This window comes from Streptomyces sp. NPDC060064 (assembly GCF_042736455.1).
In the GTDB taxonomy this organism is placed as follows: Bacteria; Actinomycetota; Actinomycetes; order Streptomycetales; family Streptomycetaceae; genus Streptomyces.
Genome location: NZ_JBHWWF010000019.1, coordinates 77,311 through 176,217, shown reverse-complemented (window position 1 = coordinate 176,217; position 98,907 = coordinate 77,311). Strand labels below are relative to the sequence as shown.

General features: G+C 70.2%; 95 protein-coding genes, 7 tRNA genes and 4 pseudogenes. 38 read left to right on the top strand and 68 right to left on the bottom strand.

The window, feature by feature from the left end:
- Positions 1-269 precede the first annotated feature (269 nt).
- Together hisS and ACFWDI_RS23275 are read right to left on the bottom strand one after the other, a co-directional pair.
- On the bottom strand, positions 270-1,532 hold the full coding sequence (hisS, locus tag ACFWDI_RS23280) for a histidine--tRNA ligase (RefSeq protein WP_385306469.1): 1,263 nt from the start codon (positions 1,530-1,532) through the stop codon (positions 270-272).
- Positions 1,533-1,544: 12 nt separating this feature from the next.
- Complete coding sequence (locus tag ACFWDI_RS23275; RefSeq protein ID WP_385306467.1) at positions 1,545-2,252, bottom strand: MBL fold metallo-hydrolase; 708 nt, start codon at positions 2,250-2,252, stop codon at positions 1,545-1,547.
- A 154-nt stretch (positions 2,253-2,406) separates the two neighbouring features.
- Between ACFWDI_RS23275 and ACFWDI_RS23270 the strand changes: the two genes are divergently transcribed.
- Positions 2,407-3,195 carry a peptidylprolyl isomerase gene (locus ACFWDI_RS23270; RefSeq protein ID WP_385306466.1) on the top strand — a complete coding sequence of 263 codons (789 nt, stop codon included), beginning with the start codon at positions 2,407-2,409 and terminating at the stop codon, positions 3,193-3,195.
- 154 nt (positions 3,196-3,349) lie between these two features.
- Complete coding sequence (locus tag ACFWDI_RS23265) at positions 3,350-4,579, top strand: DUF349 domain-containing protein (RefSeq protein ID WP_327322305.1); 1,230 nt, start codon at positions 3,350-3,352, stop codon at positions 4,577-4,579.
- A gap of 128 nt (positions 4,580-4,707) precedes the next feature.
- Here ACFWDI_RS23265 and ACFWDI_RS23260 read toward each other — a convergent pair whose 3' ends face one another.
- From ACFWDI_RS23260 to pgsA, 15 genes are all read right to left on the bottom strand, one after another.
- Positions 4,708-7,284, bottom strand: coding sequence for a RelA/SpoT family protein (locus ACFWDI_RS23260; RefSeq protein ID WP_385306464.1), 2,577 nt, complete (start codon positions 7,282-7,284; stop codon positions 4,708-4,710).
- Between the two features lie 296 nt (positions 7,285-7,580).
- A complete protein-coding gene (locus tag ACFWDI_RS23255) occupies positions 7,581-8,123 on the bottom strand; it encodes an adenine phosphoribosyltransferase (RefSeq protein WP_327322307.1) in 543 nt (180 codons plus the stop codon).
- The gene (gene secF, locus ACFWDI_RS23250; RefSeq protein WP_385306462.1) at positions 8,120-9,229 is read right to left on the bottom strand and encodes a protein translocase subunit SecF; all 1,110 of its coding nucleotides are present in this window, start codon (positions 9,227-9,229) and stop codon (positions 8,120-8,122) included. The genes ACFWDI_RS23255 and secF overlap by 4 nt, the downstream gene beginning before the upstream one ends.
- A 1-nt stretch (position 9,230) precedes the next feature.
- Positions 9,231-10,997 (bottom strand): protein translocase subunit SecD, encoded by a 1,767-nt coding sequence (gene secD / locus ACFWDI_RS23245; protein ID WP_385306460.1) that lies wholly within the window; start codon positions 10,995-10,997, stop codon positions 9,231-9,233.
- Positions 10,998-11,143: 146 nt separating this feature from the next.
- Positions 11,144-11,668, bottom strand: coding sequence for a preprotein translocase subunit YajC (gene yajC / locus ACFWDI_RS23240; RefSeq protein WP_385306458.1), 525 nt, complete (start codon positions 11,666-11,668; stop codon positions 11,144-11,146).
- Between the two features lie 166 nt (positions 11,669-11,834).
- The gene (gene ruvB, locus ACFWDI_RS23235; protein ID WP_385306456.1) at positions 11,835-12,914 is read right to left on the bottom strand and encodes a Holliday junction branch migration DNA helicase RuvB; all 1,080 of its coding nucleotides are present in this window, start codon (positions 12,912-12,914) and stop codon (positions 11,835-11,837) included.
- Between the two features lie 19 nt (positions 12,915-12,933).
- On the bottom strand, positions 12,934-13,566 hold the full coding sequence (gene ruvA / locus ACFWDI_RS23230; RefSeq protein WP_385306454.1) for a Holliday junction branch migration protein RuvA: 633 nt from the start codon (positions 13,564-13,566) through the stop codon (positions 12,934-12,936).
- The gene (ruvC, locus tag ACFWDI_RS23225) at positions 13,563-14,093 is read right to left on the bottom strand and encodes a crossover junction endodeoxyribonuclease RuvC (RefSeq protein WP_385306452.1); all 531 of its coding nucleotides are present in this window, start codon (positions 14,091-14,093) and stop codon (positions 13,563-13,565) included. Before ruvC ends, ruvA begins: the two co-directional genes overlap by 4 nt.
- Positions 14,094-14,238: 145 nt before the next feature.
- Positions 14,239-14,991 carry a YebC/PmpR family DNA-binding transcriptional regulator gene (locus ACFWDI_RS23220; RefSeq protein WP_327322314.1) on the bottom strand — a complete coding sequence of 251 codons (753 nt, stop codon included), beginning with the start codon at positions 14,989-14,991 and terminating at the stop codon, positions 14,239-14,241.
- Positions 14,992-15,102: 111 nt separating this feature from the next.
- Positions 15,103-15,696 carry a pyridoxal 5'-phosphate synthase glutaminase subunit PdxT gene (gene pdxT / locus ACFWDI_RS23215; protein ID WP_385306450.1) on the bottom strand — a complete coding sequence of 198 codons (594 nt, stop codon included), beginning with the start codon at positions 15,694-15,696 and terminating at the stop codon, positions 15,103-15,105.
- Positions 15,696-16,544, bottom strand: coding sequence for a pyridoxal 5'-phosphate synthase lyase subunit PdxS (gene pdxS / locus ACFWDI_RS23210; RefSeq protein ID WP_254708194.1), 849 nt, complete (start codon positions 16,542-16,544; stop codon positions 15,696-15,698). Before pdxS ends, pdxT begins: the two co-directional genes overlap by 1 nt.
- Before the next feature lie 185 nt (positions 16,545-16,729).
- Positions 16,730-17,275 (bottom strand): hypothetical protein, encoded by a 546-nt coding sequence (locus tag ACFWDI_RS23205; protein ID WP_362679379.1) that lies wholly within the window; start codon positions 17,273-17,275, stop codon positions 16,730-16,732.
- A 932-nt stretch (positions 17,276-18,207) separates the two neighbouring features.
- Entirely contained in the window at positions 18,208-19,371 is a 1,164-nt protein-coding gene (locus ACFWDI_RS23200) for a glycosyltransferase family 4 protein (RefSeq protein ID WP_385306449.1), read from the bottom strand.
- Positions 19,368-20,285, bottom strand: coding sequence for a phosphatidylinositol mannoside acyltransferase (locus ACFWDI_RS23195; protein ID WP_385306448.1), 918 nt, complete (start codon positions 20,283-20,285; stop codon positions 19,368-19,370). The genes ACFWDI_RS23200 and ACFWDI_RS23195 overlap by 4 nt, the downstream gene beginning before the upstream one ends.
- Positions 20,285-20,950, bottom strand: coding sequence for a phosphatidylinositol phosphate synthase (gene pgsA, locus ACFWDI_RS23190; protein ID WP_327322319.1), 666 nt, complete (start codon positions 20,948-20,950; stop codon positions 20,285-20,287). Before pgsA ends, ACFWDI_RS23195 begins: the two co-directional genes overlap by 1 nt.
- Before the next feature lie 264 nt (positions 20,951-21,214).
- Here pgsA and ACFWDI_RS23185 point away from each other — a divergent pair, with 264 nt between their 5' ends.
- The gene (locus ACFWDI_RS23185; RefSeq protein WP_385306447.1) at positions 21,215-23,422 is read left to right on the top strand and encodes an elongation factor G-like protein EF-G2; all 2,208 of its coding nucleotides are present in this window, start codon (positions 21,215-21,217) and stop codon (positions 23,420-23,422) included.
- A 166-nt stretch (positions 23,423-23,588) separates the two neighbouring features.
- Positions 23,589-25,244, top strand: a complete 1,656-nt coding sequence (locus ACFWDI_RS23180) for a hypothetical protein (RefSeq protein ID WP_385306445.1) — start codon at positions 23,589-23,591, stop codon at positions 25,242-25,244.
- Between the two features lie 86 nt (positions 25,245-25,330).
- On the opposite strand, the gene ACFWDI_RS23175 is transcribed toward ACFWDI_RS23180, so the two are convergent.
- The 4 genes from ACFWDI_RS23175 to ACFWDI_RS23160 all read right to left on the bottom strand — a co-directional run bounded on the left by ACFWDI_RS23175 (position 25,331) and on the right by ACFWDI_RS23160 (position 30,012).
- On the bottom strand, positions 25,331-25,888 hold the full coding sequence (locus tag ACFWDI_RS23175; protein WP_327322322.1) for an HIT domain-containing protein: 558 nt from the start codon (positions 25,886-25,888) through the stop codon (positions 25,331-25,333).
- Positions 25,889-25,992: 104 nt separating this feature from the next.
- Entirely contained in the window at positions 25,993-27,969 is a 1,977-nt protein-coding gene (gene thrS, locus ACFWDI_RS23170; RefSeq protein WP_385306443.1) for a threonine--tRNA ligase, read from the bottom strand.
- A 268-nt stretch (positions 27,970-28,237) separates the two neighbouring features.
- A complete protein-coding gene (locus tag ACFWDI_RS23165) occupies positions 28,238-29,446 on the bottom strand; it encodes a hypothetical protein (protein ID WP_385306442.1) in 1,209 nt (402 codons plus the stop codon).
- On the bottom strand, positions 29,446-30,012 hold the full coding sequence (locus tag ACFWDI_RS23160) for a DUF4365 domain-containing protein (RefSeq protein WP_362679357.1): 567 nt from the start codon (positions 30,010-30,012) through the stop codon (positions 29,446-29,448). The genes ACFWDI_RS23165 and ACFWDI_RS23160 overlap by 1 nt, the downstream gene beginning before the upstream one ends.
- A gap of 172 nt (positions 30,013-30,184) precedes the next feature.
- Between ACFWDI_RS23160 and ACFWDI_RS23155 the strand changes: the two genes are divergently transcribed.
- Positions 30,185-30,910: a 3'-5' exonuclease gene (locus tag ACFWDI_RS23155; protein WP_385306441.1), complete on the top strand. Its 726-nt coding sequence runs from the start codon at positions 30,185-30,187 to the stop codon at positions 30,908-30,910.
- A gap of 71 nt (positions 30,911-30,981) precedes the next feature.
- Here ACFWDI_RS23155 and ACFWDI_RS23150 read toward each other — a convergent pair whose 3' ends face one another.
- The gene (locus ACFWDI_RS23150; protein WP_385306440.1) at positions 30,982-32,652 is read right to left on the bottom strand and encodes a fibronectin type III domain-containing protein; all 1,671 of its coding nucleotides are present in this window, start codon (positions 32,650-32,652) and stop codon (positions 30,982-30,984) included.
- Between the two features lie 364 nt (positions 32,653-33,016).
- A pseudogene (locus ACFWDI_RS23145) lies at positions 33,017-33,381 on the bottom strand (RNA-guided endonuclease InsQ/TnpB family protein); the annotation flags it as partial.
- On the opposite strand from ACFWDI_RS23145, the pseudogene tnpA reads away from it, so the two are divergent.
- Positions 33,379-33,762, top strand: a pseudogene (gene tnpA, locus ACFWDI_RS23140) (IS200/IS605 family transposase). The pseudogenes ACFWDI_RS23145 and tnpA overlap by 3 nt on opposite strands.
- A gap of 144 nt (positions 33,763-33,906) precedes the next feature.
- Here tnpA and ACFWDI_RS23135 read toward each other — a convergent pair.
- Together ACFWDI_RS23135 and ACFWDI_RS23130 are read right to left on the bottom strand one after the other, a co-directional pair.
- A tRNA-Val gene (locus ACFWDI_RS23135) sits at positions 33,907-33,978 on the bottom strand.
- A gap of 39 nt (positions 33,979-34,017) precedes the next feature.
- Positions 34,018-34,464 carry an SRPBCC family protein gene (locus tag ACFWDI_RS23130; protein ID WP_385306439.1) on the bottom strand — a complete coding sequence of 149 codons (447 nt, stop codon included), beginning with the start codon at positions 34,462-34,464 and terminating at the stop codon, positions 34,018-34,020.
- A 92-nt stretch (positions 34,465-34,556) separates the two neighbouring features.
- Here ACFWDI_RS23130 and ACFWDI_RS23125 point away from each other — a divergent pair, with 92 nt between their 5' ends.
- The gene (locus ACFWDI_RS23125) at positions 34,557-37,388 is read left to right on the top strand and encodes an SCO7613 C-terminal domain-containing membrane protein (RefSeq protein WP_385306437.1); all 2,832 of its coding nucleotides are present in this window, start codon (positions 34,557-34,559) and stop codon (positions 37,386-37,388) included.
- Between the two features lie 69 nt (positions 37,389-37,457).
- Here the strand turns inward: ACFWDI_RS23125 and ACFWDI_RS23120 are convergent.
- Positions 37,458-37,529, bottom strand: a tRNA-Val gene (locus ACFWDI_RS23120).
- 54 nt (positions 37,530-37,583) lie between these two features.
- On the bottom strand, positions 37,584-38,048 hold the full coding sequence (locus tag ACFWDI_RS23115) for a TIGR02611 family protein (RefSeq protein ID WP_385306436.1): 465 nt from the start codon (positions 38,046-38,048) through the stop codon (positions 37,584-37,586).
- A 190-nt stretch (positions 38,049-38,238) separates the two neighbouring features.
- Here ACFWDI_RS23115 and ACFWDI_RS23110 point away from each other — a divergent pair, with 190 nt between their 5' ends.
- On the top strand, positions 38,239-38,652 hold the full coding sequence (locus ACFWDI_RS23110) for an SsgA family sporulation/cell division regulator (RefSeq protein WP_003959770.1): 414 nt from the start codon (positions 38,239-38,241) through the stop codon (positions 38,650-38,652).
- Positions 38,653-38,843: 191 nt separating this feature from the next.
- Positions 38,844-39,401: a CGNR zinc finger domain-containing protein gene (locus tag ACFWDI_RS23105; protein WP_385306434.1), complete on the top strand. Its 558-nt coding sequence runs from the start codon at positions 38,844-38,846 to the stop codon at positions 39,399-39,401.
- Between the two features lie 3 nt (positions 39,402-39,404).
- On the opposite strand, the gene ACFWDI_RS23100 is transcribed toward ACFWDI_RS23105, so the two are convergent.
- Entirely contained in the window at positions 39,405-39,557 is a 153-nt protein-coding gene (locus ACFWDI_RS23100) for a hypothetical protein (protein ID WP_186357054.1), read from the bottom strand.
- Positions 39,558-39,659: 102 nt separating this feature from the next.
- A complete protein-coding gene (locus ACFWDI_RS23095; RefSeq protein ID WP_385306433.1) occupies positions 39,660-40,106 on the bottom strand; it encodes a hypothetical protein in 447 nt (148 codons plus the stop codon).
- Positions 40,107-40,273: 167 nt separating this feature from the next.
- Between ACFWDI_RS23095 and ACFWDI_RS23090 the strand changes: the two genes are divergently transcribed.
- Complete coding sequence (locus ACFWDI_RS23090) at positions 40,274-40,798, top strand: DsbA family protein (protein ID WP_385306432.1); 525 nt, start codon at positions 40,274-40,276, stop codon at positions 40,796-40,798.
- Here ACFWDI_RS23090 and ACFWDI_RS23085 read toward each other — a convergent pair.
- From ACFWDI_RS23085 to ACFWDI_RS23075, 3 genes are read right to left on the bottom strand one after another with little or no spacing between them, the layout of a single operon-like run.
- Complete coding sequence (locus ACFWDI_RS23085; RefSeq protein ID WP_385306431.1) at positions 40,795-41,634, bottom strand: GNAT family N-acetyltransferase; 840 nt, start codon at positions 41,632-41,634, stop codon at positions 40,795-40,797. The genes ACFWDI_RS23090 and ACFWDI_RS23085 overlap by 4 nt on opposite strands.
- A gap of 43 nt (positions 41,635-41,677) precedes the next feature.
- The gene (locus ACFWDI_RS23080) at positions 41,678-42,508 is read right to left on the bottom strand and encodes an aminotransferase class IV (protein ID WP_385306430.1); all 831 of its coding nucleotides are present in this window, start codon (positions 42,506-42,508) and stop codon (positions 41,678-41,680) included.
- Positions 42,505-43,563: a chorismate-binding protein gene (locus tag ACFWDI_RS23075; RefSeq protein ID WP_385306429.1), complete on the bottom strand. Its 1,059-nt coding sequence runs from the start codon at positions 43,561-43,563 to the stop codon at positions 42,505-42,507. Before ACFWDI_RS23075 ends, ACFWDI_RS23080 begins: the two co-directional genes overlap by 4 nt.
- A 145-nt stretch (positions 43,564-43,708) precedes the next feature.
- On the opposite strand from ACFWDI_RS23075, the gene ACFWDI_RS23070 reads away from it, so the two are divergent.
- The 5 genes from ACFWDI_RS23070 to ACFWDI_RS23050 all read left to right on the top strand — a co-directional run bounded on the left by ACFWDI_RS23070 (position 43,709) and on the right by ACFWDI_RS23050 (position 44,152).
- A tRNA-Gly gene (locus tag ACFWDI_RS23070) sits at positions 43,709-43,781 on the top strand.
- Positions 43,782-43,813: 32 nt separating this feature from the next.
- A tRNA-Cys gene (locus ACFWDI_RS23065) sits at positions 43,814-43,887 on the top strand.
- Position 43,888: 1 nt separating this feature from the next.
- A tRNA-Val gene (locus ACFWDI_RS23060) sits at positions 43,889-43,960 on the top strand.
- 21 nt (positions 43,961-43,981) lie between these two features.
- Positions 43,982-44,053 (top strand) — tRNA-Val (locus tag ACFWDI_RS23055).
- Positions 44,054-44,077: 24 nt separating this feature from the next.
- Positions 44,078-44,152, top strand: a tRNA-Val gene (locus ACFWDI_RS23050).
- Between the two features lie 165 nt (positions 44,153-44,317).
- Here ACFWDI_RS23050 and ACFWDI_RS23045 read toward each other — a convergent pair.
- The 4 genes from ACFWDI_RS23045 to ACFWDI_RS23030 all read right to left on the bottom strand — a co-directional run bounded on the left by ACFWDI_RS23045 (position 44,318) and on the right by ACFWDI_RS23030 (position 46,514).
- Positions 44,318-44,599, bottom strand: coding sequence for a zf-TFIIB domain-containing protein (locus ACFWDI_RS23045; protein WP_362679323.1), 282 nt, complete (start codon positions 44,597-44,599; stop codon positions 44,318-44,320).
- A gap of 68 nt (positions 44,600-44,667) precedes the next feature.
- Entirely contained in the window at positions 44,668-45,633 is a 966-nt protein-coding gene (locus ACFWDI_RS23040) for a phosphotransferase family protein (protein ID WP_385306427.1), read from the bottom strand.
- A gap of 229 nt (positions 45,634-45,862) precedes the next feature.
- A complete protein-coding gene (locus tag ACFWDI_RS23035) occupies positions 45,863-46,069 on the bottom strand; it encodes a hypothetical protein (protein WP_327322338.1) in 207 nt (68 codons plus the stop codon).
- 187 nt (positions 46,070-46,256) lie between these two features.
- Complete coding sequence (locus ACFWDI_RS23030; protein WP_385306426.1) at positions 46,257-46,514, bottom strand: hypothetical protein; 258 nt, start codon at positions 46,512-46,514, stop codon at positions 46,257-46,259.
- Positions 46,515-46,718: 204 nt separating this feature from the next.
- Between ACFWDI_RS23030 and ACFWDI_RS23025 the strand changes: the two genes are divergently transcribed.
- Complete coding sequence (locus ACFWDI_RS23025; RefSeq protein WP_385306492.1) at positions 46,719-47,891, top strand: serine/threonine-protein kinase; 1,173 nt, start codon at positions 46,719-46,721, stop codon at positions 47,889-47,891.
- Positions 47,892-47,948: 57 nt separating this feature from the next.
- Here ACFWDI_RS23025 and ACFWDI_RS23020 read toward each other — a convergent pair whose 3' ends face one another.
- From ACFWDI_RS23020 to ACFWDI_RS22980, 9 genes and pseudogenes are all read right to left on the bottom strand, one after another.
- A complete protein-coding gene (locus ACFWDI_RS23020) occupies positions 47,949-48,767 on the bottom strand; it encodes a TrmH family RNA methyltransferase (protein ID WP_385306425.1) in 819 nt (272 codons plus the stop codon).
- Between the two features lie 64 nt (positions 48,768-48,831).
- Positions 48,832-50,064: a uroporphyrinogen-III C-methyltransferase gene (cobA, locus tag ACFWDI_RS23015; RefSeq protein WP_385306424.1), complete on the bottom strand. Its 1,233-nt coding sequence runs from the start codon at positions 50,062-50,064 to the stop codon at positions 48,832-48,834.
- 305 nt (positions 50,065-50,369) lie between these two features.
- Positions 50,370-53,687: a nicotinate-nucleotide--dimethylbenzimidazole phosphoribosyltransferase gene (cobT, locus tag ACFWDI_RS23010; protein ID WP_385306423.1), complete on the bottom strand. Its 3,318-nt coding sequence runs from the start codon at positions 53,685-53,687 to the stop codon at positions 50,370-50,372.
- 335 nt (positions 53,688-54,022) lie between these two features.
- Positions 54,023-55,243, bottom strand: coding sequence for a precorrin-6y C5,15-methyltransferase (decarboxylating) subunit CbiE (gene cbiE, locus ACFWDI_RS23005; RefSeq protein ID WP_385306422.1), 1,221 nt, complete (start codon positions 55,241-55,243; stop codon positions 54,023-54,025).
- A gap of 122 nt (positions 55,244-55,365) precedes the next feature.
- Complete coding sequence (locus ACFWDI_RS23000; RefSeq protein ID WP_385306421.1) at positions 55,366-56,013, bottom strand: GNAT family N-acetyltransferase; 648 nt, start codon at positions 56,011-56,013, stop codon at positions 55,366-55,368.
- Between the two features lie 147 nt (positions 56,014-56,160).
- Positions 56,161-57,021: a MetQ/NlpA family ABC transporter substrate-binding protein gene (locus ACFWDI_RS22995; protein WP_385306420.1), complete on the bottom strand. Its 861-nt coding sequence runs from the start codon at positions 57,019-57,021 to the stop codon at positions 56,161-56,163.
- A gap of 92 nt (positions 57,022-57,113) precedes the next feature.
- Positions 57,114-57,782 (bottom strand): methionine ABC transporter permease, encoded by a 669-nt coding sequence (locus ACFWDI_RS22990; RefSeq protein ID WP_385306419.1) that lies wholly within the window; start codon positions 57,780-57,782, stop codon positions 57,114-57,116.
- Positions 57,779-58,897, bottom strand: a complete 1,119-nt coding sequence (locus ACFWDI_RS22985) for a methionine ABC transporter ATP-binding protein (protein ID WP_385306418.1) — start codon at positions 58,895-58,897, stop codon at positions 57,779-57,781. Before ACFWDI_RS22985 ends, ACFWDI_RS22990 begins: the two co-directional genes overlap by 4 nt.
- Before the next feature lie 336 nt (positions 58,898-59,233).
- Positions 59,234-59,882 (bottom strand): annotated as a pseudogene (locus ACFWDI_RS22980) (HAD family hydrolase).
- 70 nt (positions 59,883-59,952) lie between these two features.
- Between ACFWDI_RS22980 and ACFWDI_RS22975 the strand changes: the two are divergent.
- Together ACFWDI_RS22975 and ACFWDI_RS22970 are read left to right on the top strand one after the other, a co-directional pair.
- Positions 59,953-60,312, top strand: coding sequence for a hypothetical protein (locus ACFWDI_RS22975; protein ID WP_327322349.1), 360 nt, complete (start codon positions 59,953-59,955; stop codon positions 60,310-60,312).
- Between the two features lie 2 nt (positions 60,313-60,314).
- Entirely contained in the window at positions 60,315-60,797 is a 483-nt protein-coding gene (locus tag ACFWDI_RS22970) for a hypothetical protein (protein WP_385306417.1), read from the top strand.
- Here ACFWDI_RS22970 and ACFWDI_RS22965 read toward each other — a convergent pair.
- The 3 genes from ACFWDI_RS22965 to ACFWDI_RS22955 form a co-directional block, all read right to left on the bottom strand.
- Complete coding sequence (locus ACFWDI_RS22965; protein WP_327322351.1) at positions 60,794-61,297, bottom strand: GNAT family N-acetyltransferase; 504 nt, start codon at positions 61,295-61,297, stop codon at positions 60,794-60,796. The genes ACFWDI_RS22970 and ACFWDI_RS22965 overlap by 4 nt on opposite strands.
- Positions 61,298-61,333: 36 nt before the next feature.
- Complete coding sequence (locus ACFWDI_RS22960; RefSeq protein WP_385306416.1) at positions 61,334-61,867, bottom strand: sigma-70 family RNA polymerase sigma factor; 534 nt, start codon at positions 61,865-61,867, stop codon at positions 61,334-61,336.
- An 86-nt stretch (positions 61,868-61,953) separates the two neighbouring features.
- Positions 61,954-63,099: a glycerophosphodiester phosphodiesterase gene (locus ACFWDI_RS22955; RefSeq protein WP_385306415.1), complete on the bottom strand. Its 1,146-nt coding sequence runs from the start codon at positions 63,097-63,099 to the stop codon at positions 61,954-61,956.
- A 245-nt stretch (positions 63,100-63,344) separates the two neighbouring features.
- Here ACFWDI_RS22955 and ACFWDI_RS22950 point away from each other — a divergent pair, with 245 nt between their 5' ends.
- Positions 63,345-64,007 carry a lysophospholipid acyltransferase family protein gene (locus ACFWDI_RS22950; protein WP_385306490.1) on the top strand — a complete coding sequence of 221 codons (663 nt, stop codon included), beginning with the start codon at positions 63,345-63,347 and terminating at the stop codon, positions 64,005-64,007.
- Positions 64,008-64,191: 184 nt separating this feature from the next.
- On the opposite strand, the gene ACFWDI_RS22945 is transcribed toward ACFWDI_RS22950, so the two are convergent.
- Together ACFWDI_RS22945 and ACFWDI_RS22940 are read right to left on the bottom strand one after the other, a co-directional pair.
- Positions 64,192-65,736 carry an MFS transporter gene (locus ACFWDI_RS22945; RefSeq protein ID WP_385306414.1) on the bottom strand — a complete coding sequence of 515 codons (1,545 nt, stop codon included), beginning with the start codon at positions 65,734-65,736 and terminating at the stop codon, positions 64,192-64,194.
- Entirely contained in the window at positions 65,733-66,284 is a 552-nt protein-coding gene (locus tag ACFWDI_RS22940; protein ID WP_385306412.1) for a TetR/AcrR family transcriptional regulator, read from the bottom strand. Before ACFWDI_RS22940 ends, ACFWDI_RS22945 begins: the two co-directional genes overlap by 4 nt.
- A gap of 84 nt (positions 66,285-66,368) precedes the next feature.
- On the opposite strand from ACFWDI_RS22940, the gene ACFWDI_RS22935 reads away from it, so the two are divergent.
- A complete protein-coding gene (locus ACFWDI_RS22935; RefSeq protein WP_385306488.1) occupies positions 66,369-66,878 on the top strand; it encodes an HAD domain-containing protein in 510 nt (169 codons plus the stop codon).
- 3 nt (positions 66,879-66,881) lie between these two features.
- Here the strand turns inward: ACFWDI_RS22935 and argH are convergent, their stop codons facing one another.
- Together argH and ACFWDI_RS22925 are read right to left on the bottom strand one after the other, a co-directional pair.
- Positions 66,882-68,309 (bottom strand): argininosuccinate lyase, encoded by a 1,428-nt coding sequence (argH, locus tag ACFWDI_RS22930; RefSeq protein ID WP_385306410.1) that lies wholly within the window; start codon positions 68,307-68,309, stop codon positions 66,882-66,884.
- A 114-nt stretch (positions 68,310-68,423) separates the two neighbouring features.
- Positions 68,424-69,617 carry an argininosuccinate synthase gene (locus ACFWDI_RS22925; RefSeq protein WP_326648662.1) on the bottom strand — a complete coding sequence of 398 codons (1,194 nt, stop codon included), beginning with the start codon at positions 69,615-69,617 and terminating at the stop codon, positions 68,424-68,426.
- Between the two features lie 196 nt (positions 69,618-69,813).
- On the opposite strand from ACFWDI_RS22925, the gene ACFWDI_RS22920 reads away from it, so the two are divergent.
- The 5 genes from ACFWDI_RS22920 to ACFWDI_RS22900 all read left to right on the top strand — a co-directional run bounded on the left by ACFWDI_RS22920 (position 69,814) and on the right by ACFWDI_RS22900 (position 74,349).
- Entirely contained in the window at positions 69,814-70,401 is a 588-nt protein-coding gene (locus ACFWDI_RS22920) for a pyridoxamine 5'-phosphate oxidase family protein (RefSeq protein ID WP_385306408.1), read from the top strand.
- A 77-nt stretch (positions 70,402-70,478) separates the two neighbouring features.
- Positions 70,479-71,186, top strand: coding sequence for a L,D-transpeptidase family protein (locus ACFWDI_RS22915; protein WP_385306406.1), 708 nt, complete (start codon positions 70,479-70,481; stop codon positions 71,184-71,186).
- A gap of 111 nt (positions 71,187-71,297) precedes the next feature.
- The gene (locus tag ACFWDI_RS22910) at positions 71,298-72,665 is read left to right on the top strand and encodes a ferric reductase-like transmembrane domain-containing protein (RefSeq protein ID WP_385306486.1); all 1,368 of its coding nucleotides are present in this window, start codon (positions 71,298-71,300) and stop codon (positions 72,663-72,665) included.
- 38 nt (positions 72,666-72,703) lie between these two features.
- The gene (locus tag ACFWDI_RS22905; protein WP_385306484.1) at positions 72,704-73,576 is read left to right on the top strand and encodes an FMN-binding protein; all 873 of its coding nucleotides are present in this window, start codon (positions 72,704-72,706) and stop codon (positions 73,574-73,576) included.
- On the top strand, positions 73,576-74,349 hold the full coding sequence (locus ACFWDI_RS22900; RefSeq protein WP_385306405.1) for an FAD:protein FMN transferase: 774 nt from the start codon (positions 73,576-73,578) through the stop codon (positions 74,347-74,349). The genes ACFWDI_RS22905 and ACFWDI_RS22900 overlap by 1 nt, the downstream gene beginning before the upstream one ends.
- A 20-nt stretch (positions 74,350-74,369) precedes the next feature.
- Here the strand turns inward: ACFWDI_RS22900 and ACFWDI_RS22895 are convergent, their stop codons facing one another.
- From ACFWDI_RS22895 to ACFWDI_RS22870, 6 genes are all read right to left on the bottom strand, one after another.
- Positions 74,370-74,906: an arginine repressor gene (locus ACFWDI_RS22895; protein WP_327322363.1), complete on the bottom strand. Its 537-nt coding sequence runs from the start codon at positions 74,904-74,906 to the stop codon at positions 74,370-74,372.
- A 10-nt stretch (positions 74,907-74,916) separates the two neighbouring features.
- Positions 74,917-76,125, bottom strand: a complete 1,209-nt coding sequence (locus ACFWDI_RS22890) for an acetylornithine transaminase (RefSeq protein ID WP_385306403.1) — start codon at positions 76,123-76,125, stop codon at positions 74,917-74,919.
- A complete protein-coding gene (gene argB / locus ACFWDI_RS22885; protein WP_385306401.1) occupies positions 76,122-77,033 on the bottom strand; it encodes an acetylglutamate kinase in 912 nt (303 codons plus the stop codon). Before argB ends, ACFWDI_RS22890 begins: the two co-directional genes overlap by 4 nt.
- On the bottom strand, positions 77,030-78,181 hold the full coding sequence (argJ, locus tag ACFWDI_RS22880; RefSeq protein WP_385306400.1) for a bifunctional glutamate N-acetyltransferase/amino-acid acetyltransferase ArgJ: 1,152 nt from the start codon (positions 78,179-78,181) through the stop codon (positions 77,030-77,032). Before argJ ends, argB begins: the two co-directional genes overlap by 4 nt.
- Positions 78,182-78,269: 88 nt before the next feature.
- Positions 78,270-79,298, bottom strand: a complete 1,029-nt coding sequence (argC, locus tag ACFWDI_RS22875) for an N-acetyl-gamma-glutamyl-phosphate reductase (RefSeq protein ID WP_385306399.1) — start codon at positions 79,296-79,298, stop codon at positions 78,270-78,272.
- Between the two features lie 190 nt (positions 79,299-79,488).
- Positions 79,489-80,070: a TetR/AcrR family transcriptional regulator gene (locus ACFWDI_RS22870; RefSeq protein WP_385306398.1), complete on the bottom strand. Its 582-nt coding sequence runs from the start codon at positions 80,068-80,070 to the stop codon at positions 79,489-79,491.
- 129 nt (positions 80,071-80,199) lie between these two features.
- Between ACFWDI_RS22870 and ACFWDI_RS22865 the strand changes: the two genes are divergently transcribed.
- The 3 genes from ACFWDI_RS22865 to ACFWDI_RS22855 all read left to right on the top strand — a co-directional run bounded on the left by ACFWDI_RS22865 (position 80,200) and on the right by ACFWDI_RS22855 (position 82,885).
- Entirely contained in the window at positions 80,200-81,312 is a 1,113-nt protein-coding gene (locus ACFWDI_RS22865) for an FAD-dependent oxidoreductase (protein ID WP_385306396.1), read from the top strand.
- 198 nt (positions 81,313-81,510) lie between these two features.
- Positions 81,511-82,080 carry a PadR family transcriptional regulator gene (locus ACFWDI_RS22860; protein WP_385306482.1) on the top strand — a complete coding sequence of 190 codons (570 nt, stop codon included), beginning with the start codon at positions 81,511-81,513 and terminating at the stop codon, positions 82,078-82,080.
- The gene (locus ACFWDI_RS22855) at positions 82,067-82,885 is read left to right on the top strand and encodes an SGNH/GDSL hydrolase family protein (protein WP_385306395.1); all 819 of its coding nucleotides are present in this window, start codon (positions 82,067-82,069) and stop codon (positions 82,883-82,885) included. The genes ACFWDI_RS22860 and ACFWDI_RS22855 overlap by 14 nt, the downstream gene beginning before the upstream one ends.
- Positions 82,886-82,955: 70 nt before the next feature.
- On the opposite strand, the gene ACFWDI_RS22850 is transcribed toward ACFWDI_RS22855, so the two are convergent.
- Entirely contained in the window at positions 82,956-83,810 is an 855-nt protein-coding gene (locus tag ACFWDI_RS22850) for an AraC family transcriptional regulator (RefSeq protein WP_385306394.1), read from the bottom strand.
- Here ACFWDI_RS22850 and ACFWDI_RS22845 point away from each other — a divergent pair.
- The gene (locus tag ACFWDI_RS22845) at positions 83,809-84,300 is read left to right on the top strand and encodes a DUF2000 family protein (protein ID WP_385306393.1); all 492 of its coding nucleotides are present in this window, start codon (positions 83,809-83,811) and stop codon (positions 84,298-84,300) included. The two genes, ACFWDI_RS22850 and ACFWDI_RS22845, sit on opposite strands and share 2 nt — an antisense overlap.
- A gap of 120 nt (positions 84,301-84,420) precedes the next feature.
- Here the strand turns inward: ACFWDI_RS22845 and ACFWDI_RS22840 are convergent, their stop codons facing one another.
- A complete protein-coding gene (locus tag ACFWDI_RS22840) occupies positions 84,421-84,825 on the bottom strand; it encodes a DUF5997 family protein (RefSeq protein ID WP_385306392.1) in 405 nt (134 codons plus the stop codon).
- 58 nt (positions 84,826-84,883) lie between these two features.
- Between ACFWDI_RS22840 and ACFWDI_RS22835 the strand changes: the two genes are divergently transcribed.
- The 4 genes and pseudogenes from ACFWDI_RS22835 to ACFWDI_RS22820 all read left to right on the top strand — a co-directional run bounded on the left by ACFWDI_RS22835 (position 84,884) and on the right by ACFWDI_RS22820 (position 87,872).
- On the top strand, positions 84,884-85,660 hold the full coding sequence (locus ACFWDI_RS22835) for a LysR substrate-binding domain-containing protein (protein ID WP_385306391.1): 777 nt from the start codon (positions 84,884-84,886) through the stop codon (positions 85,658-85,660).
- Between the two features lie 187 nt (positions 85,661-85,847).
- Positions 85,848-86,159 (top strand): annotated as a pseudogene (locus ACFWDI_RS22830) (ATP-binding protein); the annotation flags it as partial.
- A gap of 124 nt (positions 86,160-86,283) precedes the next feature.
- Positions 86,284-86,640: a YciI family protein gene (locus ACFWDI_RS22825; RefSeq protein WP_362679179.1), complete on the top strand. Its 357-nt coding sequence runs from the start codon at positions 86,284-86,286 to the stop codon at positions 86,638-86,640.
- A gap of 8 nt (positions 86,641-86,648) precedes the next feature.
- A complete protein-coding gene (locus ACFWDI_RS22820; RefSeq protein WP_385306390.1) occupies positions 86,649-87,872 on the top strand; it encodes an RNA polymerase sigma factor in 1,224 nt (407 codons plus the stop codon).
- 29 nt (positions 87,873-87,901) lie between these two features.
- Here ACFWDI_RS22820 and ACFWDI_RS22815 read toward each other — a convergent pair whose 3' ends face one another.
- The 3 genes from ACFWDI_RS22815 to ACFWDI_RS22805 all read right to left on the bottom strand — a co-directional run bounded on the left by ACFWDI_RS22815 (position 87,902) and on the right by ACFWDI_RS22805 (position 89,296).
- Positions 87,902-88,174 (bottom strand): hypothetical protein, encoded by a 273-nt coding sequence (locus tag ACFWDI_RS22815; protein WP_385306389.1) that lies wholly within the window; start codon positions 88,172-88,174, stop codon positions 87,902-87,904.
- Positions 88,175-88,249: 75 nt separating this feature from the next.
- The gene (locus tag ACFWDI_RS22810; RefSeq protein WP_385306387.1) at positions 88,250-88,825 is read right to left on the bottom strand and encodes a histidine phosphatase family protein; all 576 of its coding nucleotides are present in this window, start codon (positions 88,823-88,825) and stop codon (positions 88,250-88,252) included.
- Positions 88,826-88,864: 39 nt separating this feature from the next.
- On the bottom strand, positions 88,865-89,296 hold the full coding sequence (locus ACFWDI_RS22805; protein WP_385306385.1) for a GNAT family N-acetyltransferase: 432 nt from the start codon (positions 89,294-89,296) through the stop codon (positions 88,865-88,867).
- 94 nt (positions 89,297-89,390) lie between these two features.
- Between ACFWDI_RS22805 and ACFWDI_RS22800 the strand changes: the two genes are divergently transcribed.
- Positions 89,391-90,008, top strand: coding sequence for a DUF6461 domain-containing protein (locus tag ACFWDI_RS22800; protein ID WP_385306384.1), 618 nt, complete (start codon positions 89,391-89,393; stop codon positions 90,006-90,008).
- Here ACFWDI_RS22800 and ACFWDI_RS22795 read toward each other — a convergent pair.
- Positions 89,959-91,458: a PLP-dependent aminotransferase family protein gene (locus tag ACFWDI_RS22795; protein WP_385306382.1), complete on the bottom strand. Its 1,500-nt coding sequence runs from the start codon at positions 91,456-91,458 to the stop codon at positions 89,959-89,961. The two genes, ACFWDI_RS22800 and ACFWDI_RS22795, sit on opposite strands and share 50 nt — an antisense overlap.
- Here ACFWDI_RS22795 and ACFWDI_RS22790 point away from each other — a divergent pair.
- The gene (locus tag ACFWDI_RS22790) at positions 91,457-92,353 is read left to right on the top strand and encodes a DMT family transporter (RefSeq protein ID WP_385306380.1); all 897 of its coding nucleotides are present in this window, start codon (positions 91,457-91,459) and stop codon (positions 92,351-92,353) included. The genes ACFWDI_RS22795 and ACFWDI_RS22790 overlap by 2 nt on opposite strands.
- A 72-nt stretch (positions 92,354-92,425) precedes the next feature.
- On the top strand, positions 92,426-92,617 hold the full coding sequence (locus ACFWDI_RS22785; protein WP_385306378.1) for a DUF1918 domain-containing protein: 192 nt from the start codon (positions 92,426-92,428) through the stop codon (positions 92,615-92,617).
- Position 92,618: 1 nt separating this feature from the next.
- On the opposite strand, the gene ACFWDI_RS22780 is transcribed toward ACFWDI_RS22785, so the two are convergent.
- Positions 92,619-93,872, bottom strand: a complete 1,254-nt coding sequence (locus ACFWDI_RS22780; protein WP_385306376.1) for a glycoside hydrolase family 10 protein — start codon at positions 93,870-93,872, stop codon at positions 92,619-92,621.
- 199 nt (positions 93,873-94,071) lie between these two features.
- On the opposite strand from ACFWDI_RS22780, the gene ACFWDI_RS22775 reads away from it, so the two are divergent.
- On the top strand, positions 94,072-94,932 hold the full coding sequence (locus ACFWDI_RS22775; RefSeq protein WP_385306374.1) for a 3-hydroxybutyryl-CoA dehydrogenase: 861 nt from the start codon (positions 94,072-94,074) through the stop codon (positions 94,930-94,932).
- A gap of 176 nt (positions 94,933-95,108) precedes the next feature.
- Entirely contained in the window at positions 95,109-95,366 is a 258-nt protein-coding gene (locus ACFWDI_RS22770; protein WP_385306373.1) for a hypothetical protein, read from the top strand.
- A 10-nt stretch (positions 95,367-95,376) separates the two neighbouring features.
- Here ACFWDI_RS22770 and ACFWDI_RS22765 read toward each other — a convergent pair whose 3' ends face one another.
- The 3 genes from ACFWDI_RS22765 to ACFWDI_RS22755 all read right to left on the bottom strand — a co-directional run bounded on the left by ACFWDI_RS22765 (position 95,377) and on the right by ACFWDI_RS22755 (position 98,704).
- On the bottom strand, positions 95,377-95,907 hold the full coding sequence (locus tag ACFWDI_RS22765; protein ID WP_326648690.1) for an NUDIX domain-containing protein: 531 nt from the start codon (positions 95,905-95,907) through the stop codon (positions 95,377-95,379).
- A gap of 51 nt (positions 95,908-95,958) precedes the next feature.
- Positions 95,959-97,299, bottom strand: coding sequence for a transcriptional regulator (locus ACFWDI_RS22760; RefSeq protein ID WP_385306372.1), 1,341 nt, complete (start codon positions 97,297-97,299; stop codon positions 95,959-95,961).
- A 292-nt stretch (positions 97,300-97,591) separates the two neighbouring features.
- Positions 97,592-98,704 (bottom strand): PP2C family protein-serine/threonine phosphatase, encoded by a 1,113-nt coding sequence (locus tag ACFWDI_RS22755; protein WP_385306370.1) that lies wholly within the window; start codon positions 98,702-98,704, stop codon positions 97,592-97,594.
- Positions 98,705-98,907: the final 203 nt, after the last annotated feature.

The following is a 98,907-nucleotide window of genomic DNA, read 5'->3' as shown; positions in this document are numbered from 1 at the left end:
GTTCTCCCGCCTGAAGGACGCGTTCAACGGGCGGTAGCCGTTGGGGGGTGCGGGTTGGGGGGGGGGGGGGCCCGGGCCCCCCCCCCCAAACCCCGCCGCGGGGGGGTTGGGGGGGGCCCCCCCCCCCCGCCGGGGGGGCCGCGGGCTAGGCGGCCCGGCGTGCGTGGGCGCCCCGCCGGCCGGCCCCGGTAGGCGCGCCGCCCCGCGGAGGTGGTGCAGGGTCCGGGGCAAGCCCGGGGAGGGGTCCGGGACAGGCCCCGGGGAGGCCGTCAGGCCAGGCGGGCGCGGAGCTCGTCGAGGACCGCGGTCAGTGCCACGGGCGACTGCTCCCCGCTCTCCATGTCCTTGAGCTGGACCATGCCCTCGGCGAGGTCGCGCTCACCGGCAACGAGCGTGTACCGCGCGCCCGAGCGGTTCGCGCTCTTCATCGCGCCCTTCAGGCCCTTCGCTCCGTACGAGAAGTCGGCCGCCACTCCCGCCCGGCGCAGCTCGGTCACCAGGGCGAAGAGTACGCGCCGCGCCTCCTCGCCGAGCGGGACCGCGAACACGCTGGTGGTGGAGGGGAGTTCGAGCTCGATGCCCTCCGCCTCCAACGCCAGGATCGTACGGTCCACGCCGAGTGCCCAGCCGACCGACGGGAGCGCCGGGCCGCCGATCATCTCGGAGAGGCCGTCGTAGCGGCCGCCGCCGCCCACCGCGGACTGCGAGCCGAGACCGTCGTGGACGAACTCGAACGTCGTGCGCGTGTAGTAGTCGAGGCCGCGCACCAGCTTCTCGTCGTCCTCGTACCCGACACCCGCCGCGGTCAGCAGCTCACGCACCTCCTCGTGGTACGCCTTGCACGCGTCGCACAGATAGTCGCGCAGCATCGGCGCGCCCACCAGCTGCTTCTGCACCTCGGCGCGCTTGTCGTCGAGGACCCGCAGGGGGTTGATCTCGATCCGGCGCCGGGTGTCCTCGTCCAGCTCGAGCGCGCGCAGGAAGCCCTGCAGCGCGTCCCGGTAGACGGGGCGGCACTCCTTGTCGCCCAGCGAGTTCAGCAGGATGCGGAAATCGCGCAGGCCGAGCGAGCGGTACGCCTGGTCGGCCAGGATGATCAGCTCGGCGTCGAGCGCCGGGTCCTCCGCGCCGATCGCCTCGGCGCCGACCTGCGAGAAGTGCCTGTAGCGGCCCTTCTGCGGGCGTTCGTAGCGGTAGTACGAGCCCGAGTACCAGAGCTTCACCGGCAGGTTGCCGGCCTTGTGGAGGTTGGCCTCCAGCGCCGCGCGCAGCACTGATGCGGTGCCTTCGGGACGCAGCGCCAGCTTGTCGCCGCCCTTGGTCTCGAAGGCGTACATCTCCTTGGAGACGATGTCGGTGGACTCGCCGACGCCGCGCGAGAACAGCTCGACGTTCTCGAATCCGGGCGTCTCGATGTAGCCGTAGCCGGAGTTCTTCAGCGGTGCGGCGATCGCCTCACGCACCGCGAGGGTCACCGCGGACTTCGGCGGAATCAGGTCGTACGTGCCCTTGGGGGCCTGAAAGGTGCTCACGGGAAACTCTCGTCACATTCCTCGTCGGGGAGCTTCGGCGCTCCCGAGGCCGGCGGCCACATCCCGCAAGTACGGATTGGCGGCACGCTCGCGGCCGATGGTCGTCTGGGGGCCGTGGCCGGACAGCACCACGGTCGAGTCGTCGAGCGGCAGGCACACACGCGCCAGCGACTCGAGCATCTCGGCCTGGTCGCCGCCGGGCAGGTCCGTGCGTCCGATGGAGCCGGCGAAGAGCAGATCTCCCGAGAAGAAGACCGACGGGATGTCATCGGCCTCGGGCATCTGAAACGTCACCGACCCCTTGGTATGGCCGGGCGCATGCGCAACCGAGAAGTCGAGACCGGCGAGGCGCAGCTCGGCGCCGTCGGTCAGTTCCTTGACGTCGTCCGGCTCTCCCACGGTCAGCTCGCCCATCAGCGGCATCCCGATCGACCGGCCCAGCGCCTTCTCCGGGTCGCTCATCATGTACCGGTCCGCGGGGTGGATCCACGCGGGTACGTCATGGGCTCCGCACACCGGCACGACCGAGGCGACATGGTCGATGTGGCCATGAGTCAGCACGACGGCGACAGGCTTGAGCCGATGCTTCGCAAGCGCTTCTTCGACTCCCTGAGCGGCCTGGTGGCCGGGGTCGATGATCACGCACTCCTCGCCTGCGGCCGGGGCGACCAGGTAACAGTTGGTCCCCCAGGCCCCTGCGGGGAACCCGGCAATAAGCACGTTCGTCCTCGGTGTGGTCGTCGAGAGGGATAAAGCTGTATTGAATTGCAGCAGATCAGAGCCTACCGGCGCTGCTCGTCCCACAGCCAACCCGTATACGGTACGGGGCACACTCGGCCGGTCGGCATCACGCGACATACAAGGAGAAGACCCGGTGGTCAGCAGCGATCAGCGGCGGCGTCAGCTCGCCAGGGAGAAGTTCGAGCGCCAGCAGCAGCGTCGGCATAAGTCCCGGAAGACGAAGCAGCGGAACACGATCATCGCGGCTGCGGTCGTGTTGGTGCTCGCCGGGGGCGCCGCGTACGCCTCGGTCGGGCTCTCCGACGGGGACACCAAGGTCAAGGAGTCGGCGGACGACAGCCAGTCCCCCAGCGCCACCCCGTCCAAGAGCGAGAGCACCAGCCCCGAGCCCGCCATGGCGATCGACAAAGCGGCGAAGTACTCGATGTCGCTCAAGACGAACGAGGGCGACATCAAGATCGCGATGGACGCGGCGAAGACGCCGCACACCGCGAACTCCTTCAAGTCCCTCGCGGACAAGGGGTACTTCAACGGCACGAAGTGTCACCGGCTGACCACGCAGGGCATTTTCGTGCTGCAGTGCGGCGACCCGAAGGGCGACGGCACGGGCGGGCCCGGCTACACGATCCCCGACGAGAATCTGACCGCGCTGGGTAAGGCGGGCGCCGACGGCACGGTGACGTATCCGGCCGGGACGGTGGCGATGGCCAATACCGGCCAGCCGCACTCCGGAGGCAGTCAGTTCTTCCTCGTCTACAAGGAGACAAAGCTGCCGCCCAGCTACACGCCGTTCGGAACGATGGACGAGGCGGGCCTGAAGGTCGTCCAGGACGTGGCGAAGGCCGGAGTCGCGGGCGGGGCCCAGGACGGCGGCCCGAAGAAGGCCGTCACCATCGAGAAGGCGGCTGTCACGAAGGTGTGAGCCGGGCAATTTCGGCCGCGCTGAGTGCGGACAGCCGGGCGGCCGGTCGCCTAGATTGGCGTTGTGCAGGGCGGGCGAGCAGCCCGCCCCCAGGAAACTGTGGACGATGCCCGGGGGCAACACCCTCTTGCGGGCATCAGGTGGAGGAGGCGCTGTGAGCAGCGACCCGTGGGGCCGTGTCGATGAGACGGGCACCGTGTACGTGCGTACTGCCGATGGCGAGCAGGTCGTCGGATCGTGGCAGGCGGGCACTCCCGAGGAGGCCCTGGCCTACTTCGAGCGCAAGTACGAGGGCTTGGTGGTCGAGATCGGCCTCCTCGAGCGGCGGGTGAAGACCACCGATCTCTCGGCCAAGGACGCCCAGACCGCCATCGATCATCTGCGTCAGCAGGTGGATGAGCATCACGCCGTGGGTGACCTCGGCGCGCTGCGTGTCCGACTCGACGCTCTCGTCGCGACGGTGGACAAGCGCCGCGAGGAGCGCAAGGTCCAGAAGGCGAAGCAGAACGACGAGGCGCGGCACTCCAAGGAGGCGCTGGTCGCCGAGGCCGAGGAGCTGGCGCAGAGCGAGCAGTGGCGCTCCGCGGGCGAGCGGCTGCGCGCGCTGGTGGACACCTGGAAGGGCCTTCCCCGGCTCGACCGGAAGTCCGACGACGAGCTGTGGCACCGTTTCTCGCACGCGCGGTCCGCGTTCTCCAAGCGCCGCAAGGCGCACTTCGCCTCGCTGGACGCGCAGCGCGAGGAGGCCCGTAAGGCCAAGGAGAAGCTGGTCGCCGAGGCCGAGTCGCTCTCCGGCTCGACCGACTGGGGCGTGACGGCCGCCCGCTACCGCGAGCTGATGGCGGAGTGGAAGGCAGCGGGCCGCGCCCAGCGCGAGGCCGAGGACGACCTGTGGAACCGTTTCCGCGGCGCCCAGGACGTCTTCTTCGCCGCGCGCAGCGGGGTCTTCGCCGAGCGGGACGCCGAGCAGGGCGAGAACCTCAAGCTCAAGGAGGAGCTCGCCGTCGAGGCCGAGAAGCTGATGCCGGTGACGGACCTCAAGGCCGCGCGTGCCGCCTTCCGGTCCATCAACGAGCGCTGGGAGGCCATCGGCCACGTACCGCGTGACGCCCGGCCCAAGGTCGAGGGCCGGATGCACGCGGTGGAGCGTGCCCTGCAGGAGTCCGAGGAGAACGAGTGGCGCCGGACGAACCCTGAGGCGCGTGCGCGTGCCGCGGGTCTGACGGGTCAGCTCCAGGCGGCCGTGGACAAGCTGCGCGGGCAGATCGACGCGGCGCGCGCGGCGGGCAACAACACCAAGGCCGACAAGCTCGCCAAGGAGCTCGAGGGCCGGCAGGCGCTGCTCGACCAGGCCCTGAAGGGCCTGGAGGAGTTCGGCGGCTGAGAGACCCCGCAGGCGGCCCCGGTACGGGATGCGTACCGGGGCCGCCTCATGTCCGGCTGGGGGCTGCGGAGCCACTGCCGGGATGTCCGGCTGGGGGCTGCGGCCACTGCCCGGCTACGGCCTGCGGCTCATGCCCCGCTGCTGCGGGCCGAGGTCACCCGGTACACGTCGTAGACGCCCTCCACGCCCCGTACCGCCTTCAGTACGTGCCCGAGGTGCTTCGGGTCGCCCATCTCGAAGGTGAAGCGCGAGGTGGCCACCCGGTCGCGGGAGGTCTGGACGGCCGCAGACAGGATGTTGACGTGCTGGTCCGACAGGACGCGGGTGACGTCCGAGAGAAGCCTGGACCGGTCGAGCGCCTCGACCTGGATGGCGACCAGGAAGACGGACGACTGGGTCGGGGCCCATTCGACCTCGAGGATGCGCTCCGGCTGCTGCGAGAGCGAGTCGACGTTGACGCAGTCGGCCCGGTGGACCGATACGCCGGAGCCGCGCGTGACGAAGCCGATGATGGGGTCGCCGGGGACGGGCGTACAACAGCGGGCGAGCTTGACCCAGACATCCTCGACGCCCTTGACCACCACGCCGGGGTCGGCATTGGCGCGGCGCTTGCTGCGGCCGCCGTGCGTGGGCGGTGTGCTCTCGGCGATGTCCTCGCTCGCGGCCTCCTCGCCGCCGAGGGCCTGCACCAGTTTCTGTACGACGCCCTGCGCGGCCACATGGCCCTCGCCGATCGCCGCGTACAGGGACGAGATGTCCGGGTAGCGCATCTCGTGCGCCAGTGTGACGAGCGAGTCGCCGGTGAGAATGCGCTGGATCGGCAGGTTCTGCTTGCGCATGGCCCGCGCGATGGCGTCCTTGCCGTGCTCGATGGCCTCGTCGCGACGCTCCTTGGAGAACCACGCGCGGATCTTGTTGCGCGCCCGGGGCGACTTGACGAAGCCCAGCCAGTCGCGGGAGGGTCCGGCGCCTTCGGCCTTGGAGGTGAAGACCTCCACCAGGTCGCCGTTGTCGAGGGTCGATTCGAGCGGGACGAGCCGTCCGTTGACCCGCGCCCCTATGGTCCGGTGGCCGACCTCGGTGTGCACGGCGTACGCGAAGTCGACGGGCGTGGCGCCGGCCGGCAGCGCTATGACGTCGCCCTTCGGCGTGAAGACGAAGACCTCGTTGCGGGAGAGGTCGAAGCGCAGGGACTCGAGGAACTCGCTGGGGTCCTCGGTCTCCTTCTGCCAGTCGAGGAGCTGGCGCAGCCACGCCATGTCGTTGATGTTGTCGTCCTTGCCGGCCTTCTTCGGTACGTCGGAACGCACCTTGGAGGCACCGGCGGAGGGCTCCTGCTTGTACTTCCAGTGCGCCGCGATGCCGTACTCGGCACGGCGGTGCATGTCGAAGGTACGGATCTGCAGCTCGACGGGCTTGCCGTTGGGGCCGATCACCGTGGTGTGCAGCGACTGGTACATGTTGAACTTCGGCATCGCGATGTAGTCCTTGAACCGGCCGGGGACCGGGTTCCATCGCGCATGGACGGTGCCGAGTGCGGCGTAGCAGTCGCGGACGCTGTCGACGAGGACACGGATGCCCACCAGGTCGTAGATCTCCGCGAAGTCACGGCCGCGGACGATCATCTTCTGGTAGACGCTGTAGTAGTGCTTCGGCCTGCCTGTGACGGTCGCCTTGATGCGGGCGGCGCGCAGATCGGACTGGACCTCGTCGGTCACTATGGCGAGGTACTCGTCACGCTTGGGCGCGCGCTCGGCGACGAGCCGCACGATCTCGTCGTACATCTTGGGGTAGAGGATCGCGAAGGCGAGGTCCTCCAGCTCCCACTTGATGGTGTTCATGCCCAGGCGGTGGGCCAGGGGCGCGTAGATCTCAAGGGTCTCGCGGGCCTTCTTCTCCTGCTTCTCCCGCTTGAGATAGCGCATGGTGCGCATGTTGTGCAGCCGGTCGGCGAGCTTGATGACCAGGACGCGCGGGTCCTTGGCCATGGCGACGACCATCTTGCGTACGGTCTCGGCCTGCGCGGCCTCGCCGAACTTGACCTTGTCGAGCTTGGTGACGCCGTCGACGAGGAGGGCGACCTGGTCGCCGAAGTCGCGGCGCAGGGTGTCCAGGCCGTACTCGGTGTCCTCGACGGTGTCGTGCAGCAGCCCGGCCATCAGGGTCGCCGGGTCCATGCCGAGCTCGGCGAGGATGGTGGTGACGGCGAGCGGGTGCGTGATGTATGGGTCGCCGCTCTTGCGCTTCTGGCCGCGGTGCCAGCGCTCGGCCACCTGGTAGGCGCGCTCGACCTGGCGGAGCGTGGAGGTCTCGATCTTGGGGTCGTTGCTGCGCACTATCCGCAGCAGCGGTTCCAGGACGGGGTTGTACGGCGAGGAGCGCTGCACGCCCAGGCGGGCGAGGCGGGCGCGTACGCGGTTCGAGGAGCCGCCGGTCCGGGGCACGGAGGCGGGCGGGGGCTTGGCCGCCGGTGTGGACTTGCCCGCATGCGTGGGCCTGACGGCGGGCATGGACTTGTCCGCAGGTGTGGCCTTGGCGGCGGGCGTGGACTTGGCGGCAGAGACCGGGGCCGCACCGTTCGCACGCTCGGGCACTGCCGGCATTGACTTCTCCGCCGGCTTCTTCTCGGGCGTGACAGGGGCTGCCGCGGCCTTTTCGGCCTGCTGGTCGGGCTGCGCGGCGGCGGGCTGGGCCTCGTCTGGCAAGAGCGCTCCTCGTGCGGTTCCGGGTCCCCCGGTCAGGCCCGGAGTGGCCATGGTATCGACCCAGGAGTCACGGTGCTCACGAGGCTGCAGGTCCGCACTTGACGGAAGAGGGCATCCCGATGCCCGCCGTCTGCCCGTCGTCACTTCCTGTCTCCGCGCTGTTGCAGCGAGGAGCCGAGCACGCCGGCCGGCGGACAGAACAGTGGGCGCCCCGGGAAGATCCCGGGGCGCCCATTGCCGAAGCGAAGCATTGCGTTTGCGTTCCGTTGCTTTGCTTTACTTTGCTTTACTTTGCGTCAGATCGTGATCAGAGTCTCCAGCGGAGCCCCGCGCAGCGCCGGCTCCAGGCGGGCCCGGCCGTCGAGGAAACCGAGCTCCATCAGGACCGCGACGCCCGCCACGTCGGCGCCGGCTCGGCGGATCAGCTCCAGCGAGGCCTCAGCCGTGCCGCCGGTGGCGAGGACATCGTCGATGACCATGACACGGTCGCCCGACTGAAGGTCCTCGGCATGCACCTCGATCTCGGCAGTGCCGTACTCCAGCTCGTACGCCTGGGAAAGCGTCGCTCCGGGGAGCTTGCCCGCCTTGCGTACGGGAATGAACCCCAGCCCGGCGCGGACCGCGACCGGCGCGGCCAGGATGAAGCCGCGCGCCTCCAGACCGACGATCTTCGTGGCCCCGTGACGTACACAGAACCCGGCGAGCGCGTCGGTCATGGCGGTGAAGGCCTCGGGATCCGCGAGCAGAGGCGTGATGTCCTTGAACATCACCCCCGGCTTCGGATAGTCGGGGACATCACGGATACGGCTGAGCAGGAACTCCTGCGTACCGACGGTCATCGGCGCTTGCCCGAAGGACGGCCGCGGCCCCGGTTGCGCGGGCCCACCACGGCACCCGCCGCGGCGGTGCCGCCGACCACCTCGTTCTGCGGCTCGCCCGACTCGTCCTCGGAGTCCTCCGCCGACTCACCCTTGGCCGCGGCCTGCGCGCGCTTGGCGAGCACCCGCTTCTTCAGCGCCTTCATCTGGGGCTCGCGCTCCTTGAGGTCGGCGACGAGCGGCGTGGCGATGAAGATCGAGGAGTACGCGCCTGCGGCGAGACCGACGAACAGCGACAGCGAGATGTCGTTGAGCATGCCCGCGCCGAGGACGCCGCCACCGATGAAGAGCAGGCCGGCCACCGGCAGCAGCGCGACGACGGTGGTGTTGATGGAACGCACCAGCGTGCCGTTGAGGCTGCGGTTGGCGATCTCGCTGTAGGTGTAGCGGGTCTGCTTGGTGATGTCCTTCGAGCCCTCCTTGAGACCGTCGAAGACGACGACGGTGTCGTAGAGGGAGTAACCGAGGATGGTCAGCAGACCGATCACGGTGCCCGGCGTGACCTCGAATCCGACGAGCGCGTACACACCGATGGTGATCGTGAGGTCGTGGATCAGCGCGATCAGGGCGGCGATGGCCATCCGCCACTCGAAGGCGATCGCGAGATAGATCACCACCAGGAGCATGAAGACCGCGAGACCGGTCCATGCCTTGTTGGCGATCTGCTCACCCCAGCTGGGGCCGACGATCTCGGCGTTGATCTTGTCCTTCGGGATGTTCAGCTTGTCGGAAAGCGTCTCGTTGACCTTGTTGGCCTGGGTCTGGTCGAGCTCGCTGACCTGGATCCGCAGCCCGCCGTTGCCGAGCTTCTGGACGATCGCCTCATGGCCCGAGATCTCCTTGGCGTAGGACTGGGCCTGGCTGACGGAGACGCTCGTGCTCGGGGTGGTGAAGACGGCGCCACCCTTGAACTCGATGCCAAGGTTGAGACCCCGCACCGCCAGGCCGACGATCGCCGTGATGGTGATCAGGATCGAGATCCCGTACCAGATCTTCCGCTTGGCGACGAAGTCATAGCCGACCTCGCCGCGGTAGAGCCGGGCGCCGAGGCTGCCGAGTCGCGACATCTCACGCCTCCTTCGGGTCGGTGGGGACGGAGCCGCGGCGGGAGCGGCGCAGCGGGGGCTGGGCGCCGAGCCGCTTCGGGTCCAGACCGGACCACGGGTGACCGCTCGCGAAGAACTTCTTGCGGGCGAGGAGCGTCATGACCGGCTTGGTGAAGAGGAACACCACGACCACGTCGAGCACGGTGGTCAGACCGAGCGTGAACGCGAAGCCCTGGACCTTGCCGACGGTGACGATGAAGAGCACCGCGGCGGCGAGGAACGACACGAAGTCGGAGACCAGGATGGTGCGCCGGGCACGCGGCCAGGCACGCTCGACGGCGGGCCGGAGCGTACGGCCCTCGCGGATCTCGTCCCGGATGCGTTCGAAGTACACGATGAACGAGTCCGCGGTGATACCGATCGCAACGATCGCACCACACACCGCGGGCAGATTCAGGGCGAAGCCGATGCCGGGGCCGAGCAGAGCCATGATCGTGTACGTCAGGATCGCCGAGACGATGAGGCTGAGGATCGCGATCAGAGCCAGGCCGCGGTAGTACGCCACCAGGTAGATGATGACCAGCGCGAGGCCGATCGCACCGGCGATGAGGCCGGCCTGCAGCTGCTCGCCGCCCAGCGCCGCGGTGACGGTCTGGACGCTCTGCTCATGGAAGGAGAGCGGGAGCGCACCGTACGACAGGATGTTGCCCAGGTCCTGTGCGGACTGCTGGGTGAAGCTGCCGGAGATCTCGGCGTTGGCGCTCAGGGTCTCGCGGACCGAGGGGGCCGAGACGACCTCGCCGTCCAGGACGATGGCGAACTGGTTCATCGGGGGCTGCTGCTGCGACAGCCGGCCCGTGATCTTCTGGAACTTCTTGGAGCCGGCGTCGGTGAAGTCCATCTGCACGATCCACTGACCGGTCCGCTGGTCGATCGTGGCCTTGGCGTCGTCGACGTCCTTGCCGTTGACCTCGGCCGGGCCCAGCAGGTACTTCTCCCACACGCCTTCGGAGTTCTTGCCACAGCCGACCGTCGGAGCGGTGGGCAGGACGTTCTCGCCGGCCGCGACGCGGGCCTTCTCCTTCGTGCAGTCGAGAGCCAGGAACTGCTTCTGCAGCTTGTCGGCGCCCGCCGCGGCACCCGAGGGGGTGGGCTTCGGCGTCTCGGCGGTCTTGGGCTTGCCGGCGTCCGAGGGGTTCGGAGTCGGGGTCGCGGCCTTCAGTGCGTCGGTGACGGCGCGGCCCTGCGTGGTCGCAGTGGCCGAGGGCGTGGCGGAGGCCGGCGGGTTGACCGTCTCCTTGTTGCCGGCCTTGTCCTTGCCGTCCTTTGCCTTGCCGGACGGCGAGGCGCTCGGGGTGGGCTGCGGAGCCGTGGGGGTCCCGGCGGCGACGGTCAGCACCGGCCGGAAGTAGAGCTGGGCGGTGGTGCCGACCTGCTCACGGGCCTGCTGAGAATTCGTCCCCTTGGGGATGTTGACGATGATGTTCTTCTGGCCCTGGGTCTGAACCTCGGCCTCGGTGACGCCCAGACCATTGACACGGCGCTCGATGATGCCGACCGCGGTGTTCATGTTGGTCTCGTTGATGGCGTTCTTGTTGCCGACTGTGTTCTTCGCCTCGAGCGTGATGGACGTACCGCCCGCCAGGTCGATACCCAGACGCGGTGTGAGCTGACCCGCCAGGAACATTCCGCCTGTGAGCGCGACCATGGCGATCAGAATCAAGGCCAGGGCACGCCCCGGCTTGCTCTGAGCCCCCGCGGGCCTTCGGCCCCTATTCGGTGCTGCCACCTTCTCGTTTCTCCCTGTCCAACCGTCCCGTGCCGGGTGTGCGCCGGGGCGGCCACGAAGTGTTGTGGGGACCTGCCCGCGCAGAAGTCAGCACGGCCCGGGGACCGCCGGACGCCGGTGGGCGCCGCCGCGGTCCCCGATCGTGACTACTTCGCGTCGGTCTCGCCCTCGGCCTTGCCGTCCTTCGGCGTGGCATCGTCCTTCGGCGTGACCTCGTCGTCCTTCGGCGTGACCTCGTCCTTCGCCTCGATCTCGTCCGCCTCGGGCTTCTTGCCGAGGTCGATCTTGGCAGCGTCCGACGAGTCGGAGTCCGTGGCGTCGGAGTCCGTGGTCCCCGTCAGCGAGGAAGCGTCGTCCGGCACGATCGGGCCGTCGACCTTGAGGTCGCCGTCGCCGTGCACGATGCGGTTGTACTCCTCGTCGTCGAGGACCGCGCCGATGGCGTTCTTGGCGTAGACGGCGTGGACGCCGGGGGCCACCTCGAGGAGGACCGTGTCGTCGTGCAGTTCCTTGACGGTGGCGTACATGCCCCCGATCGTCCGGACACCGGTGCCGGGCTGCATTTCGTTGCGCATCTGCGCAGCCGCCTGCTGCTTCTTCTTGGCGGACCGGGTCATCAGGAACATGGCCCCGATGAGCACGATGAAGGGGAGGAGGGTCACGAGACTCACGGGACGGAACTTCCTTCGCACGACCGCGCTGGTGAGGCGGCCTTATCTACGGGGGTGGGCACGCCGACCTGGAAGGGCGGCATCGGCGGAGTCTAAGCGAGTCCGCATCGATGGAACAACGCCCAGCATCCCACCCTGGTTCCTGGCCGTGCGAGTCTCCGCGCCGTCACGCCCTGAACAGCCCCGGTTGTCCGCTTGCGCCCGGCGCCTGCTGCGGTGGTACGAGGCCGAGATGCGCCCATGCCGCAGGGGTGGCGACCCGTCCGCGGGGGGTCCGGGCAAGGAGACCCTCCCGTACCAGGAAGGGCTCGGCCACCTCCTCGACCGTCTCGCGCTCCTCCCCCACGGCCACCGCGAGCGTCGACAGACCCACCGGGCCGCCGCCGAAGAGCTTGAGCAGTGCCTGGAGCACGGCACGGTCGAGGCGGTCGAGCCCGCGGGCGTCGACCTCGTACACCCGCAGGGCCGCGGCGGCCACCTCGCGGGTGATCCGGCCGTCCACCTTGACCTGGGCGTAGTCACGGACGCGGCGCAGCAGCCGGTTGGCGATACGGGGCGTGCCGCGGGAGCGGCCTGCGATCTCGGCGGCGCCGTCGGCCTCTATGTCGACGTCGAGAAGCTGGGCGGAGCGGTGGATGACCCGCTCCAGCTCGGCGGGGTCGTAGAACTCCATGTGGGCGGTGAAGCCGAAGCGGTCGCGCAGCGGGGGCGGCAGCAGCCCGGCCCGCGTGGTGGCACCGACCAGGGTGAAGGGCGGGAGCTCGATCGGGATGGCGGTGGCTCCCGGTCCCTTCCCGACGATCACATCGACCCGGAAGTCCTCCATGGCCATGTAGAGCAGCTCTTCGGCCGGCCGCGACATCCGGTGAATCTCGTCGAGGAAGAGGACCTCGCCCTCCTGGAGGGAGGAGAGGATCGCGGCCAGATCGCCGGCGTGCTGGATGGCTGGACCCGAGGTGATCCGGATCGGGGCGTTCATCTCGGCCGCGATGATCATGGAGAGGGTGGTCTTGCCGAGGCCGGGGGCGCCGGAGAGCAGGACATGGTCGGCGGTGGCGCCGCGTGCGAGGGCCGCTTTCAGGACAAGGTCCAGCTGCTCGCGGACGCGCTCCTGGCCGACGAACTCGGCCAGCGACTTCGGCCGCAGCGCCGCCTCGACGGCCTGGTCCTCGCCGTCGGCGGACGCGCCGACGAGCCGCTCGGTTGCGGTGTCGTCGTTCGGCGGTGCGGTGTCGTCCCAGTTCACAGTGGTAGGCCTCGTGGGGTCAGCGGGTGCGGTTCAGGGTCTGCAGGGCGGCCTTCAGCAGCTGGCCGACCTGCGGTGTGCCGCCCGCGGCGACGGCGGCCTCGGCCTGCGGCGTGACAGCGGCAACCGCCTCGTCGGCCTCCCGGGTGGCGTAGCCGAGGCCGATCAGCGCGCCGTGCAGCTGGTCGCGCCAGGCCATCGGGGCCGCGGCGGTGGTGCCGACGCCCTGCCTGCCGATATGCGCGCCGACCGGCTCGCCGAGTCGGTCCTTCAGCTCGAGCAGCAGTTTCTGGGCGCCCTTCTTGCCGATGCCCGGGACAGCGATGAGTGCCTTCTCGTCGCCGGTCGCCACGGCGATACGCAGGGCGTCCGGGGTGTGCACGGCGAGCATCGCCTGGGCCAGGCGTGGGCCGACACCGCTCGCGGTCTGCAGCAGCTCGAAGACCTGGCGCTCGTCGTCGTCCACGAAGCCGTAGAGCGTGAGCGAATCCTCCCGTACGACGAGGGAGGTGGCGAGCTTGGCCTCCTTGCCGATGCGCAGCTCGGAGAGGGTGTTCGGCGTGCACTGGACTGCCATGCCGATGCCGCCGACCTCGATGACCGCGGTGGTGGGGGCGAGGGCGGCGACCGGGCCGCTCACAAAGGCGATCATGCGGTACGGCCTTTCGATGCGTGCAGAGCGACGGCTTGCTGGAGGCGATTCTGCGCGGGTGCGCGCCAGATGTGGCAGATGGCGAGGGCGAGAGCGTCGGCGGCGTCGGCGGGCCTGGGCGGGGCGTCGAGCCGCAGCAGCCGTGTCACCATCGCTCCCACCTGCGCCTTGTCGGCCCGGCCGCTGCCGGTGACGGCCGCCTTGACCTCACTGGGTGTGTGCAGGGCGACGGGGATGCCGCGGCGGGCGGCGCAGAGCATGGCGATCGCGCTGGCCTGTGCGGTGCCCATGACCGTACGGACGTTGTGCTGGCTGAACACCCGCTCGACGGCGACGAATTCGGGGCGGTGCTCGTCCAGCCACTGCTCGATGCCCTGCTCGATGCCGACCAGTCGGCTGCCGAGCTCGGCGTCCGCGGGCGTACGCACGACTCCGACGCCGAGCATCGTCAAGGGGCGGCCCGCGACGCCTTCGACCACACCGATGCCGCACCGGGTCAGCCCCGGGTCCACGCCCAGTACCCGCACGCTGCCCCTCCCCTCACACTTTCGACCATGTGTTCCTGCGTTGCTGCAGGCTATCCGCTCGTACTGACAACGGGCCGACAACGAGGACGGGCCGACAGGGGCGTGTCCCTGTCGGCCCGTCCTCGTACGCGTAGTTGAGCGTCCGTCAGGCGTCGACCTTCTCCATGACCTCGTCCGAGACATCGAAGTTGGCGAAGACGTTCTGCACGTCGTCGCTGTCCTCGAGCGCGTCGATCAGCTTGAAGATCTTGCGCGCGCCCTCTTCGTCGAGCTCGACCTGCATGGTCGGCAGGAAGTTGGCCTCGGCGGAGTCGTAGTCGATGCCCGCCTCCTGGAGCGCGGTGCGGACCGCGACCATGTCGGTGGCCTCGCTGACGACCTCGTACGACTCACCGAGGTCATTGACCTCTTCGGCGCCGGCGTCCAGGACCGCGCCCAGGACGTCGTCCTCGCTCAGCTCCCCCTTGGGGACGATCACGACGCCCTTGCGGTTGAAGAGGTACGAGACGGAGCCCGGGTCGGCCATCGAGCCGCCGTTGCGCGTCATCGCGACGCGTACGTCGGAGGCGGCGCGGTTGCGGTTGTCGGTGAGGCACTCGATGAGCACCGCGACGCCGTTCGGGCCGTAGCCCTCGTACATGATCGTCTGGTAGTCGACGCCGCCCGCCTCGAGACCGCCGCCGCGCTTGACCGCGGAGTCGATGTTCTTGTTCGGGACGGAGCTCTTCTTCGCCTTCTGGATGGCGTCGACGAGCGTCGGGTTGCCCTCGGGGTCGACTCCGCCGGTGCGGGCGGCGACCTCGATGTTCTTGATCAGCTTCGCGAAGAGCTTGCCGCGCTTGGCGTCAATCACGGCCTTCTTGTGCTTCGTCGTAGCCCATTTAGAGTGGCCGGACATCTGCCTGTCTCCTTCGCGTAACCAATTTCTGAACGAACCCCAGAGATCCTACCGGGATCGGCCCGCCCGTCTCCCGACCACCACCCCCAGTTGGGGCGCTGAAGCGCGAACCTACTGAAGTGCTGCGCGCACCATGTCGACGAACAGGGCGTGCACCCGGTGGTCACCCGTCAGTTCGGGGTGGAAGGACGTGGCCAGGACATTGCCCTGCCGTACGGCGACGATGTGACCACCGTGCTCGGCGAGCACCTCGACCTCGGCCCCGACCGACTCGACCCACGGGGCGCGGATGAAGACTCCCTCGACCGGGCCGTCGTCCACGCCCGCGACCTCGACGGCCGCCTCGAAGGACTCGTTCTGACGCCCGAAGGCATTACGGCGGACGATCATGTCGATGCCGCCGAGTGTCTCCTGGCCCGAGCGCGGGTCGAGGATCTTGTCGGCGACCATGATCAGGCCGGCGCAGGTGCCGTAGACGGGCAGCCCCGCCGCGATCCGCTCCCGCAGCGGCTCGAGCATGCCGAACAGCGCCGCGAGCTTGGACATCGTGGTGGACTCGCCGCCGGGGACGACAAGGCCGTCGACCTCGGCGAGCTCCTCGGGGCGCCGGACCGGCCTGGCCACGGCATCCGCCGCGGCCAGGGCGATCAGGTGCTCCCGTACGTCGCCCTGGAGAGCCAGGACACCGATCACGGGAGTGGTCATTACCAGCCTCGGTTCGCGTAGCGCTCGGCCTCGGGGAGGGTGTCGCAGTTGATGCCGACCATGGCCTCGCCGAGGTTGCGGGACGCGTCCGCGATGATCTTGGGGTCGTCGTAGAAGGTGGTGGCCTTCACGATGGCGGCGGCGCGCTTGGCGGGGTCGCCCGACTTGAAGATGCCGGAGCCGACGAAGACGCCCTCGGCGCCGAGCTGGCGCATCAGCGCGGCGTCGGCGGGGGTGGCCACACCGCCCGCGGAGAAGAGGACCACCGGCAGCTTGCCCAGCTCGGAGACCTCCTTGACCAGCTCGTACGGGGCGCGCAGCTCCTTGGCCGCGGCGTACAGCTCGTTGTTGTCGTAGCCGCGCAGGCGGGCGATCTCGTTCTTGATCTGGCGCAGGTGACGGACGGCCTCGACGACATTGCCGGTGCCGGCCTCGCCCTTGGAGCGGATCATGGCCGCGCCCTCGGCGATCCGGCGCAGGGCCTCACCGAGGTTGGTGGCGCCGCAGACGAACGGGGTGGTGAAGGCGAACTTGTCGGAGTGGTTGACCTCGTCGGCCGGGGTCAGCACCTCGGACTCGTCGATGTAGTCGACGCCGAGGGACTGCAGCACCTGGGCCTCGACGAAGTGACCGATCCGGGACTTGGCCATGACCGGGATCGAGACCGCGTCGATGATCTCTTCGATCATGTTCGGGTCGGACATCCGGGCCACGCCGCCGTCCTTGCGGATGTCGGCGGGAACCCGCTCCAGTGCCATGACGGCGACCGCGCCCGCGTCCTCGGCGATCTTCGCCTGCTCGGCGTTGACCACGTCCATGATCACGCCGCCCTTGAGCTGCTCAGCCATACCGCGCTTGACGCGCGCGGTGCCGGTCTCGGGGGCCTGCGGGGTGGTGGGGAGGGTGCTGGACACGGAGGGACCTCACTCGGTGAAAGAAAGTTGATGCCTGTCAGATGCAACCTCCGAGTACCAGTCCACAGCAAGGGCCAATGCACAGCCGGTGGATCGTTTTGGAATCGAAGGTGCGGCGGTCAGGTGCCCGGGCGGTCGGCCAGCGCGACGGGGGGCTCGTCGTCCATCTCGAAGGCCAGCGGAAACGGCGCGTGTCCGGCCAGCCGGAACCAGCGGACCTTGCGGTGGCGGCGCAGCGCCCGTGCCGCGCGCACCGCGTCGTTGTGGAACCGCCGCGCCATGGGGACCCGGCGTACGGCTTGCGCAAGCTCGCCCGCCGCTTCCTCACCGCCGGGGACCTCGCGCACCGCTTCGACCTGCGCCGCCTCCCCGAAGACGGCCCGCAGCGCCGCGCTGAGCTCGCTCTCCGCGACCTCGCGCTGCTCCTCCTCCGCCTGCCGGGCCGCGTGCGCGGCCTCGTACAGCACGATCGACGCGGCCGGATCGAGCACGCCGGAGGTGGCCAGTTCCTGGGTGACCGAGGCCCGGCGCAGGAGTTGGGCGTCGAGCGCGGCGCGGGCGGCGTCGATACGGGTGTGCAGCCGGTCGAGCCGCCCGGCGGTCCAGCTCAGATACAGGCCGATCGCGACGAGGGCGACGACGATCCAGATGAGGGTTACGGTCACGGGCCGCAAGGCTACCTGTGGCGGCGGGGGAGGTTTGTTCCCCTACCCGCCCCTTCCCGAAACTGGGGCAGGCCCCAGGCCCCCTTGGGGCGGGTACGTGGGGGCTGACGCCCCCACACCCGGAGCGGCAGCTTCGCGCCGCAGACGACAGACACAGGGCGGCCCCCGGCCGGACCGGGCTGCCCCGAGCGACCAAGGGGCCCGCACCCGCGCCCGGGCGGAACGGGCTGCCCACCCCGGCGCAAAGGCCCGCACCCGGAGACCACGCACCCCGCAAGGCGCCCGCACCCGCAGCTTCACCTCGCAGACCAGTCACCCCGGACCCGCCACCGGCGCAAGAACGCGCAGGCGCTCTCCGAACGACCCCGAACCGGCAGCCTCGCACCGCAAACCACAGACACGGGCCCCTACCCCCCGAAACCGGCAGCGCCACACCGCACACCAGACGCCCCGGACCCGCCACCGGCGCAAGAACGCGGAGGCGCTCTCCGAACGACCCCGAACCGGCAGCCTCGCACCGCAAACCACAGACACGGGCCCCTCCCCCCCGAAACCGGCAGGCTTCGCGCCACGAACGCGGGGGCAAAGCCCCAACGTCGACGGGCACCCGGGGCGCCCTGCGACCCGCTCCCTGGCAGGGGACGCGCAGGGGTCGTGTTCTGGACGTAAAGCGTCGCAACTCGCGCGAAGCGCGGTGAGGAAAGCAGTCCAGGACACGAGCCCCGGAGCGGCCCCCACCCGCGCCCGGGCGGACCGGGCTGCCGCGAGCGACCAAGGGCCCGCACCCGCGCCCGGGCGGACCGGGCTGCCTCGAGCAACCAAAGGCCCGCACCCGGAGACCGCGCACCCCGCAAGGCGCCCGCACCCCCAGACCCCGCACACCCGCAGCGCGCCCGCGCCCCCGAGGCAGGCCCGCCGCAGCGCGGCCGCCCTCAGTCCCGCGCCAGACCGAATCTCGACCGCAGCCCCGGCGTGCGCTCGTCCGCCGCCACCGACGCCGCGCCGTCCGTCACCGTCTCGTACACCGCCAAGATGTCCGCCCCGACCGTCGACCAGTCGAAACGCCGCACATGCGCACTGCCCCGCGCCCGCAGCTCCGCCCGCCTCGCCGGGTCCCGCAGCAGCCCTACCGCCGCGTCCGCCAGCGCGTCCCCGTCCTCGTTCGCGAAGAGCTCGCCCGCCGCGCCCTGGTCCAGGACCTGCGCGAACGCGTCCAGGTCGCTCGCCAGCACCGGCGCGCCCGCCGACATCGCCTCGACGAGGATGATCCCGAAGCTCTCGCCGCCCGTGTTGGGCGCGACGTACACATCGACGCTCTGCAGCAGCCGCGCCTTGTCCTCGTCGCTGACCATGCCGAGGAACTCGACCCGCGAGCGCATTTCCTTCGGGAGTACCGCGACCGCCTCCTCCTCGTCGCCCCGGCCCGCCACCAGCAGTCGCGTCTCCGGGCATTCCGCGAGGATCTTCGGCAGCGCCTTCATCAGCACCGGCAGGCCCTTCCGGGGCTCGTCGATGCGCCCTATGAAGCCGATCGTGTTGCCCTGCCACTCCGCCTTCGGCTCGGCCCTTTCGAAGAAGCCGACATCGACGCCGTTCGGGATGACGACCGCGTCCCCGCCCAGGTGCTCGACCAGCGTCCGGCGGGCGTACTCGCTGACCGCGATCCGGGCGCTGATCTTCTCCAGCGCCGGCTGCAGGATCGGGTAGGCGGCGATCATGGCGCGCGAGCGCGGATTGGAGGTGTGGAACGTCGCGACGATCGGCCCCTGCGCCGCCCAGCAGCTCAGCAGCCCCAGCGACGGCGAGGCGGGCTCATGAATGTGGATGACGTCGAAGGTGCCGTCGTGCAGCCAGCGCCGCACCCGCGCCGCCGACAGGAAGCCGAAGTTCAGCCGGGCGACCGAGCCGTTGTACGGGACGGGTACGGCCCGGCCCGCCGAGACGACGTACGGCGGCAGTGGCGTCTCGTCGTCCGCCGGCGCCAGTACCGACACCTCGTGGCCGAGCCTGATCAGATGCTCTGCCAGGTCCCTGATATGGAATTGGACGCCGCCCGGTACGTCCCAGGAGTACGGGCAGACGATGCCGATCCTCACGCCCGTTCCTCCCGGCGCTCTTGCTCCGTCACATCGAGGTCGGCGAGCCACAGCCGCTGCAGCATGTGCCAGTCCTCCGGGTGCTCGGTGATTCCCGTGGCGAAGGCATCGGCCAGCGCCTGTGTCATGGAGGACGTCTTCTCGTCCTTGGTACCTGTCTCCGGCACCTCGACAGGTGAGTGGATCCGGCCCTTCAACAACGGCGCATCCTCGTACCAGAGGGTGACCGGCAGCAGCACCGCGCCGGTCTGCTGGGCCAGCATCGCAGGCCCGGCCGGCATCCGCGCCGTCTCGCCGAAGTACTTCACCTCGACGCCGGAGGCCGACAGATCGCGGTCGGCGACAAGACACACAAGGCCGCCTGCGCGCAGCCGCCGCGCCAGCGTCCCGAAGGCCGAACCGCCCGTGTGCGGCAGGACTTCCATGCCCAGGCTCTCGCGGTACGCCACAAACCGGTCGTACAGCGACTCGGGCTTGAGGCGCTCGGCGACGGTCGTGAAGGGGATGCCCAGGGTCCTGGTGACCCAGACACCCGCGAGGTCCCAGTTCGCCAGGTGCGGCAGCGCGAGAATCACGCCGCGTCCCGACGCGAGTCCCTCCTTCAGATGGTGGACGTCCTTGATCTCCACGCTGTTCGTGACGCGCTCGGCGCTCCAGGTGGGCAGCCGGAAGGACTCCATCCAGTAGCGCATGTACGAGCGCATGCCGGCCTTCGACAGCTCGGCGAGGCGCTCGGGGCTCGCGTCGGGCACCACCCTGGCGAGGTTGGACTCGAGCCGCAGCACGCTCTTGCCGCGCCGCTTCCACGCGGTGTCCGCGATGGTGCGGCCGAGCGCGGCGGCCGCCGGCTCGGGCAGCATCTTGACGGTGCTCCAGCCGAGTCCGTACAGCCCGTCGGTCAGACGCTCCCGCATCACGTCGCCTCAGCCTCGTTCCCCTGTGCCGCGGCGGCGTCGGCCTCCGCGGACTCCCGTCGTACGGTCACCACCCGCTGCCCCAGCGTCACCAGGCTGCCGACGGCGACGATCCACAGCGCGATCGGCAGCAGAATGTCGATTCCCGGCACCCCGAAGGCGTGCAGTCCGGCGAGGCCGGCGGCGACCAGTGAGATCACCAGCCGCTCGGCGCGCTCGATCAGACCGTTGACCGCCACCGGCAGGCCAATCGATTCACCACGTGCCTTGGTGTACGAGACGACCTGGCCGCTGGCCAGGCAGAAGATGGCGACGGCGCACAGCACATTGTCGTTTCCCGTGCCCGCGTACCAGAGCGCGAAGCCGGCGAAGATCGCGCCGTCGGCGACCCGGTCGAGCGTCGAGTCCAGGAATGCGCCCCAGCGGCTCGAAACCCCGGCCTGCCGCGCCATATTGCCGTCGACGAGGTCGGAGAAGACGAAAAGCGTGATGACGATCGTGCCCCAGAAGAACTCTCCCCGGGGGAAGAAGACCAGCGCACCTGCCATCACTCCGGCCGTGCCGATCAGGGTGACCGCGTCGGGGCTCACCCCACGTCGGAGCAGAAATGCGGCGAACGGTGTGAGGACACGCGTGAAGAATGCACGCGCGTACTTGTTCAGCATGGCCTTCCCGGAGGGTCGGTGGGCCGCATGGCCCCATCGGCCACCGGCTGGCCCATCGTAGCCAGGACCGACGCGCTCCACCGCCGGGCACCCGCCTCCCGCGGTCGCGTACGACGTATGGACGCACCGTGACGTGAGTGGAAAGCTCGAAAGACCACCGCGGGCATCGCCGGAGCTGCCCCGGACGTCTCCGGGACCTCCCTCATGGCTCCCCGCACCCGCGGCCCCTCTCCTCACCGGGCAATCGATCGGGAGGCATGAATCATGGGCGACAAGGCGAATGCACACCCCGGAGCCGCCGGCAGGGCGGCTACGGCCGACCAGCCCTCATCCGTACGGAACGTGGTGCTGGTCGGCCACAGCGGATCGGGAAAGACGACGTTGATCGAGGCACTCGCGCTGACCGCGGGCGCGGTCAACCGGGCGGGCCGCGTCGAGGACGGCGGCACGGTCTCCGACTACGACGAGATCGAGCACCGGCAGCAACGTTCCGTACAGCTCTCACTCGTCCCTGTCGAATGGGGCGGGTACAAGATCAATCTGCTGGACACTCCCGGATATGCCGACTTCGTCGGGGAGCTGAGGGCCGGTCTGCGAGCAGCGGACGCGGCCCTTTTCGTTGTGTCGGCGGCGCAGGAGGCCGATGCGATCGCGGGCGCGACCCGGACGGTGTGGGAGGAGTGCGCGGCGGTCGGAATGCCGCGCGCGATCGTCGTCACGCACCTGGAGACCGCGCGCACCGATTTCGAGGAGCTGACCCGCGTCTGCGGGCGGATCTTCGGCGGGGACGACCCCGATGCCGTACTGCCGCTGTATCTGCCGCAGTACGGGGCGCAGACCCCCGACGGCCACGCCCCGGTCACCGGCCTGGTCGGACTGCTCTCCCAGAAGATCTTCGACTACTCCTCCGGCGAGCGTAAGGAGACCCCACCGGATCCGGAACAGACCGCGCTGCTCGAGGAGGCCCGCAACCGGCTGATCGAAGGAATCATCGCCGAGAGCGAGGACGAGACCCTCATGGACCGCTATCTCGGCGGCGCGGAGATCGGCCTCGACACGCTGATCCAGGATCTGGAGAAGGCCGTCGCGCGCGGCATCTTCCATCCGGTGCTCGCGGCCGCCCCGGCGCTCGATGGCGCCAAGCAGGGTCTCGGTACGGTCGAACTGCTGGAGCTGATCACGGGCGGTTTCCCGACCCCGCTGGAGCCTGCGGCTCCCTCCGTCACCACCCCGCAGGGCGCAGCGCGCCCGCAGATCAGCTGCGATCCGCAGGGGCCGCTGGTGGCCGAGGTGGTCAAGACCGCGTCCGACCCGTATGTCGGCCGGATCTCTCTCGTACGCGTCTTCTCCGGCACCCTGCGTCCGGACGAGACGGTGCATGTGTCGGGGCACGGGCTCGCGGACCGCGGCCACGAGGACCATGACGTCGACGAACGGGTCGGCGCGCTCTCCGCGCCCTTCGGCAAGCAGCAGCGCCCGCTCCCGCAAGTCATCGCCGGAGACCTCGCCTGTGTGGCGAAGCTGTCCCGCGCGGAGACCGGGGACACGCTCTCCTCGAAGGACGACCCGCTGCTGATGGAGCCCTGGACGATGCCCGATCCGCTGCTGCCGCTGGCCATCCAGGCGCACAGCAAGGCGGACGAGGACAAGCTCTCCCAGGGGCTTTCGCGGCTGGTCGCCGAGGATCCGACGATGCGGCTCGAGCAGAACCAGGCCACGCACCAGGTGGTGCTGTGGTGCCTCGGCGAGGCGCATGCGGATGTCGCGCTGGAGCGGCTGCGCAGCCGGTACGGCGTCCAGGTCGACGTGGTGCCGCACAAGGTGTCGCTGCGGGAGACCTTCGGGGAGAAGTCGGCGGGCCGCGGCCGGCATGTGAAGCAGTCCGGCGGGCACGGCCAGTACGCGATCTGCGAGATCGACGTGGATCCGCTGCCGCCGGGGTCCGGGATCGAGTTCGTCGACAAGGTCGTGGGCGGCGCGGTGCCGCGGCAGTTCATCCCGTCCGTGGAGAAGGGCGTACGTGCCCAGGCGGCGCGCGGCGTGGCGGCCGGTTACCCGCTCGTCGACGTACGGATCACGCTGCTGGACGGCAAGGCGCACTCGGTGGACTCCTCCGACGCCGCCTTCCAGACGGCAGGCGCGCTGGCGCTGCGGGAGGCGGCGGCGGATGCGCCCATCCATCTGCTGGAGCCGGTCGCCGAGGTGCGGGTGCTGGTCTCGGACGAGTATGTGGGTCCGGTGATGAGCGATCTGTCGGGGCGGCGCGGCCGGGTGGTCGGCACCGAGCAGGCCGTCGGGTCGCGGACGCTCGTACGGGCCGAGGTGCCGGAGATCGAGATCGGGCGGTACGCGGTGGATCTGCGGTCGATCTCGCATGGGACCGGGCAGTTCAGCCGCTCGTACGCGCGTCATGAGGCGATGCCGCCGCAGTTGGCCGAGAAGCTCCGTCAACAGGCGGAAAATGGCTCGTAGTTGATGGTGCCGCCCGTTGTGCGCCCTTGCGGCGGGCGGCATTTCAGTGTCCTCTGACGAAGGCGGCACACCCCGGATACGCTGTGGTGCCCAGCTCAGAAGGTGTGCGGGGCACGGTAGTTGGGAACAGGCCGCAGTGCGGATGCTTGCGGCGATGGGGGCGGTAGTGGCGAACGACGTTTTCGATTTCACTCCGGGGGCTCAGGTCCCGCTCCTCGGCTCGGCCGGGCAGACGGCGGCGACACATGCGCTCGCCTCGGCCGCGTACCGCGACAGTCCCGTCGCGGACCTCCTCAAGGCGAACGGCGAGTGGCACAAGTCCGAGGTGAAGAAGGGCAAGTTCTCGCTCTTCGAGCCGAATCTGGGCGAGGCGTTCTCACGGGCCGTGCAGATCCGGATGCTGGGGGGTGCCCGAAAGGCGCTGATCCAGTCCTTCGGCACCGAGCCGCAGGCGGTGGTCGAGCACTGTCTGGCCGCCACCCGTATCCGCAAGGAGCGGGACATCAGGCTCACCGGTGTGATGGCGGTCTTCGGACTGCTCTTCCTGCCCGGACTGCTGCTCTGGCTGGCGGTTTTCCAGCTCCGCCGGACGATAGCGGGCGCGCAGAACAAGCGTGCCGGGGCGCTCGGCACCGCGCTGCTCGCCGCCTTCGGCATTCTCGCCGTGATCTTCCTGGTGCGGCTGCCCTTCAGCGGACTCCTGGGGTACTACATCCGCGGCATGATCGTCGCGCCGGTCGTCGGCTGGCTGCTGGCCAAGCGGATCTGCGAGTCCACGGCGAAGGACATGCGCGCCCGCTGGGAGACCCTGCTCGCGGGCGGCGGCATCGGGGCCAAGGTGCCCGAGGCCGTGCCGGGCCACCCCAACGAGACCGCGCGCGAGCAGCTGCGCCAGGGGCTGGAGAAGCTCACCGCCGAACAGCAGTCCAACGCGGTCTTCTACGCGGGCCCCAAGGGAATACTGGGCATGGGCACCCGCTGGGGCAGCTGGCAGCTCGCCGAGGAGCTGGTGTCCAAGGAGCCGGGCAAGGACATCAACCAGTTCCGCAGCTGGGACGTCATCCGCGCGATCCACGACCGGCTGAAGATGCTGGAGCGGGGTCCGCTGAACTCCGGCGGCTTCCCCACCCCCTCGGTCAAGCACTGGATCGTGGCTCCGGTCGGCGAGAACGCCGCAGAGGTGGCCCGGCCGGAGGGCCAGGACGTGGAGACCTTCCAGGTCAAGGGCCACGAGATACAGCGGATCTGTAACCACCAGCAGTTCGGCGGCGGCAATCGCCACTATCTGGGCGTCCAGTTCACGCTCTGGGACGGTCAGTTGGTGATCACCATGATGATCACTGTCACCGTGCTCCACGAGACGCTGCGCATCGAGGTGACCGGGCACGCGCTCGGCCCGGTGCACTCCCTGTTCACCACCAAGCCCGCGCCCAAGACCGTCACGGTCGCCAAGACGGTCCGCTTCTGGGAGACGACCGACCGGCAGCTTCCGCTGGTGGAGACGCCCGAGGTGGTACGCCTCGCGGTGCGCGCGCCCTTCACCTGGTACCCGCCGATGCTGGACTTCCTCGGCGGCAAGCTGGTCCTTCCCGAGCCCTTCGGGCTGCGCCACGCCTGGGCGGACAAGCCCTGGCGGCACCGGTTCATGGCGGACGACGCGATGCGCGCTGCCACGCCCGTACTGCGCGTCACGCACGCCGCGGCGATGAAGGTGCTCCAGGAGAACGGCGTGGACACCGAGCGCTTCGGCAACCGCTCCATGATCGTGAGCGGCCTCGTCCAGGACCCGTCGCCGCGCCAGGCCGACCTGTACGACGCCTAGCGGCTCGAGCGCCGGGCCCGTCGGCGACCGGGCCCGGTCAGGCGCTGGGCCCGGTCAGGCGCTGAGCCCGGTCAGGCAGGCGTCGGTCAGACGGGCCAGGCCTCCGCCAGCATCTTGCGCGTATCGCCGAGGAGCTGGGGCAGCACCTTGGTGTGCCCGATGACCGGCATGAAGTTGGTGTCGCCGCCCCAGCGCGGAACGACGTGCTGGTGCAGATGTGCGGCGATACCGGCGCCGGCGACCGCGCCCTGGTTCAGCCCGATGTTGAAGCCGTGCGCCCCCGACGCCGTACGCAGCGCGGTCATCGCGCGCTTGGTGAACACCGCGAGCTCGGCGGTCTCCGCCTCGTCCAGCTCGGTGTAGTCGGCGACATGGCGGAAAGGCACCACCATCAGATGCCCGCCGTTGTACGGATAGAGGTTGAGCACCGCGTAGACCCGCGAGCCGCGGGCGATGACGAGTCCGTCCTCGTCCGACTTGGAGGGGATGGAGCAGAAGGGACAGCCGTCGTCGGCGCCTGGCCCGGTCGGCTTGTTCTCGCCCTGGATGTACGCCATCCGGTGCGGCGTCCACAGGCGCTGAAACGCGTCCTGCGTCCCGACTCCGATCTGCTGTTCCGGCTCACTCGTCATGTTGTGCAGCATATGACTTCGCCCGGCCGCGCAGGCCAGAGACCCCCGCAGTGCCGATCGCACTGCGGGGGTCCCGTACGCCGTGCCCGGGCCTCGTACGCCCGGTCTGTCTCGTGTCAGAGCTGGACGCGGTCCTCGACAACCTTCGCGATCTTCGCGATGGCCTCGTCGACCGGGATGCCGTTCTCCTGCGAGCCGTCGCGGTAGCGGAAGGAGACCGCGCCGGCGGCCATGTCCTCGTCGCCCGCGATGACCATGAACGGCACCTTCTGCTTCTGGGCGTTGCGGATCTTCTTCTGCATACGGTCCGAGGAGGCGTCCACCTCGACCCGCAGCCCCCTGGCCTTCGCCTTGGCGGCGAACTCCTGGAGGTACGGGATGTGCGCGTCGCCGATCGGGATGCCGAGCGCCTGCACCGGCGCCAGCCAGGCCGGGAACGCGCCCGCGTAGTGCTCGAGCAGCACCGCGAAGAAGCGCTCGATCGAACCGAACAGCGCACGGTGGATCATGACCGGGCGCTGCTTGGTGCCGTCGGGACCGGTGTACTCCAGGTTGAAGCGCTCCGGCAGGTTGAAGTCCAGCTGGACGGTGGACATCTGCCAGGTCCGGCCAATGGCGTCCTTCGCCTGGACGGAGATCTTCGGGCCGTAGAACGCGGCGCCGCCCGGGTCCGGGACCAGCGGGAGGCCCTGCTTCTCGGCGACCTTGCGCAGTGTCTCGGTCGCCTCCTCCCAGACCTCGTCGGAGCCGACGAACTTCTCCGGGTCCTTGGTGGACAGCTCCAGGTAGAAGTCGGTGAGGCCGTAGTCCCGCAGCAGGTTCAGCACGAAGGTCAGCGTCGAGTCGAGCTCGTCCGCCATCTGCTCCTTGGTGCAGTAGATGTGCGCGTCGTCCTGGGTGAAGCCGCGGGCGCGGGTCAGGCCGTGCACGACGCCCGACTTCTCGTACCGGTACACGGTCCCGAACTCGAAGAGGCGCAGCGGCAGTTCACGGTAGGACCGGCCGCGGGCGTCGAAGATCAGGTTGTGCATCGGGCAGTTCATGGGCTTGAGGTAGTAGTCCGTGCCCTCGTCGAGCTGCATGGGCGGGTACATGCCGTCGGCGTACCAGTCCAGGTGGCCCGAGGTCTCGAAGAGCTTCCCCTTGGTGGCGTGCGGGGTGTAGACGAACTCGTACCCCTCCTCCTCGTGCCGCTTGCGGGAGTAGTCCTCCATGACCCGGCGGACGACGCCGCCCTTGGGGTGGAAGACCGCGAGGCCGGAACCGATCTGGTCCGGGATGGAGAACAGGTCCAGCTCGTTGCCGAGCTTGCGGTGGTCGCGCTTCTCGGCCTCGGCGAGGAACTCCAGATGGGCCTTGAGCTCGTCCTTGGAGGGCCAGGCGGTGCCGTAGATGCGCTGCAGCATCGGGTTCTTCTCGCTGCCCCGCCAGTACGCGGCGGCGTTGCGCATCAGCTTGAACGCCGGGATGTTGCGGGTGGTGGGCAGGTGCGGACCGCGGCAGAGGTCCTTCCAGCACAGCTCGCCGGTCTTGGCGTCGAGGTTGTCGTAGATGGTCAGCTCGCCCGCGCCGACCTCGACGTCCGCGCCGTCGTCGGAGGACGCGGAGCCCTTGAGCCCGATGAGCTCGAGCTTGTACGGCTCGTCGGCGAGCTCTGCGCGAGCGGCCTCGTCGGTGACGACGCGCCGCGAGAAGCGCTGGCCGCGCTTCTGGATCTCCTGCATCTTCTTCTCGATGGCCTTGAGGTCATCGGGGTGGAAGGGCTTCTCGACATCGAAGTCGTAGTAGAAGCCGTCCTTGACCGGCGGACCGATGCCGAGCTTGGCCTCGGGGAACAGCTCCTGCACGGCCTGTGCCATCACGTGCGCGGTGGAGTGGCGCAGGATGTTGAGGCCGTCCTCGGAGGAGATCTCGACGGGCTCGACCTCCTCGCCGTCCTTGATCTCGTATGCCAGGTCCTTCAGCTCACCGGCGATGCGCGCGGCGACGATGGTGCGCTCGCCGGCGAAGAGCTCGGCCGCCGTAGTGCCCGTCGTCACCACGCGCTCTTCCCGCTCGGAATCGCGTTGGATGATCACACGGACGTCTGACACCGGTCTCTCCTACCTGAAGGGGTGCGCCGCATTCGTATGGCGTGCGCGATACGAATCGTACCGAGCCGACGGGGTGCCTTGCGAAACGGTTTGCTCCCCTGCCCGCCCCTTCCCTTGACTGGGGGCAGGCCCCCGGACCCCCGTACGCCCTCATGGCGTGTCCGCAATCGCCGGACGGGCTGGATCTTCAGCCTCGCCGGCGATCGGGGCGCGCGGTCCGGGGCGGGGCCCAGTCCAGTTCGAGGGGCTCCGCAGGCGGGCCGCGCTCTCACTCCCCCTGACACGCCTCCTCGAAGTAGTCCAGATTCTCGTACAGCGACTTCATCAGGCGGTCCCGCTCGGACTCGTCCACCTGGACAGGAACCACGTTCGACGCGTCCGTCAGGCGTCGGAAGCCGCCGCGTCGCTCCAGCCGGCCCACGACCCGGATCGGCAGTCCGACCAGATGCGCATGGCCCGCCGTCCGGTACGACTCCTCGTCGAGCGCCACCCGTACGTGCGGTACCTCGGCCCCGGAAAGCACCCGCAGCCGTACCGTGCCCGCGCCGCGCGGTCCCGAGCGCCGCATCCGGATCACCGTGCCCGTGATCCGTACCGGTACGGACGGCTCGTCCCGGAGATAGCGCGCGCCCGCCTCGCGCAGCGCCGGCAGGTCGCCGGGCGAGAACTCCACGGGGTCGTTGCGCGCCGCGCACCCCTGTGGCACTCCCGCCGCCGGCGACCACTCCAGCGCGATCCGTGCGCCCTCCGAGCCGCGCACCAGCGCGATCACGGCCTCCGTCAGCTCGCGGCTCACGCCGGCCTGCACGGCAGCGTCGAAGGCTTCCATTCCTCCGGTCGCCCGCTGGTAGTCGGCGGCCTCCCGGGCCGCGTGCAGCGCGTGATAGAGCCGGACCGTGACCGCACGGCCGTCGTCCACCGGCACGAACGCGGTGAGGCCGCGCCCGCCCTGCGCGGGACCCACCAGTACCCCTTCCAGCGAGGCCTGTGCCTGCCGCCGGTGCCGCGCGCCGTAGTAGCCCGCCCGTTCACGGGCCGCGAGTGCACCGGCCATCAGCATCTGCCGGGCGGCCGCCCGCAGTTGCTCCTGTACGGTCCACGACGCCGCGCCCGACGGCCCCGGCGGCACGTCCCGCCACCACCGGATCTCGTCGCTGGGCACGGTCAGCCCGACGAGCACCTCACGGGCCGAGGGTGCCGCACTGCGGGCCAGCGCGGTGAGCGCCTCGCCCAGCAGGTCCTCGCAGTCGGGGAAGGACCTGCTCTCCGGTACGAGCAGACTCGTGCCGCCCGCACCGGGCCCCGGCGGCGTCCAGCGCGCATAGCGCCCCGCCGCTCCCCCGCGCCGCCGCCAGCCGTGCCGGTCGAGCAGTGCGCCGAGGACGACAGGGTCGACCTGGGCGGGGTCCGGCTCCCCGCTCCCGTACCAAGGTCCCGGCACATCGCCCGTCAGGTGGGGCCGTATCGACTCCTGCATCAGGGTCTCCCTCCCGCCCCGACCCTCGTCATGATCTCGCAGAGCGCCCGGTCGTCGAAGATCCGTGAGGTCGGGATCCGCACGGTGGTCCTGCGCCTGCCCGTCACCGGGTGGCCGGCCAGATTGGTCCAGTAGCAGCAGTGCCGCAGATCGAGCCGGTCGTGACTGGCGCGCAGCCACTCGCCCTGGGTCCGGGGGACGAGCATCACGACAAGGATCTTGTGCACCGAGACGGGGGTGCGGGCCAGTTTCACCAGGTGGTCGTTGTCGAGCGTGAACGAGAACGCCGCACCGGGTGGGTGCGGGGGGATCTGGTACGTGCACTTGAGCTGCACTTTGATGGTCACCTCGTCGTCGACCGTGTGTCCGGCGGAGCTGTGACTGACGTGCCAGTCGATGCCGTTGTCCGGAAACGGCTGCGAGAGCGAACAGCCGGCCGCGGCGGCGACCGCGTGCAGATAGCCCACCTGGAGAGTCTCCATGCAGGCGGTGGTGGCGAGTCCGCCGCGCAGCGGTGCGATCCGCTCGGGCAGCAGCCCGCCCGGTTCGGGCTGCGCGAGCGCCATGGCTCTTCGTGCCTTCCGGGCTGTACCGATCAGTGTCCCCACGACGGGGCGTCAATTTCCTTACCCCTCATCTGTGTTGTCACCGCCCTGCGTACAGCGCAAACAGCCCGGGTATCACCGATTCGGGCAGGGGGATCACGCCATCTGCCGGGCATGTGCGAGGAGTTCAGCGATGACGCACTGGTATGACGGCCCCCTGGCCGCATTTGACACCGAGACCACCGGAGTTGACGTCGAGGAGGACCGCATCGTTTCGGCTGCGGTCGTCGTCCAGGACATGGCGGGCGGGCGGCCGCGCGTCACGCGCTGGCTGGTCAATCCGGGGGTGCCCGTGCCGCCGGGCGCCACCGAGGTGCACGGGCTCACCGACGACCATCTGCAGCGCAACGGCCGCTGGCCGGCACCTGCGATGGAGGAGATAGCCAGGGCGCTGGCCGAGCAGTGCGCCGCGGCCCGCCCGCTCGTCGTGATGAACGCGCCGTTCGACCTGACCATCCTCGACCGGGAACTGCGCCGCCACCGCGCCGCGTCGCTGGGCCGCTATCTGGAGAACGTGCCGTTGTGCGTGCTGGACCCGCGAGTCCTCGACAAGCATCTTGACCGCTACCGCAAGGGCCGCCGCACCCTCACCGATCTGTGCACGCAGTACGAGGTGGTGCTGGACGACGCCCATGACGCGGCCGCGGACGCGATGGCCGCGCTCGACGTCGTACGGGCGGTGGGGCGTCGTTTCGCCTCGCGGATGGAGCGGCTGTCGCCGTCGGAGCTGCACGCGCTGCAGGCTGTGTGGCACGCGGCGCAGGCGCGCGGTCTGCAGGCGTGGTTCGCCCGCAGCGGTGCTCCGGAGCCGGTGGACCCGCACTGGCCGCTGCGACCGGATCTCGCCGCCGCGGCATGACTCCGGGTGGCGCCCCGCTCGGGGGCGCCACCCGGAGGTACGTCGGGCGGCGGCTGTCGGTCAGACGTCCGTCAGCCGGTGAATCCCGCGGTGATGGAGGTGAACTGCCAGTTGCTCTGGCTGATGCCGGAGCAGTTGCTGACCACGCCGCCGCCGGGGCAGGGCCGGTCACGGTTGACCGACCAGAACGCGAGGCGGGCGATGTGGTGGGAGTTGGACCAGTCCTTGATCTGGGTCCAGGTCGCCGGGCCGGTCTGCTCCTGCTGGTCGCTGAGGCCGTTCATGCCCGAGATGCCGATATGGGCGTAGGCGGTGGCGTCCGACCAGCCGAAGGTGCTCATCAGCTTGGTCTTCAGCCCTTCGGTGGCGTTGACGGTGTTGCCGTACATGTCGGCGCCGCCGCCGAAGTCGAACGGCATGATGGTGAAGACGTCGATGTCCGCCTGGAGTGCGTTGGCGCGCTCGATGAGGCGGCTGCCCCACCAGGTCGGCCCGGTGGTGGACGTACCGAAGGTGAGGATCGTCCTCAGGCCGGGGTTGTTCTGCTTGACGATCTTCAGGGCGCCCAGAATCCGGTCCTGGACGACCTCGTTCTCGAACTCGTCGCTGTTCTCGATGTCGACGTCGATCGCCTTCAGTCCGTATGCGCTGATCACCTTCTGATAGGCGCCGGCCAGCGCCTCAGGGGTGGCGCAGTTCGGGCCGAGCTTGTTGCCCGACCAGCCGCCGATGGACGGGACGATGTCACCACCCGCGCCACGGATCGCGTTGATGGTGGACTGGTCGGCGCCGCCGGCGAGCGGACGCGTGCCGTCCCAGGCGGGGTTGCAGCCGCCGGAGGAGAGGATGAAGGCCATGGTGAACCACTTGATGCCGGTGGCGCTCATCACGGACGTGGCGCTCGGCGGATCGCCCCAGCCCAGGTAGAGGTATGGGGCTGCCTGCTTGAAGCCGCCACCGCCGCCACCGCCGGCGTCGGTCGTCACACTGGCGGCGGTCGAGGCCGCCGAGAGGTTGCCGGCCGCGTCACGGGCGCGGACCGTGAAGCTGTACGAGGTGCTCGGAGCCAGACCGCTGACCGTGGCACTGGTGCCGGTCACCGTGAGCGCCCTCGTCGGGCCCTGGTAGACGTCGTAACCCGTGACTCCGACATTGTCGGACGACGCGTTCCAGGCCAGCGAGACACTGGAGGACGTCTTGGCGGTGGAGCGCAGATTCGTGGGTGTCGTGGGTGCCTGGGTGTCGCCGCCGCCTCCGCCGCCGGGGCCGTCGAGGCTGATGTCGTCGGCGTAGTAAGTGCCCTGTGCGTACCAGCCGTTGAGGTAGATCTCCGCGCTGGTCTGCGAGGCACCGGTGGTGAAGGAGACGGTGAGCCGGGTGTATCCGGTCGCGGACGGGGTCCAGGTGGAGGCGCCGCCGGTCACACCGAGGTACACGTAGTTGCCGCGCACCCAGCCGGAGAGCGTGTAGGCGGTGTTGGGCTGCACCGGGACGGACTGGGCGCACTTGGCGTTGTCGCTGCTGCTCGCGGCGCCGGCCAGCGCCTTCGTACCACTGTGTACGGGGCTGCTCACCACCGAGCCGAGTCCGCCGGTGCAGGACCAGCCGGAGAGGGAGCCGGTTTCGAAGCCGGGATTGGAGAGCAGGTTGGCTGCCTGGGCCGTGCCGGGCACGGCGAGCGAGGCCGCCGCGGCGAGCAGCGCCGCGCCGAGGCCGGCCAGTAGTCGATTTCGGATACGCACGTGACCTCCCAATGAGGGGCGGGTGCGGGTCGACGGACCTGACGCGGCGCCACGATTGGTCTGGACCTGCGAGGCGCATTGAAGCGAAATGCCGTGCTCCCGTCAAGAGGCACGGCGGAGCAACCACCGCCCCGCACCGGGTAGTTGGAACTGGCGTCTCACCGCGGAAGCCGACCACGGGCCGCCCCTGCCAGGCCGCGGCTGGAAAGAGGTCACTGCCGGCGGCGTCAACGGCGGATGACGGAAGGGACTGCTGGGCAGCGATGACATGGGAGATGTCAGGAGAGACACCGGGGGGACCCTGCTCCGCGCTGCACGGCGGGCTCCATTGACTTCCGCTCCCTGCCCTGAACCGCTTTCCCACGGTCGGCTGACCGTCCCGGTGGGTTCCTGCTTCGACGCGCGGTGCCAGGACGAGTCCCGGTCTTACCTGCGCTCCACAGGCTGACACCGCCAGTCCGGCGGCCTTGGCGATGTTGAGCGCCGCGTTGACATCTCGGTCCAGGACAGTCCCGCAGGCACCGCACGTCCATACGCGGACGTGGAGGGGTTTGGGCCGTCCTTGACGCCGCAGGCCGAGCACACCTGAGAGGTGGGATCGAAGCGTCCGATGCGGAAGAACGTGCGCCCGTACATCGCGGCCTTGCACTCCAGCATTGCAACGAACGAGGACCATCCCGCGTCGTACTTGGCCAGGCGCGTGCGGGCGAGTCCCCTGACCGCCAGATCCACTGTGCTTTCGCCCTTCACGCTCACTTGGTTTTCGTAACGAAGTGCCAGCACAAGGTCTTCAACGATGCACACCTGAAGCGGATGAGTAGATCATGCGCGCGGCGTGTGCCGACTTCGAATGCGAGCTGGTCGAGTTCAACGGCGAGAACAACCACGTGCACCTGCTCGTGAACTTTCCGCCCAAGCGCCCTGTCCAAGCTGGTCAACTTTTTGAAGGGCGTCTCCTCCCGCGGGCTCCGCCAGGAGTACCCCGAACTGGTCCGGCACTACTGGCGGGCACAGCGCCTATGGTCCGGCTCCTACTTCGCCGGATCGGCCGGCGGGGCTCCGCTGTCGCCAGTCCGTCAGTACATCGCGCAGCAGAATCGTCCGATGTGACCTACGGGTCAGAGCACCTCTCAGAATCGCTGCACCACCGGGCCGAAGCCCGGTGCACTGCGATTAATCCCGGTAGCACCGGCGAACACCGGCGCCCGAAAACGTAGAGGCCGGTCCGTCGACTGACGGACCGGCCTCTCCCGGTGGGCGATACTGGGTTCGAACCAGTGACCTCTTCGGTGTGAACGAAGCGCTCTCCCACTGAGCTAATCGCCCGGGAACGCACTGAACCATACAGGCCGCTGCGGGTTTCCTTCAAACCCTGCCGAGGTATGCGGACAGCCCACGCCGCCCGCCGCGCATCATCGCCGCGTGGTTGGCGAGGAAGACCGGCCGGCACGGCAACGCCAGCCGCCTCATCAGCGGCTTGCGCACCTCCACCTCCTGCTCGTACACGGCCCGGGTGCCGGCACCGCGCTCCGTCAGCGTCCACCGCGCCCACCCCTCCAGGTCCCCCTCCATGCCCACTTCGAGCAACCCCGCGGTCGGGTCGCGCCGCTGTGCGCGAGCGGTGACGAGCAGTTCGTACGGAAGGAAGGAGCGGAAACGCGCGGTGCCGGTGTCCTCGTCGAGCCGGGTCACCTCGCGGACCTGCGGCCACCACAAGGGGTACTCGCCGACCCGCTCGAGGACCGTGTACACGGCGCCCGGTCCGGCAGGCAGATCCCAGACGCTGCGGAAGCGGTAGTGGCACCAGTTCATGGTGCAAGTCTGCGCCTGCCGGGGCGTACTCACGTGTGATCTGAGTATCCGCACCCATGCCCTGTCATGTGGCGGGGGCCACACTCCAGACCATGGAGAACGTTCCGCCACCCGCCGAGGAACTGGCGATCCTCGAGCGCGAGCTGGTCCGACTGGACGCTCGCCGGGCCCAGTTGCTGGCTCGCAGAGCCTGGCTCATCGCGGCGCTCCGGCCGCCCGTCGCGCCTGCCGTACCGGCCACGCGGCCCTCTGCCGTGCGGCCTTCCGTCGCGCAGCCCTTCCTCGCGCCGCCGCCCGACGCCTCCCCGCCTAGTGTGCAGAATCTGCTGCTCACCCTCGGCGGCATTCTGCTGACCATCGCCGCAATCGCATTCACACTGGTCAGCTGGGGTGACTTGGGTATCGGCGGACGCTCGGCGGTGCTCGGCGCGGTGACGGTCGCGGCGCTCGCGGCGCCGGTCGCGCTGCTGCCCAGGCGGCTCGCCTCGACCGCCGAGTCGGTGGCCGCGCTCGGCCTGGTGCTGATGGTGCTCGACGCGTACGCGCTGCACCAGGTGGCGCTGGCCGGGACCGACGGCCTCGGCTATGCGGCCTTCGCATCGGCCTCGCTCGCCGCGCTCTGGACGGTGTACGGGCTGTCGCTGGACCGGCTGCGGATTCCGCTGCCGGTCGCCGTACTGACCGCGCAACTCCCGCTTCCGCTCTGGGCGCTGACCGCCGCTGCGGGCGCGCCGCCGATGGAGTGGGCGCTGCTGACGACCGCGGCGCTCGATGTCGCGGTCGCGGTGTGGGCGAAGCCGGCCGGTCTGCGAGCCATCGCCGCCACCGGTGCCGCGACGACGGGCGGCTCGGCGCTGCTGGTCGGGGGATGGCAGTCGGTATCGGCGGATGCGCCGCTCGACGCGGCCGCGCCTGCCGCGCTGCTGCTCACAGCGGCCGCGGTGGCGGTGTTCGCGGCCTGGCGCGCCTCTTCGGCCGCGGTTGCCGCCTCCGCGGTGGCGGGTCTCGCGGTGATCGCGGCCGCCGGAGGCGTGGTGCGCGCGGCGGTGCCGGAGGGGTGGTCGGTACTGGGCTATCTGCTGTGTGCGGCCGCTCTGTTGGGAGTCGTACGGGCGGGCGCGCCGAAGAGGTTGGCACCGGGCCTGACGGGTGCGGCCGGCGCGGTGCACGCCTTGGCGGCGCTCTCGACGCTGCCGCTGGTCGCTCTCACGCTGGCGGGCCCGCTGTCGGGCCTCGGCGACATCTGGTCGGGCACCCCGACGGATGCGCGCGGGGCGCTGGGCGTCGGACTCCCGGTGCCGGGCCTGACCGCGGCACCGGTGGTGCTGCTGGTCGTGGCAGCGGTCCTCGCGACGGCGTCCCGCTGGTTGCCGTCGACGACAACCGCGTACACCGCACCGGCAGTCGGCGACCCGAAGGGAACGACGCACCAGTCCGGCCCGGCAGGCACCGGCCCGCACCCCGCGGGCGCTCCTGCTCAGGCCACCGGCGCCACGGGCACCGCGCCGCGCCCGGCGAACGCGCCCGCCACGGAAGACCGTCCCGGCCGAACAACCGGCACCACGCACCCCGCCGACCAGGCCGGCAGCACCCCGCGCCCGGGGGACTCACCCACCACGGAAGACCATCCCGGCCGAACAACCGACACCACGCCGTCCTCCTCCGGGCCGGCAGTCACCCACCCGGGCGCGCCCCCGAACCCCTCCGGCCCACCCGCGGGAGCCTCCTGGCCCGGCCGGCCCCCGGCCTCCGGCGCGTGGGGAGCCGCCCCCGCGGCCCCACGGCCTGATCGGCGTGCCGCGGCCGTCGGCGCGGCTCTCGCGCTCGCGTGGGCAGGTCTGTTCGTCGTGCCGCCCGCGCTGGATCTGGCCCACCCGGCCACCGTGACGCTCCACCTGGTCCTCAGCGTGGCCGCGCTGGTGCTCGCCGTGCGCCCCGGCCGGATCGCCCGGCACGCCCCGGCCGGCCCCGTCGTCGCCCTCGTCTGCGGCCTCGCGGGTGCTGTGAGCGTCGCCCTGTTGTCCCTGGCCACCCGCCCCGCCACCTTCGCGATGCTGGGCACACTGGTCGCGGCTCTCGCGGCCGCGGCCGCGGTCCGGGCACCTCGCGCCGCGCAGGCGGTACTCGCCTGCGCCGCCACCGCTTTCGCCACCGCCTTTGTGGGCGCCGTCGCCGCTGCCGCGGAACTCCCGCCCCACCGGGCCGCGTTGGCACTGCTCGTCGTCCCCGCCGCCGTGGCGCTCCTCGCCGCCCGGCTGGGCCGCCACCCCGTCGCCCTCCCCATGGAGCTCACCGGCGCCGCGGCCGGACTGCTCGCGGTCGTCCTCGCCACGGAGCACCGGCCGACCCTCTCCCTGGTGCTCGCGCTCTGCGGCGTGATCGCCGCGGGCACCGCGGTACGTGCCGAGCGCCGGCCCGCCGCCGGCCATCTCGCGGCGGTGCTGTTCGTGCTGGCCACCTGGGTGAGGCTGGCCGCCTCGGACGTCGCGTCGCCCGAGGCGTACACCCTGCCCGTGACCGTCTCCGCGCTCGTCGTCGGCGTACTGCGCCGCCGCCGCGACCGGGAGGCGTCGTCCTGGACGGCGTACGGTCCCGGTCTCGCCGCGACGCTGCTGCCGAGCCTCTTCGCAGCCTGGGGCGACGGGCACTGGCTGCGTCCGCTGCTGCTGGGCCTCGCGGCCCTGGCTCTGACGCTCGCCGGTGCCCGGTTGCGCCTGCAGTCGCTGCTGGTGCTCGGAGGCACGGTGCTCGCGCTGGACGCCCTGCACGAGCTCGCGCCGTACGTCGTCCAGGTCGTCGGCGCGCTCCCCCGCTGGCTGCCACCCGCGCTCGCCGGTCTGTTGCTCCTCGCGGTGGGCGCGACCTACGAGCAGCGGTTGCGGGACGCGCGCAAGCTCCGCGACACCCTCGGCCGGATGCGCTGAGCGGCCCGCGGAGACGGAGAAACGCCGAAGGCCCCGGAGACTTCACGTCTCCGGGGCCTTCGGTCCGGGTGGGCGATACTGGGTTCGAACCAGTGACCTCTTCGGTGTGAACGAAGCGCTCTCCCACTGAGCTAATCGCCCGGGCACTCCGCAAACATTACCCCATGTCAGCGAGTCCCCCTGACCAGTTTCGGGTCACTCCTCGATCTTCCACGGCATGACGATCCCGAACTTCCAGACGTAGATTCCGACCAGCACGGCGATGATCACGAGACCGATCGTGGTGAGGATGATGTTCCGTCGGCGCACCCTCGGATCGAGCGCCCGCTGAGCCGCCTCGGTGACCTTTCGCTTGGTCCAGCGCAGCACGAGCTGCGCCCAGACGAACTCGGTCGCCCAGATCGCCATACCGCCGAAGATCACCAGCCAGCCGGGGCCCGGCAGCGGCAGCATCACGATGCCGGCGCCGACCACCGCGAGGCCGATCACGAAGACACCGACCTGCCAGCTCAGGTGCAGCGTCCTCGACCTCTTGATGAAGTGGGGCGCCTTCGAACCGAGGACCGGCCCCTCATCCACCTTCTCCGTCACGTCCCCCGTCGCGGGGATCGGACCCGTCGCTGCGACGGACTCTTCCCGCTCGTCACTCTCCGCATTCATGGGGCCCAACCTACCGGATTGCACCTCGTCACCGGAATGGCCCTATAACACAAAGTGACGCACCGCTGCAGGAACGGCATGAGGGATCACAAAACGGTCAGAGGGGTTTACAACGGCACCGTAGGTGGCATGTCGATTTCGCCGACGTGCGAATCCCCGAGCGCACACTGAGCGAAAGGCCCTGGCGCTTATGAACACCACGGTCAGCTGCGAGCTGCACCTGCGCCTCGTTGTATCGAGCGAGTCTTCACTGCCTGTACCCGCGGGCCTGCGGTATGACACGGCCGATCCCTATGCCGTGCACGCCACCTTCCACACCGGAGCCGAAGAGACGGTCGAATGGGTGTTCGCCCGCGATCTTCTCGCCGAGGGCCTGCACCGGCCCACCGGCACGGGTGACGTCAGAGTCTGGCCGTCGCGCAGCCATGGCCAGGGCGTCGTCTGCATCGCATTGAGCTCCCCGGAGGGCGAAGCACTGCTCGAGGCCCCGGCGCGGGCCCTGGAGTCGTTCCTGAAGCGGACCGACGCCGCGGTGCCACCGGGCACCGAGCATCGTCACTTCGATCTCGACACGGAGCTCTCGCACATCCTGGCGGAAAGCTGAGCCAGACCGAGAGCTGCACGGCGCCGTCCTACTCGGGGAGACGGCGCCGCGCGGACAGCCACATACGGCGGACACCGGCGCCGTCACCGCGGATTCCCACGCGGTGACGGCGCCGGTGCGCTCTCCGCACCAACCGCTAGAGTCAGCGCAATTCGGCGGGCACCGGCCCGCAGCACCTCAGGGAGCGAATCGTGCTGATCCCCCACGACACCCGGATCGCCCTCGACACCGTCGTCGATCTGGTGAACACCGCATCGGACGGCGAGCAGGACGACGGGCTCGCGGATGTCGCGGCGCTGTACGACTTCGTGCGGAACCACAGCGTCAGCGACGTGGGCGACCTCGGCCGGCGGGACCTGAAGGCCGTGCGGGGGGTACGGGCGCGGTTCGCGGAGATCTTCGCGGCGCCCGACAGCCGCAGCGCAGCCGAACTGGTCAATGAGCTGGTGGCGGCCGCGGGGACCACCCCGCAGCTCACCGACCACGACGGCTACGACTGGCATGTCCACTACTTCGCGCCGGGCGCCTCGGTCGCCGACCATCTCGCGGCGGACTGCGGGATGGCGCTGGCCTTCATCGTCGTGGCGGGCGAGCAGGAGCGGCTGAGGCGCTGCGAGGCGCCCGACTGCGGGCGCGCCTTCGTCGATCTTTCCCGCAATCGCTCGCGTCGCTACTGCGACAGCCGCACCTGCGGCAACCGCCTGCATGTCGCCGCGTACCGCGCGCGCCGCAAGGAAGCGGCCGGCTGAGCCTCACAGCAGAAACAGATCGTGTACCGCGGCCATGAGCAGCAGGAAGCCGATCACCGCGAGGAAGATCATCAGGGGCGGCTGGGAGAGTGCGAAGAGGCAGCCACGCGGCTCTTCGGTCGGTGCGGGGGCCTCGCCCCGGGAGGTATCGAGCATCTCGGGGTGATGATGGCGCAGAGCGGCCTGCCATGATCGACCAACACGCCCCGCGACTGCGGGAGTTCATCAGATCCGCATTTCCGGCCATGGCCGGATACATCAGATGCCGTGCTTCTTCAGGATCGCCTCGATATCGCTGAAGTCCTCGCCGGAACCGGCGGCCTTCGGCTTCGCCTTGGGCTGGGCCACCGGACGGCTGCCCGTCCCGAGCGTGGGCGCGGACGCCGCGGGGGCGACAGCTTCCTGCCGTGCCGCCCTGGCGGCGGCCTTGCGTTCCTTGCGGGTCCCGCCGCCGCGCCGCTCGACGGCCCGGGTGGTCATGAAGAGCAGCCAGGCGCCGCCGAGCAGACCGAAGCCGAGCCACGCCGACGGGCTGAAGGCGGTGTCGACGGCCCATGCGACCACGCCGGTCAGCGCCAGACCCACGGGGATCAGGGAGTAGGCAGCTATCCGGGTCGCCGCGAGGAAACGCCTGCGGTACGCCGTAACGGCGGCGATGCCCAGGCCCGCCGCAGACACCGCGGAACAAATGGTCTCGGCAAGCATCCGGTCCTCCAGGCTTCGGCGGGCATGTGCGGGTACGTCCCTTCCCATCGTGCACCGTCGGGTGGTGTCCGGGCCACGGCCGGGAACGAGCTCAGGGAGATCTCCGGGACGCCCTCCTCCCCAGGTCCCGGTTGGGGCAGCGACGAACGGGCTGGGAGACTGGTCCCATGAGCGATTCCACCACCGCCCGCCCCGTCGTGCTCGACGTCTGGTGCGAGCTCCAGTGCCCCGACTGCCGCAGCGCCCTGGTGGACCTGCGGGCCCTGCGCGAGCGCTACGGCGACCGGCTCGAACTGCGGCTGCGCCACTTCCCGCTCGAGAAGCACAAGCACGCATTCGCCGCCGCCCAGGCCGCGGAGGAGGCGGCCGAGCAGGGTACGACCTGGCCGTATGTCGAGGCGGTGCTGGAGCGCACCGACCAGCTCGCGGCGAAGGGCGAGCCCTTCCTGCTGGAGGTGGCGCGCGAACTGGGTCTGGACGCCGATGAGTTCGACACGGCGCTGATCGACGGCCGGCACATCCTCACCGTCGACGCCGACCAGGCCGAGGGCAAGGCCATCGGTGTGACGGGAACTCCGACGTATGTCATCGACGGCGAGCGTCTCGACGGCGGCAAGAGCCAGCAGGGGCTGCGGGCACGCATCGAGGAGATCACCGACCGGCTGCTCACCGGCTCCGGGTCCAACTCCTAGAGCAGCGGCTTGAAGAGGTTGACAGCGGTCGTTTCGTAGCCGAGCGACTCGTAGAGGCTGATGGCCGGGGTGTTGCCGGCGAAGACATGCAGTGCGAGCAGACGCATCCCGGCGTCGAGCGAGACGCGCTCGGCGAGCAGCATCAGGGAGCGCCCGTGGCCCTGTCCCCGATGTCCGTCGACGACTTGGACGTCGTACACGAACGACGCCTGCTCGCCGAAGCGCGCCTCGCGCCGCCCGACGAAGAGGTGGCCCACGATCACGCCGTCATGGACCAGGAGACTGAGCGAGGTCCCCGGGGTGGCGAGGCCGTCGGGCAGGCTCCGGCGGTGGTCGGCCTCGGACTTGGCACGCGCCTCCTCGGCCGGCAGGCCGCGGTCGATCCAGCTCTGTGCGTAGCTCTCGACGGCCTGAGCCCGCCACTGGGCGAACTCCGCCTCGCTCATCGGACGGCCTTCGACGTGCGCGGGCAGAGCGGGCGGCTCCGCGGGAAGCACCTTGCTCATATTGCGGCTGCGTTCTGTGTAGCCGAGTGCGCTTGTCAGCCGCCGCGCGGCGGTGGCGTCGGGCGGTACGGATGTCAGTACCTGGGTGCAGCCCCAGCCGCGCAGCACCTCTTCGGCGGCGAGGGCGGCGACGGTCCCGCGTCCGCGCCGCCGGTCAGCCTCGTCGATCCGCAGCGAGCGTATGGCGCCGGCCTTGGAGCTGAGCGCCGGGAAGGTGGCGATCTCTGTCCTGCCGACGGGACGGCCGTTCACGCAGACCTCGTACACGCGTGACTTCGCGCCGTCGGCCTCGTGCTGAATCGGCCCGGTCGGCCGCAGGGTGGTGGTCATCAGGGGTGTTCTACCCGCCTGTGAGGCCACCCGTCACGAGGTTTTACGGAGCCTTCGGATCCGGGTCGGCGGCCGAGCGCTCCTCGAAGATCCGCATGGCCTTGGCGGTCGCCGGCCCCGGCGCCTCCGCGATCCGGCGTCCGTCGATTCCGTGGACCGCCTGAACGTCGCGGAGAGTGGAGGTCAGGAAGATCTCCTCGGCCCGGTCCAGTATGTCGAAGGGCAGGTCGGTCTCCTTGGCTCCCGCCCACTCGACGGTCAGTGCGCGGGTGATGCCCGCGAGGCAGCCGGAGGAGACGCGCGGGGTGAGCAGCTCGCCGTCGACCACGACGAAGACATTGGAGCCGGTGCCCTCGCAGAGCTGTCCGACGGTGTTGGCGAAGAGCGCCTCGGACGCGCCCTGCTCGCTCGCCCTGGCGAGGGCGACGACATTCTCCCCGTACGACGTCGTCTTCAGGCCGGTCAGAGCCCCGCGCTCATTGCGGGTCCAGGGGACGGTGATCACCGCGGTGGTGTCGGGGCGGCGCTTGGTCTCGCCGAGCGCGACGACCAGGGTCGGTCCTGCCGTGCCCCGGTCGGAGCCGAGGGGCGAGACTCCGCCGGTGTAGGTGATGCGCAGCCGGCCGAGCTCCATCGGATTGGCTTCCAGCACGGCGGAGCAGGCGCGGCGCACCTCGTCGTGGTCCGGCTCCGGCAGGCCGAGGCCGCGGGCCGAGCGGGTCATCCGGTCGAGGTGGAGGGTGAGCGCGAAGGGCTGCCCGTGGACAGTCTTGACGGTCTCGAATATGCCGTCACCGACGGTCAGCCCGTGGTCGAACACGGACACCCTGGCGTCCTCGGCATCCGTGAGTCCGCCATTGACCCAAAGCTTCATCGAGCTGTCCTTCCGCTTGCCTCGTACACCCCGGACGCTACCTTGAGCAGCCGGGAGGCCTTCAGCTCGGTCTCCTCCCACTCGCGCTCGGGGTCGGATCCCCAGGTGATACCGGCACCGGTGCCGAAGCGGAGGACCGGTCCCGCGAGGTCGTGACGGTCGATCCAGAAGGTACGTATGCCGACGGCGAGCTCGCCCGTTCCGCGGTCGGCGTCGACCCAGCCGATACCTCCACAGTACGGGCCACGGGGCGCTGTCTCCAGCGCCTCAATGATCTTCAGCGCACTGGACTTGGGCGCCCCGGTCACCGAGCCCGGCGGGAAGGTCGCCGTCAGCAGTTCCTGCCAGCCCGCCTTGGGGGTCAGCTCGCCGCGCACGGTGGAGACGAGATGGACGAGCCCGGGGTGCGGCTCGACCGCGCACAGTGCGGGGACGGTCACGGTGCCCGTGGCACAGACCCGCCCCAGGTCGTTGCGGACCAGGTCCACGATCATCACATTCTCCGCGTGGTCCTTCTCCAGCAGGTCCGCGGCGGTGCGGCCGGTGCCCTTGATCGGCCCGGACTCGACGGTGCGCCCGTCGCGCCGCAGATACAGCTCGGGCGAGGCGGTGGCGATCTCCACGCCGTGCCCGGGCAGCCGGATCGTTCCTGCGTACGGGGCGGGGTTGCCGCGCGCCAGGAGTGCGGTGAGGGCGTCGACGTCGGCGGCGGCCGGGTCGGGCAGCGGCGCGGACAGGACGCGGCACAGGTTCGCCTGGTAGACCTCGCCGGCCGCGATGTGCTCGCGGATGCGGCGTACGCCCGCGGCGTAGGCGGCCCGGTCCAGCGAGGACGTCCAGTCGCCGGCGGCCGGGCCGCGCCACTGCCCCGGCACGGGCTCGGGCACCGGCTCCGTACGCACATCGCCGAAGCGGGCGCAGGTCAGACGGCCCTCGAAGTCCGCGGCGACGGCCCAGAAGCCGGCCGAGTCGAGGGCTTCGGGGTCGCTGGTGACGTCCCGCAGGTCTGAAGCGACGAGGGAGCCGAAGCGGGCCAAAGGAGCAAGGTCGTGCACGTCTGTGAGTCTAGGGCGGACACCGATGACCTGCTGCGGCGTGAACACACCTCAGCACGCTGCGGAAACGCGTTTTTGTGCTGGCCCAGGAATCCGCTAGAGTTCAACACGTCGCCGGGACGCGCAGGTGAACCGGAACCGACAAGCGGACGTGGCTCAGTTGGTAGAGCATCACCTTGCCAAGGTGAGGGTCGCGAGTTCGAATCTCGTCGTCCGCTCGAAGGGGATCTTCCCGAACCCCTGCACTCCGGGTGGAGTGGCCGAGAGGCGAGGCAACGGCCTGCAAAGCCGTCTACACGGGTTCAAATCCCGTCTCCACCTCCAAGGACGATTAGCTCAGCGGGAGAGCGCTTCCCTGACACGGAAGAGGTCACTGGTTCAATCCCAGTATCGTCCACTGGATCCGTATGGATTCTTCGCGCGATTAGCTCAGCGGGAGAGCGCTTCCCTGACACGGAAGAGGTCACTGGTTCAATCCCAGTATCGCGCACGCAGTACCACGCAAGATCGTCCCGCGCGATTAGCTCAGCGGGAGAGCGCTTCCCTGACACGGAAGAGGTCACTGGTTCAATCCCAGTATCGCGCACCAGCCAGAACCCCCGGCCGTCTCGACGGCCGGGGGTTCTGTCGTTGCGCTGCGGGCCTCTCACCGTGTGACGAAACGCCTCCCACCCGGTGAAGAGCCGAGTGGCCTTCCGTGATCATGCGGGCCCGGCGATCCGGACTCCGGGCCCGCAACAGGTTCAGGAGCCGCTCAGGAGGAGAAGAGCATCCGGCCGAAGCTCTTCTGGCGGTAGTGCCCGCCATGGTGTCCGCCGTGGTGCGGAGCGCCCCAGGCGGGGGCGGGTGCGGCCGGGTAGGCCTGCGGGGCCGGCGGCGGGGGCGGGGCCTGCTGCGTCCACTGCGACTCGAGGCGGGTCAGGGACTCCAGCTCGCCGTAGTCCAGGAATATCCCCCGGCAGCCGCTGCACTGCTCGATCTGGACGCCATTGCGGTTGTACGTATGCATCGCTGCATGGCACTTGGGACACTGCATGGTCTGCTCAGCTCCTCGCCGTTCGGTCGGCATCGCCGGGATGAATGCCCGGTGATGAGGAGTTCAGACTACGACGGAGACTCGAACTCCAACTCGGGCGGGAGAGCCGCAATTCGGGCACAGGCGTCGATCATGGTCTGCTCGACCTCGTCCAGGTCGCGGTGCTCGGCCGCGGATTTCGCGAGGGCCAGGGCGGCGGTCTGGACGGTCAGGGCGCGGGCCGGCACGTCGAGTTGGGGCCAGGGGTCGCCGTCGCCGGTGACGGCCGGGCCGTCTGCCGCCGTGTAGGCGCCGAGGAATCGCTGCCAGATCTCCGGGGGCAGCAGTCCGGCCGCGTACCAGGCGGCGGGACGGGCCAGGTCCCAGGCCGGATCGCCCAGGCCCAGATCGTCGACGTCGATCAGCAGCCAGGGGCCGGCCGGGGCGGGGTGGCGTACGAGCTGGCCGAGGTGGAGGTCGCCGTGGCAGAGGGTGCCGGTCCGGGGCGAAGGAGCCTCGTTGCGGGCCCAGGCGGGGAGCCGGTCCCAGGCACGCTGGACGGTGGCGGCCGCCGGATGATGCGCGGCCGCCGCCCGCATCCGCGCATGGGCCAGGGCGGCCTTGGCGGGGCCGCGCATGGGTGGGAGGGGCGCGGGGAGTACGGCGGGCCCGATGGAGTGCAGCCGGGCGAGGAGGACCGCGGCGTCCTCCCAGGGCGCGGCGTCGGGGTCCGCGGGATCGACGGGGACGCCGTAGGGCCAGGCGGTGACGGGCCTGCCGCGTACGTCCCGCACGTGGAGCGGGAGCGGGGGCAGCAGGATGCCGGCGAGGCGCGGGTGGGCCGCGACGGCGAGCCGGACGCGGTGTCCGTCCAGGTCGGTGCCGGGAGCGTGGGCCTTGGCGACGGCGTCCCCGTGCCGTACGACGGCGCCGTCGGCCCGGTCGGCGAGGACGGACTCGTCCCGCCCGCAAGCCCGGCACGCCTGCCGCGGCGCGGGCAGGTGCGCGGCGTCACGTGCGACGTCGGCGAGCGCGCGTACGACGGATGCGGTCACGGTCTCCCCCGGATGCGGTGCGGTCTGGCGGGAGCCTACGCGGAACCGGGTGTCTGTCGCCGAAGTGCCGATGGAGGCAGGGGGCTCCCGGCTGAGCCCGGGCAGCGCGATGGCCGGTCAGCTCCCCAGCTGACCGGCCAAACGCTGCCGTCCGCCGCACCCCCGTCCCCACGGGGTTGTTGGCCGGATGTCCCCGACCCGGACCGCTCTTCCGGGTCCGGGGCGCCGCTCAGCGCCCCAGCATCACGCCCACGGACGACGCTTGTGTGACCACCGCATCCCAGCCGCCGAAGACGACCACCAGCAGTGCCGCCAGAGGAAGAACCATGGCCGTCGCCACCAGCGGGTGGCGCGTACCGGACGGGCGGCCGCCGAACGCGGCGAAAGCCTTGCGTCCCTGCATGCGGATCATCGTCCGCGAAGCCGTGTCCGCCATGGTCCCTCTCCTGTCGTATGTGGCAGCGGCGGGTGTCTGACCTCGGGGGACGAGTGCTGCACCCGCCGCTTGACTCAACATTAGGGAAGCGACAAGGCCCGGGCGTCATGCCCGCGTACCGATTGACGGGCCTCCCGGAGGATGAGCCACCACCCGGCGACGTACTCCCCAGGGTGGAGACGCGGCCCTAGGACTTGGGGTCTTCCCGGAGGGGTCGCTCCGAGACGTCCTCCCGAGGCACCGGCTGCTCGACCAGAGCCAGCACCCGGGTGGCCATGAAGCGGGCCGTCCGCACCACCGATCCACTGCGGGTGACTTCGCTCACTTCGACCACCCCTCTGCGCACCGCCGTCTCGACCCGGCGGCCCGCCCGGCTTGCCACCACTTCGTACGTACGAGTCGTGTCACCCGCGTCCACGACTATCTCCACGCGGTCCCCCTTCATCGATCCAATCCCCCTTCTGCGACGGACCTTTGAGATCTCGCACGGGTCAGGGGCGGTGTATCCGCAGGCCCCTGACCACTCTTCAAGTTTCCCACCCGGCACTGACAATCGATCGGGCCGTGAGGGCGCGGCCTATGAGCACACCGGGGCAGGGGTACGTAAGCTGTGCCACGTCAAACGGACGACCGGGCAGCGGGGATGGACATGGCGATGATGCGGCTCCGGCGCGAGGACCCGCGTGTCGTCGGCTCGTTCAGGCTTCACCGGCGCCTCGGTGCGGGTGGCATGGGCGTCGTCTACCTGGGCTCCGACCGCCGCGGCCAGCGCGTCGCCCTCAAGGTGATCCGGCCGGATCTGGCCGAGGACCAGGAGTTCAGGTCGCGGTTCGCGCGAGAGGTTTCGGCCGCGCGGCGGATCCGCGGCGGCTGTACGGCACGGCTGGTGGCAGCCGATCTCGAGGCGGAGCGCCCGTGGTTCGCCACCCAGTACGTCCCCGGTCCTTCGCTGCACGACAAGGTCGCCGAGGAAGGCCCGCTGCAGGCGGCCGAGGTGGCCGCGATCGGTGCGGCGCTCTCGGAAGGCCTGGTCGCGGTGCACGAGGCCGGCGTCGTGCACCGGGACCTGAAGCCGTCGAACATCCTGCTCTCCCCCAAGGGCCCCAGGATCATCGACTTCGGCATCGCCTGGGCGACCGGCGCGAGCACGCTCACCCATGTCGGCACGGCGGTGGGCTCCCCGGGGTTCCTCGCGCCCGAGCAGGTGCGCGGCGCGGCGGTCACTCCGGCCACGGACGTCTTCGCGCTGGGTGCCACTCTTGCGTACGCCGCGACCGCGGACTCCCCGTTCGGGCACGGCAGTTCGGAGGTCATGCTCTACCGGGTGGTGCACGAGGAGCCGCAGCTGTACGGGGTTCCGGACGCGCTGGCTCCGCTCGTACAGGCCTGTCTGGCGAAGGATCCCGAGGAGCGGCCCAGCACGCTGCAGCTGTCGATGCGGCTCAAGGAGATCGCGGCCCGGGAGGCCAACGGGCTGCCGGAGGCCCGGCCGCCGGCCCAGCGCGTGCGTATCGAGGAGGACCGTACGACTTCGCGCTACCCGGAGCGCACGGAGCGTTCGGAGCGGACCGAACGTCTGGAGCGGCGCACGGCGGGCACGTCCGTGCCGCGTCCGCAGCCCTCGCGCACCGGGGGTACGCGCCCCCAGCCGTCCCGCAACACCTCCCGGACAAACGGCCGTCAGGGCACCAGGCCCGGTACCCGGCCGACGTCGGCCGGGCGGCGGCCCGCCAACCCGCGGCTGCTGCGGCAGCGGATCATCGTGTTCTTCGTCGTGACGCTGATCGTGGCCCTGGGTATCGCCGCGGCCCAGCAGCTCTAGCTGTTGTGGCTGCTCGGGCTGCTCGGGGGCTGCTCGGGCTGTTGTGGCTGCCCGGGTTCAGGACTGCGGGCGACCCGTCGCCACGGCGTAGAACGCGACTGCGGCAGCCGCGCCCACATTGAGCGAGTCCACGCCGTGTGCCATCGGGATGCGTACCCACTCGTCGGCGGCAACCAGCGCCTGGGTGGAGAGCCCGTCGCCCTCCGCGCCCAGCATCAGCGCGACGCGCTCCAGCCGGTGCGGGGCCGCCTCGTCGATGACGGAGGCCTTCTCGTCGGGGGTGAGAGCGAGGAGCTTGAAGCCCGCTTCCCGTACGGACTCCAGGCCCTTGGGCCAGGAGTCGAGGCGGGCGTACGGGACGGAGAAGACCGCGCCCATGGAGACCTTGACCGAGCGGCGGTAGAGCGGGTCCGCGCAGTCCGGGGAGAGCAGCACGGCGTCCATGCCGAGGGCGGCGGCGCTACGGAAGATCGCCCCGATATTGGTGTGGTCGTTGACCGACTCCATCACGACCACCCGGCGGGTCGTCCGGAGCAGCTCGTCGGCGGTCGGCAGCGGCTTGCGCTGCATGGAGGCGAGCGCGCCACGGTGCACGTGGTAGCCGGTGACCCGCTCGGCGACCTCCGGGCTGACGGCGTAGACCGGAGCCGGGAGTTCGTCGATGACGTCGCGCATCACATCGACCCACTTGGCGGAGAGCAGCATGGAGCGCATCTCGTAACCGGCGTCCTTGGCCCGTCTGATGACCTTCTCGCCCTCGGCGATGAACAGGCCTTCGACGGGCTCGCGCTTGCGCCGGAGTTCGACGTCGGTCAGGCCCGTGTAGTCGCGCAGGCGCGGGTCGTCGGGATCCTCGACAGTGATGAGATCAGCCACAGGGTGATACTGCCTTCTCCGGGGTGCGGTGCCAACGGCTGGGGCCGAGTTGGGTTACCGCTGGTTACTTTGTTCCTACGGTGACCACGTCACCGATGACGATGACGGCCGGGGGCCGTACGTCCGCGGCCCTGGCCGTCTCGGCGACGGTCCCGAGGGTGGCGTCGACGCGTCGCTGGGAGGCGGTCGTGCCCTCCTGGACCAGGGCGACGGGGGTCTCGGGGGCCTTGCCGTGGGCGACAAGGGTCTGTGCGATCGCGCCGATCTTGTCGACGCCCATGAGGACGACCAGCGTGCCGCGGAGCTTGGCGAGGGACGGCCAGTCGACGAGCGAACGCTCGTCGTCGGGGGCGACATGGCCGCTGACGACGGTGAACTCGTGGGCCACTCCGCGGTGGGTGACGGGGATTCCGGCGGCGCCGGGGACGGAGATCGAGCTGGAGATACCAGGCACGACGGTGCAGGCGATGCCGGCCTCGGCGAGGGCCTGGGCCTCTTCCATGCCGCGGCCGAAGACGAAGGGGTCCCCGCCCTTGAGGCGTACGACCGCCTTGCCGGCCTTGGCGTGCTCGATCAGGGCGTTGTTGATGGCCTCCTGGGCCATGTAGCGGCCGTACGGGATCTTCGCTGCGTCGATCACCTCGACGTGCGGCGGGAGTTCGTCGAGGAGGTCGCGGGGGCCGAGGCGGTCGGCGATGACGACGTCGGCCTCGGCGAGGAGGCGGCGACCGCGGACGGTGATCAGGTCGGGGTCACCGGGACCACCGCCGACGAGAGCGACGCCCGGGGTGCGGGTGCGGTGGTGGGGGGCGGCGAGGGTGCCGTCGCGCAGGCCCTCGACGATGGCGTCGCGGAGCGCGGCGGAACGGCGGGGGTCGCGGCCGGACACCTCAGTGGTGAGGACGGCGACGGTCACGCCTTCGGAACGGCCGGTTGCCGGGGTCCAGGCGGTGGCGGCGCCGGCGTCGTCGGAGCGTACGCACCAGGTGCGGGTGCGCTCGGCCTCGGCGGAGGCGGCGTTGTTCGCTTCGGCGTCGGAGGTGGCGACGAGGGCGTACCAGGTGTCGGCGAGGTCGCCGTCGGCGTAGGCGCGCTTGATCCAGCGGATCTCGCCGGCTTCGGCCATCGCCTCGACGGAGGGCGTCGCGGACGGCGATACGAGAACGATGTCGGCACCGGCCGCGATAAGCGCGGGCAGCCGGCGCTGGGCGACCTGGCCGCCGCCGATGACGACGACGCGCCGCCCGGAGAGGCGGAGTCCGACGGGATAGGCGGGGTGCGCGGCGTGCTCGGCCATGACGGTACGGGCTCCTCGGGCGGGACGTGCGTGGTACGGGTCCGCTGCGGCGCTGAAGCGGCTGGTGGGCGGGGTGTCAGCGCCCGCGGACCAGCTTACGGGGCGGGGGGTGCGGGGGCAGGCCCGGGAGACTTTCCTTACCCCGCCCCGTGCGCCCCGTCCGCCCCGTCCGCCCCCGGCCCTTCCGGAGCCGGGGACGGGCCCCGAGGCCGGTTCGGCCCCCGGCGGACGGTTGCGCAGGTCGGCGCCCCGGATTCCCGGCGCCCCCAACCCCGTGCCGCGACCCGTTACTTCGTCGCGACCCGTTACTTCTCCGTCACGCCCGCCGAGTCGAACGTTGCCACCTCGTGCATCGCCCTGGCCGCGCTCTGGACCACCGGGAGCGCCAGCAGCGCGCCCGTGCCCTCGCCGAGGCGAAGGTCCAGGTCCACCAGGGGGCGCAGGCCCAGTTTGTTGAGGGCCGCCACGTGGCCCGGCTCTGCGCTGCGGTGGCCCGCGATGCAGGCCGCCAGGGCCTCGGGCGCGATCGCACGGGCCACCAGTGCCGCCGCGCCCGCCGAGACTCCGTCCAGCACCACCGGCGTACGCAGCGACGCGCCGCCCAGGATGAAGCCGACCAGCGCCGCGTGCTCCAGCCCGCCGACTGCCGAGAGCACGCCGATCGGGTCCGCCGGGTCCGGCGCGTGCAGTTCCAGCGCGCGGCGCACGACGTCGACCTTGCGCGCGTGCATCTCGTCGTTGATGCCGGTACCGCGGCCCGTGATCTCGCCCGGGTCGATCTCCGTGTACACGGAGATCAGCGCCGCCGAGACCGTCGTGTTGGCGATGCCCATCTCACCGGTGAGCAGCGCCTTGTTCCCCGCGGCCACCAAGTCCCGCGCCGTCTCGATACCGACCTCGACCGCTGAGAGGACCTCCTCGCGGCTCAGCGCGAGACCGGTCGTGAAGTCGGCCGTACCCGGCCTGACCTTGCGCGGCAGCAGACCCGGCGTGGCGGGAAGGTCCCCGGCCACACCCACGTCGATGACGCAGACCTCGGCGCCGACCTGGTTGGCGAATGCGTTGCACACCGCCCCGCCGCCAAGGAAGTTGGCGACCATCTGGGCCGTCACCTCCTGCGGCCAGGCGGTGACCCCCTGCGCGTGCACCCCGTGGTCACCCGCGAAGATCGCGACCGCCGCGGGCTCCGGGATCGGCGGCGGGCACATCCGGGACAGGCCGCTCAGCTGGGCGGAGATGATCTCCAGCATGCCGAGCGCTCCGGCCGGCTTGGTCATCCGCTTCTGCCGCTCCCACGCCTCGCCGAGCGCCTTCGCGTCCAGCGGACGGATGTTGGAGACGGTCTCCTGGAGCAGATCGTGCGGCTCCTCGCCGGGCAGGGCACGGCGGCCGTACGTCTCCTCGTGCACGACCCAGGACAGCGGCCGACGCTTGGACCAGCCCGCCTGCATCAGCTCGGGCTCCTCCGGGAACTCGTCGACGTAACCGACACAGAGGTACGCCACGACTTCGAGGTGCTCCGGCAGACCCAGCGCGCGCACCATCTCGCGCTCGTCGAAGAAGCTGACCCAGCCGACGCCGAGGCCTTCGGCCCGGGCTGCGAGCCAGAGATTCTCGACGGCGAGGGCCGAGGAGTACGGGGCCATCTGCGGCTGGGTGTGCCGGCCGAGGGTGTGGCGGCCGCCGCGCGTCGGGTCGGCGGTGACCACGATGTTCACCGGGGTGTCGAGGATCGCCTCGATCTTCAGTTCCTTGAACTGCTTGGCCCGGCCCTTCGGCAGGGACTTGGCGTACGCCTCCCGCTGGCGCTGCGCCAGTTCGTGCATCGTCCGCCGGGTCTCGGCCGAGCGGATGACGACGAAGTCCCAGGGCTGCGAGTGGCCGACGCTGGGGGCTGTGTGCGCGGCCTCGAGCACGCGCAGCAGCACCTCGTGCGGGATGGGGTCGGAACGGAAGCCGTTGCGGATGTCCCGGCGCTCGCGCATCACGCGGAGTACGGCTTCGCGCTCGGCGTCGTCATAGCCGGGTGCGGGCGCGGTCCCGGCAGCGGCCGCTGCGGGGACCGGCTCCGGCTCGGGTGCGGGCGCGGGCTCCTCGGCCTCGACGACCTCAGCCACGTCGATCACCTCGATCACCTCGGGAGCCGACTCGGGCTCGGGCTCGATCACGGGAGCCGGCTGGGCAGCGGTCTCCGCGGACACTTCCTGGGGCACGTCCCAGCCACCGTCACGCGGCGCCGGCACCTTCGCCACGGCTTGCGGCTCCGGTACGGGTACCGATACCGGTTCCACTACGGCTTCCGCTTCCTGCACAGGCACGGGCACAGGCACGGGCTCGGGCTCGGCCGCCGGTTCGACCTCCGGCTCGGGCTCGGGCGCGGACTCCTGCTGCACCATCTCCGGCTGCACGAGCACGTCGACCGGCGTGGGCGCCAGGTGGGGCGTGGTGGGGAGCGATCCGTCGACCGGGACGAACTGTCCGACGGACGTCGGCTCCGGCTCCGGCTCGGCGACCGGGGCAGGGTCCGGGACGGGTGCCGGAACAGGGTCCGGGACCGGCGCCGGAACAGCCTCGGCCTCGGCGACAAACGGAACAGGCTCCGGGACGACCGTTTCTGCTGGGACGACAGAGGGAATTTGGGGCTGCGGAGGCTGAGGGTCCCAAGGGGCTCCGGCCTGCGGGGGGATCTCGCCCAGCTGCGGCCCCGGCAGCATTGCCGACCCGTCGCGCGGGATGTCGAGGTACTCCACGCCCGTCGTGGGCGACCCGGAGTTGGGCACGGACACGGCGTGTGGCGGCGTTGCACCCGCCGGTCCGCGGTCGGCGAGGGAGCGCACCACGCCGCCCGAGGTGTCGGGCACCGGCGGGCCCATGTGCAGCGGCCGCCGCGCGGGCGGCGGAGTCGGCGTGGCTGAGGTGGGCGGGATACGTACGCCATTGAGGTCGACCGAACCGGAGTCACGGCCACCGGCCTCATGCGCGCCCGGCTCGGACAGCGGCGGAACCTGTGCGACCGGTGCGACCGGGACGAAGGGCTCGGCCACGGGGACGGGCTGTTCCTCCGCGAAGGCCGGAGCGACCGGTTCCGCCATCGCCGCGGGCTCTGCAAGCCCCGGCGCCAGAAATTCCTGAGCCACGAAATCCTGAGCGACGAATTCCTGACCCACGAACTCCTGACCCGCAGGCATCTGCACCGGCGCGGCCACCTCGACATGCTGCTCGGAACCCAGGTGCTCGGAAACCTGCTGCTCAAAGACCTGATGCTCAAAAAACTGCTGCCCGGCAGCCATATGCTCAGGCACCGGCGTCTGATCCACCGGCACAGCCACAGGCGCGAGCCCACCCACAACGTGCCCGGGTGCCGGAGCCATCGGCATCTGCGCGACCGGCGCCTGAGCCACCGGCCCCTGCGCCCCCATGCCCGGCGGCACCGGCGCCGCGCCCGGCTGCGGGTCGCTCCACGCGCCCTGCGCACCCGGCATCAGCAGCAGATCGTCCTCTTCGGGACCGTTCTCGGAGGGGCCCAGGAAGGTGTACGCGCCAGCAGCGGGGATACCCGGCTGCTCCACCATGCCTGCGTTCTCCGGCAGCCCCTCGCCCGGGACCTGGCCGGTGTCAGTCATGCGTACCCCTCGCCCATCGCTTGTGCTCCTTCGCCCATCGCCCGGGGCACCCGACCACGGCACACCTGACGCCCGTCAACAAGAACGAGCGTGAGCTCCGCGCGGCACGTTCGGCCCACGGACACCAAGCATTCTCGCGGCCGTTTCGCCGCCGCGGCAGGGAGATCCGCCACGGTCCGATGTGGGCTGCGCCACGTTGCGCTTCCCCCGGTTCCGACGTACCACATACGGGAGCCAAAGGGACCCCCTTTTCCGGACATTGACGAACGAAGCGACGAACGGCCGGGCGCGGTACAACGATCGGCCAGCCTACATCGCGCGGTGCGGCGGCGGGGTCACGGGGCGCGGTCCGGCTGGCGGCCGGAGAGCAGAAAGACGACGGAGCGCTCCCGCTCCGCCCATGCCACGGTGTCCAGTTCGACGGACTGCAGAAGCGCGCACTCGACGGCGTAGCCACCGGCCGCCAGTGCCGCGCCGATCGCCTCGGCCTCGTCCCGGGTCGAGGCATGGGACACGATGCGCTGCGGCCGCCGGTCGGCACAGGCGGTCACCACCGGCACTCCCCCGCCCCCGATCCGTACGACATCGGGCTCGGGCAGCCGCTCCAGCACATGCGGCGCACGGCCCTGGACGACCTGGAGCTGGACCCCGGAGCTCCGTGCCGTGGCGGCGATACGGTCGCAGGCGGCCCGGTCGGCGTCGACGGCGATCACCGCGGCTCCGAAGCGGGCTGCCTCGGCCGCGAGAGCACCGCTGCCGGAGCCGATGTCCCACACCAGGTCGCCGATACGCGGTCCCAGGCGGGCCAGCTGTGCGGCGCGCAGCTGCACCGACTCGCCCTCACCGACGGCACCGGCCCCGGGCTCCGGCGGCAGCGCCCAGCCCCGTACCGCCGGCGGATAGCCGGGGTCGCGGCCGGCGATCCAGCCGCTGCCCGGCACGGCCGCGCTCGCGGCTCCGCCGATGACGATGACGACATTGGGGTCGCGCCAGACGTGGTCGGCCGCCTTGTCGGAGGTGAGGACGGTGACCTGCTCACGGTCGGTGCCGAGTTCCTCGCAGATGACGAAGGTGCGGTGGACGCCTTCGAGGAGCAGGGCGAGTTCCGCGGGACCGGCGCCCGGGGAGGTGAGGACGGCCACTTTGGAGTGCGCCCGGCACACATTGACGGCGCGGCGCAGCGTACGGCGGTGGGCGACGACGATCTGTGCGTCGTCCCACGGCATTCCGGCCCGGGCGAAGGCGGTGGCCACGGAGGAGACCGCGGGGACGACCTCGACCTCGAGGCCGTGCTCCGGCGCGCGCAGGGTGCGTACGACCCCGAAGAAGCCCGGGTCGCCGTCGGCGAGGACGACGGCGCTGCCGCGGTGGCCGGCGATCCGGCGGGCGGCGAGGTCGACGCTGCCGAGCCGGATGCGCTCGGCGCCCCGCGGCACCTCGGGCAGCGCCAGATGGTGCGCGGCTCCGGCCACCAAAGTGGCGGCGGAGAGGGCGGACCTGGCCGCGGCGGTGAGGGGCGAACCGTCCCAGCCGATCACCGTGACGCGGTCGGCCATCGTCGTCAGTCTCCTGGTGTTGTCGCAGGTCGGGGCAGCCCGCAGGGGCGGGCATGGCGAGACTACCCGGAGCGGGCGATGATCGGCTGTGACGGCTGCGTCAGTTCCAGTCGATGAAGCCGTCAGTTCCAGTCGGTGAAGGAGGCGTAGCCCGCGTCCGCCATCCGGTCCGGGACGCCCTCGAGGTCCTCGGGCAGCAGACTCCAGACGATCAGATCGGTGCGGATATCGGCCCAGCCGCCGTCCTCCGTCTGCGTACGCGCTATCCAGGCATTCCGCAGCACTCCCTCACTGATGCAGCCGATCTTCTGCGCGACCTGCTGGGACGCGGTGTTGTCGGCGGCCGTGCGCAGCTCGATGCGCTCGAACTGCTGGACGCGGAAGAGCCACTGGGCGACGGCCAGCACCGATTCGGTGGCGTAGCCCTCGCCGCGCGCCCAGGGGGCGGTCACGTAGGCGACCTCAGTGGCGAGTGTGCGCCAGTTGGTGTTGTGCAGATGGATGGTTCCCACGAGCCGCTGGGTGAGGAACTCCGTGACGGCCAGGACTATGCCGCGTCCTTCGGTGCGCTCTGCAGGAGCGATCCTGCGCACCCAATCCTCGGCGTCCGCCGCCGTGTACGGCTGCGGAACCGAGGTCCAGGCGGTGACCAGCTCGTCGTTCATCATCTCGGTGTGCGCCGGGATGTCGGCTTCTTCGAAGGGGCGCAGCACCAACCGCTCCGTGCTGATGGACACGTCCGGGAAGGTGGTAGTCATGCGCAGCTCCATGCCGAAGACCGTCGTAAGGGCCGTAGCCGTAAAGGCACAGCATGCAGCATCGGGTGGCGGATGTGCATGGCCGGGTGATGAGTACCACGAGGCCCCGCCCACCTGTTGCGGTGCGCGGGGCCTCGTCCAAAGGGCTTGCTGCGGGCGTTACTTGACGGCGCCGAAGGCCGGGACGACCGAGCCCGCGTACGTGTCCTCGATGAACTTCTTCACCTCGGGGGAGTTGAGGAGCTTCGCGAGCTTCTGCACGCGGGCGTCCTTCTCGTTGCCCTCCTTGACGGCGAGGAAGTTGGCGTAGGGGTTGCCCTCCGCCTTCTCCAGCGCAAGGGAGTCCTTGGCGGGCTTGAGGTCGGCCTCGATGGCGTAATTGCCGTTGATGACCGCGGCGTCGACGTCGTTCAGGGCGCGGGGCAGCGTGGCGGCCTCGATCTCCTTGAACTCCAGGCCCTTCTTGTCCTGGATGTCGGAGAGCTTGGCGCCCGAGCCGACACCGGACTTGAGGGTGATCAGACCGTTGTCCGCGAGGAGCTTGAGCGCGCGGCCCTCGTTGGTGGTGTCGTTCGGTACGGCAACGGTCTGCCCGGACTTGAGGTCCTTGAGGTCCTTGACCTTCTTCGAGTAGAGGCCCAGCGGCTCCAGGTGAACGTTGACGACCGGAACGATGTGGGTCTTGTTCTTCTTGTTGAAGTCGTCCAGGTACGGCTTGTGCTGGAAGAAGTTGGCGTCGACCTGTCCGCTCTCGGTGGCGGTGTTCGGCAGGACGTAGTCCGTGAACTCCTTGACCTCGAGGTTGAGTCCGGCCTTCTTCGCCAGCTTGTCCTTGACGAAGTTGAGGATGTCGGCGTGCGGCGTCGGGGACGCGGCGACGACCAGCGCCTTGGACTCGTCGCCCTTGGCTCCGGAGCCGGACTTGGCGCCCGGGTCGGAGGCGGTGCCGCAGGCGGTCAGGCCGAGAGCGAGGGCGGCGGTGGCGGCGGCAGCCGCGGTGAGCTTGATGTTCTTACGCACGAAAAGTGCCTCTTTCTGGTGGTGCGGAACGTTGCCCGGACAAGGAGTGCGGGCTTCTTGGAATAAGGTCTGGGGGTGGGTCAGGCCGCAGGTCAGGCGGTACGGCCACGGCGCGCCAGGAGTCGTACGACCCCGTCACCGATGAGCTGTACGACGGTCACCAGGGCGATCAGGATGACGACCGTGATGAGCATGAACTGGGTCTCGAAGCGCTGGAATCCGTAGGTCACGGCCTTGGAGCCAAGACCCTCGCCGCCGACCGCGCCGGCCATCGCCGAGTAGCCGACGAGCACGATCACGGTGGTGGTGACGGCGGAGACGAGCGACGGCAGCGCCTGCGGCAGCAGCACCTTGCGGACGATCGTCGGAATGGACCCACCCATCGCCTGGACGGCCTCGACCAGGCCGTGGTCGACCTCGCGGATCGCCGTCTCGACGAGCCGGGCGAAGAACGGAATGGCGCCGACGGCGAGCGGCACGATCATCGCGGTGGGGCCGATGAAGGTGCCGACGACCAGGGTGGTGAAGGGGATCAGCGCGATCAGCAGAATGATGAACGGCAGCGAGCGGCCGATGTTCACGATCACGCCGACGACCTTGTTCACCGGGGTGTTCTGCAGCAGTCCGCCCTTGTCGGTGAGGACGAGCAGCACACCGAGCGGCAGTCCGCCGGCGACGGTGACGAGGGTGGACCACAGCACCATGTAGAGGGTGTCGACGGTGCCCTGACTCAGCAGCGGCTGCATCTCCGACCAGTTCACTTGGCACCTTCCTTGACCAGTGCCGAGGCCTGCGCAGGGAGAGTCACCGATTCGGCGGGGGCGTCGGGGTCGACGACATCGACCTGCAGGCCCTGCTCGCGCAGGAAGCCGACCGGGACGACGTTCTCCTCGTAGCGGCCGGGCAGTTCGATACGCATCCGGCCGATCTGCTTGCCTGCGACGGTGTCCATCGCGGCGCCGAGGATCGAGATGTCGATGTTGTACGTACGCGAGAGCTGGGAAATCACCGGCTGGGTGGCGGCCTCGCCGTGGAAAGTCACGTCGATGACCGTGCTCTCGGGCCCGGAGGCTTCGCCGCCGACCGGGAAGAGCTCCTGGGCCAGCTCCGAGCCGGGCGTCGCGAGCAGTTCACTCACCGTTCCGGATTCGATGATCTTCCCCTTCTTCATCAGGGCGGCCGAGTCGCAGATCGTCTTGACGACGTCCATCTCGTGCGTGATGAGCAGCACAGTCAGTCCGAGCTGCCGGTTGAGGTCCCGCAGCAGCTGCAGGATCGAGCGGGTGGTCTCGGGGTCGAGTGCGCTGGTCGCCTCGTCGGAGAGCAGCACCTTCGGGTCGCCGGCGAGTGCGCGGGCGATGCCGACGCGCTGCTTCTGGCCGCCGGAGAGCTGTCCGGGGTATGCCTTCGCCTTGTCGGCGAGGCCCACCAGATCGAGCAGCTCGAGTGCCTTGCGGGAGCGCTCGGCGCCGGAAATCCCGAGGATCTCCAGGGGCAGTTCGATGTTGTCCTTGACGGTGCGCGAGGACAGCAGGTTGAAGTGCTGGAAGACCATGCCGATACGGCTGCGCGCCTCGCGCAGTTCCTTGCCGGCGCGGCGGCCGCGTCCGGCCAGCGCGGTCAGGTCCTGGCCGGCGACGGTCACGGTGCCGGCGGTGGGGCGCTCCAGCAGATTCACGCAGCGGATGAGCGAGGACTTGCCGGCGCCGCTCTGGCCGATGACTCCGAAGACCTCGCCTTCACGGACGTGCAGGTCGACGCCGTCCAGAGCGGTGACCTCGCGGCCTCGCGACTGGTAGACCTTGGTAAGGCCCGTAGTGGTGATCACAGGGGTTTCCGTCACTGTCGAGTGCGCGGCGCGGTGTCCGCCGGGCACGGGGCATTCGGGTTTGGACAGTCAGTCGCAGTACGGCTGATTCGGCTTGTGGCCGGGAAGCAACGCGTGCGCGGGGGCAGGCTCGGTCCGATGCGTTCCAGGCGGAAGATCGGATTCGGCGCGGCTGTCGGTCTCGCTTCGGGGCGCGAGGCTCAGGCAGGGGCCCTCAGTTGGCGCACATTCGACACATACAACGAGCACCGGGCGTCGTGATCGCCTCGGTCGCAAGGGTGCGGCTGCTCGTCCTGGTCATGTCGGCAAGTAAAGCAGACATGCCTGCCGAGCGATCCCGGTTGTCCGAATAGCGGACATTCTTGATACAGCATTTGGACTGGCTCATTCCGCCGCGGTGATCTCCACTCCCCCTCCGGTGGCCTGCACGGACACGGCCGAGAGGTCACGCACGACGACATCGGCGACGAGCTCGGAACGCTGGTGTGTTGTGGCCAAGCCCACGGTCCGCATACCGGCCGCGCGCCCCGCGGTCAGCCCCGCCGGGCGCGTCCTCGAAGACGACGCAGCGCGCCGGATCCAGGCCGAGCCGGCGCGCCCCGAGCAGGTAGGGCTCCGGGTCGGGCTTGCCGCGCTTGATGTCGTCGGCGGCGATCAGGTACTTGGGCCGGATGCCGACCTCTTCGAGCCTGGCCTCGGCAAGCCGCCGGGTCGCGGAGGTGACCACGGCCCAGCGGTCCGCGGGCAGCTGCGCGAGCAGCTCGGCGGTGCCGGGCAGCAGGACGACTCCGCCGACCACGTCCTCGACCTCGAGCTGTTCGATACGGGCCAGAGCCTCGGGCACCATGTCCGCGGGCACCAGATCGGCGGCTATCTCCACGGCGGGGCGGCCGTGCCGTTCGACGCGGGCGAAGTCCTCCGCCGTGATTCCGTACTCCTGCGCCCAGAGGGTCCAGCAGCGGTCGACGGACTCCATCGAGGAGACGAGCGTTCCGTCGTTGTCGAACAGCAGGGCTTCGGCGTGGATCTTCATGGTCGTCGACACTACGGGGCGCACGGGGCCGCGCGCGTCGGACCTTTTGGCCCGTAATACTCTCGGGTCCATGCTTGACGCCCTGACGGTCGCGGTCGCCGTGACCGCGCTCGCCCTCGCCGCCTGGTGCGGCTTCGCCGCCTACCGCGACCAGCCCACCAAGGACTGGCACTTCATCGGCATGGCCGTGGTGTCGGTGCTGGCGCTCGCGCAACTGGTGGTCGGGGTCGTGCAGCTGGCGGGCGGCGAGAAGGCGCAGGAGGGCACCGCGATCTTCATCGCGTATCTGATCGGCTCGTTCGCCGCGGTACCGGCGGCGGGCTTCCTGTCGCTGGCCGAGCGGACCCGCTGGGGCTCGGCGACCGTCGCGGCCGGCGCGGTGGTACTGGCAGTGCTCGAAGTACGGCTCTACGACATCTGGGGAGGCTGACGATGGCCGAGCCCGTCACCGGAGCGAAGCAGGCGCAGCAGACGAAGCAGCGGACCAAGCTGGTCCAGGGACCTGGAGTGCTGCTGGTCTGGCTGTACGGCGTGATGTCGGTGGGCGCGGTGTCGCGCTCGGTCTACCAGATCCTCACCGACTACGACTCGGCGCCGCTCGCCCATACGCTCTCCGCCGTCGCGGCCGTGGTGTACGCGTTCATCACGTACACCCTCGTCCGCGGCGGAGAGACGGCCCGCAGGGCGGCGCTGGTGTGCTGCGCCGCCGAGCTCGCGGGCGTACTGATCGTCGGGACCTGGACCGTGGTGGAGCCGTCCGCCTTTCCGGACGCGACGGTCTGGTCGAAGTACGGCATGGGCTACATCTTCATCCCGGTCCTGCTGCCGGTCACCGGAATGCTCTGGCTGCGCCGGTCCCGTACGGACGCGGCGCAGCCCGACGGCCAGGACGGCCAGGACGGCCAGGACGGCTAGGCGCTGGCGACATACGCGCGCGCCTCGGACTCCTTCTCCAGCGTGACGAGTGTGAGTCTCGGGCCGACCTGCTCACTGGACACCTGGACATAGCCGCGGCTGCGGTACAACCGCAGATTGCTCTCGCTCCGATGGCCGGTGAAGAGCTGCAACCGCTTGGCGGCCGGCTCCCCGGCGAAGCGCTCCTCGATCGCGTCCAGCAGCCGTCCGCCCAGGCCGTGGCGCTGCATCCGTGGATGGACGATGAGCTTGGCGATACGGGCCGTCCCGCCCTCGTCGACCCTGCCGCGTACGGAAGCCACCACCTCGTCACCCAGCCGGGCCACCAGGGCATGGCCCTGCGCTATTTCGGCCCGCAGACTCTCGAGGGACTGGGTGAGGGGCTCGATTCCGTAGTCGCCGTAGAGTTCGGCCTCGGTCTGGTAGCACAGATACTGCAGCTTCAGGATGTGCTCCGCGTCCTGCGCCGCTGCCGCTGAGATGGTCACGCTCATGCCCATGTGTGCATGCCTCCCGCTCACCTGTCCGCCGGTTGTCTACCGCTCCTTTCCCCCGCGTTCAGGAGCGCCAACCTCTGCCGTCAGCATTCTGCGCAGGCATCCCAGGCAGCGGGAACGCATCGGCCCCAGACTGCCCTGTGAGATTCCCAACGCCCCTGCGATTTCCCGGTAGGTCGGGTCGTCCGGGGACAGCATCGCGGTGAGCAGCCGCGGGCAGTTGCCGGGCGTCCGTGCGACGGCGGCCCGCAGCGAGAGGTGCCGCTCCGCCCGGAGCGCGGTGCGTTCGGGACTGCCGGCCGGGTCGGCTGAGGGCTCCTGGCCATACGGGAGTTCACGGGCGGCCGTCCGCCGGGCGCGGCGCGCTTCCGCTCGTACGGCCGACTTGACCCAGCGGGCGGCGTCCGGCGGCGGCCCGTCACGGTCGAGTCGCTCGAGCAGCCGCACCCAGACGGCCTGTTCGAGATCGCCGGCCTCCAACGCGGTGCCCGGCGCCTCGGCCGTGGCCTCGGCGCTCACCAGCGGGCGCAGCGCGTGGACCACATGGGCGGGGGTGTCTTCGAGAAGCGTCATGTCCGGCGGGACGTGCCGTCGCGCGGCGGCGGTTGCCGCGAGACGGCACAGTCACCCGTTCGGGCAGGTCGGGGGTCGTCTGTGCGTCAGCCGCGGAAGTCGGCGGCGGCCAGCAGACCCGTGTCCGAGTTGTCGGTGAAGATCCCGTCGATGCCCGTCTCGAAGTAGACCTTGAAGGCGCCGAAGGCGTCGCCGTAGGCGTTCGGGTCCGTGCCGCGCCGGAAGTCGGCGGGCAGGAAGGTGTTCTCGTTGCGCATCGTGTACGGGTGCAGGATCAGGCCCTTGGCGTGCGCGTCCCGCACCAGTGTCGTCTGCGTGCCCAGCTTGCCGTTCGCGTCCCTCGGGATGATCAGGTCGAGGGTCGGGCCGATGCCCTGCGCGTACGACGCGATCCACTTCAGGCCCTCGGGCTTGACGAGATCGGCGACCGTGCGCGGGTCGCCCGCCTGGACGAAGTCCCAGGGGCGGGTGTTCGCGGCCGACAGCAGGACGACGCGCGGCGAGTCGACAAGCCCGGCCAGCCGCTGGATGCTGCTCGGCTCGAACGACTGGAGAAACACGGGCGAGTTGCGGCGGTCGCGTCCGTACCGGCGCAGCAGCCTGGCCAGTCGCTCCTCGAGTCCGAGTCCGAGACCCCGGAAGTAGGTGGGGTGCTTGGTCTCGACATGGAGCCAGACGGGACGGCCACGCCGGTGGCCCTCCTTCTCGGCCCAGCGCAGCACCTCCTCGAAGGTGGGTATCGCCCAGCGGCCGTCGTAGAGGGTGTTCTCCTGGCGGTTGGCGGGGATCCGCTCCTTGGCGCGCAGCGTCTTCAGCTCGGCGAGCGTGAAGTCCTCGGTGAACCAGCCGGTGAGGCTGACGCCGTCGATGGACTTGGTGGTCTTGCGGGACGCGAACTCCGGGTGTGCCGCGACATCCGTCGTACCGGTGATGTCGTTCTCGTGACGGCATACGAGGTGGCCGTCCTTGGTCGGCACCAGATCCTGCTCGATGACATGCGCGCCCATGTCGAGGGCCAGCTGGTAGGAGCCGAGAGTGTGCTCGGGCCGGTAGCCACTGGCGCCACGGTGGGCGATCACCGTCGGGGAAGGCAGGTCCCGGTACGAACCATGTCCGCTGTCGCGCTCGTCGGCCCGTGCCGCCGTGGAGCCGAGCCCGAGGGCGGCCGTGCCGAGCACCGCCGCTCCCAGTACGGTCCGACGCCCGGGACTTCCGTCCGCACCCTGTGTCATCGACGTTCCTCCGTGTGATGTCCCGCACCTGTCAAGCGATGCCCGATGGTAGGCAGCTACGCCCTACATACGGCAGAGCCTGGACGAACGCAGTGGAAACACACGTCAACACTGTGTATCCGATCGATGAACCCGATGTGCGATCAGGTGTGACCCACGAGTATCGTCCTCACCTGCACAGACTTCGCCGCCATCCGTCCGCCCCCACGACACCCGCACATGACACGGAGGACCCGTTGTCCCGCTTGTCGCTCATCAAGGCAGTGCTAGGACCGATCCTGCGCCTGATGTTCCGCCCACGTGTGGAAGGTGCCGAGAACATCCCGGGGACGGGGCCGGTCATCCTCGCCGGAAACCACCTCACGTTCATCGACTCGATGATCCTTCCGCTGGTCTGCGCCCGTCCGGTCCACTTCATCGGCAAGGACGAGTACGTGACCGGCAAGGGCGTCAAGGGCCGGCTGATGGCCTGGTTCTTCACGGGCAGCGGCATGATCCCGGTGGACCGCGACGGTGCCAACGGCGGTGTCGCCGCGCTGATGACCGGCCGCCGGGTGCTGGAGGAGGGCAGGATGTTCGGCATCTACCCGGAGGGCACCCGCTCCCCCGACGGGCGGCTCTACCGGGGCCGTACGGGCATCGCGCGGCTCACGCTGATGACCGGCGCGCCCGTGGTTCCGTTCGCGATGATCGGCACCGACAAGCTGCAGCCGGGCGGCGCCGGTCTGCCGCGGCCGGGCCGTGTGACGGTCCGCTTCGGCGAGCCGATGGAGTTCTCGCGCTACGACGGCATGGACCGCGACCGCTATGTGCTGCGCGCGGTGACCGACTCGGTGATGACCGAGGTCATGGAGCTGTCGGGCCAGGAGTACGTGGACATGTACGCGACGAAGGCGAAGGCGGCCTGAGCCGGTCGCTCCGGGGTGACGCGAAGTTGTGAGAAGGGCCGGGCCCCAGGCGGGTCCGGCCCTTCTTTCGTCGTCACTCACCCTTGTGGCCGCTGGGGGCCTGACGGATATTCGCGGCTTTACGGCGCTCGGGGAAGTACCGCCGTTCGATGCCTTACGGGTGCTTACGGGTGCTTGCGGGTGCCTACGGGTGCTCGAGGCCTTCCTCGAGCTTCTGGCCGCGCAGCATGAACCAGGCCGCGACGGCCGTCGCGAAGAGTACGGCCGCGCCGATCGCCCCCGCTGACTGGAAGCCGTCGGTGAAGGCGTCCTGCGCAGCCGACAGCATCGCCGCGCCCTGATCCTGCGGCAGGTCCTTGGCCGACTCGACCGCGCCGCCGAGTGAGTCGTGCGCCGACGCGGCCGCCTCGGCGGGGACGCCCGGCGGAGCGGTGAAGCCGCGGTAGATACCGGTCACGATGGATCCGAGCAGCGCGATGCCGAGCGCCGCGCCCAGCTCGTATGCAGTCTCCGACACCGCGGAGGCCGCGCCCGCCTGCTCCTTGGGCACGCTGGAGAGGATGACGTCCGCGGTCACGGTGAAGGCGAGACCCGCTCCGACACCGCCGATGAACAGCGCGATACCGAGCGCCAGGACTCCGGTGGACGCGCTGACCGCCGTACAGGCCGCGAGTGCGAGTCCGACCGCTGTCAGTCCGCCGGCCACCACGCTGCGTACGGAGGCTCTGCGGGCGAGATGGCCGGCCAGCAGACCGGCGCCCACCGCGCCGATCGCGGCGGGCAGTTCGATCAGTCCCGCCTCCAACGGCGAGCGCATCTGCACCAGTTGCAGGAACTGCGAAAGGAAGAAGACCAGTCCGGACAGGCCGAGAATGGTCAGCAGATCGGCGAGGACCGCACCGGAGAAGCCGCGGTGGTGGAAGAGCCGCATGTCCAGCAGTGGCGAGTCGAGCGTCAGCTGCCGCCGGGCGAACCAGTACAGCGCGGCCAGTCCTATGACCGCAGCCGCCGTGCTGTCCCAGCGGAAGCCGTGCACCGCCGCCTCCTTGACGGCGTAGACGACGCTGACCATGCCGATCAGCGAGAGGCCGACACTGATCAGGTCCCAGGGGCCGGGGTTGGGGTCGCGGGACTCCGGCAGCAGTTTGACGCCGACCAGGACCAGCACCGCCATCACGGGCAGGTTGATCAGGAAGACGGAGCCCCACCAGAAGTTCTCCAGCAGGAAGCCGCCGACGACAGGTCCGACCGCGGCGCCCGCGGAGGCCGCCGCGCCCCAGACGCCCACCGCGAGGCTGCGCTCCTTGGGGTCGTGGAAGATATTGCGGATCAGCGCGAGCGTGGACGGCATCAGGGTGGCGCCCGCGACACCGAGCAGGGCGCGAGCGAGAATCATCAACTCCGGGCTCGTGGCGTATGCGTTGAGCACGGAGACCGCACCGAACGCGACCGCGCCGATCAGCAGCAGCTTCTTGCGACCGATACGGTCACCGAGGCTGCCCATCGAGACGAGCAGACCGGCGATGACGAACGAGTAGACGTCGCCGATCCAGAGCAGCTGGGTGCCGGAGGGCTGCAGGTCCTCGCTGAGGAACGGCGTCGCGAGGCCGAGCACGGTCGCGTCGACGGCGACCAGCAGCACGGCAAGGACGAGGACGGCGAGCGCGAGCCACCGGCCGGGACTGCGTATCGCTTCGCTCTCCGTGGCCTGCCGGTCGGTAGTGGTCATTCCCTCACGCTCCGTCGTGCGCCGCCGAGCAACAACTCGACGATCATGTACTGGAAGTCCTTGGCGGCGACCCGCCCCTCCTGCACCGACCAGGCGCCGGCGCCGACGAGCCCGTAGAGGGCCTCGGTCAGCCAGGCGGGCGTGAGGTCGATACGGAACTCGCCCTGCTCCTGTCCGCGCCGGAAGAGCGCGGAGACACGAGCGTCGAGGCGGTTCCAGCCCTCGTTCACCTGGTCGCCCTCGAAGAGCTGGTTCTCGGTGACAAGGAAGGCGAGCAGCGGGGCGGCGGACTCCACTTCGGCGATGAGCCGCCGCAGCGCGTCCTCGGCGGTGCCGTCGTCGAGCCGGGCGGTGTCGAGGGCCGCCTCGAACTCCTGGATGCCGAGGTCTTCGAGGGCCTTGACGAGGGAGTGCCGCCCGGCGAAATGCCGGTGCAGGGTGGCCCGCCCGATGCCCGCGGCCCGGGCGACCTCGTCCATGGTGGCGGTCGCTTTACGGGAGAGCAGGGCGGCGGCGGTGCGCAGAACCTGTTCGCGGTCGACTGTCATGAGACAACCATAGCCCAAATGAGACATCAATGTCTCATTGAATATTCACTGCCGTCCCGGCGGCACAAAGGGGATCGTGTGCGTATGAAGCCGCTGCTGCTGATCGACGTCGACGGACCGCTCAATCCGTATGCGGCACGAGCCCGACGCAGACCGGAGGGGTACGCCACCCACCGGATGCGGCCCTCGGGCTGGACGGAGACCAAGCCGCTGCGGGTCTGGCTCAACCCGGAGCACGGGGTCGAGCTGCTGGCTCTGGCCGAGCGCTACGAACTCGTCTGGGCCACGACCTGGAGGGGCGAGGCCAATGAGTGGATCGGGCCGCATCTCGGGCTGCCCGAACTGCCGTACATCGACTGGACCGAGATGCACGGAAAGGCTCCTCGCGGGACCTTCTGGAAGACGCAGTACATCCTGGAGTACGCGGCGGGGCGGCCGTTCGCCTGGATCGACGACGAGATCACGGCCAAGGATCACGAGTGGGTGGAACAACAGCACCTGGCCGCCGCCCTGTTGCTGCGCGTCGACGAAAGGGTCGGACTGCTCCGGCCGGACTTCGACGCGCTCGCGGACTGGGCGGCGGCGCTGCGGTGACGCCTACTTCTTCGCCGTGGCCCAGGCGTGCTGCACGGCCAAGTCAGCCTTGACCTCGGCCAGTTGGACGGCGACCGCCGAAGGGGCCGTGCCGCCGCGGCCGCTCCGGGAAGCCAGCGCGCCCCGGACGTTGAGGACCGTGCGCACCTCGGGCGTGAGGTGCTCGGAGATCTTCGCGAACTGGGCGTCGGTGAGCTGGTCCAGTTCGATGCCGCGCGCCTCGCACTCCTTGACGCATTCGCCGGCGACCTCGTGCGCCACCCGGAACGGCACGCCCTGCTTCACCAGCCACTCCGCGATGTCCGTCGCGAGCGAGAAACCGGCCGGGGCCAGCTCCTCCATCCGCTCCCGGTTGACCGTCAGCGTCGCCATCATCCCGGTGAAGGCCGGGAGCAGGACCTCGAGCTGGTCGCAGGAGTCGAAGACCGGCTCCTTGTCCTCCTGGAGGTCGCGGTTGTACGCGAGCGGCAGCGCCTTCAGCGTCGCCAGCAGACCGGTCAGATTTCCGATGAGCCGGCCGGACTTGCCGCGCGCCAGCTCCGCGATGTCCGGGTTCTTCTTCTGCGGCATGATCGACGACCCGGTCGAGAAGGCGTCGTGCAGGGTCACGAAGGAGAACTCCTTCGTGTTCCAGATGATGACCTCCTCCGCGATCCGGGAGAGGTTCACGCCGATCATCGCGGTGATGAAGGCGAACTCGGCGACGAAGTCACGGGAGGCCGTGCCGTCGATGGAGTTCGCGGACGAGCCGTGTTCGAAGCCGAGGTCCGCGGCGACCGCCTCCGGGTCGAGGCCCAGTGACGATCCGGCCAGGGCGCCCGATCCGTACGGAGAGACGGCCGTGCGTTCGTCCCACTGCCGCAGCCGCTCAGCGTCCCGCGAGAGGGACTGGACATGGGCGAGGACATGGTGGGCGAAGAGTACGGGCTGGGCGTGCTGGAGGTGCGTACGGCCCGGCATGGCGACGTCCGGGTGCGCCTCGGCCAGGCCGACCAGCGCGTCCTGAAGCTCGGCGATCAAGCCGCCGATGATCCGGGCGTGGTCCCGCAGATACATCCGGAAGAGCGTCGCGACCTGGTCGTTCCTGGACCGTCCTGCCCGCAGCTTGCCGCCGAGGTCCGGGCCGAGGCGCTCCAGGAGACCGCGCTCCAGCGCGGTGTGGACGTCCTCGTCGGCGATCGTGCCGACGAAGGAGCCGTCGGCGACATCGGCTTCGAGCCGGTCGAGGCCGGCCAGCATCCGCGTCAGCTCGTCCTCGGTGAGCAGGCCGGCCTTGTGGAGCACACGCGCGTGGGCGCGGGAGCCCGCGATGTCGTACGGCGCGAGCCGCCAGTCGAAGTGGACCGACGCCGACAGCTTCGCCAGCGCCTCGGCCGGACCGTCGGCGAAACGGCCGCCCCAGAGCCGCATGTCACCGTTGTTGCTGCTCACAGCTGAAGCTCCTCAAGAGGGTGGATGTGCGCCCTCCCCCTGGGCCTGCGGGCCTGGGGGACCCCCGCCCCGCCGCGGAGGAACGGGGAGGGCGGCTGTCGTACGCCTATCGAATCAGGCGAGGTCGCGCCGCGCCGCGATCTTCGACGACAGGCCGAAGATCTCGATGAAGCCCTGTGCCTTCGACTGGTCGAACGTGTCGCCCGAGTCGTACGTCGCCAGGTTGAAGTCGTACAGCGACTCCTCGGACTTCCGGCCGGTGACGACAGCGCGACCGCCCTGCAGAGTCATCCGGATGTCACCGGTGACATGCTGGTTGGCCTCGTTGATGAAGCCGTCCAGGGCGCGCTTGAGCGGGGAGAACCACAGGCCGTCGTAGACCATCTCGCCCCAGCGCTGCTCGACCTGCCGCTTGTAGCGGGCCAGCTCGCGCTCGACCGTGACGTTCTCCAGCTCCTGGTGGGCGGTGATCAGCGCGATCGCGCCCGGAGCCTCGTACACCTCACGGGATTTGATGCCGACCAGCCGGTCCTCGACCATGTCGATCCGGCCGATGCCCTGCGCGCCGGCCCGCTCGTTGAGCTGCTGGATCGCCTGCAGGACGGTGACGGGCTTGCCGTCGATGGCGACCGGGACGCCCTCCTTGAAGGAGATGACGACCTCATCGGCCTCGCGCTGCACGGCCGGGTTCGAGGTGTACTCGTAGATGTCCTCGATCGGCCCGTTCCAGATGTCCTCCAGGAAGCCGGTCTCGACGGCCCGCCCGAAGACGTTCTGGTCGATGGAGTACGGCGACTTCTTGGTGGTCGCGATGGGGAGCTGCTTCTCCTCGCAGAAGGCGATCGCCTTGTCCCGGGTCATGGCGTAGTCACGGACCGGGGCGATGCACTTCAGATCGGGACCGAGCGCGGAGATACCGGCCTCGAACCGCACCTGGTCATTGCCCTTGCCGGTGCAGCCGTGAGCGACGATACCGGCGTTGTGCTTCTTGGCGGCGGCGACGAGGTGCTTGACGATCGTCGGCCGGGAGAGGGCGGAGACCAGCGGGTAGCGGTCCATGTAGAGGGCGTTGGCCTTGATCGCCGGGAGGCAGTACTCGTCGGCGAATTCATCCTTGGCGTCGGCCACCTCGGCCTCGACGGCACCGCAGGCGAGCGCGCGCTTGCGGATGACGTCCAGGTCCTCGCCGCCCTGGCCGACGTCCACGGCAACGGCGATGACCTCGGCGCCCGTCTCCTCGGCGATCCAGCCGATGGCGACGGAGGTGTCCAGACCGCCCGAGTAGGCGAGTACGACGCGCTCGGTCACTGGTTTCTCCTTACGATGCATTCGGTGATGGGTATAACTATGCAGTCCTCCGTATGTTTTGTCAACGCGGTCCGTACGGTCCCTGCGGAGCGTGCCTCGCCAGGAGCGCGAGACGAATATCGGAGCCCGGAACTGCCTGATACAGGAGCCCGGAACTGCCTGCCCCGGTGATCGATCACCGCGGATAATCCCTCGTATGGGACAGCGCTACGAACGAATAGAAGGCCGTATCCGCAGCTTCATCGAGCAACAGCCCGTCTTCTTCACCGCCACCGCCCCACTCGGCGGCGAGGGGCATATCAACCTCTCCCCCAAAGGCCGCAGCGGCACGCTCGTCGTCATCGACGAGCTGACCCTGGCCTATCTCGACTTCGGCGGCAGCGGCGCCGAGACCATCGCTCACCTCCGTGAGGAAGGGAATGGGCGCATCACGCTGATGTGGTGCGCGTTCACCGGCCCGCCCAAGGTGCTGCGGGTACACGGCAGCGGTGAGGCGATCTTCCGCGACGACCCGCGCTGGGCCGATTTCATCCCGCACTTCAAGGAGGTCGACGGGCCGAGCGCCCGCGCGATCATCGTCATCCACGCGCAGCGGATCAGCGACGCCTGCGGTTTCGCCGTGCCCTTCATGGAGTACCAGGAGGAGCGCACGCAGCACGCGGAGCACTTCGGCCGTAAGTCGGACGAGGAGTTCGCCGCGTACTGCGAAAAGAAGGACCACGTCGGGGTGAGCCTGGACGGGCTGCCGGCGCTGCCGCTCCCCCTCCCCGCGCGTACGGACTGACCCCGGGGAGTGTCCGGGTGCGCGTACGGCGCAATCCCGGCGGCGCACCCCCCGTGCCGCGCGTACGGTCGTGAACCATGCGCCCCGGACTCGCACTTGGCTCCGTTCTCCTTCTGCTCGCCGCCGGTACGGTCGCGGCCGTGCCCGGCCGCGCGGCCACGCTCCCCGAACGGATGGCCGACACGGGCGGCGGCACCCAGCTGATCACCGCCGAGGCCCCGAGCGCCGGCTCCACCACGGGCAGGGTCACCTGGTGGGACCGGCGCCGCGACGGGCGGTGGGTGACGGTGGGCTCGGCCGCGGCGCGGTTCGGCGCGAAGGGCCTCGTCGAGGGCGGTAGCCGGAAACAGAGCACCTTCACCACCCCGACCGGGCTGTACGGCCTGCCGTACGCCTTCGGGACCAGGGCCGCTGCCGCCTCGGCCGACTACCCCTACCGCCGGGTGACGGAGAAGTCCTGGTGGTGCCAGGACAACGGATCCCGCGCGTACAACCGCTGGGTGGAGGGGCTGCCCGCCGACTGCCGGGCTGCCGAGTCCGAGCATCTGGTCACGTACGCGACGCAGTACGCCCGGGCCCTGGTCATCGGTTTCAACTACGACCGTCCGGTGCGCGGTCGGGGCGCCGGCATCTTCCTCCATGTCAACGGGCGTGGCGCGACGGCCGGTTGTGTGTCTGTGCCGGACGCGGCCATGCGCCGGATCCTGGCCTGGGCCGACCAGCACCGCGACCCGCACATCGCCATCGGCACCGCTTCGGGACGCACGGCCGTCACGCGCTACTGACCGGGCTCGGCCACGTCACAGATTGCACAACCGCCCCTCGAGTTGAACTCCACGCGCCTCGTATGCGTATCCCCGTACGCCAAGAGGTACAGCCGAGGAGCAGTCGTGGCGATGTTGCAGAGCGGTCGGGCCGCAAGACGCCAGACCATGCGGGCGATCCGGCCCCAGCGTGACCCGGCGGTGGCGCTACTGGCCGTCGCCTGGGCAGGGGCGGTCGCCGTGCTGGCCCTGTGGTGGCAGAACACCGCGGTGGTGCACATGGCCACCGCCGAGTGGCTGATCGGTGCCGGAAGGATCACCGGTCTGCTGGGCGGATACATGATCGCGCTGGTGGTGCTGCTGATGGCACGCGTCCCGGCGCTGGAACGGCGGGTGGGTTCCGACCGGGTGACCCGCTGGCACGCGATGAGCGGCCGCTACGCGATCAGTCTGATCGTCGCGCATGTCGTACTGACCGTCTGGGGGTACGCCGTCCAGGCCCGTACCGGCCTCGTGGAGCAGACCGTCACCGTCGTCGTCGACTTCCCCGAAATGATCAAGGCGGCGATCGGTACCGGGCTCCTGTTGCTCATCGGCTTCGTCTCGGCCGGGGCACTGCGCCGACGGATGTCGTACGAGACGTGGTACTACCTGCACCTTCTCACCTATGTCGCGGTGTATCTGACCTTCTGGCACCAGCTGGCGACGGGTGCCGAGTTCGTGGCGAACCCGATGGTGCGCACTGTCTGGTACGTGCTGTACGGAGCGGTCGGCGCGCTGCTGCTCTGGTACCGCGTCCTGTCGCCCGTCCGGCTCAATCTCTGGCACCGGATGCGGGTCGAGTCGACCGTGGACGAGGCACCCGGTGTGGTCTCCGTGCTGATCACCGGGCGACGGCTGCACCGGCTCGGTGCCGAGGCGGGTCAGTTCTTCCGCTGGCGGTTCCTCACCAAGGGGCTGCGCTGGAGCGCCAATCCGTACTCGCTCTCCGCCCCGCCCCGCCCCACCCTGATGCGTATCACCGTCAAGGCGGTCGGGAAGCACAGCACGGCCCTCTCCCGGCTGGAGCCGGGGACGCGGATCTGGGCAGAGGGCCCCTACGGAGCCATGACCGCCGGCCGCCGGAGCCGCAACAAGGTGCTGCTGATCGCGGGCGGCGCCGGGATCACCCCGCTGCGCGCGCTGTTCGAGACGCTGCCCGGCGGCCCGGGCGATCTGACGCTGCTCTACCGGGCCAGCAAGAGGCAGGACCTGGCGCTCTGGAACGAGCTTGAGCAGATCGCTCAGCGCCGGGACGCACAGCTGATGTACGCGGTGAACGGTCCCGACGGGGCCCGGCCCGAGATCACCGCCGAGCGGCTGACGGAGGTGCTGCCCGACATCGACGAGCACGACGTCTATCTCTGCGGGCCGCCCGGTCTCGCCGAGGAGTCGTACCAGGCACTGCGCGAAGCAGGAGTGCCGTCCCGCCGGATCCACCACGAGTCCTTCGAGATGTGAGGCCGTCCTTGAAGAGGAAACATCCGCTTCGCCGGATCATGATCGGCGCCGCCGCCACCGTGTCAGGTGTCGTCCTGCTGCTCGCGCTGAAGCAACCTGGCAACACCGTGGCCGGGGCCTCGTCGCAGGCCGGGGCTCAGGTGCCGCCCGCCGGCTCGGCGTCCGCCGGGAACGGGGCCGGGGCTGCGGGGGGACAGACGGTGCTCGGTGACGTCGCCGGCACGCAGTACGGCGACGTCCAGGTCCAGCTCACGCTCAGCGGCGGCAGAATCACCGGGGCACAGGCGGTGAAGGCGCCCAGCGCCGACCCCAGGAGCCGACAGGTCGCCGCCGACGCGATCCCCAAGCTCAACCAGGCCGTGATGACGGCGCAGAGCGCGCAGATCGACGCGGTCTCCGGGGCCAGCTACACCAGCCAGGGCTACATCAAGTCCCTGCAGAGCGCACTCGACAAGGCAGGGACTGCGGGGACTGGAGGGGCGGCGGCGGGCTCCGGCACCGGGGATTCCGGCAGCGACGGGTCCGGCGCGCAGGCCGGTGGACAACCCGGAGCAGAGACGCAGCCCGGAGGGGACTCGGGTTCCGGTGCGGGCTCCGGCTCGGGCACGGGCTCCGGCTCCGGTGGCGCCCAGGCGACGAAAACCGTCCTCGGCGACGTGGCCGACACCCAGTACGGCCCCGTGCAGGTCCGGATCACGGTCAGCGGCGGCAAGGTCACCGCGGCCGACGCCGTCAAGGCGCCCAGCGCTGACGCCAACAGCCGGCAGATCGCCGCCAAGGCTGTGCCCAGACTGAACCAGGCCGCGGTCACGGCGCAGAGCGCGCAGATCGACGCGGTCTCCGGAGCCAGCTACACCAGCCAGGGCTACATCAAGTCCCTGCAGAGCGCACTCGACAAGGCAGGTGTGTGATGCCCGCCGGGGAGCGCCTGCGCCATGTCGAGCACTCCATGGGCACGGTCTTCTCGTTCGACATCCGTATCGCCACCGGCAGCGACGCTCCCAGGGTGCGTGCCGGACTCGCCGCCGCCGTGGCCGGTCTGCACCGCGTGGACGAGATCTTCTCGACGTACCGTCGGGGCAGCCAGCTCAGCCGACTCGCCCGCGGCGAACTCTCGCTCGGGGACTGTGTCACCGAGGTCGCCGAAGTGCTCGAGCTGTGCGCGGACGCGGAGCGGGAGAGCGACGGCTGGTTCACCGCCCGCTACGCCGGCGAGCTCGATCCGACCGGTCTGGTCAAGGGCTGGGCGGTGGAGTGCGCGGTCCGCATGCTCGCCTCGTCCGGTGCGGATTCGGTCTGCCTCAACGGAGGCGGCGACATCCAGTTGTACGGCGGCCCCTGGCGGGTGGGCGTCAGTGATCCGCTGCACCCGGGCGAGCTCGTCACGGTGATCGAGGCCGACGAGGGCCTCGCCGTCGCCACATCGGGCCCGGCCGAGCGCGGCTGCCACATCCTCGACCCGCACACCCGCCGGCCACCCGCCGCAGCGCTGGCGTCGATGACCGTCGTCTGCCCGGGGCTGACCCACGCGGACGCCCGGGCGACTGCCGCGTACTCCATGGGCGGGCAGGCCCGCGACTGGCTGGAGGAGCTGCCCGATACCGAGGGCTTTGCGGTCAATGCCGACGGCAGCACCTGGCGGACCAGCGGATTCGCCCGCCACACGGCGAAGTTGACGGCCTGACGACCGGACCGCCGGCGGCCTCAGCGGTCGTTCTGGGCCAGGCGCAGCAGATGGTCCGCGAGCGCCTGGCCGCCGTTCGGGTCGCGGCTGATCAGCATCAGTGTGTCGTCGCCCGCGATCGTGCCGAGGATGTCGTGCAGTTCGGCCTGGTCGATGGCCGAGGCGAGGAACTGGGCCGCGCCCGGAGGCGTACGCAGCACCACGAGGTTGGCGGAGGCCTCGGCGGAGATGAGCAGTTCGGCCGAGAGGCGCCGCATGCGCTCCTCCTTGGCCGACTCGCCGAGCGGGGCCTGCGGGGTGCGGAAGCCACCCTCGCTGGGCACCGCGTAGATCAGCTCACCGCCGGTGTTGCGGAGCTTCACCGCGCCCAGCTCGTCGAGGTCGCGGGAGAGCGTCGCCTGGGTGACGCTCAGTCCGTTGTCCGCCAGGAGCTTCGCCAGCTGGCTCTGCGACCGCACCGGCTGCCGGTTGAGGATGTCCACGATCCGGCGGTGGCGGGCCGTGCGGGTCTGCGGTACGGCGGGCCCGCCGTGCTCGGTGTCCTGCGCCTCGGTCATCGTCGTCGTCTCATTCCCCGGATCGTCCTTCCCCGTACGCGCCGTCGAGGATGCCCGGAAGCGCCTGGAGGAACGCGTCCACTTCCGCGTCACCGATGATCAGTGGCGGCATGAGCCGCACGACATCGGGAGCGGGAGCGTTCACCAGGAAACCGGCATCCTGAGCCGCCTGCTGCACCTGCGGTGCGAGGGGCTCGGTGAGCACGATACCCAGCAGCAGGCCCTCGCCACGGACGTGGGAGACCAGCGGGTGGCTGTGCTTGCCGTCGGCGCCCTCGATTCCGCCGCGCAGCTTCTCGCCGAGGCGCTTCACCTCGTCGAGCACTCCGTCGGCCGCGAGGGTGTCGAGCACGGCGAGTCCGGCCGCGCAGGCGACCGGATTGCCGCCGAACGTCGTGCCGTGCTGGCCGGGCCGGAGCAGGTCCGCGGCCTGGCCGAAGGCGATGGTCGCGCCGATCGGGAGCCCGCCGCCGAGACCCTTGGCGAGCGTGACGACATCGGGCTCCACGCCCTGGTGTGCCTGGTACTCGAACCAGTGGCCGGTCCGCCCGATACCCGTCTGGACCTCGTCGAGGACGAGCAGCGTGCCGGTGGCCCGGGTGATTTCCCGGGCGGCCTCCAGATAGCCCTTGGGCGGGACGACCACGCCGTTCTCACCCTGGATCGGCTCGATGACGACCAGCGCGGTCTCTTCGGTGACCACGGCCCGCAGCGCCTCGGCATCGCCGTACGGGACGTGTGTGACGTCTCCCGGCAGCGGCAGGAACGGCTCCCGCTTGCCCGGCTGGCCGGTGAGGGCGAGGGAGCCCATCGTGCGGCCGTGGAAGCCGCCGTCGGTGGCGACCATGTGCGTGCGGCCCGTCAGCCGGCCGATCTTGAAGGCGGCTTCGTTGGCCTCCGCGCCGGAGTTGCAGAAGAAGACGCGGCCGGGGCGGCCGAAGAGCTGGATCAGCCGCTCGGCGAGTGCGACGGGGGGCTCGGCGACGTAGAGGTTGGAGACATGGCCGAGGGAGGCGATCTGCCGGGAGACGGCGTCGACGACGGCGGGGTGGGCGTGGCCGAGCGCGTTCACGGCGATGCCACCGACAAAGTCGGTGTACTCGGTGCCGTCCGCGTCCCAGACCTTGGCTCCCTCGCCGCGTACGAGGGACAGCTTCGGCGTGCCGTAGTTGTCCGTCATCACGCCCTGCCAGCGCTGTGTGAGCTCCTCGTTGCTCATGACTCCCCCTCTGGCTGTAGCTGTCCGTCGGGCACGACCATCGTGCCGATGCCCTCGTCGGTGAAGATCTCCAGCAGGATCGAGTGCTGGACCCGGCCGTCGATCACGCGCGCGGTGTTGACCCCGTTGCGTACGGCGTGCAGACAGCCCTCCATCTTGGGGACCATGCCGCTGGAGAGGTCGGGCAGCAGCTTCTCCAGCTGGGTGGCGGTGAGCCTGCTGATCACTTCGTCGCTGTTCGGCCAGTCCTCGTAGAGGCCCTCGACATCGGTGAGGACCATCAGTGTCTCGGCGCCCAGCGCGGCGGCGAGCGCGGCCGCGGCGGTGTCGGCGTTGACGTTGTAGACGTGGTTGTCGTCGGCGGAGCGGGCGATGGAGGAGATGACCGGGATACGGCCGTCCTCCAGGAGCGCCTCGATGGCGCCCGTGTCGATCTTGGTGATCTCACCGACGCGGCCGATGTCGACCAACTCGCCGTCGATCTGCGGCTGGTGCTTGGTGGCGGTGATGGTGTGGGCGTCCTCGCCGGTCATCCCGACGGCGAGTGGGCCGTGCTGGTTGAGCAGCCCGACGAGCTCACGCTGGACCTGACCGGCCAGCACCATCCGTACGACGTCCATGGCCTCGGGCGTGGTGACCCTCAGGCCCGCCTTGAACTCGCTGACCAGGCCGTGCTTGTCGAGCTGGGCGCTGATCTGGGGACCGCCGCCGTGGACCACGACCGGCTTGAGGCCGGCGTGGCGCAGGAAGACGACATCCTGTGCGAAGGCCGCCTTGAGGTCCTCGTCGATCATGGCGTTGCCGCCGAACTTGATGACGACGGTCTTTCCGTTGTGCCGGGTCAGCCAGGGCAGCGCCTCGATGAGGATCTGGGCCTTCGGCAGCGCGGTGTGCTTACGGGCGCTCATGAGGAGTACGCGCTGTTCTCGTGGACGTAGTCGGCGGTGAGGTCGTTGGCCCAGATCACGGCGGAATCGGACCCGGCGGAGAGGTCGGCGGTGATCTTCACCTCGCGGTAGCGCATGTCGACCAGGTCCCGGTCCTCGCCGACGCTGCCGTTCTTGCAGACCCAGACGTCGTTGATGGCGACGTTCAGCCGGTCGGGCTCGAAGGCGGCCTGCGTGGTGCCGATGGCGGAGAGCACCCGGCCCCAGTTGGGGTCCTCGCCGTGGATGGCGCACTTGAGGAGGTTGTTACGGGCGATGGAGCGGCCCACCTCGACGGCGTCGTCCTCGGTCGCGGCGTTGATGACCTCGATACGGATGTCCTTGCTGGCGCCCTCGGCGTCACCGATCAGCTGGCGGGCGAGATCGTCGCAGACGGTCCGAACGGCCTCGGCGAACTCCTCGTACCGGGGGGTGAGCTCACTGGCTCCGGAGGCGAGCAGCAGCACGGTGTCATTGGTGGACATACAGCCGTCGGAGTCGACCCGGTCGAAGGTCTGCCGGGTGGCGTCGCGCAGCGCCTTGTCGAGCGTCGCGGCTTCGAGGTCGGCGTCGGTGGTGAGGACGACGAGCATGGTGGCGAGGCCGGGGGCGAGCATGCCGGCGCCCTTGGCCATACCGCCGACGGTCCAGCCGTCCTTGGTGACCACAGCGGTCTTGTGGACGGTGTCGGTGGTCTTGATGGCGATGGCGGCCTTCTCACCGCCGTGCGCGGAGAGCTCGGTGGCGGCCTTCTCGATGCCGGCGACGATTTTGTCCATCGGCAGCAGCAGACCGATCAGCCCGGTGGAGGCGACGGCGACCTCGCCGGCACTCTGGCCGAGCACCTCGGCGGCCTTCTCTGCGGTCGCGTGGGTGTCCTGGAAGCCCTGCGGGCCCGTACAGGCGTTGGCGCCACCGGAGTTGAGGACGACGGCGGTGACTTCGCCGCCGCGGAGGACCTGCTCGGACCAGAGGACGGGCGCGGCCTTGACGCGGTTGGAGGTGAAGACGCCCGCGGCGGCGCGGCGGGGACCGTTGTTGACCACGAGGGCCAGGTCCGGATTGCCGTTCTCCTTGATCCCGGCGGCGATGCCCGCCGCCGTGAATCCCTTGGCTGCCGTGACGCTCACTGCATCTCCTTGTTCGTTGCGCCGCCCGCGCGGCACGGCGGTGCGGCTTTCGTCGTTGTCAGCAGCCCGGCGGCTGCGCGTGCGTCGCTCACGGAGCGACTCCGACCGTGGAAAGTCCGGTGTCCTCGGGGAGCCCGAGGGCGAGGTTCATGCTCTGCACCGCGCCGCCCGCGGTGCCCTTGGTGAGGTTGTCGATGGCGCTGATCGCGATGATGCGGCCGGCGGCCTCGTCGTACGCGACCTGGATCTGGACGGCATTCGACCCGTGGACGGAAGCGGTGGCGGGCCACTGGCCCTCGGGGAGCAGGTGGACGAACGACTCGTCCTGGAGCGCCTTCTCGTACGCGGTCCGTACGTCCTGAGCCGTCGTGCCCGGCTTCGCCTTCGCGCTGCACGTGGCGAGAATGCCGCGGGCCATGGGCGCGAGCGTGGGCGTGAAGGAGACGGTGACCCGCTCGCCGGCCGCCGCGCTCAGGTTCTGGATCATCTCGGGGGTGTGGCGGTGGCTGCCGCCGACGCCGTACGGGCTCATCGAGCCCATCACCTCGGAGCCGAGCAGATGCGGCTTGGGCGCCTTGCCCGCGCCGGAGGTGCCGGAGGCGGCGGTGATCACCGCTTCGGGCTCGGCGAGCGAGGCCGCGTACGCCGGGAAAAGGGCGAGCGTGACGGCGGTGGGATAACAACCGGGTACGGCGATGCGCTTGGTCCCTTGCAGCGCGGCACGGGCGCCCGGCAGTTCGGGGAGGCCGTAGGGCCAGGTCCCGGCGTGCGGCGAGCCGTAGAACGTCTCCCAGTCGGCCGCGTCCTCCAGCCGGAAGTCGGCGCCCATGTCGACGACGAGGACCTCGTCGCCGAGCTGCTCTGCGACGGCGGCGGACTGACCGTGCGGGAGCGCGAGAAAGACGACCTCGTGCCCGGTGAGTACCTCGGCGGTGGTCGGCTCGAGCACTCGCCCGGCGAGCGGGAGCAGATGCGGCTGCAGGCCACCGAGCTTCTGGCCCGCGTTGGAGTTGCCGGTGAGGGCGCCGATCTCGATCTCAGGGTGGGCGAGGAGCAGCCGGAGAAGTTCTCCGCCCGCGTAACCGCTCGCTCCTGCCACTGCTGCTCGTACCGCCATCGAGTCCTCCTCGTCGATGGCATGACTATACGCAGCCTTGCAGATTTATGCAATCGACTGGAGGGTGAGGGCGGCGACCTCGTGAGACGTTGCGCTTCGGTTGGCGGGCTTGCAGCCGACCTGGGGGTTGTGACTGAGGCGCCGTCGGCGGCCGCGCGGCATTCCTTGTCGGCTTCCCCGGAGGAGCGGGTCAGTTGCCGGGGTGGGCGGTTGCCCAGCCGTGTTCGAGAAGGGCGAAGACCTCGTCGGCGGCGCGCCGCGGGTCGGGGTGCCGTCGAATGAGACCCCGGGCTTCCAGCGCGAAACGGGCAAGGGCGGCGCTGGTGACGTCGGCTTCGGGGGCGCCGACCTCCTCGGCGATGGCTCGTGCCACGGCCTCTTCGTGACGCATCCACATGCGATGGGCGTAGTCGCGCAGCGCCGGGGTGTCCTCCACCATGCGCATGAACGCGGCGGATCGCGGGTCCGCGGCGGAAGCCTGCATCAGCAGGACACGCTCGCGCAGGGCTTGCGGGATCGACTGTCCGGGGGCGCGTTCGCGCACCGCGGCGACGAGTGCCGCTTCGAGGTCGTCGTCCTGGTCGAAGACCAGCGCCTCCTTGCTGGGGAAGTGCTTGAACAACGTGGTCACCGACACGTCGGCGGCGTCGGCGACGTCCTTGACGCCGACCTGGTCGTAGCCGCGGTCGAGGAAGAGCTGGAGGGCGGCGTCGGCCAGGGACCTTCGGGTCTGGGCCTTCTTGCGCTCGCGGCGCCCGGTCGGTTCGGTCACCGGCACACCGTACCCCGAAGTGCACCCACTATGAAAGTGTAGTCATTGCACTTATTTAGCGAGTGTGCTTTCTTGGTCGCAGCGCGCCGGACCTCCCGGCGACTCGCCCACCTCCCGAGGGAGAGCCCCATGAACTCCGCCAGTGACCCCCGCGTCGCAATCGTCGGCGCCGGCCTCGGCGGCCTTGCCTGCGCCCGTGTTCTGCAGCTCCACGGCCACTCCGTCACCGTCTTCGAACACGAGGCGTCCGCCGACGCCCGCCTTCAGGGCGGCACTCTCGACATGCATGCCGGCACCGGACAGGTCGCGCTGCGCGCCGCGGGCCTGCTCGACCGGTTCCGCGCCCTGGCCCGACCCGAAGGCCAGGAGTGGCGCCTGCTCGACCCCGCCACTGCCACGGTCCTGTCTCAAGAGGAGCCCGGCGACGCCGACGACGACAGGCCGGAGATCGACCGAGGCCAGTTGCGCGGTCTTCTCCTCGAATCCCTCACGGCGGGCACCGTCCGGTGGGACCGCGGCGTCAGCGGGGTCGACTTGCTCGGGGACGGCAAACGCCGCCTTCTCTTCAGCGACGGCACCACCGAGGACTTCGACCTGATCGTCGGCGCCGACGGCGCCTGGTCACGTGTCCGCCCGGCCCTGTCGGACGCCACGCCCGGCTATACCGGTGTCACCTTCGTCGACATCGGCTTCGACGACTGCGACACCCGCCATGCCGCTCTCTCGCGGCTGGTCGGCGACGGCACCATGATGGCGAAGGCCGGCAGCAAGGGCCTGTTCGCCCAGCGCAACAGCAATAGCCACATCCGCGCCTACATCGCGTTCCGTGCCCCGGAGAACTGGCATAGGACCGCCGGCCTGGACCTTGGTGACACGGCGGCCGTGCGCAAGCACCTGCTGACGGTGTACGAGGGCTGGGACGAGAGCCTGCTCCATCTCCTGCGGTACAACGACGGCGAGTTCGTCAACCGGCCTCTGTTCGCACTGCCCGTCCCACACACCTGGGAGCACGTACCCGGCGTCACCCTGCTGGGCGACGCCGCACACCTGATGCCCCCTCTCGGGCTGGGTGCCAACCTCGCCATGCTCGACGGCGCCGACCTCGCCCACGCCCTCGTCACCGAACCCGGCCTCGACGACGCCGTCCGTGCCTACGAGAGCGTCATGCTGCCGCGCTCGGCCGAGGCCGCCAAGGGCTGCGCCGAGGGACTCGACCACCTCATACCCCCGGCGGACTCCTGAGCAAAGGTCCGCCGGTTTCTGCCGGGCCGCACCAGCGCCACCGGGCAGGGCATGGAGCCCAACGCCGCCCGGAGTCTCCACTGAACCAACTCTGGAAACGTGTTCCGCACTCTCCACGACGTCCTCATACCCAAGGATGTGACTAATCAAATTCTTGAGTATGATGCGGTGGCGGACGAGGAAGGGAAGGGCCGCTCGATGGCCTTGCGACATGCCGTGCTGGCGGCGCTGCTGGACGGCGAGTACAGCGGATACCAGCTGGCGAAAGCGTTCGACATCGGCGTCGCGAACTTCTGGCACGCCCTGCCCCAGCAGCTGTATGCCGAGCTGACCAAGCTGGAGCAGGAAGGGCTGGTCGCGGGTCGACAGGTGATCCAGGAGGCCCGGCCCAACAAGCGTCTGTTCACGGTCACCGACGCCGGTCGCGCCGAGCTGGAGAAGTTTGCCGCAGGCGTATCGAAGCCCTCGTTCATCCGCGACGATCTGCTCGTCAAGGTCCAGGCCGCCGACCGCATCGGCACCGCGCCGGTGATCGAACAGCTCGAAGAGCGAGCGTCCGCGGCCGAGGCCAAGATCGAGCTTCTGGGCAAGCTGCTGCGGCAGATGCGCGGCGCTGCGGACGAGGAGGAGTTCCTGCGCCGCGGCGAACGGATCGGGCCGTACCTGACGTGCCTGCGCGGCCTGGCCTTCGAGCAGGGCCACCGGGACTGGTGCCTGCGGATCGCGGCGGTGCTGAGGGAAAGGCGGACGACTCATGCCGAACGGTGAATACCAGCGCTACGTCGCCCTGGGCGACAGCCAGACCGAAGGGCTCGGCGACGGGGACGACATCATCGGCCTACGCGGCTGGGCCGACCGGCTCGCCGAGCACCTCACGGCGGTCAACCCCGGGCTTCGGTACGCCAATCTGGCCGTACGAGGACGTGTCGCCGGCCAGGTCCGCGCTGAACAGCTGGGGCCCGCACTGGCCTTGCGCCCCGACCTGGCCACCGTCGTCGCCGGGGTCAACGACCTGCTCCGGCCCCGGTTCAACGCCGCAGAGGTGGCCGGGCACCTGGAAGAGATGTTCGCCGCGCTCACGGCCGCCGGGGCTCAGGTGGCGACCGTGACCTTCCCCGACGTGGGGAAGATCGCGCCCCTTGCCCGGCCGATCAGGTCCCGCGTGTTCGACCTCAACACCCGCGTCCGCGCTGCGGCCGCCCGTCACGGGGTCGCCGTAGCCGAAACCGGCCGGCAGGCCATCTCCACCGACCCACGGCTGTGGAGCGCGGACCGACTCCATGCCGGCCCCGTGGGCCACGAGCGGATCGCCGCAGCCGTTGCCCAAGCCCTCCACCTGCCCGGCAGCGACGATGCCTGGACGCTCCCCCTACCGCCACATACGATCCCCGCGGGCCGGCAAACCGCAGGAGCCGAACTGCGCTGGGCGGCCGCATTCCTCGGCCCCTGGCTCGGGCGCCGTCTGCGCGGGCGGTCCTCCGGCGACGGCCGCACCGCAAAACGCCCCCAGCTCCTGCCCCTGAGCGCGACGCCCGGCTCCCCCGCAGACACCGGTCAACGGGAATCTTCGTAGGGACTGCGGCCAGGCCGTTGGTGTGCTTCTACTGCCGGCGAGCAGGGGTGGCGGCAAGCGCGGCCCATGCTCAACTGACGGCTCCGGTACGGGCGTACCGGCCCGGGGTGATGCCCACGACCCGCTTGAAGTGCCGGGTGAGGTGGGACTGGTCGTAGAAGCCGGCGGCGGTCGCCACCTCGCCCGGCGGCTGTCCGTCGAGCAGCAGACGGCGGGCCAGGTCGACGCGGCGGGACGTCATGTACTGGTGCGGGGCGATGCCGAAGGCGCCGCTGAAGGCACGTACGAGGTGGGTGGGGTGGGCGTGGACCAGGCGCGCGGCCTCTTCCAGGGCGATGCCTTCAAGCAGTCGTTCGTCGAGGAGGTCACGCAGGCTCTGGGCGACGCCGCCGTCGAGCCCCGCGCTGCCGAGGGCCGGCCCGGGGCGCAGATGCCGGCGCAGTCGCTCGCTGATGAGGGCCAGACGGCTCTCCGCCTCGAACTCGTCGCCCCGGTTCGCGAGGGCTGTGTGCAGTTGTCCGACGCGTCTGCGCAGGACGGGCTCTGTGAGGTCCGGGCCGTCCACCGCCGGCCCGATGAAGCTCTCGTCCAGCTGTGTCATGTCGAGGTAGAGCACGCGCTTGCGGAAGCCCTGAGGGGTGGCAGGTGAGCCGTTGTGCGGGACCTGTGGTGGGAGCAGGCTCACGGTGTCGCTCGGGGTGCCGCGCTCGTAGCGGTCCAGGTCGTAGCGGACCGCACCGTCGTCGACGATCAGCAAGGTCCAGGCGTCGTGGACGTGCATGGGGTACGCGTGCTCGGTGAAGTGGGCGTGGAAGACCTCGACGACACCCGCGACCGGCGGGCGCCAAGCGGAGATCTCCTGCCGGGTCGTCACGCAAAGAACGTACAAGACGGAGAAGGCGTGCACCCTGGAGTCTCGAAGCATGAGAACCGAGGATGAGACCGAGGCGGGGGCCGTGGCGGGGGCCGTGGCGGGGACTGTGGCCGGGGATGAGAACGTTCCTGTGCGCTTCGACACCAAGATCGCCGTCCTGCTGCGCGACGACCTTGAGTCCTGGCAGCGGCTGAATGTGACCGCCTTCCTGGTCAGCGGGCTCGGCACAGCGTCACCCGAGGTGATAGGCGAGCCGTACACGGACGCCGACGACACCGCGTACCTGCCGATGTTCCGCCAGCCCGTGCTGGTCTTCGAGGGGACGAAGGAGACACTGACCGCCGCGCACGGTCGTGCGCTGTCCCGCTCGCTGCCGAGGGCCGTGTTCACGTCGGATCTGTTCAGCACGGGCAACGACCGGGACAACCGGGCGGCTGTACGGGCTGTGCGCAAGGACCAGCTCGATCTGGTGGGGATGGCCGTTTACGGACCCCGCAACGCGGTGGACAAGGTCCTCAAGGGCGCGCGAATGCACCCCTGAGCGACTTCAAATCTCGCCGATCCCGATCCCGATCCCGATCACCGGCACTCGGGCGGCTGAGCGCCTTCCACGGAGCGGAACGACGCTGTTGACGACCTCGGCATCGTCGGGGGAGACAGGTCAGGAACGCGGTCGGCCGGGTTGATCGGCTTGCGCCGCGTTCTTCTCCTTGATGCGCGCCGCTTCCTTCCGGACCTCGGCCTGGGTGGCGCGTTCCCGCTGCAGCCACTCGGGACTGTCCGTCTTCAACGCGTCGATCTGCTCGGTGGTGAGGGCCTCGGTGACTCCGCCACGCGCGAGCCCCGCGATGGAGATGCCCAGCTTCGCCGCGACCACCGGCCGGGGATGCGGGCCGTTGCGTCGCAGTTCCAACAGCCACTCGGGCGGATCGGTCTGCAGCGCATTCAACTCGTTGCGCGAGACGACACCCTCCTGGAACTCGGTGGGGGTGGCCTGGAGGTACACACCCAGCTTCTTCGCCGCGGTCGCGGGCTTCATCGTCTGGGTGGTCTGGTGCGACGTCATGGTGTCAAGAGTATCGAGCGTGTGAGCTACCTCCGACCACGACCGGTAACCTGGCGGAGTGACAGGCTCGGAAGTACCCCCTTCATTCCGGCTCGCTTATGTCCCGGGCGTGACGCCGACCAAGTGGGTGCGGATCTGGAACGAGCGACTGCCCGAAATCCCACTGACCCTCGTCGCGGTGTCCGCCGCCGACGCACCCGAGGTGTTGCGGGGCGGCGGCGCCGACGCGGGTTTCGTGCGGTTGCCGGTCGACCGGACGGACCTCAGCGCGATCCCCCTCTACACCGAGACCACGGTGGTAGTGGTCCCGAAGGACCACGTCGTGGCCGCGGTCGACGAAGTGTCCGTCGAGGATCTGGCCGACGACATCGTGCTGCATCCCCTCGACGACTCGCTCGACTGGGAGCGTCTGCCGGGACAGCCCGCGAACGAACGGCCCGCCACGACGGCGGACGCCATCGAGCTGGTGGCGGCAGGAGTGGGGCTGCTCGTCGTCCCGCAGTCACTCGCCCGCCTGCACCACCGCAAGGACCTCACGTATCGGCCGGTCTCGGATGCCCCCGAGTCGCGCATCGCGCTGTCCTGGCCACAGGACGAGACCACCGAACTGGTGGAGGACTTCATCGGGATCGTCCGCGGGCGGACCGTCAACAGCTCACGGGGTCGCTCCCCGGCCCCGGCACCGGCCCAACCGAAGCCGAAGCGTCCCGCTACAGGCGGCGCACGGCGGAAGCCCGCAGCCGGCAAGTCGACCGGTTCGACCGGCAAGAGCCCACGGAGTGGTTCCGGCGGCGCCAAGGGCGGCAAGCGCGGCAAACCTCGCCGCCGATCGTAGCCCCGGCGTCGCACATTCGTGGGCTCCGCGCCGGCCCGCCGGCCCGAAGACTGCCAGGGGGCCAGTTGCGGTTCTGTCCCGCAAGTGCACCGGGCCTGCGGCGACTTGACCTGGGCGGCACTGTGGGTGGCGGGACCGTCGGAGACGGCGCTCCCACCGGACTGCTCCTGCTCCTTGTCCTGAGTCCCTGCGGACTGCCCCTGGTCGGGGGCGCTCTGGTCGCCCTCCTGAATGTTGTCCCGGTCCGGACCGCTGGTGTTCTCGCCCGGGTCGGAGGTGTCCGTTCGACGGCATCGCGGAACTCGTCATCGCCGACGACGGGCGAGGCATCCCGCAAGCCGATCGGCAACGCGTCATCGACCGCCTCACCCGCCTGGACGACGCACGCGCGACGGACACCGGCGGCAGCGGCCTCGGCCTCGCCATCGTCCATGACATCGTCACCGCCCACCACGGCAGCACCCACGTCGAGGACCACGCCCCCGGCGCGCGCCTCCTCGTACGCCCCCGCCTCCACCAGCTGACCATCTTTGGCCGCGCCCGTGTCGATCCGGCCGGAAGCCGTTCGTATAGAGGGTGGGAGACCGGCACGGGGCCGGCCTCGAACTCCAAGGAGAGACGCCATGAAGCACTACCTGCTCAGCGTGATCCAGCCGTCGTCCGCAGAGAAGCCCGCGCCGGAGGTGCTGGAAGAGATCAGGCGGGAGCTCGACGTCTTCCATCAGGAACTGAAGGCCGCCGACGCATGGGTCTTCGCCGGAGGGCTGCACGACCCGAGCACGGCCACCGTGGTCCAGGTCAAGGGCGGCGACGCCCTGATGACCGACGGCCCGTACGCCGAAGGCAAGGAGCACATCGGCGGGCTGTGCATCGTCAAGGCGCCCGATCTGGACTCCGCGCTCGAATGGGGCCGTAAGGCCGCCCGCGCGACCACGCTCCCGATCGAGGTACGGCCGTTCCTGGGCGAAGCCGCGGAGTGACACCCGATATGCCTGCCGGCACCGTCGCGGAGATCGAGCGCGTGTTCCGTGCGGAGTACGGGCGCGCGGTAGCCGTCCTGGTCCGCCGCTTCGGCGACATCGAGATCGCCGAGGAGGCGGTCCAGGACGCGTTCGCCGCGGCGGTGGAGCGGTGGCCGGCCACCGGACTGCCGCCGAGCCCGGCCGGCTGGATCATCACCACGGCCCGCAACCGGCTGATCGACCGCCTCCGCCGGGAAGCGTCCCGCGAGGACCGGTACGCCCAGGCCGCACTGCTGCACGCCGTCGACGAACCGGCCGAGGAGGATCCTGTGCACGACGACCGGCTGCGCCTGATCTTCACCTGCTGCCACCCCGCGCTCGCCACCGCGTCCCAGGTCGCTCTGACGCTTCGGCTGCTGGGCGGGCTGACCACCGCGGAGATCGCGGGCGCGTTCCTGGTGGCTGAGCCGACCATGGCCCAGCGGCTCGTCCGGGCCAAAGGCAAGATCCGCGACGCCCGGATCCCCTACCGGGTCCCGAAGGACGCCGATCTCCCGGACCGACTCCGGCCGGTGCTGGCCGTCGTCTACCTCATCTTCAACGAGGGCTATACGGCCAGCTCGGGCGAGCGGCTGGTGCGGGAAGACCTCTGTGCGGAGGCCATCCGCCTCGGACGCCTCCTTGCCGAGCTCATGCCCGACGAGCCCGAGGTCAAGGGGCTGCTCGCGCTCATGCTGCTCACCGAGTCGCGCCGGGCCGCCCGCACCACGCGGGACGGCGGCCTGGTGCTGCTGACCGACCAGGACCGCGGTCTGTGGGACCACGATCTCGTCGCCGAGGGCCAGGCCCTGGTCCGGCAGTGTCTGAGGCGCGGTCGGCCCGGCCCGTACCAGATCCAGGCGGCGATCAACGCCGTCCACAGCGACGCACCGGTCGCGGCCGCCACGGACTGGTCGCAGATCCTGCGGCTGTACGACCAGCTGCTCGCGCTCGCCCCGAGCCCGGTCGTAGCCCTCAACCGCGCCGTCGCGGTGGCGGAGGTCGAAGGCCCGGGGGCGGGACTGGCCCTCGTCGACAGTCTCGACCTCGGCGGCTTCCATCTCTTCCACGCCGTCCGGGCCGATCTGCTGCGGCGCCTGGGCCGCGACAGCGAGGCGGCACTCGCGTACGAGGCAGCGATCGCCCGCACCGAGAATTGGGCCGAGCGTGACTTCCTGCGGCGCGGTCTCGAGTCGCTGAACCGCGCCTGACCGCTCGACCGTGGCCGACGACTGCCCCGTCAGCTACCCGCTTGGTGCATGCCCGCGGTCACCACCGCGGTCCCGGCGGCCGGTCGGAGGACGGCGATGTTCAGCCCTGCGTTGTCGATGTCCCACATCGGACGCAGCACACCCTGCCCGGGGATCGGGGTGCTCCGTGCCCCGGGCAGGAGCCGCAGCTCGGCGCGGAGGAACCCGCGGCGCAGCACGCTCTGCCGCCACCGGCACCAGGTCGCTGTACGGTCCTGGCTCAGCTGACGGGCGGCTTCCCCGAGCAGCCAGGTCTGCGGCATGGCGGAGATCCTGGACCGGGCGAAGGCATCGGAGGCAGGGGGCAACGGAGGCACCGGGCGGAGGTGCGGGCACGGTCAGGCGGCCGCCTCCAGGCGCAGGCTCCAACGGCCCGCCCGGCCGGTCAGGGTGACCGTCGACAGCGGGCGGACGTCCACGTTCCAGTACGCCGAGGGCGGCATCCTCAGCGCGTACACCAGCGCCGCCCGTACGACGGCCGGCTCGGCGACAGCGACGATGGCACCGACGTCCTCGGCGGGCCTGGTGTCCAGCCAGCTCCCTATGCGCGAGATGAACGCGAGCAGCGGCTCGCCGCCGTGCGGCGCGGAGCGCGGGTCGGCGAGCCAGGCGTCGACGGCGTCCGGCTCCCTGGCGGTCACCTCCGCGAACGTGAAGCCGCGCCAGCGGCCCATGTCGCAGTCGCGCAGTGCCGGCTGGGCGATCGGCGCGAAGCCGAGCGCGTCGCCGGTCGCCCGGCTGCGGGCGGTCGGCGAGCAGTAGCGCAGCTCGGCGACGTTCAGCGGCACGAGGGCGTGCGCGGCGAGCTGCATCTCGTGCCAGCCGGCCTGATCGAGCGGCCGGTCGTCGTCGAAGCGCTCGGCGAGCAGGGTGGAGCTGCGGGCGGCAGCGACCAACGTGATCCGGACACTCATGGCGTGATGGTGGTTGCGAAAGCCGCGCAGGTCAAGAGGTCACTGATGGCCGAGCGACATCCAGTTCCCGGGGTGCTGGAGGGCCTGGAAGCCGATCTTCTCGTAGACGCCATGGGCATCCTCGGTGGCGAGGAGGATACGGCGCAGCCCGCACGGGGCGAGGTGATCGCGGGCGGCGGCGACCAGCGCGGTGCCGAGCCCCTTGCCGCGGGCGGCCCGGTCGACGTACACATCGCAGAGCCAGGCGAAGGTGGCGTGGTCGGTGACGACACGGGCGTACGCGACGAGCTCACCCGAAGTCGTCTCGTACGCCGCGAAGTTGAGCGAACCGGCGATGGCCCGGTCCTGCTTCTCACGGCTGCGGCCGAGCGCCCAGTAGGCATCGGTGGAAAGCCAATGGTGGATGCGGGCGGCGTCCAGGCGGGCGGGGTCGGTGGAGATCGTGTACGTGCCGAAGGTCGTCTCGTTCATGGCGGGAGGCTCGCAGGCCCGGGGCCGTTCGGTCGAGCTGTTTTCGCGCGGGCGCGGCAGGAGCGTTGTCAGTGGCGGCTGCGATGCTCGGATCATGACTGGGACGACTGCTGCCGACTATCTGTGGTTCGGCGAAGACTTCGACGACCTGGCCGAGGCGTACTGCATCACGCTGGTGCGCGGACTCTCGCCACAGACTCTGCTCGCGCGCCTCGGGGCTGAGGAGGAAGTGCGGGTTGCCGGGGTCCAGGGGCTGGTCGAGCCCGCGTACGACGCCTGGGACACCCACGACGGCGACCGGTTGTTCGTGGGGGTGACCGCCGTCGCCGACTGGGCGCTGATGGTCGAGCCCAACGGCTATCTGGGGATCACCGACGAGGCGGTGGCACCGATATCGCGCGGGACGACGGTCGTCTCGCACTTCCGGAACATCAATGCCGTCGACCACTTCAACTGGTACGAGGACGGCGAACTGCGCCTCCACTTCGAGCCACTGTTCCCCTACGGGCGCGACGGCAGCGATCCCGACGGCCTCGTCGGCACCATGCGGAAGGTGGGCTTCGATCTCAGCGAAGAAGACGGCCGCGACTACGAGTTGCACACGGAAGCTGCCTTCGCGCTGGCCGAGCGGATCACGGGGGTACTACTGACGCCGGAACTCCTCAGGACGGCGGAGTTCGTGTGCGGGACGGCGCCGCTGCCGGCCCGCTGACAGTCTCGCGGCCCGGCACCAGCACCTCGTCGCACGCGGTCCGCAGCCGCCGTACGCCCTCGGCGATCTCGGCCGGTCCCGCCACGCCCGCGAAGCTCAACCGCACGTGTCCCGCAGGGGGTTCGGCGCAGAAGTACGGGCGGCCGGGTGCGACGGCGACGCCCGCGCGCAGGGCCGCGGAGAGCAGTGCGGCCTCGTCCGCGCCGTCGGGAAGCCGCAGCCAGAGGTGGTAGCCGCCGGACGGGATGTGGGGCAGGGCCAGTTCGGGCAGGTGCCGCAGCAGGGCGGCGGTCATGGTGTCCCTGCGCGCCTTCAACTCCGCGGCCACCGTGCGGAGATGACGGTTCCAGGCGGGTGCGCCGACAAGTTCGAGGGCTGCTTCCTGGAGCGGGCGGGGTACGAAGAAGTTGTCGACGACTTGGATGGCGCGCAGCCGTTCCATGACGGGTCCGCGGGCGGCCAGCATCCCCACCCGCAGGCTCGGCGATGTCGCCTTGGTGAGCGAGCTGACATGGACGACGACGCCGTCGTGGTCGTCCGCGGCGAGCGGCCTGGGCAGCGGGCCCGCGTCCTCGTGGACCAGGCGGCGCGCGAAGTCGTCCTCGACGACGAAGGCGCCTGCCGCGCGCGCGATGCGGAGCACTTCAGGACGGCGCTCGGGCGCGAGCACCGCTCCGGTCGGGTTCTGGAAGAGCGGCTGGCAGACGAAGACCCGGGCACCGGTGGCTTGGAAGGCCGCGGCGAGCAGTTCCGTACGTACGCCGCGGGCGTCGATCGGGACCGGCACGGGCCGCAGTCCGGCGGCGCGGGCGATCGCCAGCATGCCCGGATAGGTGGGGGATTCGACAAGCACGGGGGCTCCGGGCGGGGCGAGCGCGCGCAGGGCTGTGGTCAGTGCGGACTGGCCGCCTGCCGTGATCAGGACGTCGGCGGCTCCCGTGGTGTCGCCGAGACCGCGGGCGAACCACTCGCGCAGTTCGGGCAGCCCGTCGGTGGGCGGCCGGCCCCAGGCCCCGGGCCGCCGCCCGGCCCGCGCCAGGGCCGCGGCCATCGCCTGCTCCGGCTGGAGGCTGGAATGCAGATAGCCGCCGTTGAACTCCACGACACCGGTCGCCGGCGCGGCGAGGGTGGCCAGGACCCCGGAGGCGTCAACGGCGCGCGGCACCAGCTCGGTGGCCGCGTCGGCACTGAGGGTGACCTCCTGCCAGGAGGTGTCCTGGGGCGGCGGGGTGTCGGTACGGGGCTGCGCCCGGAACGCTCCGGCGCCGGGCCGGGTGACGACCAGACCCTCGGCGGCAAGCTGGGCGAGCGCGCGCGAGACGGTCACCGGAGAGACCCGGAAGCGCTCCACAAGCGCCCGACTCGACGGCAGCTTTCCACCGGGCGAGTAGCGGTCGAGCTCGCGCTTCAGCGTATTCGCCAATTCCGTCACACTGCTACGCTCATGCATGACAGCACAGGATAGCGCTACTCCCACCGCCTCGATAGCGGTCAGCAGCGGCACCCTCCAGGCCGCACTGGGCGTCCTCGCCTTCTCGCTCACCTTTCCGTCCACGGTCTGGGGCTTGGAGAGCTTCGGCCCCTGGTCCCTCGTCGCCGTACGGAGCGTGCTCGCCGCCGTGGTCGCGGGGGGTTTTCTGCGGGCGATGCGCGTGCCACTCCCCGACCGCCGCCACTGGGCAGGGCTCATGGTGGTGGCCGGCGGTGTGGTCGTGGGTTTTCCGCTGCTGACCACACTCGCCCTGCAGACCTCCACCACCTCGCACGCCGCCGTGGTGGTGGGACTGCTGCCGCTGACCACCGCCGCCTTCGCGGCCGTGCGCACCGGCCGCCGCCCGTCCCGCACCTTCTGGCTTGCGGCGCTCGCCGGGGCCGCCGTGGTGATCGCGTTCACCGTGCAGCAGAGCGGTGGTGCGGTCCAGACCGGCGATCTGTACCTCTTCGGAGCCCTGCTGGTCTGCGCGGCCGGTTACACCGAGGGCGGCCGCCTGGCCCGGGAGATGCCGGGCTGGCAGGTGGTCGGATGGGCGTTGATGCTCTGCCTGCCGCTGACGCTCACCGGATCGGCCGTTGCCCTGGCCTTCGAACCGGTGCGGCTGACGGCCCACGGCGTGATCGGGCTGCTCTGGGTCGCCGTCGGCTCGACCTTCTTCGGCCTGTACGTCTGGTACCGGGGCATGGCCTCGATCGGCATCGCCAAGGCCAGCCAGCTCCAGCTCGCGCAGCCGCTTCTCACTCTGGTCTGGTCGGTGTCCCTGCTGGACGAGCCGCTCTCGCCCGCCGCCCCGGTGGCCGCGGTCGCCGTCCTGGTGTGCATCGCGGTCACCCAGCGCGCCCGCAGCTGAAGGTGCAACTCTCGCCCCCGGCCGTAGACTCGAAACATCACCGGACCACCGCCTTCGAGGAGGTCACTCCTGATGCAAGCGAATGTGGGCGACACACTGCTGGTGCACGGCAGGACCGTGGGGCAGCACGACAAGCAGGCCGAGGTCGTCGAGGTACTGGGGGCCAAAGGCACTCCTCCGTACCGCGTCCGCTTCGACGACGGGCACGAGGCGCTGATGTCTCCGGGCCCCGACTGCGTCGTGCGCCACCACGAACAGCCTTGACTCAGCCCGGGGGACGCACCCTGGTCGGATAGTGATCGGCCACCACTCTGGCCATCGCGCCGACCGGATCAGTCATGACTTCTTTGGCCGAGAAGAAGCAGTGGCCGCGTACATCGGTGTATCCGCGCGCCAGCGTGAGGTGGCGGGACAGTTCAGCGGGGTCCTGCCAGGGTGCGGGCTGGGCGGGGTCGCCCGCCTTGTAGAGCGCCTCACCGGCGTAGAGATGGACGCCCGTGCCCCGTACGACGCTGTTCCACCAGGGCAGCAGCTTGGCGTAGTCGGCGGCGGCGAAGCCGATGTTCCAGTAGATCTGGGGGGCGATGTAGTCGATCCAGCCCTGCTTCACCCACTTGCGGGTATCGGCGTGCAGATGGTCATAGGTCTGCACGCCGGCCCGGGTGTCGGAGCCGAGCGGGTCGGTCGCGGCGTTGCGCCATACGCCGAAGGGGCTGATGCCGAAGCGGACGTTCTTCTTGGCCTTCTTGATTCTTTCGGCCATTTCGCGCACCAGCCGGTCGATGTTGTCGCGCCGCCAGGCGGCCTTGTCCGGGAAGCCCGCGCCGTAGCGGGCGTAGCTGGCGTCGTCGTCGAAGACCTGGCCGGCGACCGGATACGGATAGAAGTAGTCGTCGAAGTGGACGGCGTCGATGTCGTAGCGGTGGACGGCGTCCATCATCGCGCGCTGGACGAAGCTGCGGACCTCCGGAATGCCGGGGTTGTAGTAGAGCTTCCCGCCGTACGGAAGGACCCAGTCGGGGTGGACCCGGGCCGGGTGGTTCGCGACCAGCCGGGACGGGTCGGTGTGGTTCGCGACGCGGTACGGGTTGAACCAGGCGTGCAGCTCCAGACCGCGCCGGTGGGCCTCACGCACGGCGGTGCCGAGCGGGTCCCATCCGGGGTGCTGCCCCTGGACGCCGGTGAGGTACTGGGACCAGGGCTCGTACGGTGAGGGCCACAGGGCGTCAGCGGTCGGCCTGACCTGGAAGACCACGACGTTCAGCCGGCGGGCCACGGCCGCGTCGAGGTGGGCAAGGAGTTCCGCGCACTGCTCGGCGGCGGTGAGACCCGGCCGGGAGGGCCAGTCGCGGTTGGCTACGCTCGCTAACCACATGCCGCGGAATTCCCGGCTCGGCCCGTGCCGTCGGCGACCCGCCCGGCCGGCGGCCGGCGCGGCTGCCGCGTCCCCGGCCGTCGCCAGCGCGGCCAGCACTCCGGCCGCTGTCACGACAAACCCTCTTCTTCCGATCTGCCCCATTTGTCGCCCCCTGTGTTATCGGTGCCGGCCGCCGTATCCGCACAGCATGCCCGCCCCTGACGGTCGTGCACACCTGCATCCGGAGTAACGTCGTGGGGTCGAGGCGGGCGCCGGGCATCACACGGGGGGCCCGTCCCCCGGCCTCCCGCCGGGAGACCCCGGGCACAGGATCAGCGAAAGGCACGAGGTGACGGACTCAATGGCCGACATTGCACGCGTCGGAGTGGTGGGCTGCGGCCAGATGGGCGCAGGCATCGCGGAGGTGTGCGCCCGCAGCGGCCTCGATGTGAAGGTCGCCGAGACCACGGGCGAGGCTCTGGAGATCGGTCGCACCCGGCTCTACAACTCCCTCTCGAAGGCCGCCGAACGCGGCAAGATCACCGAGGAGGAGCGCGACGCGACGCTGGAGCGGCTGAGCTTCACCACCGACCTCGGGGAGTTCGCCGACCGCGATCTCGTCATCGAGGCCGTCGTGGAGAACGAGCAGGTCAAGACCGAGATCTTCCAGGTGCTCGACCAGGTGGTGACCCGCCAGGACGCGATCCTCGCCTCCAACACCTCCTCCATCCCGCTGGTGAAGCTCGCCGTCGCGACCTCTCGGCCGGACCAGGTCATCGGCATCCACTTCTTCAACCCGGCCCCGGTGCAGAAGCTCGTCGAGCTGATCCCGGCGCTGACCACCTCCGAGGAGACGATCAAGCGCTCCGAGGCTGTGGTCCAGAACGTGCTGGACAAGCACCCGATCCGCGCCCAGGACCGTTCGGGCTTCGTGGTGAACGCCCTCCTCATCCCGTATCTGCTCTCCGCGATCCGGATGTTCGAGTCGGGCATCGCGAGCCGCGAGGACATCGACAACGGCATGGAGCTCGGCTGCGCCCACCCGATGGGCCCGCTGAAGCTCTCCGACCTGATCGGTCTGGACACCGTCGCCTCGGTCGCGGACTCGATGTACGCCGAGTTCAAGGAGCCGCTGTACGCCGCTCCCCCGCTGCTGCAGCGGATGGTGGACGCGGGGCGGCTCGGCCGCAAGACGGGTTCGGGTTTCTACCCGTACTCATGACGGGACCGGACTCGCCACACCCGTGATGGGGTCGTACTCCTGATTCACACGGAGTGTGCGGGGCGTGCCCGCATATGCCGTGCGCACACGCTCCCGCCCTCCGACCAGGGAGAGTTGACTCGGTTCCGCTCAGTCAAGGGTCCGCTGCACAACTTTCCCGAAGGAGGAGCCAGTCCGTGACCAACGACCCTGATCATTTAGTGGTCGTCGAAGAGTTCGCTGAGTTACGCCGCAGCCTCGACGTCGGCCTCGCCCGGATAGACGGGCATCTGGCGCTGCTCGCGCAGCGCAATGGCCAGATCGACCGGGAGCTGACCGATCTGGCCGCGCGCGTCGGGGCACTTGAGCAGTCCAGGTGGCCGTTGCCCGCCGTTGCCGCGCTGACCGCGCTCGGAGCGCTGGCGGTAACGGTGTGGCAGGCGATCGGCCGATAGCCGCCGGGCGTCAGCCCAGCCGCAGATGGTGAAGCATCAGCAGCCCGGCCGCCATATTGGCGGCCGGGACCTCACCGCGGGCGATCATGTCGGGTACCAGCTTCAGCGGTATCCATTCGCGGCGCGAGGACTCGAAGTCGTCCTCCGGATGCCCGATGTACGTCGCGTCCTCGGACCAGTAGAGGTGGTGCCTGGCGTCGGTGAGGCCGTTGGACGGCTCGACGGTCAGGAGGTGCTGGAGGGGGCCCGGACGCCAGCCGGTCTCCTCCTCCATCTCTCTGGCGGCCGCGGCCGCGATGTCCTCGCCGTCCTCGACGACGCCGGCGGCGAGCTCCCAGCCCCAGCTGTTGGTGATGAAGCGGTGCCGCCAGAGCATCAGCACCTCGTTGGCCCTGTTGACCGCGGTCGCGACGGCGACCGGGCGGAGCCGGATGAGGAAGTGGTCCAAGTGCCGGCCGTCGGGGAGCTCGACATCGGCCAGGTTGACCCTGAACCAGCGGTTTTCATACACAGTTTGTTCGCTTAATTTCGTCCACTGCACGTTTCTGCCACCTTCCGACAAGTAGATGGCAATATCGCAGCAGGAGCTCGGTCAGAGGGGAACGCGCAGTGCCCCGTCGATGAGTTCGGCCGCCTCGTCGGCGTTGGTGCAACCGCTCGCCACGAGATGCTCGCGTACCGCCCGCAGCCGGTCCCGGATCCGCTGCGACTCCATCCCCTTGGCCCGCTCCACCATCTCCGCCGCCGTCTGCGCCGCCCGGTCCACCTCGCCCTGGCGCAGCTCGATCTGGCTGAGCATGGCGAGCCGGTGCACCCGGCCGCGGTCGTGCGCCGGAGTGTCGACGGCCGCCGCGGCATGCTGCCGTGCCGCCGTCAGATCACCGAGGCTGAGCAGGGCCTCCGCCACCTGGACATTCACCAGGCCCGGCTGGACATAACCGGTCTCGTCCGGCTCGTACCCCGGACGGATCCGCTCCGCCTCCAGCTCCGCTCGCCGGATGCACCGCAAGGCGCTGCTGCCGTCGCCGAGATGGGCGTACGCCTTCGCCTGCATCGCGTACAGATCGGCGGCCAGCGCCGGAGTGAGCTGCCGTCCCGCGGCTCGCAGCGCCGCCTCCGCGAAGGCCACCGCCTGCCGGTGCTCCGCCATGAACAGCGACTGGTTGACCAGCAGCGCGATCACATACGCGCCAAGTCCCCGGTCCCCGCTGGCCTTTGCCAGCCGCAGCGCCTGGTGGAAGTAGCGCTGGGCGAGGCCATGCGCGTTGGAGTCGTAGGCGCAGATGCCGGCCACGGACACCAGACCGCCTGTCGCGCGGTGCAGTTGGCGGCCGAGAGCGTCGCTGTAGCCACCACGGAGCAGCGGTGCGGTCTCGGCGTTGAGGAAGCCGACGATGCGGGCGCGGGTGGCTATGCCGCCCGCCTTCCGGTACATCAGCTCGTAGTGCGCACGGGCGGCGCGCAGCATCTTTATGTCGGCCATGCTGACGCGTGTCTGCCCCGAGCGTGAGACGTCCGAGTCCTCCGGCGGGTTCTCCCACTCCCATACGGGCATGACGGCGGGGGTGCCGGTGACCGCGGGCGCCTCGATGATGTGCCGCCGCTGCTGTTCGTCGGAGCGCCACATCGCGGTGGCCCGCTCCACGAAGCCGGAGAGCGGCGAGCCCGGTTGTGTGACGGACTCGCCCGGCACTCCGAGGCCGATGTCGCCGAGGACGATCGCCCGGTGCAGCCGGCCGGCGAGCACCTCGCAGATCAGGTCGGGCACCTGGCCGCGCGGACGCTGGCCCTTCAACCAGCGTGCTACGGCAGTGTGTTCGTACCGCAGTGCCAGACCTCTTGCCCGGCCGGCCTGGTTGACCCGGGCAGCAAGGCCCGCGTTGGAGATGCCCGCCTCGTCGAGCAGGGCGTCGAGCAGGGTATTGGGCTGCATGTGCCCCTCCGGTGGCTCGTTGGGCTCAGCCTAGTGGAGGGCGATTCGCACGGGGTGTGAACCAAGTGCCCTCATCCGTGCCCCGCGCGCTCTGCCGCCACGTCGCCCGCACCGGTTGACTGGGGTGCCTCTCATAGAGGCGGCCGGGCCGTCGGCTCCCCCTCGTACAGTGCGACGGCCCCAGAATGCGTCGTCTGCCCTGCTGATCTGCCCGACACTCCGCGGCAGGGCGGGCGGCGCCGGCCGCATGGCAATCCCTTGGTTGCCGATCGCTGCACATGGCTGCAGATGGCTAGCGATTGGAGGGTTCCGGCCGGGTACGGCGCAGGGCGGCATCTCCGGACTGCGCCGGTACCCGCGCGCGGTCGTTACGCAGCACCAGGAGTGCCACATCGTCGGCGAGACGACCGCCGGTGTGACGCAGCAACTCCGAGTGAACGGTGGCGATCACGGCGGCGGGCGACACCGGCGAGGCGAGCGCGGCCTCGGTGAGCACGGCCTCCAGACCGAAGAACCTCCCCGCCGCGTCACGGGCGTCCGCCACCCCGTCCGTGTGCAGGAACAGCGCCTCGCCGGACCGCAGCCGGGCACACCGGCGGACCGGCAGCTCGGCCGGCAGCGGGAACAGACCGAGCGGTGGCAGCGGGTCCGCACAGGCGAGCGGTTCGGCCCGGCGGCAGAGCCGGTAGGGCCATGGATGACCGCAGTTCAGCGCCAGTACGCCACCGTCCTGCCCGATCTCCAACAGCAGTACGGTGACGAAATCCTCCGCCACCGGGCAGTCCGGCTCTCCCCCGCCGGCCGCCGGATGCTCCTCCCGCGCCCGCTCCCGCAAATGCCGATGGATCGCCCGGTCCAACCGCCGCAGCACACCGCCCAGTTCGGGCTCGTCGTAGGCGGCCTCCCGGAAGCTGCCGAGAACCGCGGCCACCGCCCCGATCGCGGGCAGCCCGTGCCCGCGGGCGTCGCCGATGACGATACGCACGCCGTACGGGGTGGCCACGGCCTCGAACAGATCACCGCCGACCGCGGCGCCGCGGCTGACGGAGAGCTGGCCCGCGGCGAGGGTGAGTCCGGCGACACGGGGCGGCAGCGGCCGCAGCAGCACCCGCTGGGCGGCGTAGGCGATTTCGCGGACCCGTTCGAGCTCGCGGTTCAGCCCGTGCCGGACACCGAGGACAAGACCGGTGCCGACCGCGAAGAAGACGACACCGGTGACGATCCGCTGTCCGAGGCTCTCCGGCTGGGTGGACGGACAGGCGATCTTCCAGGTGAGCGCAGCGGCGCCCCATACGGCGGGAAGCACCAGAGGAAGCAGTCGCCGTACCCGCGAACTGTCGGCGCGCGCGGACCTCGCCCACCGCGAGGCGGGCAAGGGACCTCCACCGGACCTGATACGGATCATGCGGATGGTCCCCTCATAGGCCCTGTCCGGCACGCAGGCAGGCCCGCACGGCCGGGAGATTCTGTCGATCGACCGGGCCCGGAAGGGACAACGCCCCACGTTCTCACCCAAATGAGTGAGGGGCGGGGCCCCGGGGGCGCGCGCGGCCCCCAAAACAAAAGGAACGGGGACCAACCCCCCCCAGACCCGCACAAAAAAAAAAA

Bases quoted from the DNA above. Each gene is read 5' to 3' on its own strand.
- pdxT (WP_385306450.1), bottom strand. From the start codon at position 15,696: ATGACCACTCCCGTGATCGGTGTCCTGGCTCTCCAGGGCGACGTACGG.
- ACFWDI_RS22940 (WP_385306412.1), bottom strand. From the start codon at position 66,284: ATGACAGTCGACCGCGAACAGGTTCTGCGCACCGCCGCCGCCCTGCTC.
- ACFWDI_RS23000 (WP_385306421.1), bottom strand. From the start codon at position 56,013: ATGGAGCTGCGCATGACTACCACCTTCCCGGACGTGTCCATCAGCACG.
- ACFWDI_RS22975 (WP_327322349.1), top strand. From the start codon at position 59,953: ATGCTTGACGCCCTGACGGTCGCGGTCGCCGTGACCGCGCTCGCCCTC.
- ACFWDI_RS23185 (WP_385306447.1), top strand. From the start codon at position 21,215: ATGGGCGACAAGGCGAATGCACACCCCGGAGCCGCCGGCAGGGCGGCT.
- ACFWDI_RS22865 (WP_385306396.1), top strand. From the start codon at position 80,200: ATGAACTCCGCCAGTGACCCCCGCGTCGCAATCGTCGGCGCCGGCCTC.
- ACFWDI_RS22845 (WP_385306393.1), top strand. From the start codon at position 83,809: ATGAGAACCGAGGATGAGACCGAGGCGGGGGCCGTGGCGGGGGCCGTG.
- ruvA (WP_385306454.1), bottom strand. From the start codon at position 13,566: ATGATCGCCTTTGTGAGCGGCCCGGTCGCCGCCCTCGCCCCCACCACC.
- ACFWDI_RS23220 (WP_327322314.1), bottom strand. From the start codon at position 14,991: ATGTCCGGCCACTCTAAATGGGCTACGACGAAGCACAAGAAGGCCGTG.
- ACFWDI_RS23025 (WP_385306492.1), top strand. From the start codon at position 46,719: ATGGCGATGATGCGGCTCCGGCGCGAGGACCCGCGTGTCGTCGGCTCG.
- argB (WP_385306401.1), bottom strand. From the start codon at position 77,033: ATGAGCGCCCGTAAGCACACCGCGCTGCCGAAGGCCCAGATCCTCATC.
- ACFWDI_RS23130 (WP_385306439.1), bottom strand. From the start codon at position 34,464: ATGAACTGGTGCCACTACCGCTTCCGCAGCGTCTGGGATCTGCCTGCC.
- ACFWDI_RS22800 (WP_385306384.1), top strand. From the start codon at position 89,391: ATGACTGGGACGACTGCTGCCGACTATCTGTGGTTCGGCGAAGACTTC.
- ACFWDI_RS22810 (WP_385306387.1), bottom strand. From the start codon at position 88,825: ATGAGTGTCCGGATCACGTTGGTCGCTGCCGCCCGCAGCTCCACCCTG.
- ACFWDI_RS23045 (WP_362679323.1), bottom strand. From the start codon at position 44,599: ATGCAGTGTCCCAAGTGCCATGCAGCGATGCATACGTACAACCGCAAT.
- ACFWDI_RS22905 (WP_385306484.1), top strand. From the start codon at position 72,704: ATGATCGGCGCCGCCGCCACCGTGTCAGGTGTCGTCCTGCTGCTCGCG.
- ACFWDI_RS23110 (WP_003959770.1), top strand. From the start codon at position 38,239: ATGAACACCACGGTCAGCTGCGAGCTGCACCTGCGCCTCGTTGTATCG.
- ACFWDI_RS23080 (WP_385306430.1), bottom strand. From the start codon at position 42,508: ATGAAGCTTTGGGTCAATGGCGGACTCACGGATGCCGAGGACGCCAGG.
- ACFWDI_RS22840 (WP_385306392.1), bottom strand. From the start codon at position 84,825: ATGACGTCGCACCAGACCACCCAGACGATGAAGCCCGCGACCGCGGCG.
- ACFWDI_RS23155 (WP_385306441.1), top strand. From the start codon at position 30,185: ATGACGCACTGGTATGACGGCCCCCTGGCCGCATTTGACACCGAGACC.
- ACFWDI_RS22945 (WP_385306414.1), bottom strand. From the start codon at position 65,736: ATGACCACTACCGACCGGCAGGCCACGGAGAGCGAAGCGATACGCAGT.
- ACFWDI_RS23175 (WP_327322322.1), bottom strand. From the start codon at position 25,888: ATGCTGCACAACATGACGAGTGAGCCGGAACAGCAGATCGGAGTCGGG.
- ACFWDI_RS23030 (WP_385306426.1), bottom strand. From the start codon at position 46,514: ATGAAGGGGGACCGCGTGGAGATAGTCGTGGACGCGGGTGACACGACT.
- ACFWDI_RS23100 (WP_186357054.1), bottom strand. From the start codon at position 39,557: ATGCTCGATACCTCCCGGGGCGAGGCCCCCGCACCGACCGAAGAGCCG.
- ACFWDI_RS22850 (WP_385306394.1), bottom strand. From the start codon at position 83,810: ATGCTTCGAGACTCCAGGGTGCACGCCTTCTCCGTCTTGTACGTTCTT.
- ACFWDI_RS23085 (WP_385306431.1), bottom strand. From the start codon at position 41,634: ATGACCACCACCCTGCGGCCGACCGGGCCGATTCAGCACGAGGCCGAC.
- ACFWDI_RS22755 (WP_385306370.1), bottom strand. From the start codon at position 98,704: ATGATCCGTATCAGGTCCGGTGGAGGTCCCTTGCCCGCCTCGCGGTGG.
- ACFWDI_RS22815 (WP_385306389.1), bottom strand. From the start codon at position 88,174: ATGCCGCAGACCTGGCTGCTCGGGGAAGCCGCCCGTCAGCTGAGCCAG.
- ACFWDI_RS23090 (WP_385306432.1), top strand. From the start codon at position 40,274: ATGAGCGATTCCACCACCGCCCGCCCCGTCGTGCTCGACGTCTGGTGC.
- ACFWDI_RS22935 (WP_385306488.1), top strand. From the start codon at position 66,369: ATGAAGCCGCTGCTGCTGATCGACGTCGACGGACCGCTCAATCCGTAT.
- cobT (WP_385306423.1), bottom strand. From the start codon at position 53,687: ATGACTGACACCGGCCAGGTCCCGGGCGAGGGGCTGCCGGAGAACGCA.
- ACFWDI_RS22760 (WP_385306372.1), bottom strand. From the start codon at position 97,299: ATGCAGCCCAATACCCTGCTCGACGCCCTGCTCGACGAGGCGGGCATC.
- secF (WP_385306462.1), bottom strand. From the start codon at position 9,229: ATGTCGCGACTCGGCAGCCTCGGCGCCCGGCTCTACCGCGGCGAGGTC.
- ACFWDI_RS22795 (WP_385306382.1), bottom strand. From the start codon at position 91,458: ATGCATGAGCGTAGCAGTGTGACGGAATTGGCGAATACGCTGAAGCGC.
- pdxS (WP_254708194.1), bottom strand. From the start codon at position 16,544: ATGGCTGAGCAGCTCAAGGGCGGCGTGATCATGGACGTGGTCAACGCC.
- ACFWDI_RS22920 (WP_385306408.1), top strand. From the start codon at position 69,814: ATGGGACAGCGCTACGAACGAATAGAAGGCCGTATCCGCAGCTTCATC.
- ACFWDI_RS22780 (WP_385306376.1), bottom strand. From the start codon at position 93,872: ATGGGGCAGATCGGAAGAAGAGGGTTTGTCGTGACAGCGGCCGGAGTG.
- pgsA (WP_327322319.1), bottom strand. From the start codon at position 20,950: ATGCTGAACAAGTACGCGCGTGCATTCTTCACGCGTGTCCTCACACCG.
- ACFWDI_RS22805 (WP_385306385.1), bottom strand. From the start codon at position 89,296: ATGAACGAGACGACCTTCGGCACGTACACGATCTCCACCGACCCCGCC.
- argC (WP_385306399.1), bottom strand. From the start codon at position 79,298: ATGGCGGTACGAGCAGCAGTGGCAGGAGCGAGCGGTTACGCGGGCGGA.
- ACFWDI_RS22860 (WP_385306482.1), top strand. From the start codon at position 81,511: ATGGCCTTGCGACATGCCGTGCTGGCGGCGCTGCTGGACGGCGAGTAC.
- cbiE (WP_385306422.1), bottom strand. From the start codon at position 55,243: ATGGCCGACCGCGTCACGGTGATCGGCTGGGACGGTTCGCCCCTCACC.
- ACFWDI_RS23255 (WP_327322307.1), bottom strand. From the start codon at position 8,123: ATGACCGTCGGTACGCAGGAGTTCCTGCTCAGCCGTATCCGTGATGTC.
- ACFWDI_RS22855 (WP_385306395.1), top strand. From the start codon at position 82,067: ATGCCGAACGGTGAATACCAGCGCTACGTCGCCCTGGGCGACAGCCAG.
- ACFWDI_RS22790 (WP_385306380.1), top strand. From the start codon at position 91,457: ATGACAGCACAGGATAGCGCTACTCCCACCGCCTCGATAGCGGTCAGC.
- ACFWDI_RS22785 (WP_385306378.1), top strand. From the start codon at position 92,426: ATGCAAGCGAATGTGGGCGACACACTGCTGGTGCACGGCAGGACCGTG.
- ACFWDI_RS22775 (WP_385306374.1), top strand. From the start codon at position 94,072: ATGGCCGACATTGCACGCGTCGGAGTGGTGGGCTGCGGCCAGATGGGC.
- ACFWDI_RS23195 (WP_385306448.1), bottom strand. From the start codon at position 20,285: ATGCGGGAGCGTCTGACCGACGGGCTGTACGGACTCGGCTGGAGCACC.
- ACFWDI_RS22820 (WP_385306390.1), top strand. From the start codon at position 86,649: ATGCCTGCCGGCACCGTCGCGGAGATCGAGCGCGTGTTCCGTGCGGAG.
- ACFWDI_RS22890 (WP_385306403.1), bottom strand. From the start codon at position 76,125: ATGAGCAACGAGGAGCTCACACAGCGCTGGCAGGGCGTGATGACGGAC.
- ACFWDI_RS22915 (WP_385306406.1), top strand. From the start codon at position 70,479: ATGCGCCCCGGACTCGCACTTGGCTCCGTTCTCCTTCTGCTCGCCGCC.
- ACFWDI_RS23035 (WP_327322338.1), bottom strand. From the start codon at position 46,069: ATGGCGGACACGGCTTCGCGGACGATGATCCGCATGCAGGGACGCAAG.
- cobA (WP_385306424.1), bottom strand. From the start codon at position 50,064: ATGGCCGAGCACGCCGCGCACCCCGCCTATCCCGTCGGACTCCGCCTC.
- ACFWDI_RS22895 (WP_327322363.1), bottom strand. From the start codon at position 74,906: ATGACCGAGGCGCAGGACACCGAGCACGGCGGGCCCGCCGTACCGCAG.
- ACFWDI_RS22825 (WP_362679179.1), top strand. From the start codon at position 86,284: ATGAAGCACTACCTGCTCAGCGTGATCCAGCCGTCGTCCGCAGAGAAG.
- ACFWDI_RS22900 (WP_385306405.1), top strand. From the start codon at position 73,576: ATGCCCGCCGGGGAGCGCCTGCGCCATGTCGAGCACTCCATGGGCACG.
- ACFWDI_RS23115 (WP_385306436.1), bottom strand. From the start codon at position 38,048: ATGAATGCGGAGAGTGACGAGCGGGAAGAGTCCGTCGCAGCGACGGGT.
- ACFWDI_RS23095 (WP_385306433.1), bottom strand. From the start codon at position 40,106: ATGCTTGCCGAGACCATTTGTTCCGCGGTGTCTGCGGCGGGCCTGGGC.
- ACFWDI_RS23160 (WP_362679357.1), bottom strand. From the start codon at position 30,012: ATGGCGCTCGCGCAGCCCGAACCGGGCGGGCTGCTGCCCGAGCGGATC.
- ACFWDI_RS23165 (WP_385306442.1), bottom strand. From the start codon at position 29,446: ATGCAGGAGTCGATACGGCCCCACCTGACGGGCGATGTGCCGGGACCT.
- ACFWDI_RS22955 (WP_385306415.1), bottom strand. From the start codon at position 63,099: ATGACACAGGGTGCGGACGGAAGTCCCGGGCGTCGGACCGTACTGGGA.
- ACFWDI_RS22960 (WP_385306416.1), bottom strand. From the start codon at position 61,867: ATGACGCTTCTCGAAGACACCCCCGCCCATGTGGTCCACGCGCTGCGC.
- ACFWDI_RS23125 (WP_385306437.1), top strand. From the start codon at position 34,557: ATGGAGAACGTTCCGCCACCCGCCGAGGAACTGGCGATCCTCGAGCGC.
- ACFWDI_RS22970 (WP_385306417.1), top strand. From the start codon at position 60,315: ATGGCCGAGCCCGTCACCGGAGCGAAGCAGGCGCAGCAGACGAAGCAG.
- ACFWDI_RS22965 (WP_327322351.1), bottom strand. From the start codon at position 61,297: ATGGGCATGAGCGTGACCATCTCAGCGGCAGCGGCGCAGGACGCGGAG.
- ACFWDI_RS22910 (WP_385306486.1), top strand. From the start codon at position 71,298: ATGTTGCAGAGCGGTCGGGCCGCAAGACGCCAGACCATGCGGGCGATC.